This is a genomic window from Stenotrophomonas sp. PAMC25021 (assembly GCF_004795795.1).
Classification (GTDB): Bacteria; Pseudomonadota; Gammaproteobacteria; order Xanthomonadales; family Xanthomonadaceae; genus Stenotrophomonas; species Stenotrophomonas muris.
The window spans coordinates 3907216-4022558 of sequence record NZ_CP039255.1 but is presented as its reverse complement, the minus strand read 5'-3'; the positions used below and the strand labels follow the sequence as shown (position 1 = coordinate 4022558).

General features: G+C 67.8%; 98 protein-coding genes and 6 tRNA genes. 57 read left to right on the top strand and 47 right to left on the bottom strand.

What is annotated here, in order from left to right; all coding sequences use genetic code 11:
* Positions 1-166: 166 nt before the first annotated feature.
* Both E5790_RS18610 and E5790_RS18605 read left to right on the top strand, forming a co-directional pair.
* The gene (locus E5790_RS18610; RefSeq protein ID WP_111205559.1) at positions 167-1144 is read left to right on the top strand and encodes a zinc-binding dehydrogenase; all 978 of its coding nucleotides are present in this window, start codon (positions 167-169) and stop codon (positions 1142-1144) included.
* 201 nt (positions 1145-1345) lie between these two features.
* Complete coding sequence (locus tag E5790_RS18605; protein WP_111205560.1) at positions 1346-3973, top strand: TonB-dependent receptor; 2628 nt, start codon at positions 1346-1348, stop codon at positions 3971-3973.
* Between the two features lie 110 nt (positions 3974-4083).
* Here the strand turns inward: E5790_RS18605 and betT are convergent, their stop codons facing one another.
* The 4 genes from betT to E5790_RS18585 all read right to left on the bottom strand — a co-directional run bounded on the left by betT (position 4084) and on the right by E5790_RS18585 (position 7401).
* Positions 4084-6063, bottom strand: a complete 1980-nt coding sequence (gene betT, locus E5790_RS18600) for a choline BCCT transporter BetT (RefSeq protein ID WP_111205561.1) — start codon at positions 6061-6063, stop codon at positions 4084-4086.
* 183 nt (positions 6064-6246) lie between these two features.
* Entirely contained in the window at positions 6247-6627 is a 381-nt protein-coding gene (locus tag E5790_RS18595) for a VOC family protein (protein ID WP_046431075.1), read from the bottom strand.
* 97 nt (positions 6628-6724) lie between these two features.
* The gene (locus E5790_RS18590) at positions 6725-7048 is read right to left on the bottom strand and encodes an SMR family transporter (protein WP_014647443.1); all 324 of its coding nucleotides are present in this window, start codon (positions 7046-7048) and stop codon (positions 6725-6727) included.
* Positions 7048-7401, bottom strand: coding sequence for an SMR family transporter (locus tag E5790_RS18585; RefSeq protein ID WP_010485170.1), 354 nt, complete (start codon positions 7399-7401; stop codon positions 7048-7050). The genes E5790_RS18590 and E5790_RS18585 overlap by 1 nt, the downstream gene beginning before the upstream one ends.
* A 162-nt stretch (positions 7402-7563) precedes the next feature.
* On the opposite strand from E5790_RS18585, the gene E5790_RS18580 reads away from it, so the two are divergent.
* Positions 7564-8415 (top strand): LysR family transcriptional regulator, encoded by an 852-nt coding sequence (locus E5790_RS18580; RefSeq protein WP_069116473.1) that lies wholly within the window; start codon positions 7564-7566, stop codon positions 8413-8415.
* An 87-nt stretch (positions 8416-8502) separates the two neighbouring features.
* Here E5790_RS18580 and E5790_RS18575 read toward each other — a convergent pair whose 3' ends face one another.
* Positions 8503-9423, bottom strand: a complete 921-nt coding sequence (locus tag E5790_RS18575) for a M14 family metallocarboxypeptidase (RefSeq protein ID WP_111205562.1) — start codon at positions 9421-9423, stop codon at positions 8503-8505.
* A gap of 131 nt (positions 9424-9554) precedes the next feature.
* On the opposite strand from E5790_RS18575, the gene E5790_RS18570 reads away from it, so the two are divergent.
* From E5790_RS18570 to E5790_RS18560, 3 genes are all read left to right on the top strand, one after another.
* Positions 9555-11636: a TonB-dependent siderophore receptor gene (locus tag E5790_RS18570; protein WP_111205563.1), complete on the top strand. Its 2082-nt coding sequence runs from the start codon at positions 9555-9557 to the stop codon at positions 11634-11636.
* A 62-nt stretch (positions 11637-11698) separates the two neighbouring features.
* Positions 11699-13471 carry a chloride channel protein gene (locus E5790_RS18565; protein WP_051007166.1) on the top strand — a complete coding sequence of 591 codons (1773 nt, stop codon included), beginning with the start codon at positions 11699-11701 and terminating at the stop codon, positions 13469-13471.
* A gap of 101 nt (positions 13472-13572) precedes the next feature.
* Positions 13573-14289: an MgtC/SapB family protein gene (locus tag E5790_RS18560; RefSeq protein WP_014647448.1), complete on the top strand. Its 717-nt coding sequence runs from the start codon at positions 13573-13575 to the stop codon at positions 14287-14289.
* A gap of 73 nt (positions 14290-14362) precedes the next feature.
* Here the strand turns inward: E5790_RS18560 and E5790_RS18555 are convergent, their stop codons facing one another.
* Positions 14363-14770, bottom strand: coding sequence for a MerR family transcriptional regulator (locus tag E5790_RS18555; RefSeq protein WP_046431094.1), 408 nt, complete (start codon positions 14768-14770; stop codon positions 14363-14365).
* Between the two features lie 63 nt (positions 14771-14833).
* Here E5790_RS18555 and E5790_RS18550 point away from each other — a divergent pair, with 63 nt between their 5' ends.
* Complete coding sequence (locus E5790_RS18550) at positions 14834-15661, top strand: class I SAM-dependent methyltransferase (protein ID WP_032962545.1); 828 nt, start codon at positions 14834-14836, stop codon at positions 15659-15661.
* Between the two features lie 80 nt (positions 15662-15741).
* Here the strand turns inward: E5790_RS18550 and E5790_RS18545 are convergent, their stop codons facing one another.
* The 4 genes from E5790_RS18545 to E5790_RS18530 form a co-directional block, all read right to left on the bottom strand.
* On the bottom strand, positions 15742-16032 hold the full coding sequence (locus E5790_RS18545; protein ID WP_014037513.1) for a hypothetical protein: 291 nt from the start codon (positions 16030-16032) through the stop codon (positions 15742-15744).
* Positions 16033-16153: 121 nt separating this feature from the next.
* Positions 16154-16996, bottom strand: a complete 843-nt coding sequence (locus E5790_RS18540) for an OmpA family protein (RefSeq protein ID WP_111205565.1) — start codon at positions 16994-16996, stop codon at positions 16154-16156.
* A gap of 61 nt (positions 16997-17057) precedes the next feature.
* Positions 17058-22757 carry an ESPR-type extended signal peptide-containing protein gene (locus E5790_RS18535; RefSeq protein WP_111205566.1) on the bottom strand — a complete coding sequence of 1900 codons (5700 nt, stop codon included), beginning with the start codon at positions 22755-22757 and terminating at the stop codon, positions 17058-17060.
* Between the two features lie 235 nt (positions 22758-22992).
* Positions 22993-23973 carry a helix-turn-helix transcriptional regulator gene (locus tag E5790_RS18530; protein WP_032962548.1) on the bottom strand — a complete coding sequence of 327 codons (981 nt, stop codon included), beginning with the start codon at positions 23971-23973 and terminating at the stop codon, positions 22993-22995.
* Positions 23974-24666: 693 nt separating this feature from the next.
* Here E5790_RS18530 and E5790_RS18525 point away from each other — a divergent pair.
* From E5790_RS18525 to E5790_RS18465, 13 genes are all read left to right on the top strand, one after another.
* Entirely contained in the window at positions 24667-24855 is a 189-nt protein-coding gene (locus E5790_RS18525; protein WP_005416979.1) for a Flp family type IVb pilin, read from the top strand.
* Positions 24856-24944: 89 nt separating this feature from the next.
* Entirely contained in the window at positions 24945-25490 is a 546-nt protein-coding gene (locus tag E5790_RS18520) for a prepilin peptidase (protein ID WP_049440890.1), read from the top strand.
* A complete protein-coding gene (locus E5790_RS18515; RefSeq protein WP_032962550.1) occupies positions 25487-25963 on the top strand; it encodes a TadE/TadG family type IV pilus assembly protein in 477 nt (158 codons plus the stop codon). The genes E5790_RS18520 and E5790_RS18515 overlap by 4 nt, the downstream gene beginning before the upstream one ends.
* Positions 25964-25988: 25 nt before the next feature.
* Positions 25989-27023, top strand: a complete 1035-nt coding sequence (cpaB, locus tag E5790_RS18510) for a Flp pilus assembly protein CpaB (protein WP_049440892.1) — start codon at positions 25989-25991, stop codon at positions 27021-27023.
* A gap of 18 nt (positions 27024-27041) precedes the next feature.
* Positions 27042-28400, top strand: coding sequence for a type II and III secretion system protein family protein (locus E5790_RS18505; protein ID WP_049440895.1), 1359 nt, complete (start codon positions 27042-27044; stop codon positions 28398-28400).
* A 27-nt stretch (positions 28401-28427) separates the two neighbouring features.
* A complete protein-coding gene (locus tag E5790_RS18500; RefSeq protein WP_041863560.1) occupies positions 28428-29684 on the top strand; it encodes a fimbrial protein in 1257 nt (418 codons plus the stop codon).
* Complete coding sequence (locus E5790_RS18495) at positions 29669-31018, top strand: CpaF family protein (protein ID WP_014647459.1); 1350 nt, start codon at positions 29669-29671, stop codon at positions 31016-31018. The genes E5790_RS18500 and E5790_RS18495 overlap by 16 nt, the downstream gene beginning before the upstream one ends.
* A gap of 2 nt (positions 31019-31020) precedes the next feature.
* The gene (locus E5790_RS18490; RefSeq protein ID WP_046431116.1) at positions 31021-31977 is read left to right on the top strand and encodes a type II secretion system F family protein; all 957 of its coding nucleotides are present in this window, start codon (positions 31021-31023) and stop codon (positions 31975-31977) included.
* Positions 31978-32005: 28 nt separating this feature from the next.
* Positions 32006-32941 (top strand): type II secretion system F family protein, encoded by a 936-nt coding sequence (locus E5790_RS18485; RefSeq protein ID WP_014647461.1) that lies wholly within the window; start codon positions 32006-32008, stop codon positions 32939-32941.
* The gene (locus E5790_RS18480) at positions 32941-33831 is read left to right on the top strand and encodes a Flp pilus assembly protein TadD (protein WP_111205567.1); all 891 of its coding nucleotides are present in this window, start codon (positions 32941-32943) and stop codon (positions 33829-33831) included. Before E5790_RS18485 ends, E5790_RS18480 begins: the two co-directional genes overlap by 1 nt.
* Positions 33828-34289 (top strand): DUF3613 domain-containing protein, encoded by a 462-nt coding sequence (locus E5790_RS18475; protein ID WP_049440896.1) that lies wholly within the window; start codon positions 33828-33830, stop codon positions 34287-34289. Before E5790_RS18480 ends, E5790_RS18475 begins: the two co-directional genes overlap by 4 nt.
* A gap of 8 nt (positions 34290-34297) precedes the next feature.
* A complete protein-coding gene (locus E5790_RS18470) occupies positions 34298-36448 on the top strand; it encodes a TadG family pilus assembly protein (protein WP_049440899.1) in 2151 nt (716 codons plus the stop codon).
* Positions 36449-36554: 106 nt separating this feature from the next.
* Positions 36555-37265 (top strand): DUF2968 domain-containing protein, encoded by a 711-nt coding sequence (locus E5790_RS18465; RefSeq protein WP_014647465.1) that lies wholly within the window; start codon positions 36555-36557, stop codon positions 37263-37265.
* Between the two features lie 75 nt (positions 37266-37340).
* On the opposite strand, the gene E5790_RS18460 is transcribed toward E5790_RS18465, so the two are convergent.
* Positions 37341-37727: a hypothetical protein gene (locus E5790_RS18460; protein ID WP_014647466.1), complete on the bottom strand. Its 387-nt coding sequence runs from the start codon at positions 37725-37727 to the stop codon at positions 37341-37343.
* A 186-nt stretch (positions 37728-37913) separates the two neighbouring features.
* Here E5790_RS18460 and E5790_RS18455 point away from each other — a divergent pair, with 186 nt between their 5' ends.
* On the top strand, positions 37914-38738 hold the full coding sequence (locus E5790_RS18455; protein WP_014647467.1) for an alpha/beta hydrolase: 825 nt from the start codon (positions 37914-37916) through the stop codon (positions 38736-38738).
* 113 nt (positions 38739-38851) lie between these two features.
* Here E5790_RS18455 and E5790_RS18450 read toward each other — a convergent pair whose 3' ends face one another.
* The 7 genes from E5790_RS18450 to E5790_RS18420 form a co-directional block, all read right to left on the bottom strand.
* Positions 38852-40498 (bottom strand): MFS transporter, encoded by a 1647-nt coding sequence (locus E5790_RS18450; protein WP_049440904.1) that lies wholly within the window; start codon positions 40496-40498, stop codon positions 38852-38854.
* Positions 40492-41775 (bottom strand): alginate export family protein, encoded by a 1284-nt coding sequence (locus E5790_RS18445; RefSeq protein ID WP_111205569.1) that lies wholly within the window; start codon positions 41773-41775, stop codon positions 40492-40494. Before E5790_RS18445 ends, E5790_RS18450 begins: the two co-directional genes overlap by 7 nt.
* Complete coding sequence (locus E5790_RS18440) at positions 41754-43601, bottom strand: amidohydrolase (RefSeq protein WP_181454183.1); 1848 nt, start codon at positions 43599-43601, stop codon at positions 41754-41756. Before E5790_RS18440 ends, E5790_RS18445 begins: the two co-directional genes overlap by 22 nt.
* A gap of 119 nt (positions 43602-43720) precedes the next feature.
* A complete protein-coding gene (locus tag E5790_RS18435; RefSeq protein WP_053495060.1) occupies positions 43721-44158 on the bottom strand; it encodes a DoxX family membrane protein in 438 nt (145 codons plus the stop codon).
* Positions 44159-44160: 2 nt separating this feature from the next.
* Entirely contained in the window at positions 44161-44817 is a 657-nt protein-coding gene (locus E5790_RS18430) for a hydrolase (RefSeq protein WP_014647472.1), read from the bottom strand.
* Positions 44814-45230 (bottom strand): AraC family transcriptional regulator, encoded by a 417-nt coding sequence (locus E5790_RS18425; RefSeq protein ID WP_049407118.1) that lies wholly within the window; start codon positions 45228-45230, stop codon positions 44814-44816. Before E5790_RS18425 ends, E5790_RS18430 begins: the two co-directional genes overlap by 4 nt.
* A gap of 77 nt (positions 45231-45307) precedes the next feature.
* Positions 45308-45640 (bottom strand): hypothetical protein, encoded by a 333-nt coding sequence (locus tag E5790_RS18420; RefSeq protein ID WP_014647474.1) that lies wholly within the window; start codon positions 45638-45640, stop codon positions 45308-45310.
* 96 nt (positions 45641-45736) lie between these two features.
* On the opposite strand from E5790_RS18420, the gene E5790_RS18415 reads away from it, so the two are divergent.
* Together E5790_RS18415 and E5790_RS18410 are read left to right on the top strand one after the other, a co-directional pair.
* The gene (locus E5790_RS18415; RefSeq protein ID WP_049440915.1) at positions 45737-48766 is read left to right on the top strand and encodes a sensor histidine kinase; all 3030 of its coding nucleotides are present in this window, start codon (positions 45737-45739) and stop codon (positions 48764-48766) included.
* Positions 48759-49412 (top strand): response regulator transcription factor, encoded by a 654-nt coding sequence (locus tag E5790_RS18410; RefSeq protein ID WP_014647476.1) that lies wholly within the window; start codon positions 48759-48761, stop codon positions 49410-49412. The genes E5790_RS18415 and E5790_RS18410 overlap by 8 nt, the downstream gene beginning before the upstream one ends.
* Before the next feature lie 410 nt (positions 49413-49822).
* On the opposite strand, the gene E5790_RS18405 is transcribed toward E5790_RS18410, so the two are convergent.
* Entirely contained in the window at positions 49823-51013 is a 1191-nt protein-coding gene (locus tag E5790_RS18405; protein WP_111205571.1) for an MFS transporter, read from the bottom strand.
* A gap of 93 nt (positions 51014-51106) precedes the next feature.
* Here E5790_RS18405 and E5790_RS18400 point away from each other — a divergent pair, with 93 nt between their 5' ends.
* Entirely contained in the window at positions 51107-52036 is a 930-nt protein-coding gene (locus E5790_RS18400; RefSeq protein WP_014647478.1) for a LysR family transcriptional regulator, read from the top strand.
* 93 nt (positions 52037-52129) lie between these two features.
* Here E5790_RS18400 and E5790_RS18395 read toward each other — a convergent pair whose 3' ends face one another.
* Complete coding sequence (locus tag E5790_RS18395) at positions 52130-53587, bottom strand: amidohydrolase family protein (protein WP_111205577.1); 1458 nt, start codon at positions 53585-53587, stop codon at positions 52130-52132.
* A gap of 51 nt (positions 53588-53638) precedes the next feature.
* Positions 53639-54340 carry an ankyrin repeat domain-containing protein gene (locus E5790_RS18390; protein ID WP_049440918.1) on the bottom strand — a complete coding sequence of 234 codons (702 nt, stop codon included), beginning with the start codon at positions 54338-54340 and terminating at the stop codon, positions 53639-53641.
* A 122-nt stretch (positions 54341-54462) separates the two neighbouring features.
* On the opposite strand from E5790_RS18390, the gene E5790_RS18385 reads away from it, so the two are divergent.
* Together E5790_RS18385 and E5790_RS18380 are read left to right on the top strand one after the other, a co-directional pair.
* Positions 54463-55344 carry a LysR substrate-binding domain-containing protein gene (locus E5790_RS18385; RefSeq protein ID WP_046431153.1) on the top strand — a complete coding sequence of 294 codons (882 nt, stop codon included), beginning with the start codon at positions 54463-54465 and terminating at the stop codon, positions 55342-55344.
* Between the two features lie 208 nt (positions 55345-55552).
* On the top strand, positions 55553-55990 hold the full coding sequence (locus tag E5790_RS18380) for a DUF3806 domain-containing protein (protein ID WP_069118246.1): 438 nt from the start codon (positions 55553-55555) through the stop codon (positions 55988-55990).
* A gap of 77 nt (positions 55991-56067) precedes the next feature.
* On the opposite strand, the gene E5790_RS18375 is transcribed toward E5790_RS18380, so the two are convergent.
* A complete protein-coding gene (locus E5790_RS18375) occupies positions 56068-57228 on the bottom strand; it encodes an amidohydrolase family protein (protein ID WP_111205572.1) in 1161 nt (386 codons plus the stop codon).
* 185 nt (positions 57229-57413) lie between these two features.
* On the opposite strand from E5790_RS18375, the gene E5790_RS18370 reads away from it, so the two are divergent.
* The gene (locus tag E5790_RS18370) at positions 57414-58055 is read left to right on the top strand and encodes a hypothetical protein (protein ID WP_049440926.1); all 642 of its coding nucleotides are present in this window, start codon (positions 57414-57416) and stop codon (positions 58053-58055) included.
* Between the two features lie 80 nt (positions 58056-58135).
* On the opposite strand, the gene E5790_RS18365 is transcribed toward E5790_RS18370, so the two are convergent.
* Positions 58136-60862 (bottom strand): TonB-dependent receptor, encoded by a 2727-nt coding sequence (locus tag E5790_RS18365; RefSeq protein ID WP_049440928.1) that lies wholly within the window; start codon positions 60860-60862, stop codon positions 58136-58138.
* A 179-nt stretch (positions 60863-61041) separates the two neighbouring features.
* On the opposite strand from E5790_RS18365, the gene E5790_RS18360 reads away from it, so the two are divergent.
* Positions 61042-61677: a GNAT family protein gene (locus E5790_RS18360; protein WP_014647486.1), complete on the top strand. Its 636-nt coding sequence runs from the start codon at positions 61042-61044 to the stop codon at positions 61675-61677.
* Here the strand turns inward: E5790_RS18360 and E5790_RS18355 are convergent.
* Entirely contained in the window at positions 61674-62453 is a 780-nt protein-coding gene (locus tag E5790_RS18355) for a CDP-diacylglycerol diphosphatase (RefSeq protein WP_049440930.1), read from the bottom strand. The two genes, E5790_RS18360 and E5790_RS18355, sit on opposite strands and share 4 nt — an antisense overlap.
* Before the next feature lie 68 nt (positions 62454-62521).
* Entirely contained in the window at positions 62522-63181 is a 660-nt protein-coding gene (locus tag E5790_RS18350) for a hypothetical protein (RefSeq protein ID WP_049440932.1), read from the bottom strand.
* 169 nt (positions 63182-63350) lie between these two features.
* Between E5790_RS18350 and E5790_RS18345 the strand changes: the two genes are divergently transcribed.
* Positions 63351-63647 (top strand): hypothetical protein, encoded by a 297-nt coding sequence (locus tag E5790_RS18345; protein WP_014037553.1) that lies wholly within the window; start codon positions 63351-63353, stop codon positions 63645-63647.
* A gap of 69 nt (positions 63648-63716) precedes the next feature.
* Here the strand turns inward: E5790_RS18345 and E5790_RS18340 are convergent, their stop codons facing one another.
* From E5790_RS18340 to E5790_RS18310, 7 genes are all read right to left on the bottom strand, one after another.
* Positions 63717-64598 (bottom strand): hypothetical protein, encoded by an 882-nt coding sequence (locus E5790_RS18340; RefSeq protein WP_111205573.1) that lies wholly within the window; start codon positions 64596-64598, stop codon positions 63717-63719.
* 111 nt (positions 64599-64709) lie between these two features.
* On the bottom strand, positions 64710-66410 hold the full coding sequence (gene dld / locus E5790_RS18335) for a D-lactate dehydrogenase (protein WP_111205574.1): 1701 nt from the start codon (positions 66408-66410) through the stop codon (positions 64710-64712).
* The gene (gene lldD / locus E5790_RS18330; RefSeq protein ID WP_049407546.1) at positions 66407-67546 is read right to left on the bottom strand and encodes an FMN-dependent L-lactate dehydrogenase LldD; all 1140 of its coding nucleotides are present in this window, start codon (positions 67544-67546) and stop codon (positions 66407-66409) included. The genes dld and lldD overlap by 4 nt, the downstream gene beginning before the upstream one ends.
* 4 nt (positions 67547-67550) lie before the next feature.
* A complete protein-coding gene (lldR, locus tag E5790_RS18325; protein ID WP_014647493.1) occupies positions 67551-68315 on the bottom strand; it encodes a transcriptional regulator LldR in 765 nt (254 codons plus the stop codon).
* 53 nt (positions 68316-68368) lie between these two features.
* Positions 68369-70027 (bottom strand): L-lactate permease, encoded by a 1659-nt coding sequence (gene lldP / locus E5790_RS18320; RefSeq protein WP_032957705.1) that lies wholly within the window; start codon positions 70025-70027, stop codon positions 68369-68371.
* A gap of 222 nt (positions 70028-70249) precedes the next feature.
* Positions 70250-70702, bottom strand: a complete 453-nt coding sequence (locus E5790_RS18315; RefSeq protein ID WP_014647495.1) for an MgtC/SapB family protein — start codon at positions 70700-70702, stop codon at positions 70250-70252.
* A gap of 129 nt (positions 70703-70831) precedes the next feature.
* Entirely contained in the window at positions 70832-71590 is a 759-nt protein-coding gene (locus tag E5790_RS18310; RefSeq protein WP_111205576.1) for an SDR family NAD(P)-dependent oxidoreductase, read from the bottom strand.
* 394 nt (positions 71591-71984) lie between these two features.
* On the opposite strand from E5790_RS18310, the gene E5790_RS18305 reads away from it, so the two are divergent.
* Positions 71985-72938 (top strand): AraC family transcriptional regulator, encoded by a 954-nt coding sequence (locus tag E5790_RS18305; protein WP_049407541.1) that lies wholly within the window; start codon positions 71985-71987, stop codon positions 72936-72938.
* 741 nt (positions 72939-73679) lie between these two features.
* Here E5790_RS18305 and E5790_RS18300 read toward each other — a convergent pair.
* The 3 genes from E5790_RS18300 to E5790_RS18290 all read right to left on the bottom strand — a co-directional run bounded on the left by E5790_RS18300 (position 73680) and on the right by E5790_RS18290 (position 77551).
* Positions 73680-75590 carry a CocE/NonD family hydrolase gene (locus E5790_RS18300; protein ID WP_014647498.1) on the bottom strand — a complete coding sequence of 637 codons (1911 nt, stop codon included), beginning with the start codon at positions 75588-75590 and terminating at the stop codon, positions 73680-73682.
* 216 nt (positions 75591-75806) lie between these two features.
* Entirely contained in the window at positions 75807-76193 is a 387-nt protein-coding gene (locus E5790_RS18295; RefSeq protein WP_049440941.1) for a DUF4440 domain-containing protein, read from the bottom strand.
* A complete protein-coding gene (locus E5790_RS18290) occupies positions 76193-77551 on the bottom strand; it encodes an MFS transporter (RefSeq protein WP_049440944.1) in 1359 nt (452 codons plus the stop codon). The genes E5790_RS18295 and E5790_RS18290 overlap by 1 nt, the downstream gene beginning before the upstream one ends.
* Positions 77552-77656: 105 nt before the next feature.
* Between E5790_RS18290 and E5790_RS18285 the strand changes: the two genes are divergently transcribed.
* The gene (locus tag E5790_RS18285) at positions 77657-78553 is read left to right on the top strand and encodes a LysR family transcriptional regulator (protein WP_014647501.1); all 897 of its coding nucleotides are present in this window, start codon (positions 77657-77659) and stop codon (positions 78551-78553) included.
* A gap of 98 nt (positions 78554-78651) precedes the next feature.
* Here the strand turns inward: E5790_RS18285 and E5790_RS18280 are convergent, their stop codons facing one another.
* The gene (locus E5790_RS18280; protein WP_111205929.1) at positions 78652-81447 is read right to left on the bottom strand and encodes a glycoside hydrolase family 3 C-terminal domain-containing protein; all 2796 of its coding nucleotides are present in this window, start codon (positions 81445-81447) and stop codon (positions 78652-78654) included.
* 337 nt (positions 81448-81784) lie between these two features.
* Between E5790_RS18280 and E5790_RS18275 the strand changes: the two genes are divergently transcribed.
* Positions 81785-82219 (top strand): glyoxalase/bleomycin resistance/dioxygenase family protein, encoded by a 435-nt coding sequence (locus tag E5790_RS18275; RefSeq protein ID WP_014647503.1) that lies wholly within the window; start codon positions 81785-81787, stop codon positions 82217-82219.
* Positions 82220-82402: 183 nt separating this feature from the next.
* Positions 82403-83107, top strand: coding sequence for an AraC family transcriptional regulator (locus tag E5790_RS18270; RefSeq protein ID WP_111205928.1), 705 nt, complete (start codon positions 82403-82405; stop codon positions 83105-83107).
* A 9-nt stretch (positions 83108-83116) separates the two neighbouring features.
* Here E5790_RS18270 and E5790_RS18265 read toward each other — a convergent pair whose 3' ends face one another.
* On the bottom strand, positions 83117-84007 hold the full coding sequence (locus E5790_RS18265; protein ID WP_032960191.1) for a sterol desaturase family protein: 891 nt from the start codon (positions 84005-84007) through the stop codon (positions 83117-83119).
* 132 nt (positions 84008-84139) lie between these two features.
* On the opposite strand from E5790_RS18265, the gene E5790_RS18260 reads away from it, so the two are divergent.
* The 7 genes from E5790_RS18260 (at position 84140) to E5790_RS18230 (ending at position 92834) form a co-directional block, all read left to right on the top strand.
* Entirely contained in the window at positions 84140-85090 is a 951-nt protein-coding gene (locus E5790_RS18260; RefSeq protein ID WP_014647506.1) for a LysR family transcriptional regulator, read from the top strand.
* 92 nt (positions 85091-85182) lie between these two features.
* The gene (locus tag E5790_RS18255; RefSeq protein WP_014647507.1) at positions 85183-85833 is read left to right on the top strand and encodes a DsbA family protein; all 651 of its coding nucleotides are present in this window, start codon (positions 85183-85185) and stop codon (positions 85831-85833) included.
* A gap of 35 nt (positions 85834-85868) precedes the next feature.
* Positions 85869-86876, top strand: coding sequence for a cyclase family protein (locus tag E5790_RS18250; RefSeq protein WP_049418880.1), 1008 nt, complete (start codon positions 85869-85871; stop codon positions 86874-86876).
* A gap of 219 nt (positions 86877-87095) precedes the next feature.
* Entirely contained in the window at positions 87096-87710 is a 615-nt protein-coding gene (imuA, locus tag E5790_RS18245; protein ID WP_111205927.1) for a translesion DNA synthesis-associated protein ImuA, read from the top strand.
* Positions 87711-87719: 9 nt separating this feature from the next.
* Entirely contained in the window at positions 87720-89129 is a 1410-nt protein-coding gene (locus E5790_RS18240) for a DNA polymerase Y family protein (RefSeq protein ID WP_046431214.1), read from the top strand.
* Positions 89130-89135: 6 nt separating this feature from the next.
* Positions 89136-92246, top strand: coding sequence for an error-prone DNA polymerase (locus E5790_RS18235; RefSeq protein WP_032957267.1), 3111 nt, complete (start codon positions 89136-89138; stop codon positions 92244-92246).
* An 81-nt stretch (positions 92247-92327) separates the two neighbouring features.
* Positions 92328-92834, top strand: a complete 507-nt coding sequence (locus tag E5790_RS18230) for a hypothetical protein (RefSeq protein WP_111205926.1) — start codon at positions 92328-92330, stop codon at positions 92832-92834.
* A gap of 102 nt (positions 92835-92936) precedes the next feature.
* Here the strand turns inward: E5790_RS18230 and ptsJ are convergent, their stop codons facing one another.
* Complete coding sequence (gene ptsJ, locus E5790_RS18225; protein WP_046431219.1) at positions 92937-94223, bottom strand: transcriptional regulator PtsJ; 1287 nt, start codon at positions 94221-94223, stop codon at positions 92937-92939.
* A 76-nt stretch (positions 94224-94299) separates the two neighbouring features.
* Between ptsJ and E5790_RS18220 the strand changes: the two genes are divergently transcribed.
* From E5790_RS18220 to E5790_RS18180, 9 genes are all read left to right on the top strand, one after another.
* Entirely contained in the window at positions 94300-95073 is a 774-nt protein-coding gene (locus E5790_RS18220; RefSeq protein ID WP_041863572.1) for a YggS family pyridoxal phosphate-dependent enzyme, read from the top strand.
* Positions 95070-95771, top strand: coding sequence for a glutamine amidotransferase (locus E5790_RS18215; protein WP_111205925.1), 702 nt, complete (start codon positions 95070-95072; stop codon positions 95769-95771). Before E5790_RS18220 ends, E5790_RS18215 begins: the two co-directional genes overlap by 4 nt.
* Positions 95768-95992 carry a hypothetical protein gene (locus E5790_RS18210; protein ID WP_014647516.1) on the top strand — a complete coding sequence of 75 codons (225 nt, stop codon included), beginning with the start codon at positions 95768-95770 and terminating at the stop codon, positions 95990-95992. Before E5790_RS18215 ends, E5790_RS18210 begins: the two co-directional genes overlap by 4 nt.
* Positions 95993-96091: 99 nt before the next feature.
* Positions 96092-96598: a hypothetical protein gene (locus E5790_RS18205; protein ID WP_014647517.1), complete on the top strand. Its 507-nt coding sequence runs from the start codon at positions 96092-96094 to the stop codon at positions 96596-96598.
* A gap of 123 nt (positions 96599-96721) precedes the next feature.
* The gene (locus E5790_RS18200) at positions 96722-97231 is read left to right on the top strand and encodes an RNA polymerase sigma factor (RefSeq protein WP_046431229.1); all 510 of its coding nucleotides are present in this window, start codon (positions 96722-96724) and stop codon (positions 97229-97231) included.
* Positions 97228-98154, top strand: coding sequence for a FecR domain-containing protein (locus E5790_RS18195; RefSeq protein WP_049440959.1), 927 nt, complete (start codon positions 97228-97230; stop codon positions 98152-98154). The genes E5790_RS18200 and E5790_RS18195 overlap by 4 nt, the downstream gene beginning before the upstream one ends.
* A 64-nt stretch (positions 98155-98218) precedes the next feature.
* Complete coding sequence (locus tag E5790_RS18190; RefSeq protein WP_046431233.1) at positions 98219-100690, top strand: TonB-dependent receptor; 2472 nt, start codon at positions 98219-98221, stop codon at positions 100688-100690.
* Positions 100677-101477 (top strand): ChaN family lipoprotein, encoded by an 801-nt coding sequence (locus tag E5790_RS18185; RefSeq protein ID WP_014647521.1) that lies wholly within the window; start codon positions 100677-100679, stop codon positions 101475-101477. The genes E5790_RS18190 and E5790_RS18185 overlap by 14 nt, the downstream gene beginning before the upstream one ends.
* Positions 101470-102183 carry an energy transducer TonB gene (locus E5790_RS18180; protein ID WP_014647522.1) on the top strand — a complete coding sequence of 238 codons (714 nt, stop codon included), beginning with the start codon at positions 101470-101472 and terminating at the stop codon, positions 102181-102183. Before E5790_RS18185 ends, E5790_RS18180 begins: the two co-directional genes overlap by 8 nt.
* Here E5790_RS18180 and E5790_RS18175 read toward each other — a convergent pair.
* From E5790_RS18175 to E5790_RS18140, 8 genes are all read right to left on the bottom strand, one after another.
* A complete protein-coding gene (locus E5790_RS18175; RefSeq protein ID WP_075075601.1) occupies positions 102180-102614 on the bottom strand; it encodes a Rid family hydrolase in 435 nt (144 codons plus the stop codon). The two genes, E5790_RS18180 and E5790_RS18175, sit on opposite strands and share 4 nt — an antisense overlap.
* A 185-nt stretch (positions 102615-102799) precedes the next feature.
* On the bottom strand, positions 102800-103702 hold the full coding sequence (locus tag E5790_RS18170; protein WP_111205924.1) for a cation diffusion facilitator family transporter: 903 nt from the start codon (positions 103700-103702) through the stop codon (positions 102800-102802).
* 28 nt (positions 103703-103730) lie between these two features.
* Positions 103731-106019 carry an Orn/Lys/Arg decarboxylase N-terminal domain-containing protein gene (locus tag E5790_RS18165; protein ID WP_049440967.1) on the bottom strand — a complete coding sequence of 763 codons (2289 nt, stop codon included), beginning with the start codon at positions 106017-106019 and terminating at the stop codon, positions 103731-103733.
* 20 nt (positions 106020-106039) lie between these two features.
* Positions 106040-107392, bottom strand: coding sequence for an arginine/agmatine antiporter (adiC, locus tag E5790_RS18160; protein ID WP_021204506.1), 1353 nt, complete (start codon positions 107390-107392; stop codon positions 106040-106042).
* 76 nt (positions 107393-107468) lie between these two features.
* Positions 107469-108902 (bottom strand): DcaP family trimeric outer membrane transporter, encoded by a 1434-nt coding sequence (locus E5790_RS18155; RefSeq protein ID WP_049440969.1) that lies wholly within the window; start codon positions 108900-108902, stop codon positions 107469-107471.
* A gap of 525 nt (positions 108903-109427) precedes the next feature.
* The gene (gene dsbG, locus E5790_RS18150) at positions 109428-110270 is read right to left on the bottom strand and encodes a thiol:disulfide interchange protein DsbG (protein ID WP_111205923.1); all 843 of its coding nucleotides are present in this window, start codon (positions 110268-110270) and stop codon (positions 109428-109430) included.
* 30 nt (positions 110271-110300) lie between these two features.
* Positions 110301-111104 carry a redoxin family protein gene (locus tag E5790_RS18145; protein WP_049440971.1) on the bottom strand — a complete coding sequence of 268 codons (804 nt, stop codon included), beginning with the start codon at positions 111102-111104 and terminating at the stop codon, positions 110301-110303.
* 81 nt (positions 111105-111185) lie between these two features.
* On the bottom strand, positions 111186-112253 hold the full coding sequence (locus E5790_RS18140) for a helix-turn-helix domain-containing protein (RefSeq protein ID WP_032957296.1): 1068 nt from the start codon (positions 112251-112253) through the stop codon (positions 111186-111188).
* Between the two features lie 186 nt (positions 112254-112439).
* On the opposite strand from E5790_RS18140, the gene E5790_RS18135 reads away from it, so the two are divergent.
* The 7 genes from E5790_RS18135 to E5790_RS18105 all read left to right on the top strand — a co-directional run bounded on the left by E5790_RS18135 (position 112440) and on the right by E5790_RS18105 (position 113751).
* Entirely contained in the window at positions 112440-112838 is a 399-nt protein-coding gene (locus tag E5790_RS18135; RefSeq protein WP_032957298.1) for a heavy metal-responsive transcriptional regulator, read from the top strand.
* A gap of 78 nt (positions 112839-112916) precedes the next feature.
* Positions 112917-112992, top strand: a tRNA-Ala gene (locus E5790_RS18130).
* Between the two features lie 54 nt (positions 112993-113046).
* A tRNA-Glu gene (locus E5790_RS18125) sits at positions 113047-113122 on the top strand.
* Positions 113123-113306: 184 nt separating this feature from the next.
* Positions 113307-113382 (top strand) — tRNA-Ala (locus E5790_RS18120).
* Between the two features lie 49 nt (positions 113383-113431).
* Positions 113432-113507 (top strand) — tRNA-Glu (locus E5790_RS18115).
* A gap of 45 nt (positions 113508-113552) precedes the next feature.
* Positions 113553-113628: transfer RNA gene (locus E5790_RS18110), tRNA-Ala, on the top strand.
* 47 nt (positions 113629-113675) lie between these two features.
* Positions 113676-113751: transfer RNA gene (locus tag E5790_RS18105), tRNA-Glu, on the top strand.
* A 101-nt stretch (positions 113752-113852) separates the two neighbouring features.
* Here E5790_RS18105 and E5790_RS18100 read toward each other — a convergent pair.
* Positions 113853-114269: a GNAT family N-acetyltransferase gene (locus E5790_RS18100; RefSeq protein ID WP_014647532.1), complete on the bottom strand. Its 417-nt coding sequence runs from the start codon at positions 114267-114269 to the stop codon at positions 113853-113855.
* Between the two features lie 76 nt (positions 114270-114345).
* On the opposite strand from E5790_RS18100, the gene E5790_RS18095 reads away from it, so the two are divergent.
* Positions 114346-115302 carry an SOS response-associated peptidase family protein gene (locus tag E5790_RS18095; RefSeq protein WP_049404942.1) on the top strand — a complete coding sequence of 319 codons (957 nt, stop codon included), beginning with the start codon at positions 114346-114348 and terminating at the stop codon, positions 115300-115302.
* Positions 115303-115343 lie beyond the last annotated feature (41 nt).

Genomic DNA, 115343 nt, shown 5'->3' with positions numbered 1-115343 from the left:
CGACCACAACATAGTGGGGATAATCGGAACCGTCAACACAAGATGCGGCAATCACGACATGCCGCGACGATCAGTCGCAGGATGCCGTGTTGCACCTGCGGCGCCTTGTCGACAGCGCCTGCGTCCCCAGTTCGGTACAACATCAACTTTCCGCGGAACACCGCCCATGCGCGCTGCCCAGTACCCTTCCTTCGGCAACCCGGCCGACGTCCTCGCCATTGCCGACGCCACCCTCCCCGAGCCCGGCCCCGGCGAGGTGCGCATCCGCACCGTGCTGGCCTCGATCCACAATCACGACCTGCTGACCGTGCGCGGCCTCTACGGCTACAAGCCGACACTGCCGGCGATCGGTGGCAGTGAAGCATTGGGCGTGGTCGATGCACTCGGCGAAGGCGTCGACGGCCTGCAGATCGGCCAGCGGGTGGCCGCCGCCTCGGTGCATGGCACCTGGGCCGAAGCGTTCATTGCACCGGCACGCATGGTGATTCCGATGCCCGAGGCGATCCCCGACGAAATGGCCGCGCAGCTGATCGCCATGCCGCTGAGCGCGCTGATGCTGCTGGAATTCCTGCACGTCGAAGCAGGCCAGTGGATCGTTCAGAACACCGCCAACGGCGCGGTGGGCAAGTCGCTGGCGATGCTGGCGCGGGCGCGTGGCGTGCATGTGGCCAACCTGGTGCGCAATGCCGATGCGGTCGCGCAGTTGCAGGCGCTGGGCATCGATCATGTGTTCGACACCTCGGTGGAGGGTTGGAAGGATCGCGTGCGTGAAGCGACCGGCGAAGCACAGGCCGCGGCCGCGGTGGATTCCATCGGCGGCGACGCCAGCGGTGACCTGGTCGACCTGCTTGGCCACCACGGCACCCTGGTGTCGTTCGGGGTGATGAGCGGCGAGCCGATGCGCATTCCCGCCGGTGGCCTGATCTACAAGGAGGCCACGGTGAAGGGCTTCTGGGGCAGCAAAGTCAGCCAGGCGATGGCGGTGGAGGACAAGCGCCGGCTGGTCGGCGAGCTGCTGAAGCGTGCGGCCGGCGGCGAACTGACCCTGCCGGTGGAGAAGATCTTCGCGCTGGACGACATCGCCCAGGCGGCGAAGGCGGGCGCCGGTTCTGGCCGCAATGGCAAGGTGCTGCTGCGGCCTTGAGGGTAGGACAACCGGGGTCAGATCCCTTTCCGCTGGAAAGGGATCTGACCCCCAGGAGGAGTGCGGACCAACGGTCCGCACCCACCGAGTCGGTTCGTTAAGAACCTGTGATGCATAAATGAATGCGCTTTCGTCATTGGAAGGCGTACTTGCCTGCATGCGGTACTGACGGCTCCTCCCCCGTTCGGCGTTGTCGCTTCCATGTGCCGCACCACCCTGAACCTGCTTGCCGGCGCGATCGCGCTGGGCCTCACCGCCGGCGCTGCCGGCGCCGCTGAAACCGCCGATGCCGGCAAGGACAGCACCACCCTGGGCACCGTGCTGGTGACCGGCTCCAACATCAAGCGCAGCGACACCGCCGGGCCGAACCCGGTGCAGATCGTCAGCCGCGAACAGATCGAGCAGACCGGTCGCTCCACCCTCACCGACGTGCTGCGCAACCTGTCGGCCAATGCCGGCAACAGTTTCGACGAGCAGTACACCGGCAGCTTCGCCGCCGGTTCTGCATCGATCGGCCTGCGCGGCCTGTCGCCGAAGAACACGCTGGTGCTGGTCAACGGCTATCGCGTGTCCAACTTCGGCTTCGCGCTCAACACGCAGGACACCTTCGTCGACCTAAACGCGCTGCCGATCAGCGCGGTGGAACGCATCGAAGTGCTGAAGGACGGTGCCTCGGCGGTGTACGGCTCCGATGCCATCGCCGGCGTCATCAACATCATCCTGCGAAAGAACTTCCAGGGCGTGGAAGTCGGCGGCGGCTTCGGTACCGCCACCCAGGGCGGCCTGGACGAACGCAAGGCCAACCTGCTGGCCGGCTTCGGTGACCTCGAACAGCAGGGCTGGAACGTGCTGTTCGGGCTGGACCTGCTCAAGCGCGATCGGCTCGATGCAGACCAGCGCGCCTTTACCCGCAGCGGCGATTTCCGCGACAGGCCCGGCGGCCGCCTGGCCGGCTGGTCCACTGCCGGTGGCAACTGGCTGTCCAACCCGCGCGCGCCGCAACCGTTCGCCAGTTGCCCCGAGGGCAGCCAGCTGCGCCCCTACAGCGATTTCGGCAGCACCCTGCCCGGCCAGGCCTGCGCCTTCAACGCGCAGCCGTTCAAGACCCTGCAGCCCGGCGCCGAGCGCCTGCAGGCGTCGTTGAGCGCGACCTACCGCTTCAACGACAGCGTCGAAGCCTTCGCCGATGTGCTGTACAGCCACAACAAGGCCGACCAGATCTTCAGCGCGCCGCTCACCGTGGGCCCTGGCCTGCGTGCCTACAACCCGGCCACCGGCACGCTTATCGACGTGCCGGCGGTGCTGCCGGTGGGCCACCCGAACAACCCGGGCAGCACGCCGCTGCCGTTCGAGTACACCTTCTTCGACCTCGGCCCGCGCCTGAAGGACAACACCCAGGTGTTCTACCGTGCCCTGGCCGGCGTGCGTGGCAGTGGCGAGCGCTGGGACTGGGAAGCGGCGGCGCTGACCTCGCAGAGCGCGCAGCGCGAGTACGTCGACAATTTCGTCAACCGCTACGCGTTCGAACAGATCCTGCGCGATGGCAGCTACAACTTCCTTAATCCGTCCAGCACGCCGGGCGCGTTGGATGCACTGCGCCTGCAGACCAAGCGGCCAGGCTGGTACAAGCTGCACGCGTTGAACGTCAAGGCCTCGACCTCGCTGTGGGACCTCCCGGCCGGTGCGGTCGGCTTCGCCTGGGGTGCCGAGTTCCGCAAGGAGTCACTGGATGCGCGCACCAGTGCACAGGTGCTGTCGGGCACCGAACTGCGCCCGGCCATCAACGTGGTCAACGGCGAGCGCCAGGTCAGCGCCGCCTACGCCGAATTGAGCGTGCCGCTGCACCGCACGCTTGAGCTGCAGGTGGCTGGTCGCGGCGACCACTACGATGATTCCGGCAAGGCGTTCTCGCCGAAGCTGGCGCTGCGCTGGCAGCCGTTGGACAGCCTGCTGCTGCGCGGTTCGTTCTCGCGCGGCTTCCGCGCCCCCTCGCTGCCGGAAATCGCGCCAGGCCAGACCGTCAGCTACGGCTCGGTGATCGATCCGCTGGATCCGCTGCAGCCCGGTGGCAGCCGTGGCGTGACCAACATCCGCACCGGCAACCCGGACCTGAAGGCCGAACGCTCGCGCAACTTCAACGTGGGCGCGGTGTGGTCGCCGGATGGCGATACCAGCATCGGCCTGGACTGGTACCGCATCGAGCAGGACAACCTGGTCAAGCCGGACAGCGCGCAGTTCATCGTCGACAACCCGACGCTGTTCCCCGGCCGTGTACAGCGTGATGCGCAGGGGCGCATCCAGTTCATCACCAACCAGTACGCCAACCAGGGCGAACTGACCACCTCCGGGCTGGACCTGGACGCCAACCACACCTTCCGCACCGAGGGCTGGGGCACCTTCACCGTGGCCGGCAGCTGGACCCACCTGCTGAGCTTCAAGCAACCGCTGGTAGCCGGTCAGGCGCCGTATGAGGGGGCTGGCAACAATCGCCACGGCGCGTTGCCGCGTACGCGCGGCACCACCTCGCTGAACTGGGCGGTGGGCGACTGGAGCAGCACGCTGAGCCTGCAGTACGTGAGCGGCTACGACCAGCGCGTGGCGACGGCCACCAGCAATCCGGGCCTGCGCGACCGCGTCAAGCCGTATCACCAGCTGGACCTGTACGTGGCGTACGAAGGCATTCCCAACACCACGCTGTCGCTGTCGGTGCTGAACCTGACCGACAAGGACCCGCCGTTCGACCCGGCCGGCGGCTCCAACGGCTTCGACATCAGCCAGTACAACCTGCGCGGGCAGTTCGTTTCGCTGGGCGCGCGCTACCGGTTCTGATGCGCCACCTGTAGAGCCGAGCCCGTGCTCGGCTGCTCTTCGGCAACAGGAAGCCGAGCATGGGCTCGGCTCTGCAGGGGTGTGCGGACCAACGGTCCGCACCCACCGCATCACCGGCTCAGGTGCAGGAACTGCAGGTGCCGTTCGTACTGGCTGATGATGTCGTTGATGATCTGCTTGCGGCTGTAGCCGACCAGGTCGTAGTCCTGGCTGCCTTCGAACAGATGCACTTCCGCGCGGTAGTAGCGCTGGTTGCGCAGCTGCTGCGCGGCGAACGACGGGGTCAGGTAGCCACTCAGGATCACCCGGTACAGGAAATCCTGCTGCTCGCCATGGTTCACCGTCAGCTCCATGTCGCCGGCCTCGAAGCGCGTGGCCACGTCCCAGCCCTGCCCGCGCAGCTGTTCGGCCACCGCTTCCATCGCCGGCTTCACCGTGTCATCCATGAAGCGGTAGACCTGGTCGCGCACCGGGAAGTGCATGGCCTGGCTCAGGCGCTGGCGCCAGCCCTGATGGTGGCGATCGTCACCGATCAGCGGCGAGGGCCGGTACTGCAGCGCGCGCTTGCGGTGCGATTCGTCACTGAAGGCGCGGGTCAGGCCCCACATCATCAGCAGCAGCACCGCCGAGAACGGCAGCGAGGCCAATACCACCGCCGATTTCAGTGCATCGATGCTGCCGGCCAGCAGCAGCCCGGCGGTCAGCACCGCGATCACCGTGCCCCAGAACACGCGCAGCCAGCGCGGACCATCATCCTCCGGCGCGCCGCCGTGCGAGGACAGCGTGGACAACACCACCGCCCCCGAATCAGCCGACGTCACGAAGAAGATGAAGCTGACCAGCACGGTCACCGCGATCACCGTGCGGCTCCACGGGTAGCCATCCAACAGTGCATACAGCACGGTCGGTGGGTCATCCACCGCCAGCTGCGCCAGCTGCTGCTGGCCGTGGTGCAGCACCTGGTCCAGCGCGCTGTTGCCGAAGATCGACAGCCAGGCCAGGGTGAAGCCCAGCGGGATCAGCAGCACGCCGAACACGAATTCGCGGATGGTGCGGCCACGCGAGATGCGCGCGATGAACAGGCCGACGAACGGCGCCCAGCCGATCCACCAGGCCCAGTAGAACACCGTCCAACCGCCCAGCCATTCCGGCCGGCCGCCATAGGCGTACACATCGAAACTCTTGCCGACCACGCTGCCCAGGTAGTCGCCCAGGTTCTGCATCAGCGTACTCAGCAGGTACTGGGTGGGGCCGGCGCACAGCATGAACAGCACCAGCGCGATCGCCAGCAGCATGTTGATGTTGGCCATCCAGCGCACGCCCTTCTCCACGCCTGAAACCGCGACGGCCACCGCCGCGCCCATCATGCTGACCACCAGGATGATCTGCACCAGGTTGGAGTGCGGGATGTTGAACAGGTGCGACAGGCCCGCGTTGAGGTGCAGCACGCCGAAGCCCATGTCGGCGCCGATGCCGAATACGGTGGCGACAATGCCCAGCGCGTCCACGGTGTAGCCGATCGGCCCGTTGATGCGCTTGCCGATCAGCGGATACAGCGCCGAGCGCAGCGCCAGCGGCAGGTTGTGGCGATAGGCGAAGTAGGCCATCGCCATCGCTGCGAGTGCGAACACGCCCCAGCCATGCAGGCCCCAGTGCAGGAAGAGCAGCTGCATGGCCTGGCGCGCCCCGGCCTCGCCCGCCGCCGGTTCGCCCTGCGGCGGCTGCAGGTAGTGGGTCAGCGGTTCGGAGACGCAGAAGAAGAACAGGGTGATGCTGATGCCGGCGGCGAACAGCATGCCGGCCCAGGAAAGATAGCTGAACTCCGGCTCATCATGGTCGGCGCCGAGCTTGATGCCACCATACTTGGACAGCGCCACACCGACCACGAACACCAGGTACAGGGTCATCGCCAGCAGGTAGTACCAGCCGACATTGAGTGCGGCCCAGTCCTGCGCCTTGACCAGCAGGCGGCCCGCACCGAGCGGAAACAGGCTGACGAACAGCGCGAACACCACGACAACGATCGCCGCAAAGGCGAACACAGGCCGAAGGGTGCGCACCGGGGATTGTTGCGGCTCCAGTACATCCATGGGGCGGCGTTCTCCGGTAGATCAAAGGGTTAGCCGACCGATTCTGGCTGAACCGCAGTGGACAGAGCATGAAGTTGCGGCCTGTGGTCACAGGCCCGGCCCACCATTCCGTGTTATCACGCGCGCGCCGGAGCGCAACCTTGCCCGCGCGGGCCGCGGCGCGGCCACGCGCATCCTGTCCGATCACGACATTACATGCACCGCACACAGCTTGTTGCCATCCGGGTCACGCAGATAGGCCAGAAACACCTGCCGACCGGACATGTTGCGGACGCCGGGCGGATCTTCGATTGCGGTACCACCGTGAGCCACGCCAGCTTCCTGCCAGGCACGCACGGCCTCTGCACTGCCCAGACTGAAACCGATGGTGCCGCCGTTGGCATGGCACGCTGGCTGCCCATCGATCGGCGCGGTCACGCCGAACATCCGCCCATCCTTGAAGTACAGCAGCCGACCCTTTTCGTCGAACACACCCGGACGTGCCCCCATCGCGGCGAACAGGGCATCGTAGAAGCGATGCGCGACGTCCATGTCGTTCGTTCCAACGGTGATGTGGCTGAACATGCGGGCACTCCTTGTGGAAAGCCGCAGTGTCGGCGAGCGCGGGCGACTTCGCAAATCGCCCGCACCGGTGCCGCCACGCCCGCGAAAAGACCCGTTGCTACTTGGCGGTGCTGAGCAGCAGCACCGCCGCAGTGACCAGACCGATGCCGATCCAACCGATCGGACGCAGGCGGTTGCCGAACAACAGGCGTCCGCAGGTGGCGGTTCCGATCACGCCGATCGCACCCCACATCGCATAGGCGGTGGCCAGGTCCATGTAACGCACCGCCTGGCCCAGCAGGGCGAAGGCGATCCAGACCATGACGATCGCAGCGACACCCCAGCGCCAGCGGCGGAAGCCTTCCGACTTGGCCACCATCATGTTCGCGGCGACATCGATCAGCGCCGAACAGATCACGAAAAACAGAGCCAGGGTATTCATCAGTGTGCCTCCCCGAGGGTGACGCAGACGATGCCCACCACCGCCAGCACCAGGCCGGCCAGCTGCTGCAGTGACAGGCTCTCGCCGAACACGGTGAGGCCGACCACGGTCAGCAGGGTCAGGCCCAGGCCTTCCCACACCGCGTAGGCCACGCCCACCGCGATGCGACGCACCGACTGCGCCAGGAAGAAGTAGGACAGCGCCAGCGCACCGGCCATGATCAGATAACCGGTCCAGCCGCCATCGCGGGCGGCGTGGGCCATGAACGAGGTGCCGACCACTTCGGCGACGATCGCCACGGTCAGGCAGGCCCAGGCGACCAGCGCGCCACGGGCGGGAACAGTACGGGACATGTGAAACTCCTTGCAGGACGGGGACCGCGCCGCCTCATCAATGGATCCACGCCGCGCGTGGAGGGTCCGGAACGCCCCTCGCAGACAGGGGCGACGGGGGTTAGTATCATCGTCTTTTACGGTGGTATCAAAATGGATTCCATCGACAGGAGCGATGGATCAATGCCCTATTCCCCTGAATCCCTACAGGCCTTCGTGGAAGCCGCCGCGCTGGGCTCGTTCTCGGCCGCGGCACGGCGGCTGGGCAAGACCCAGTCGACGGTCAGCACCGCCATTGCCCACCTGGAAGCCGACCTCGGCGTGAGCCTGTTCGACCGCAGCGGGCGCTACCCGCGGCTGACCGAGGCCGGGCGCCAGGTGCTGGGCCACGCACAGGAAATCCTGGCCGCCGATGCGCGCCTGCAGCAGTTGAGCGTGCGCCTGTCCGCGCCGGTCGAGCCGCGCCTGACCGTGGTGTTTTCCGATGTCTACCAGCTGGATCCGGAGCAGCGGATCCTGCAGCGCTTCGCCGAAGCGTTCCCGGAGATCGAGCTGGAGTGGCTGGATGCCGAAGGCGAGGACGTGCTGGAGCTGGTCGGCAGTGGTCGCGCCGGGCTGGGCCTGCTGCCCAGGCAGGAGCGTTATCCCGATGGGCTGGTGGCGCGGCCGCTGGCGCACCACAGCGAACTGTCGGTGTACGTGGCGCGCGGACACCCGCTGGCCAGCGCCGGGCGTCGCGCCGCCGCACAACTGGCACGGCATCGGCAGGTGCGCCTGAGCGCGGAAGTCGATCAGACCCGCTTGGTCACCGGCCTCGCGTGGACCGCCACCGATTACCTGATGGTGATGGAGATGGCCGAGGACGGCATCGGCTGGGCCGAACTGCCGCGGGCGCTGGTGCAGCGCTATGACCGTGGGCGGCTGGTGGAACTGGTGCTGCCGGGCTGGCCGCGGCGCATCCACAGCGACCTGCTGTGGCGACGCGACACGCCGCCAGGCCCAGCCGCACTGTGGTGGGCCGACGCGTTGGGGTGAAAAAGGGGACGGAGGGGATTAAGTCGTTTGTGCCCCGGCGGTACTGGGGCACAAACGACTTAATCCCCTCCGTCCCCTTTTTATCTGTCAGCGATGGGCGAGCGCGTAATCCAGTGCCGCGCACACCGCTGCCACCTGTGCGTCGTTGCACTGCTGCGGGGTGGCCCGCGGGCTGTCCGGGTAGACCTCGGTGGTGGTGGTGTACTTCGCGTCGGTAATGCCGGCGCACAGGCCCAGCTTCACCAGCGGATACTCGATCACGCCGTGGGCGATCACCGGCGAACCGATGATCTCGCCTTTGTCGTCGGCGGGGGCGATATGGGTGACCTTCTCCACGGCGGCAATGACCGCCTGCTGGAACGCCGGCTGCGGGGCCTCGCTGTCATCCACCAGGTAGAAGCCATCCGGAATCAGGCCCGGCTCGAACGGCTTGCCGTCACGCGCGGCCAGCGCCGGGCGGAACTCGCTTTCATCACTGTCGGTGGTCTCGTGCAGATCGATGTGCAGCACGAACTGGCCCTTGATCGGTGCAACCAGCTCGATCAGCGCGGTCGACTCGCGGGCCGGGCCATCGGCGCGGAAGTTGCGGTTCGGGTCGATCGCATCGAAGTTCCAGCGGTTGATGCGCTCGAAGCCCCACGGATTCACGCACGGCGCCACCAGCAGGTTGGCCTTGCCGGCATAGTCGGCGGCGTGCTTCTCGAGGAACTCCAGCGCGCCCATCACGCCACTGGTCTCATAGCCGTGCACGCCACCGGTAACCAGCGCGGCGGGCAGCGCCGGGTTCCAGTCGCGGCTGCGCAGGGCGAACAACGTATAGGTCTCGCCAGCGTAGTCGAGCTGGCCATAGGCCACCTTGTCGAAACGCGAGGCAAGCGCTTCGATGCGCGGCAGCACCTCCTGGTCATAGCGACGCAGGCGCTGCTGGCGGCCACGCCACAGCTCCCGTTCCGCCGCTCCCCACGGCTGGCCAGGGGTTCCGACGGGGTAGAAGGCGGCTTGGGACATGGCGGATCTCGGCGAGTCAGGAAGCAATCGCCCACTCTACCACCGGGGCAACGGCATGAACCCGACGCGCATTCCATTGGCGAATGGAATCAGCAATAATTCTCATTTACGACCTTCCACAGCCTGCACCGATGCCCATCCACGCCCTGCAACCGGCCCGCCTGCCCCTGGCCGCCGCCCTCACCCTGTGCCTGCTTCCGGCCGCCAGCGTCTTCGCCCAGGACGGCGCTACCACGCTCGACAGCATCCAGGTCTCTGGCAGCTGGCTGGGTACCGGCCTGCATGACAGCGTGAAGCGCTTCGCCGGCGCGCGCACGGTGGTCGACCGCCAGCGCATCGAGGCCAGCGGCGCGGCCAGCATCGGCGATGCCATGCGCCGCATCCCCGGCGTGCAGGTCACCGACAACTCCGGTACGGCCGGCAGCTCGGTCTCGCTGAACATCGGCGTGCGCGGCCTGACCGGGCGCTACTCGCCACGCTCGACCGTACTGCTGGACGGCGTGCCGCTGGCGGTAGCGCCGTATGGCCAGCCGCAGCTGTCGTTCGCACCGACCAGCCTGTCCAACATCGAATCGATCGACGTGGTGCGCGGCGGCGGCGCGGTGCGCTACGGCCCGCAGAACGTGGGCGGCATCATCAACTTCAGCACCCGCGCCATTCCCACCGAGGCAGGCCTGCACGGCGAAGCGGGCGTGCGCTACACCGCCTACGACCATGGCGGCGGTGACAGCACCCAGTACAACGCCTTCCTCGGCGGTACCGGCGACAACGGCCTGGGCGCGGCCCTGCTGTACTCCGGCCAGGACGGGCGTGGCTGGCGCCAGGGCAGCGATGACCGCTTCAACGACCTGGCGCTGAAGTTCGCCTATGCCATCGACGCGCAGCAGGAACTGCGTGCCAAGCTGTCGTACTACGATGTGCGCTCGCTGACCCCGGGCGGCCTGACCCGCGCGCAATACGAGGCCGACCCGTTCCAGAACACCCGCTCCACCGATTTCTGGAAGGGCCACCGCACCGGCATCGACCTGGGCTACACCAACACGCTGTCGGCCAACAGCGAGTTCGAGGTGCTGGCCTATTACAACGAAAGCAGCCGCGCCAGCTCGCTGATCAACACGGCCAATACCCAGTTGACCGTGCAGCCGCGCGATTACCGCGTGCTTGGCATCGAGCCGCGCTACACCCAGCGCCTGCACTGGGGCGCCAGCGTGCACGACATCACCGCCGGCTACCGCTTCCTGCGCGAGCGCGGCAACGACCGCAGCTACACCGTCAGCCGCCGCACCGGCGTGGCCAGTGCCACCACCCGTTTCGACAACGCGACCGATGCCCATGCGTTCTACATCGACGACCGCATCGCGATCGGCCAGTGGCGGATCACCCCGGGCGTGCGCATGGAATGGATCGACATGGACCGCCGCCAGGCCGGTGGCACGGCGACCTTCAGCAGCCGCAACGACAAGGCCCTGCCCTCGCTCAACATCGCCTACCTGCTGACGCCGCGGCTGACTGTGTTCGGCAACTACACCACCTCGTTCGGGCCGGTGCAGAACATCCAGCTCAATTCCCAGACGGCCAGCAACCCGCTGAACCCGGAAATCGCCAAGACCACCGAACTGGGCGCGCGCTGGCAGGACGGCGCACTGCGCGCGGAAGTGACCGTGTTCAAGATGCGCTTCGACAACCAGATCCTGCAGGTGCCGGGGATCACCCCGCCGACCTTCCAGAACATCGGTGCCACCGACCACAAGGGCGTGGAGAGCGCGCTGGAGTACCACTTCGCCGAGGACAGTGCGCTGGCCGGGCTGGAGCTGTACGCCAACTACACCTGGACCCAGGCGATCCAGCAGTCCGGTGACAACCGCGGCCTGGACGTGCCCTTCTACTCGCGCGACACCGACAGCGTCGGCGCCCGCTACGCACTGGCCGGCTGGACCTTCAATGTCTCCAGCACCCACCAGAGCGGCCAGTTCTCCGATGCCGCCAACACCTGGGAAGAAACCGCTGACGCGCGCGTGGGCCGCGTGCCGGGCGTGCGCCTGTGGAACGCGCAGGTGGCCTGGCAGGTGCCGGGGCTGGACGACAGCGAGATCGCGCTGGGCGTGAACAACCTGACCGACAAGCGCTGGTACACCCGCAACGTCGATGGCAACGCCGGCCGCATGGTGGCTGCGCCACGCACCTTCTACGTGCAGGGCCGCTACCGCTTCTGACGCGGTAACCGCCCGATGCAGTGACGGCGGCGACCACGGTGGCGGCGTATCATGCCGCCACCATGTCACTGCCTGTTTCGCCATCGCGCCTGCATCTGGCCTTCCAGGGCCTGCGCCTGCGCCTGCGCGGCAGCGACCTGTGGTTCATCGCGCTTGCCCTGCTGGTCGGCCTGATCGCCGGCTACCTGACCCTGCTGCAGTCCGGCATCGCACGCTGGCTGCAGGGCACCCTGTACGGGCTCGACGACGGCATGCGCCTGAGCTCCCTGCCCGCGCTGACCTGGACCGCACTGCTGGTGCTGCCGCTGGGTGGCCTGCTGGTCGGCCTGGTCAGCCTGGCCGCGACCCGGCTCAAGCGGCCCCTGCTCGATGCGGTCGAAGCCAATGCCCTGCATGGCGGGCGCATGTCGATGCGCGACAACCTCATCGTGCTGACCCAGACCCTGCTGTCCAATGGCTGCGGCGCCTCGGTCGGGCTGGAGGCTTCGTATACGCAGATGGGAGCGGGCAGCGGCTCGCAGCTGGGCAGGGTGATGCGCCTGCGCCGCAACGACGTGCGCATCCTGGTCGGCGCCGGTGCCGCCGGTGCCATCGCGGCCGCCTTCGGGGCGCCACTGGCCGGTGCGTTCTACGCCTTCGAGATCGTCATCGGCGCCTACACCCCGGCCGCACTGGCGCCAGTGGCGGTGGCCGCGCTGGCAGGTGCATTCGTGGCCGACCAGGCCGGCATCGAGCCCTACCTGCTGCCGGCTGCCTCGACGATTGATGTCCGCGCCGCCGACTACGCCATTTACGGCCTGCTTGGCTGCTGCTGCGCGATGGTCGGCATCGCGGTGATGCGGCTGATCGCCTCGATCGAAGGCACGGTCAAGCGCAGCCCGCTGCCTGCCTGGGGTCGGCCGGTGGTGGGCGGCCTGCTGCTGATTCCGCTGGCCCTGGCCAGCCCGCAGGTGCTGTCGTCCGGCCATGGCGCGCTGCACCTGGACCTGACCACGCACCTGCCGCTGATCTGGATCGGCGGCCTGCTGACCCTGAAGTGCCTGGCCTCGGGCATCTCGCTCGGGTTTGGTTTCCGCGGCGGCCTGTTCTTCGCCTCGTTGTTCATGGGCACCCTGGTCGGCGCCCTGTTCGCCGGCCTGCTGGCGATGGCCACTGGTGTGCCGGTGATCGATGCCACGTCCGCCGCGCTGGCTGGCATGGCAGCGTTGGCCGCCGCCGTGGTCGGCGCACCGATGACCATGGCCATGCTGGTGCTGGAAGGCACCCACGACTTCCTGCTGACCAGCGTGGTGATGAGTGCGGTGCTGGTCTCCAGCACGCTGGTACGGCAGTGGTTCGGTTATTCGTTCTCGACCTGGCGCATGCACCTGCGCGGCGAGACCATCAAGAGCGCACGCGACGTGGGCTGGGTGCAGAACCTCAACGCCGGCCGGCTGATGCGCAAGGGCGTGGCTACCGCGCCGGCCGATCTCGATGCCGCCACGTTCCGCCAGCGCTTCCCGCTGGGTTCGGGCAGCCGGGTGATCCTGATCGACAGCGAAGGCCATTACGCAGGCATCGTGCAGATTCCGCGCGTCTACGGCGACGGCGTGAAGCCGGAGACCATGATCGGCGAGCTGGCCGAGAACCGGGACGTGTCACTGTCACCGGCCGCGGACGTGGTCAGCGTGATGCAGCGCTTCGACCAGACCCAGGCCGATGAACTGGCCGTGGTCGGCGCCGACGGCCAGGTCCTGGGCGTGGTCTCTGAAGCCTTCGTCCGCAAGCGCTACGCCGAGGAACTGGACAAGCGCCAGCGCGAACTGATGGGCGAGCGCGTCGACGACACGGACTGACCCCGCAAAAAGGGGACGGAGGGGATTAAGTCGTTTCTGACGCTTTCGAAATCCGCGCATGGCGTGGATCTACTGTCACCTCGACCGGGTAGACTCCGGCCATGCGCTTCATTGAGACCTTCCAGGCCGGTCCCTTCGCCGACACCGTGGTCAGCCTGCTGGCCGCCTTCGTGCTGGGCACGCTGATCGGCGCCGAGCGCCAGTACCGGCAACGCACCGCCGGCCTGCGCACCAACGTGCTGGTGGCAGTGGGCGCCGCCGCCTTCGTCGACCTGGGCATGCGCATCGCCGGCAGCGCCGAGGCGGTACGGGTGATCTCCTACGTGGTCTCCGGTGTCGGCTTCCTCGGCGCCGGCGTGATCATGAAGGAAGGCATGAACGTGCGCGGCCTGAACACCGCCGCCACCCTGTGGTGCTCGGCGGCGGTCGGCAGCTGCACCGGCGCGGACATGCTGGCCGAGGGCGTGCTGCTGACCGTGCTGATCATCGCCGGCAACACGCTGCTGCGGCCGCTGGTGAATGCGATCAACCGCATCCCGATCAACGAGGCGGCGACCGAAGCCACCTACGAAGTGCGCCTGAGCGTGGATGCCGAAGCCGTACCGCGGGTGCGCGAGCGACTGGTCGATGCGCTGGAGGCCGCGCAGTATCCGGTGGGCGATGTGCAGGTGGTCGAGCATGCCGACGCGCCTACCGACGTGATCGCGGTGCTGGTCAGTACTGCGGTCAGTGCCGACGAGCTGGATCTGGTGCTGGCACGGATGGAGCACGTGCCGGGGGTGCTGCATGCCACGTGGGAAGTCAGCACCCGCGACTGATTCATCCACGCAGGGCGTGGATCTGCCGAGGTCGTGCTGCAGTGGATTCACGCCATGCGTGGATACGCTTCTCTCACCCACCCGCCATGCGCTGCTGTGCCCGCAGCAGCTTCCGGAACGAGCCGCACTTCCGGGCATCCTCTGCCTGCGGGCAGGCCGCCGCACGTTGCAGGTGCCGGCGTACCCGTTGCAGCTGGATGATCTGCCGCTGCAGCACATCAGCCTGCGCCAGCAGGGCCTCACGATCCAGCGTAAGGCATCCGCGCTGCGGCGGCAGCGATGCGCCGATCTGCTGCAGCGACAGCCCGGCCGCCTGGCCCAGGCCGACCAGTGCCAGCCGCTCCAGCACCTGCTCGTCGTACTGCCGGCGCAGGCCGCGACGGCCCACTGCCTGCAGCAGCCCAAGCTGTTCGTAGTAACGCAGGGTCGAGGCCGGCACGCCACTGCGCTTGACCACTTCGCCGATATCCAGTTCACGCACGGGCTTGACCTCAAGTGACCTTCAAGCGCCAACCTATGGGCGACTTCCCTGCAAGGCAAGACCATGACCCGTACACCCCCCGTTGATCAGAGCGCCCTGTGGAACGGTCCTGGCGGCCAGGTCTGGGTTGCGCAGCAGGCCATTCTCGATGGCCTGTTCCAGCCCATGGCCGACCTGCTGGTGGCCGAACTTCCGGAGACCGTCACGCAACTGCTGGATGTAGGCTGCGGTACCGGTGCCAGCCTGCTGGCATCAGCCGCCGCACGCCCGGCGACACACAGCACCGGCCTGGACATCTCCGCGCCGATGCTGGCGCTGGCCCGCCAGCGCGCCGAGGCTGCGGGACTGGACGCGGACTTCATCGTGGCAGACGCGCAGCGCCATCCTCTGCCGTCCGCGCACTTCGACTGGATCCAGTCGCGGCTGGGCGTGATGTTCTTCGAGGACAGCCAGGCCGCGTTCGCCAACCTGCATCGTGCCGCGACACCCGGCGCTGGGCTGCGCTTCATCGCTTGGCGCAGTGCCGACGAGAATCCATTCATGACCACGGCCGAGCGCGCCATCGGCGATGCACTGGATCTGCCGCCCCGGGTACCCGGCGCGCCGGGACAGTTCGCCTTTGCCGACGGCGGGCAGGTACAGCGGCTTGTGCGGGCCGCCGGTTGGAAGGATGTGGAGGTGGTTGCGGTAGACCTGCCCTGCTCGATCGCCCGCGAAGACCTGCCCACCTATGTCGGCCAGCTGGGCCCGTTGGGGCTGGCCCTGCGCTCAATGCCGGAAGCCCGTGCCGCCGTGCTTCGCCACCAGGCGCTGGCTGCATTCGCGCCGTTCATCGAAGGCGACCGCGTACGCGTGGATGCCGCCTGCTGGCTGGTCCGCGCCCGCGCGTAGGAAAAGGGGACGGAGGGGATTAAGTCGTTCTTGCCCCGCGTGTGCAGGAAACGACTTAATCCCCTCCGTCCCCTTTTTCTTTACAGCGCCTCGCCGGCGTCGGCCAGGCGCGATTCGATCAAGGCGTACCACTGCTGCAGCACGTCGATCAGCATGTCCAGCTCGGCGTCGGTGCGCTGTGCGCGGCCGCTGCGCAGGCAGGCCTGTGCTTCCTGCAGCTGGGCCAGGAACCCTGCCACGGTATCGGCCTGCAGGATCAGGCCGGGCAGGCGCCGGCCCGGGATGCGCACCACGGCATGGTTGCCGAGCTGGCCGTACACGCTGAGCGTAGCTTCCGTCTTCATGGAGAGTGGCAGGAATTGGGCATTCATCGCGTGCACCGTTTGAAGACCTGAGCCGCAGGCAGGTGTGGACGACGGGGGAGACGTTGCCACGCCTGCCGGCGGTCAGGGGGGACTCGGGATGCCGGGGCACCGCCCCGGCGCAGGAGGGTCAACGTGGCTGTGCCATCCCGGCGATCTGCACGCGCCGGTTCGGCGCCAGGCAGGCAATCAGCTCGCGCCGGTTGCGCTGCCCGCACTGCACGATCGGCTCAGCCGCGCCGCGTCCTTCGGCGCTGATGCTGGCCGCAGGCACGCCGCCCTGCACCAGCGCGCTGCGCACGGCCTCGGCGCGGCGCTGCGACAGCGACTGGTTGTAGCTGGCGCTGCCGATACGGTCGGTATAGCCGGTCACCCTGATCGACTGCACCTGTGCGGCTTCGCGTACCTGCGCCAGGATGCCCTGCACCGCCTGCTGCCCTTCCGCGCTCAGCACCGCGCTGTCGAAGCCGAACAACGCGTCGGCCGACAGCCGCAGCGGCTGTTCCGGCAGCGGTGCCGGTGCCGGTGCCGGCGGGACCGGTGGCCGCGGCGGCTCCAGCACGGCCGCGCACGATTCCGGCTTCCAGTAACCCGCCTGGGCAATGCCCTTGCTGTCAAAGCGGACCTGGAACTGGCAGGTGAAATACTCCGCACCTTGCGCGGTGCGGAAGTTGAACAGGTAGTTCCACTCGCGCACGCCCCACATGCCTTCATTGAAATGCGGCGTGCCCAGCAGCGTGTACAACTGCCGCTTGCTCATGCCCGGCGCGAAGCGGCGCAGGTCGGCGACGTCCGGATAGATGCCTTCCTTCAACGAGGCCCTGGAGGCCTCCGGGAACTGCACGGCGGTGGCTTCGACGGGACCGTCGGTGGCCGGCGCATGGCTGCGGCAGGCGGCCAGCAGGCCCATCCCCAGGATCAGGCCCAGCGTAGCGGCATGTTGGCCGGCGCGGGCGATGCGATGCTGTTTCATGTCATTCCCCCTGTAGACGTTTCCGCGATGCCGGGCCGCGGGTGCGGCCCGGCGGCGGGGATCACCACTGGATGCCGGCACCGACGGCCACGCCGGCCTCGCCACGGCTGTTGGTCGAACCGCTGAACTTGTAGATCCAGCGCCCGCCTTCGGAGACACCGGAGATGCCCAGCGCCACGCCCGATTCGCCGTTGTAGCTGCCAGCCGCGATCGAGGCCATGCTGCGGCCCGCCTCGCTGGGCTGCGGCAGCGCTGCGGTGGCCATCGCCGAGGCGATACCGGCCGAAGCACGGTTGTCGGTCTTGCGCAGGTCGCGCTCGAAGCCACCCATGCGCTCGTCGGTGTAGGCCTTGGACCAGTCCAGGGTCTGCGCCATGCCCGACTTCAGCTGATCCACGTTGACCGCGTCGGTACCGGCGGTGCCAGCGGCAACGTTGCGCACCGTGGTCGGGCCGCTGCTGGTGCTGCCCAGGGTGACGCTGTTGTAGTTGGTCGCACCGTTCACCGTGGTGTCGTAGCGGATGGTGCCCTGCTGCGAGGCCTGCAGCTGGCGCACGTTGACCGCGTCGGTGGCCTGCGAGCCGTCGGCCACGTTGACCACCTGGCGTTCGGCGCCGCTGGCACCCACCGAGACCGTGTTGCCCCGGTTCGCCACCGAACCTGCACCCAATGCCACCGAGTTGTCGGCCTGCGCCTGTGAACCATTGCCGAGCGCGGTCGAGTTGGCACCGGCGGCAGTGGAGCCTGCACCACCGGCGGCGGAGTTGGCGCCGCTGGCGGACGGATCGGCCAGGTTGTTGGTGTTGTTGGCGCGGAAGCTGCCCGCCACGTTGGTGATGTTCTGGATCTTCTGGTCGGTGTACTTCTTCGACTCGTCGATGGCGTAATTCACGCCGTTCTTCAGCTGGCCGACATTGGTTGCGTCGTAGGTGTCCGAGCCGTCGGCAACGTGGGTGATCTTGCGCTCGCTGCCGCTGCTGCCGACCGAGACCTCACCGGCCGAGTTGCTGGCACCGGTCTGGCCGTAGGCGCCGGTATAGCCGCTCTGTGCGCCAACGCTGGCCACCGAACCGGCACCCAGCGCCACGCTGTTGCCGGCACTGCTGCTGGCACCGTTGCCGACCGCCACGCTGTTGGCACCGGCTGCACTGGCCTGCGGGCCGACCGCCACCGCTTCCGCACCGGCCGCGGTGGCTGCGGCCGCCGTCGAGTTCACCGCCAGGTAGGCACTGCCACCGCCACCGTTGGTGATGCGCTGGTTGAGGACCTTCAGCGAGCCATCGACGGCAGTGAAAGCGGCGGTGACGTTGTTGTAATCGCCGCTGGTGAAGGTGCCATCGGTGGCGATGCTGGAAATGCTGAACGTCGGCGCGGTCCACGCGTTGGTGGTGCCGTTGTAGGCAGTGGTGCCGCCGAAGTAGTTGGCGATGGTGCTGTGGGTGCTGAACAGCTGGTCGCCGGTGATGGCGTCGCTGCTGCCGGCCAGGATGCTGCCGGCGGCGACGTTGGTGATCTTCACCGCACCGGTACCGGTGCCCGTCAGCGTCACGCTGTTGAGCACGTTGCCACTGCCGTCGACATCGTATTTCACGGCCAGCTTGTCGATCTCGCCGGTCTGGTCGGCAACGTTGGCCAGCGAGTTGCTGACCGCATCGAAGGCGGTGCCGACGTCGTTGTAGCTGCCCTTGGTCACGGTGCCGTTGGCGGCGACGTTGTTGATCGAGTACGTCGGTGCGGTCAGCACGCCGCTGGCGCTGACCGCAGCACCACCGCCGAGGTGGGTGGCCACAGCCTGGTTGGCGGCGAACAGCTGGGCCCCGTTGATGGCCTCGCTGCTGGTGGCGCTGACCTGGCCCGGGCCGAGATTGCGCAGCGTGGTGGCGGTGCCGGCCTGGCCCAGCGTGGCGCTGGCATAGTTGACGCTGCCATCGGCGTTGAGGTCATAGCGCAGTGCCCCCTGCTCCGAGGCCTGCAGCTGTCCCACGTTGACCGCATCGGTGGCCGCGGTACCGGCCGCCACGTTGATGACCTGACGCTCTGCGCCAGCGGCACCGATGGAAACCGTGTTGGCACGATCGGCAAGGCTTCCCGCACCCACTGCGATGCTGTTGGCTGCCGTCGCCCGCGCATTGGTGCCGACCGCGATCGAATCGGCGCCGCTGGCCACGGCCTCGGTACCGGTCGAGTTCACCCGCAGGTACTTGGTACCGCCGTTGCGGATATCGGTGATCTGCGTGTTGAGGTTGACCAGCGAACCATCCACCGCCGCGAAGGCATCGGTGGCGTTGGTGTACAGGCCCTGGGCGATGGCGCCGGTGGTGGAGATCGTGCTGATCTCGAACAGCGGTGCGGTGAAGATGCCGCTGGCCGGGTCAAAGGCTGCACGACCACCGAAGAAGCTGGCGATCGCGCTGTTCGTTGCCGCCAGCTGGCCACCGTTGACGGCCTCGAGGCTGCCCGCGGTGACCGCACCGGCGGCGAGATTGCCGATGGTGGTGGTGCCGGTGCCTGCGCCGAGGGTGACCCGTCGATAGTTCGGATTGCCGCCGGCGTCCAGATCGTAGGTCACCGCAGCATCCGCCACGCCGTTGATCAGGCTGATCGCGCCCTTCAACTGCGCCACGTTGACCGCGTCGGTGTTGCCGCTGCCCGCAGCCACGTTGGTGATCTGGCGCTCGCCCCCACCGGCGGTGCCCACCGATACTTCACCGGCCGAGACCTGCGGCGCCGTGAGGCCGTAGGCACTGTAGCTGGCCTGCGCGCCACGCAGTGCGGCCGAGCGGTAGCCCAGCGCGACCGAGTTGGCCTGGTTGGAGGTGGACTCGGCACCCAGCAGGGTCTGCCCGTTGGCGGTGCCGACGGCACTGTCGCCGACGATCACCGAATGGCCCATGCGCGCGGCATAGTCGGCCGTCGGCACGCCGGTCGGGTTGCTGGGATCGTTCACGCCATCACCGGGGAAGGCGACATTGGCATCGACCTTCGGCAGTTCATGGCGTGCGTTGGCGCCGATCACCACTTCCTTCGAGCCGTTGGCGAAGGCGCCATCGCCCATCAGCACCTGGTAGTCCTGCGCGGCGTTGACGGCCCAGCAGGAGATGTCGGCCAGCGCGATGTCCAGGCACTTGGCCGCCCAGGCCGGGGAATCCTTCGGCAGCAGCAGGCCCAGCAGGCCACCCGGATTGCCGTTGTTGATGTTGTAGATGTAGCTGTCGGAAGTGACGCCACCGATCAGGGTCAGGTGCGAGCTGCCGCCCGTGGCCGCGCCGCCCAGACCGTTGAGCGTGCTGCCGACCGGCGACAGGTTCACCACCGGCAGGCCCAGCACATTGACCGTCGAATAGGTCTGCATCACGTTGGCATTGCTGAGCTTGAGATTGCCATTGCTCAGGTAGCCATTGCCGCCGAACAGGCTGGTGGTGGTCGGCCCGATCAGCTGGCCGACATTGCCGACCAGGCCACCGGTGCCGATGATCAGGCCGGCATTCGGGTCGGCCGGCGCCGGTGCCTTCGGGCTGGTCGGCGGGATCGCCGACGGCTGGGTCAGGCCGAGACTGCCCAGCGTGCCTCCCACCAGGCCACCCACGGCGCTGCCCAGGTTGCCGACAGTGCCATTGAGATTGCCGTTGAGCAGGTTGCCCACCGCGCTGCCGACGTTGCCCAGCGTGCTTCCCAGCACACCGCCCAGGCCTGTGCCGGGGCTACCGGTGGTGCCGTTGAGAATGCCGCCCACTGCACCACCGACCGTGCCGACGGTATTGCTAAGCGTGCCGCCCACCGCGCTGCCAACCTGGCCGACGGTGCCGTTCAGAGCGCCACCCACCGCACTGCCGACGGTACCGACAGTACCGTTCAATGCGCCACCGACTGCGCCCACCGTGTTGTTGAGCGTGCCGCCCACTGCACCGCCGACCTGGCCGACAGTGCCGTTCAGTGCGCCACCCACCGCACTGCCGACGGTACCGACAGTGCCGTTCAGAGCGCCACCGACTGCGCCTACCGTGTTGTTGAGCGTGCCGCCCACTGCACCGCCGACCGTACCGACAGTCCCGTTCAGAGCGCCACCCACGGCGCCGCCGACCTGGCCAACGGTGCCGTTCAGAGCTCCGCCCACCGCACCGCCGACGGTACCGACGGTGCCGTTCAGTGCACCGCCGACTGCGCCGCCAACTGTGCCGACCGTGCCGTTCAGAGCACCGCCAACTGCACCACCGACTGCGCCGACCGTGTTGTTGAGCGTACCGCCCACTGCGCTGCCGACCTGGCCAACGGTGCCGTTCAGAGCTCCGCCCACAGCACCACCGACCGCACCGACCGTGTTGTTGAGCGCGCCGCTCACGGCGCCGCCAACTGTGCCTGCCGTGCCGTTCAGTGCACCGCCAACTGCACCACCGACCACGCCGACTGTGTTGTTGAGCGTGCCGCCCACTGCACCGCCGACCGCGCCGACTGTGCCGTTGAGTGCACCGCCCACTGCGCCACCGACTGTTCCGACAGTACCGTTCAGAGCGCCGCCCACTGCGCCACCGACCGTGCCTACCGTGCCGTTCAGTGCACCGCCAACCGCACCACCGACTGCGCCTACCGCGTTGTTGAGCGTGCCACCCACTGCACCGCCGACCGCGCCGACTGTGCCGTTGAGTGCACCGCCCACTGCGCCACCGACTGTTCCGACAGTACCGTTCAGAGCGCCGCCCACTGCGCCGCCAACCGTGCCAACGGTGCCGTTCAGCGCACCACCCACCGTGCTACCGACCGCACCCGCGGCACCGTGAAGCGTCCCGCCGACAGCATCCACTGCTCCGCCCACCAGACCGCCGACGCCCAGCGCGCTGTGCTGCGCGGCTACGGTTGCCTGCCCGGCCAGCTTCAGGTTGCGATCGGCGACTACTTCCTGGCCGTCCGGCGCCTGCACGCGCACCTTGCCCGCGGCGCCGGCATCGAACGCGGCACTGATGGCGCGATCATGCGTGTCACCCGGCAGTTCCTCCTTGGCCGGCGGCGTGACCGCCGCCGTCGCCCGGGCCTGGCCCTGCCCCTCGATGTGATGGCCAGCCACCGCCAGATGCGCGTCGGTGTCGCCGTCGACAGAGGCCTTCAGGGACGAACCGCTGAGGCCCGCTGCCGCCTGGGCACCCGAATCGATCGAAGCGACCTGATGGCCAGCGATGCCGACCTTGGCCCTGGCGCGCGCATCGGCAGCCACGCCCAGCGGCGCCTGCGCGCCCGGCGCAACGTGCGCTGCCAGCGATGCATCCACCTGTGCCGCCTTGATCGCAGTGTTGCCCAGGCCGACAGTGGCGCGTACATCGGCCGCCAGCGCCGGCACGGCCACCTGCTTCGGCGTGGTGTTCGCTGCCAGCTTCACCTGCACGGCGGCCGGCAATACGTCACGCACCACCGGCAGCGATGTGGTGTTCAACTGCAGGCCCAGGCGAGCGTCCGGACTGATCGCGGGGCTGCTCTGCGCCTGTCGCGCGGCGGCAGCCAAGGCCACTTCCGCATCGACCTTGACCGGCATCGGCTGCGCATACTTCGCCGCAAGCGCTTGCAGGTCGCGCAGCGACTGATTGGTTTCCGATGCCCCTGCGTGGCCGCTGGCCAGCGCGCACAGCAGTGCCAGGGCCAGCGCGGTGGGCATCAGCAGGAAGGCGCGCGGATCGCGTGCGGCGCCGCCGCCGCTGTCGCCGGTGGCCAGTTCCGAGGCCACAACCAGAGCATTGAGCTGGCGGTTCCATACACGCCGGTAGATGCGGTTCATGAGCATTTCCCCCGTAGGCGAACAACTGGAATGTCAGTGGACTTGCCGTTAGGCAGGTGACTGACATTTCAGCGGTTGCAACGGTGGCGGCGCACTTCAATCCGGCACGGCAATCGCGCATTCCGGCAAATCCACGGCCGGAATCGGCAGCCGTTTATGCAGAAGCGGCAACATGATCGGCAAGCGGATGTGCAATTCCGGCACGAATGCCGCGAAAACCCTTGCGGGGCTTGGCTCAGGCCGGCTGGCCGATCTGCGCGGGCGCGCGCATCAGGGTATCGCGCGGCAGTTCGCCGAATACCTTGCGGTAATTGTCGGCGAAGCGCGAAAGATCCCACAGGCCGCAGCTGAGGGCGATGGCTTTCACCGAGCGACGGCTGGAATCGGCCATCGACAGGCTGCGGCAGGCCGCGCACAGGCGCAGCATGGAGAGATACCGGTTGGGCGAGGTTCCAAACAGGTCCTCGAACGCATAACGCAGGCCGCGCTCGCTGACCCCAGCCGCATCGCAGATTTCATTCATGTAGATATTGCGGCGCAGGTTGAGCCGCATGAAGTTCTCTGCCCGCTGTGCGATCAGATAATGCGTACGCCGTGCACGGCTGCAACCCGGGCGATCCGCCGCACCGGCACCCAGAAGGGCCTGCACATGCTCGTGCAGCAGGGTTTCAGTTTCTTCCGGCTGCAGGCCTGCACCCTGCCCCAGCTGCAGGTGCAGCTGCTGGTAGTGGCGTGCCAACGGCGTGCCTTCGCTGGCCAGATTGAACAGTGACAGTGCCTGGCCAGCGGGAGGCGTGCTGCGCAGGCTCAGTTCGGTCAGCTTGCGCTGCACCCGTGCCACCGGCAGCAGCATCAGGGTCATGTGCGTGCCTGGGCTCAGGGTGAACTCACTGATGCCTTCCGGCATGATCGTCAACGCCATCCCCGGCGTGAGCGGTACGCCATGGCACCAGCTCAGCGTCTCATCGGTGGCGTGCAGGTACCCGAGCATCGCCCAGTCCGGCGGCAGCATGAAACGGCCGCGGCAGTGGAAACCGCAGCTGATGCTGCAGAACAGGGCTTCCTCGTGCACGCGCGAAGCGAATGCCGCACGTGGCCCATTGCCATCGAGCAGCAGCAGTTCGACATCACAGACACGAAGCACGCCGCTCAGCGTGGCCAGGTCTATCGACCGCAGGCCGCTGTCGCCGCTGTCTCCTACCCCACCATCGACCATGACAGTGTTGTCCCCCGTTGATCCGCCATGCGATGCGGCCCCCACTGCCTGACAGGGCGCGCAGCGATCCAGAAACCACTTCCGTTGTCGTGCAGGCCGCATCGGCTCCGATGCGGCCAACCATGGAAATGCAACAGCTTGAATGCGAGTATGCCCGATAATCGGCGAAGGTAAACCCGCGGGCTGCAATGAAGAAAAAAGATACACAGATGAAGAAAATGTCGGCGCCATTGGCACGGTCTTCGCATGCGCCGGAAAATGGAAATCACATAATCTGCACGACCATGAATCGTTTTGCCTTCGAACGGATTCTCGTCACAGAAACGGCCTGAAATTTTCAGCATCGCGGGGTTTCTGCCGAATTTGCATATAGGTTCCTGTTGCAGCCAACTTCCATTCAGGCAAAGTCGATAGCACGGTGATCCGGCCAACTGATCCGGCCGCACCCAGGGGGACAGCATGACCACGCACGCATCATTGGATGCCTCGACCACCGGCCCCGGGCCGAGCGGTCGCGACCGTGCGGCTGGCGGCCTGCCTGGAGACGATCACCCTGCTTGAGCACAGCGGGCCCATCCCGCCGTGCCTCCTCCGCCAGGACGCGCGGAGGCCCACGGACGATCCCGGCGGAGCCGGGCCACCGCCCAACGCAGGTGTACTGCATCCGCAGACAGGTAGAGGGAGACATTGGTCATGAACGCATCGATCCGCAAATTCCTGAAGGAAGAAGACGGTGTCACCGCGCTCGAGTACGGGCTGCTGGCTGCCGTCATCGCTGGTGTCCTGATCGCGGTCGGCAACGACCAGATCAAGGGGTTCTTCGAAACGCTGTTCAAGAACCTCTCCGCACTGGCCACCAAGGCGTCGGGCTCGACGACCTGAGCGGCGACCGCGCGCGGCCGGCAGAGCCGCGACGGTGGGGCGCATGGAACCAGGCGAAGACCGTCCAGTGACGGACGACGGAGTGTGCGATGACACTGCTGGGATTGTTGGCCATCGGCGTATGCCTGCGGATCGCGATCAGTGATCTGTATGCCCGTCGGGTGCCCAACGCCTGGCTGATCGCCGCTTGCGTGATCGCCACCGTGGTGATCGTCTTCGGCCAGTTCAGTGCGCCGCGCCAGCCGTGGCTGCCCCACGTTGCCGGCGCGGCGCTCGGCCTGTTGGCGCTGCTGCCGTTCTATGCCCTGCGCTGGATGGGCGCCGGCGACGTGAAGTTCTTTGCCGTGCTGGGGCTGATGCTGGGCTGGCAGGCGCTGCTGCCGGTCTGGCTGGTCGCCAGCCTCGCCGCCGGGTTGCACGCCGTGCTGGTGCTGGCGGGCCGGCGCCTGGGCGTGTTGCTGCCCGGGCACCTGCAGATGCAGGTGAATCGCACCAGCACGCAATGGCACGCGCATCCGGCCCTGCGCGACATGCAGGCCGCACGCCAGGGACGACGTGGCATTCCCTATGCCGCCTACCTCGCACTCGCCGCCATCGGCTGGGTGCTGGCAAGCATCAACGGAGGTGCACCATGAACATCCGCAGCCCGCGCCGGCAACGCGGCGTCGCCAGCATCGAGTTCGCCCTGATGCTGATGCTCGGCCTGTTGCCGCTGCTGCTGTTCACCTTCTCCGGGGTGATGATCATGGCAGCGCAGCAGACCCTGGCCACCGCCTCGGCCGAAGGTGCGCGCGCCTCGCTGCGCTACGGCACGGCCGGCGAACGGCGCACCGCCGCCTGCGTCGCCGCACGCACCTCGATGCAATGGCTGCTGCAGTTCTCCAAGCAGAACGTGGACTGCAGCGCGGGGGGCAGCAATGCCATCGTGGTGTCCGCGCAGGCGCCCTGCGCCGGCCTGGCCACGGCCCAGTGCATGACCGTGACAGTCAGCTACGACTACGCCAGCCATCCCTTCCTGCCCGGCACCGCCACGCTCTACAAGTGGGTGATGCAGGCTCCCATCCGCAGCGTCGCGGTCGCCCAGCTCGATCTCGGCAGCGGCAACTGATGACCGGTATTTTGGAGACGGTTCCATGCTCAAGTTGACCCGCATCGCTGCCGTCGCCCTGATCGGCCTGGCCGTGCTGCTGGCGCTGATCGCCTTCATGATCGGGCGCAAACCGGCCGCACCGGTCACGGCCGCGCCGATCGCGCACAACGAAGTGCAGGCCATCACGGTGGTGGAAGCCGTGGCGCGCCTGCCCGCGGGCGAGCCGATCAGCGCCAACGACCTGCGCCTGGCCCAGCGCACCTCCCCCGTCGCCGGTGCCGCCACCAGCATCGCCGCCGTGGTCGGCAAGGTGCCGGTGCAGGACATCGCCGAAGGCAGCCCGATCAGCAGCAGCGCATTGGCACAGGGCTTCTCGCTGCAGCTGCGGCCGGGCGAGCGCGCACTGGCCGTGCCCGTGGACGAACTGGTTGGTGCCGGCAACCGCATCCTTCCCGGTGACTTCGTCGACGTCTTCCTCAACCTGCGCAATGCCCAGCCCGGCATCAACAGCCCCGCCGAAGCCGCGCAGACGCGCCTGCTGCTGTCGCGCCTGCGCGTGCTGAGCTATGGGCAGCAGGACATCGCGCCGGTCGCCTCGGAAGCCACCTCCAATAGCGAGGCCGACACCCGCAACGACCCGCGCGCGTCCGACATCACCGGCAGTGGCAGCAGCCACAGCAGCAATGAAGCCCCGCAACCCGCGCGCAGCGCGGTGCTGGCGGTACCGGTGGCCGACGCCAATCGACTGCTGCTGGGTGCGCAGCAGGGCAAGCTGTTCCTGGCGCTGCGCAATCCCGCTGATACGGGCCTGCCCGACCTCGCACTGTTCCCTCAGTCGCGCGGCGTGATCGATCCGCTGCGTGGGCTCGACGCAGAGCAGCAGCTGGCACTGCAGCGCCCGGAGAACCATGCCTTCGCCGGTATCGACGGCGACGCGCTGGCCGGCCGCGGCAGTGCCCCGCCACGCAGCAACGCGGATGCACCCGCGCGTGCGCCGGCGCCCCGTCGCAGCGCCCCGCGCGCTTCGGGTATCGAGATCATCCGTGGCGACAGTTCCGCCCCCCGTGGCTCCCTTTGACCTGCATCGAGCGCATCCATGACCGAACGTCGCCGCCGTCCACGCCTTTCTCCCCGCCAGCGGTGGCTGGCCCTGATGCTGGTGCTGCTGGCACCGGCAACGAGCGTGGCCGCCGATGACCTGGTGCTGCAGGCCCGTGAGCAGCGTCCCTGGAACCTGCCGGCCGACCTGGAACGGGTGGCCATTGCCGACCCCGGCGTTGCCGACATCGTGATGCTGCGCGGCCAGCGCCAGGCGCTGCTGGTGGGCAGGATGCCCGGCACCACCACCCTGCTGCTGTGGCACCGCAAGCAGGCCGAGCCGCAACGGGTGACAGTACGGGTGCAGAGCGCCGTACAGGGTGCGGCCAGCACCGGCGGCAACGATCTGGTGTTCACCCAGCAGGACCAGCAGGGCCTTTTGCAGGGAAGCACTGACAGCGTGCTCTCGCACATGCAGGAACAACGCACGGCGGCGATGGCACTGGGCAAGGAAGGTGCGCTTGCCGATACGTCCACCATCAGCAGCGGCGGTGTGGTCCAGGTCGAGGTCAAGGTGGTCGAGTTCAACAAGACCGCGATGAAGCAGATCGGCATCAACTTCCAGAACCGCAACGGCGGCTTCGCCTACGGCTTCGCGCGGCCCGGCACCGGGTTGCCGGGCAACACCGGCCTGCTGCCCGGCATGAAGGAAGGCAACAGCAGCAACGAGGCCGTCTCGCCGATTTCCTCGGCATTCCGCCTTGTTTTCGGCTCGACCAAGGGGCTGTGGAACGCCGATGTCGAACTGCTGCAGGCCAATGGCATGGCCCGCGTACTGGCCGAGCCGACGCTGGTGGCGCTGTCCGGGCAGAGCGCCAGTTTCCTGGCCGGTGGCGAACTGCCGATCCTGGAACCGCAGGGGCTTGGCACCACCACCATCACCTACAAGCCGTTCGGCATCGGCCTGACGGTGACCCCGACCGTGCTGGCAGCGAACCGCATCGCGCTGAAGGTAGCGCCCGAAGCGAGCGACCTGGACTACAGCAATGCCATTGTGCTCAACAACGTGCAGATTCCCTCGATCACCACCCGCCGCGCCGACACCACCGTCGAGCTGGGTGATGGCGAGAGTTTCGTCATCGGGGGCCTGGTCAGCTCCAACATCGTCTCCAACGTCAGCAAGATTCCGCTGCTGGGCGACCTGCCGATCATCGGCTCGTTCTTCCGCAACTTCGATTACAAGCGTCAGGACAAGGAGCTGGTGATCATCGTCACCCCGCGCCTGGTGCAGCCACTGGCGCGCAACACCGAACTGCCGCTGCCCGGCGAGCGCGAAGCCAGGCCGCATCTCCCCGAGTGGGGTTCCTGGTTGCTGGGTCCGGTCAGCCAGGACCCGGTGCCCGGATTCTCGCGCTGACTCCATGATGCCTGCGATACCACGCCCATGCCCTACGCCACCGCCCAGCCGCTGCATCCGCAAGGACCGCCAATGAACCTGGTCCTGTACGGCATCGACCGCGAACTGCTGCCCCGGCTGGCCGCCAAGCTGCCGCCGAGCACCGCCCTGCATTGGCAGGACAGCAACGCCCCCACCTCCGCCCAGGACCTGCAACGCGGCCCGCAGAGCCTGGTGCTGCTCGACTTCCGGCCCGAGCATGCGGCCGCCTCGAGCGTGCTGGCGCAGCAGCTGCAGCAGACCCAACCGGACCTGCCGCTGGTGGCCGTGGGCGCCACCAGCGCCGGCCAGGTCGAAGGCGTGGTGATCGCGCTGCGCGCCGGCCTGCGCGATGTACTGGACCTGGACAGTGACGACGCAGGCATCGAGGCGGCCTTGCGGCGCGCCCTGTCTCCGCGCCCGGCAGCGGTTGCCCAGCACGCACACAAGGCACGCCTGATCGTGCTGCTGGGTGTGCGCGCCGGCGTCGGCACCAGCACCCTGGCCGCACATCTTTCGGTGCTGGCGCAGCAGACGCGCGCCCTGGCCCAGGGCGAAGCCGTGCAGCAGGACGGCCTGCTGATGGAGCTGGCGCAGCCCTCCGGCGACCTCGCGCTGTACCTCAATCTCGACAGCCGCTTCCACTACGAAGACGCGCTGCGCAATGCCAGCCGCATCGATGCCACCCTCGCCCGCACGGCCATGGCGCGCCATGACTCCGGGCTGGTGCTGCTGGATCGTGCCAGTGGCAGCGATGCCGTTCCGCCCTCGGATCCTGGCGCGCTGCTGCAGCGCCTGCGCGGCGTGTTCGCCAGCGTGCTGTGCGATGCCGGCGGCTGCCCGTTGCGGCAGCTTCCGCCCCTGTTGCTGGACCAGGCCGACGAGATCTGGCTGGTCACCGATGCCTCGATCGCCACGCTGGTTTCTCTGGACCAGGCCCTGAAGCACCTGGCGGGCCAGCGTGAGCGCGAGAAGCGCCTGCAACTGGTGATCAACCGCCACGATGACAGCAGCGGCATGAGCCCGGAACAGATCGCACGCCGCTTCGAAGTACCGCTGCTGGCGACGCTGCCCGAACGACCGCGCGTGCGCCTGGCCGCCAGCCAGGGACACCTGCTGCTGCAGGATGCCCCGCGCGACCCCTATCTGCGTGCCCTCGCCCCGCTCGTGTCGCGCCTGGATCCGGCCGCCTGCCCGGTCCAGCCGCATGGCCTGCGGGAAAGACTCTCCCTTGCCCTGGGTGGATCGCAATGGAAGACAAGGTAACCCCGTTCCCGCATGCCGTTGCCCGCCCGGTACTGCCCGAATCTGCCCCGGGCCACCTGCCGTTCGCGCAGACCGAGCAGTACCAGAAGGTGCTGTCGGCCGCGCATGAGCATCTGCTCAACAGCATCGAGGACGAGCGCATCGACATCGATTCCTGGGCCCCGGACACCATCGCCCGCTGGGTGCAGGTGCAGACCGTGGGCTTCATCCAGGAATGGCGCATCCCGATCAACGAAGAAGAGATGCAGGTGGTCGCCGAGGGACTGGTCAAGGAGCTGACCGGTTTCGGCCCGCTGGACGACCTGCTCCACGACCCCTCCATCGAAGACATCCTGATCAACGGCTTCAAGGACGTGCACGTTTCGCAGGGCGGACAGCTCAAGCGCGCCACCCAGCGCTTCACCGATGATACCCACCTGCTGCGCATCCTGCGCCGCATCCTCGCCCCGCTCGGCCGCCGGCTGGATGATTCCAATCCGATGGTCGACGCGCGCCTGCCCAACGGTGGCCGCCTCAACGCGATCATCTCGCCGCTGGCGGTGGACGGACCGATGGTGTCCATCCGCAAGTTCCGCAAGGACCCGTTCACCCCCGACGAACTGCTCGCCAAGGGCACCTTCGACGCACCGATGCAGGCACTGCTGAAGGCGATGGTGCTGGGGCGCTGCAACATCCTGGTCTCCGGCGGCACCAGCTCGGGCAAGACCTCGCTGCTCAATGCCCTGGCCAGCTACGTGCCGGCCGATGAGCGCGTCATCACCGTGGAGGACACCGCCGAGCTTTCGCTGAACCATCCGCACGTGGTGCGCCTGGAGAGCCGCATCGGCGGCGCCGAGGGCCAGGGCGCGGTCAGCATCCGCGACCTGGTGCGCAACAGCCTGCGCATGCGCCCGGACCGCATCGTGGTCGGCGAAGTGCGCGGCGCTGAAGTGCTGGAAATGCTGCAGGCGATGAACACCGGCCATGACGGATCGATGGCCACCATCCACGCCAACACGCCGCGCGACTGCCTGTACCGCATCGAGATGCTGGCCGGGTTTGCCGGCTTCCAGGGCAGCGAAGACAGCCTGCGCCGGCAGATCGCCAGCGCCATTGATTTCATCGTGCAGATCTCGCGACTGGGCAGCGGGCGCCGGGTGCTGGTCTCGATCACCGAGATCACCGGGGTCAGCGACAACCTGATCACCACCCAGGAGATGTTCCGCCACGAGGTGCAGATCGATGGCACCGGCCGCGAGACCGACCGCTGGATCGGCCTGGGCTTCCATCCGCATTCGCACAAGCTGGAGCCGTTCCGCCAGCAGCTGCGCGAATCACTCTACGGGGACTTCTGAACATGGGCACCGGCCTGCTGCTGGGCGTGTTGAGCATCATCTCGGTGCTGCTGGCGCTGGCCGTCTGGCTGTGGGGTACCGCCAGCAGCCGTGAACAGCGCCAGGCCTCGCTGCAGCACACCGAGCAGCAGCTGGCACGCGGCAGCACGGCCGGTGCGGTGCCGGCCGGGCCTGCCGTTGCGGCGGCGAACGATTCGGCCCGCCCCGCCAGCAGTGGGAGCCGCGCATTACCCTGGGATGGCGTCCTGCAGCGCGCCGGCCTGCAGCCGGGCTGGAAGCTGCCACTGATGCTGCTGGTACCGGGACTGGTGCTTGCGGTCGTGGCGGCGGTGCGGCTGGGCACGGCCTGGATGTTTCCGCTGACCCTTCTGCTGTACCTGCTGGGCTGCTGGCTGTGGGTGATGCGCCGGATCACGAGACTGCGCGCGCAGCTGCTGCACCAGATGCCGGACTTCCTCGACAACCTGGTCCGCCTCACCGCGCTGGGCAACAGCCTGCAGGCCGCGTTCCAGGTGTCTTCGATGCAGACCAGCGCGCCACTGCGCGGCCTGCTGGACACCACGGTGCGCTATGCGCGCAGCGGCATGGAGCTGGATCGTGCATTGAGCCTGGCCGCACAGCCGTACCGCATGGACGTGCTGAAGGTGCTGGCGGTGGTGATCGGGGTGAGCGTGCGCATCGGCGGGCGCGCCGACCAGATCCTGCAGCGCATGGGTGATTTCATGCGCGACCTGGAGCAGGCCCAGCAGGAGTTGGCCGCCACCACGTCGGAAACCCGCATGTCGGCCTGGGTATTGGGGCTGCTGCCACCGGCCAGTGCGGTGCTGATGGCGATCTCCAGCCCGGCGTTCTTCCAGCCGGTGCTGCATGACCCGCTCGGCCACAGGATCCTGCTGATCGCACTGGGCCTGGAACTGCTCGGGGCGTTGCTGCTGTACCGCCTGGCCAAATCGCTATGACCGCCCGCAGCTACCCGGGAGGTGCCCGATGAGCGCCAGCGCCTGGTTCGCCCTTTCGCTGCTGGTGCTGGCAGCGGGCGTCGCCCTGCTCGGCATTGCCGGCTGGGTGCGCAGCCATCGCGAGCACCGCACCTCGGCCGCGCTGAAGACCGCCCTGCAGCCGCGCGAGGAAGCCCGCGACACCGAGGCCACGCGCCGCGACTCGCTGGGCTGGCTCGAGCGCTTCGGGCGCTCGCTCAGTGGTGGCCGCCTGGAGGCCGCGCTGCTGGCCAACGAGGACAGGCTGCTGCTGGACCTGGCCGGCTGGAACACGCGCCGCGGCACCGCCATCTATCTCGGCCTGCGCCTGTTGCTTGCGCTGCTGGTGCTGGCGCTGGCGCTGGCGTTCAGCAGCGCGCACGGTCTGGCCAGGGTGATGGTGGTGATCGGTGCGCTGGCGGCCGGGCTGCTGCTGCCCAAGTTCGTGCTGTCGTCGTGGGTCAAGCGCCGCCGCCGCGCGGTCGAGAACGAACTGCCCTTGCTGATCGACCTGCTGCGCCTGCTGCAGGGCGTGGGCTTCAGCATGGACCAGAGCCTGCAGACGCTGGGCGACAAGCTGCGCGATGCGTTGCCGGTACTGGGCGGCGAACTGCAGGAAGCCAACGTGGCCTACACCCACGGCCGCACCCGCGCGCAGTCACTGCGGCGCTTGAGCGAGGTCTACGCCGATGACGACCTGGCCAGCCTGATGCAGCTGATCCTGCAGGTGCATGCGCACGGCGGCGCCGTGCAGGAACCGCTGCGCCAGTTCAGCATCCGCCTGCGCGAGCAGCGCCGCAACACGTTGAAGGAAAAGGTCGGCAAGCTCTCGGTGAAGATGACCGTGGTGATGATGCTGACCCTGTTGCCGGCACTGATGCTGGTGCTTGCCGGTCCAGCGCTGGTCGCGCTGGCCACCACCATGTCCAAGATGGGATCGCCCTGATGCCCGCCCTGCGCACCCCCTGCCTGCTGCTTGCCGTCGCCCTCGCCACCCTGGCCAGTGGCTGCGCATCGACCACGCCGAAGTACGTGCGGGCGCCCAGCCTTGCGCCGCCGGAGCCCGATCCGCAGGACAGCCGCAACACCTATCTGGAGCTGATCGAGCGCATGCAGCAGCAGGGCGCCTGGTATGCCTCGCTCGCCCACGTGGAGGCCTTCCGCCAACGCTATGGTGATCGCCCCGCCCTGCGCCTGCTGCAGGCCGACGCCCTGCGCGAGACTGGCCAGAGCGACGCAGCGGTCGCGCTGTATCGCGAGCTGTCCAGCGGGCCGCAGGCCGCCGCGGCCGCCCACGGCCTGGGCCTGATCGCTGCACGCCGCGATGACGACGCCGGCAGCGAACAGGCGCTGGCGCGCGCCACGCAACTGCAGCCCTTGAACACCGACTACCTGGGCGACCTGGGTTATGCGCGGCTGCGCGCCGGCCAGTTCGACCAGGCGCGCGAGCCGCTGGCCAAGGCCCTGGAACTGTCGCCAGGCAACGCCAAGGCCACGGCCAACCTCGCACTGTGGGCGCTCCTGCGCGGCGACCAGGCCACCGCGGAGCGCCTGGCGGCACAGGCCAACCTCAACGACGAAACGCGCCGCAGCATCCAGCAGCAGGCCCAGCAGATCCGCACGCGCCTGCAGCAGCGGCAGGCGGCGGCCGCCGTCAACGCCCCTGCGCCTGCGTCCGCGGCCAGCAGCGAACACGGCGCCCGTGCGTCGGGCAGCACCCGGCTGGCAGCCGAACCACACCGCGAAGCACGTGACGAGCGCGATCCGCAGCGCCTGCCACCGTCGATGCTGGAACGCTTCAGCACCACCGAACACCCGACCGGAAGCACACCATGACTGCGATGCGCCTGACCCGACGCCTGTTGCCCGTGCTGTCCTGCCTGCTTGCTGCCGGTGCCGTGCAGGCCCAGCAACAGCCATTGACCGGACAGATGCTAGGTGGCCCCTTGCCGTCGGCACCGGCCGCAGCACCGATGCAGGCCGAGCCGCTTCCCACCGTGGAGCTGGCCGCACCCGCCGCATCCGCGGCGGTGGCAGCGGTGCCACCGGCACTCCCCGCAACCGACGGTGCCCCGCCGGCAACACCGCGTGCGCGCCTGCAGAGCGGCGAAGCCACCCGCAACCTGTTCCGCCTGCAGGCGTCGGGACAGCAGGCCGGCCAGCGCCTGCCGATCCTGGGTGACCAGGCCACCCTGAGTTATGCGCGTTACCTGAAGAGCTTTGAACACGAGATCCCGGACTTCTTTGAGACCGATGTTGCCCGGTCCAAGGATGCCTCCTCCTCCGGACGCTGAGGTAGGCCATGAAACGCCCACGCCAGTTCAGTTTCGGCCGCGCACGCGGCGGCATGTCGGTCACCATGATGCTGGTCATGCTGGCCTTGCTGGCGATGCTGGGCCTGATCGAGATCGGCTATCTGTTCTGGGCCAAGCGCGATGCGCAGAAGGTTGCCGATCTGGCCGCACTGGCCGGCGCGCAGCGACTGGAGTTGTGCAGCGCGGACAACAGCGACAACAGCGCCGCCCGGCAAAGCGCACTGGCCCAGAACAGGTTCGCAGGCACCTTGCAGGTCCGCTGCGGCAACTGGAGTGCCAGCCGCGGTACCAGCAACCGTTTCGTCACCAGCGTTGATGCCAGCAACCCGCGCAATGCGGTGCAGGTGATCGCCGAGCGCAGCGTGCTGCCCTTCTTCGGCCAGAACACCAGCCTGCCGACCGTCAGCGTGCAGGCGGTCGCCCGCCGCTCGGAGCCCACGGCGGTGTTCGCGGTGGGCTCGCAGCTGCTGCGCACCAATGGCGATTCCGTACTGCTGTCGACCCTGCGCCTGGTCGGCCTGGATGTCAGCAGTGCCACGGTGCTGTCCTATGACGGTCTGGCGCAGGCCAACGTCACCCCATCCGGCCTGCTGAAGGCACTCAACATCCCGGTGAGCGCCAACCTCAGCGTGGCCGATTTCAACCGCCTGCTGTCGGTCAACAAGATCTCGCTGGCGCAACTGGTCGATGCCACCGCCACCGTGGTCGGCCGTGACTCGACGGTGGGCGTGCAGCTGCGCGCCCTGTCCGACCTGGTCGCAACCCAGCTGGACATCAACAAGCTCAACATCGTGCTCGGCAGCCAGGCCGGCGGCGGCGGGCTGTTCGCGGAAGTTGTCTCACCCGACGGCACCGTCGGCAGCGCACTGGAATCGAAGATCAACGTGCTCAACCTGATCAGCACCGCCATCTCCATCGCCAACGATGGCAACGGCGTGACGATCAAGGGGCTGGACCTGCTGGGCATCAACATCCAGGGCGGCGTGGTCGAGCCGCCGTCGATCGCCATCGGCGGCGTCGGCACCCGCGCCTACAATGCGCAGGTGCGGCTGATGGTGGACGTGGACAGCAACAACCTGTTCGCGCTTGGGCCGCTGCTGAACCTGCTCGGCACGCGCCTGCACCTGCCGCTGCACGTCGACGTGGCCAACGGCATGGGTACCCTGACCGGCATCCAGTGCGGCGGCAGTCCCCCCAAGGCCACCATCCAGGTCGATTCATCGGTGCTGCGTGCCTGCGTCGGCAACGTCGACCCCGCACAGCGATTCTCCAAGGCCAATGTCTGCGACGCCACGCTGCAGAACGAACAGCTGTTGAAGCTGCTGGGCCAGCCGCTGATCAACGACAGGATCACCCTGCCCGCCCTCACCGGCTCACAGAACCTGACCCTGGCTGCGGGTGAGGCCGGCTCGACCCGGATCAATCCGCTCGCGATCGGTGACGCAGTGTCGAGCCTGGTCAACGAGCTGCTGCGGGTGCTGTCGGGCATGCTCAGCTCGCCCAAGCAGGGCATGAGTGCCAACGACACGGCCAAGGCGCTGGCCGATCGTTACCTGCAGGCGGCCTTTCCCACTGGCGGACGCTACAACGTCGACCAGGTCATCCCGCTGCTGCGCGATGGCGATCCGGCACGCAACCTCGCCCCGCTGGGCAACTGGACGGTGAAGAATGGCGTCCCCAAGCCCTGCCTGCTGGGCCTGACCACCTGCTGGGAAGACGGTTCGGTGTGGACCGGTTACAGGACGACCGTCACCGGCCAGGGCCTGGGCCTGCTCGATGGCCTGCTCGGCTCGCTGGTCGGCGGCCTGCTGATCAACCGCTGCGACAGCCTGCTCGGCAACCTGATCGACTACAACGGCTGCGTGCGCAACAACCTGGCGTCGTACATCCAGACCGCGCCGGCGGGTTTCCTCGATGGCGCCAGTGGCAGCGGCGTCGCCAACCCGGACGGAAGCGTCAGCTGCAGCGGCCTGCTGTGCACCGTGCTGAAGCCGATCCTGGCCGCACTGCGACCGGTGCTCAACAGTGTCGGCACTCTGCTGACCAACCTGCTGGCCAGCGTGCTGGGCCTGGAACTGGGCCGGACCGACGTCAACGTGCAGTCGATCCAGTGCAGCGCGGCACAGCTGGTCTATTGAAATCGCGCCGTGACCGCCGCCCTTGGCGGCGCCCGCGCCCATGCTAGACTCCCGGCGGGGAACCCACCTTCATCTCAACCCACACTCATCCGTGGATGGTCTAGACATGCGAGAAACTTCAGGGGGCGCGGTCTTCGCCCGGCACGCGCGCAACGCAGCAGTGCTGGCCGTGGCCATGATGCTGGTGGCACCGGCGGCGATGGCCGCGCGTGGCGACCGCGAGGCTGCAGCCGAACCGGCGCGCAGCGCGCCGGTGGTGCGCAATACCGTGGACGAGCTCAAGCAGTTGATGGATTCGCGCCAGCTGACCGAGCTGCGCACCACCTACAACGGCAACTACGGCGCCAGCCTGCTGTTCAACGCCAATACCCTGACCTACTACGTCGCCCTGTTCCAGGAGAAGAACTTCTGGCGGGTGATCAAGACCGATGCGGTGGACAACGCCGAACGTGTCTACCGCACCTTCGCGCAGCAGTCCGAGCAGCTGGCCCAGGTCTACATCGACACCACGCGCCTGGAAGCCGGCAAGCGCTACACCGAGCGCCTGGTGGCCTACAACGAAGAACGCCTGCGCACCTTGCAGCAGGAAATGGAACAGCAGCAGGCACAGTCGGCGCAGGTCAGCGCCGCCCTGCAGCAGGCCCAGCAGCAGGCAGTCAGCCTCAGCACCGATGTGCAGAGCACCAACAGCCAGCTGGACGCCCTGCAGCGCCGCATCCAGATCCTGCAGGCCGAACAGGGCAACCCGGAGTTGAGCCTGCCCAAGCCGGACAGCGTGCCCTCGCCGGCACCGGCCGCCACCAGCGACGGCCGCTGAGAGCTGCACTCACGGCATTGCACACGACGGCGCCCCAGGGCGCCGTTGTTGTTTTCGGCGCTTCAGTGCACCACTTCACTGGCAGGCGTCGTAGACCGCGTCATCCAGCTGCCGGCGCTGCACGAAATCCAACCGCCGACGTTTGAGCAGCGCCTGTCCGCGCTGGCGGCGCACACGCTCGCAGGCCGCCGCATCCGTACTGATCGTGATCAATGCGCCCTGCGCCCGGACGGCACGACGCGGGCGACGCGACGGCTTCGATGGCGTGACTGCGGGAACCACCGCCCCACGGGACAATGACTGCTCCGCCGGGACATCCCAGCGCCACGCCGCCCGGCCCTGGCAGGGTGTCTGCTGGTAGACCGGATGCGGTCCATCCACGCATTTGTAGACATTGGTCTGAGCCGGCGCGGCCATCGGCAACAGCAGGCACAACAGCAGGGACCATCGCGTGGCGGGCATCCGGGCATTCCACAGGCGGGCTGCGGACATCCTCGGCGCGCGACTCGGGTCCCGCCAGAGCGATATGCGTCACATCCTCTGCAATCCAGCACAGCGGTGCAAGTCCGTCGCCGACACCTGCGCTGTACTGCCGAAGGCACCGGCAGCCTGCCGGTGCCTTCCCTCCCTTCCGCCAAGGAACCTGCAATGAGCAACTTCGTCACCGTCGCCGACGGCGCCCGCATCTTCTACAAGGATTGGGGCAACGGCCAGCCGATCGTGTTCGCCCACGGCTGGCCGCTGTCGTCCGATGCCTGGGACCCGCAGATGCTGTTCATGGGCCAGAACGGTTACCGCGTGATCGCCCACGACCGCCGCAGCCACGGCCGTTCCAGCCAGACCTGGGACGGCAACAACATGGACACCTACGCCGACGATCTGGCTGCAGTGATCGAGGCGCTGGACCTGAAGGACGCGATCCTGGTCGGCCATTCCACCGGCGGCGGCGAAGTGGCCCACTACATCGGCCGCCACGGCAGCACGCGCGTGGCCAAGGTGGTGCTGGTCGGCGCCGTGCCGCCGCTGATGCTCAAGACCGCCGGCAACCCGGCCGGCACCCCGCTGGAGGTCTTCGACGGCATCCGCAAGGGCACCGGCGGCGACCGTTCGCAGTTCTTCAAGGACCTGACCACCCCGTTCTTCGGCGCCAACCGCGATGGCAACACGGTCACCCAGGGCATGCGTGATGCGTTCTGGCTGCAGGGCATGCTCGGTGGCGTCAAGGGCCAGTACGACTGCGTGCACGAATTCTCGGAAGTGGATTACACCGAAGACCTGAAGAAGATCGACGTGCCGGCACTGGTCGTGCACGGTGATGACGACCAGATCGTCCCGTTCGATGCCTCGGCCAAGCTCTCCTCGCAGATCATCAAGAATGCCGAACTGAAGGTATACGCCGGTGCCCCGCACGGCCTGACCATCACCCACGCCGAGCAGTTCAACGCCGACCTGTTGGCGTTCGCGCGCAGTTGATGCGCCGCGGCGGCACTGTAACGGTGCCGCCGCCCCTTCGATCGCAAAAAGGGGACGGAGGGGATTAAGTCGTTTGTGCACAAACGACTTAATCCCCTCCGTCCCCTTTTTTTTCAGATGTCGGTGTGGTGATGCGGCACAGCGACAGGCAGCGGGTCATGCCCACCCACGAAGTGGCGCACCACCGGCGCACGCTCACCGCGATGCAATCCGCGCAGCACTTCCTGGATCGCCCTGTCGTCGGCGGTGATGCGTTCGTGCTGGCGCAGGTGCTCCAGCCACGACGGGGTCACGAAATACTCCAGGTGGATGCCTGGACTGGCCACGTCCTCGACCACGCCCCAGACCACGGCGCCATCGCGGCGGCGGATGGTGCCCAGTGTGCGCATCTGCGCCTGGAACGCGGCGCGATCAGCATCGTCAATGCGGTACTCGATGGTCACCAGCACCGGGCCTCGATCATTGGATACCGGTACCGACAGTTCGGGGGCTGGCCAGTGCCCCGCCGGACGTAGGTTCAGGTCTTCGGTGCCGGCGATGCGCACGCGCCACACCAGCAACCCGCCGATGACCGCACCCGCGGCAGCCACCAGCAGGGCCAGCTCCGGCGAGGTGCGCTGAGCCAGTGCGCCCCAGCTCAGGCCGCCGGCGGCCATGCCGGCAGAGAACACCATGATGTACAGCGCCAGCGCACGCGCACGCACCCACGCCGGCACTGCGGTCTGCGCCGCGATCTGCAGCGACGACAGCACGGTGATCCAGGCAAAGCCATTGACCAGCATCACCAGCGGCAGCACGTACCAGCTTCGGGTCAGCGCCAGCCCGACCAGGCTCATGGCCAGCGACAGGGTCGCCAGCAGCACCAGCAGGTCGCGATCCAGCTGCGCGCGCAGCTTCGGCAGCAGCAGCGCACCCCCCACCGCACCGATGCCGATGCAGCCGAGCAGCATGCCGTACTGGCCCGCCCCGCCCTGCATCTGCCCACGCACCACCACCGGCAGCAACGCATTCATCGCTGCGGCGAAGAAGAAGAAGCCGACCGACTTGATCAGCACCGCCTGCAACCGCCCGGCGCGGCTGGCATAGCGCAGGCCCGCTTTCAGGCCCGCACCGAAGCCTTCCGGCGGCAGGCTGGACTGCTTCGGGTCGCGCTTCCAGCCCCACACCACGAACAGCATCGCGGCGAAGGTGATGGCGTTGAAGCCGAAGGCCCAGACCGCACCGAGCTGGGCGACGATCACGCCGCCGATGGCCGGGCCGATCGAGCGCGCGATGTTGATGCCGATCGAGTTCAGCGCCACCGCCGAGGCCAGCATCGGCTGTGGCACCAGTTCGGACACGATAGCGGCCTGCGCCGGCATCGCCATCGCCGCACCGCAGCCCATGCAGAAGGTCAGCAGCACCAGCAGCTGCGGGGTCAGCATGTCCATCGCGGTCAGCGCCGCCATCACGGCGGCGACCAGCAGCATCCAGCCCTGGGTGGCCAGCAGGTACCTGCGGCGATCAACGATGTCGGCCAGGGTTCCGGCGGCCAGTGCCAGCAGCACGATCGGCACGGTGGTGGCCGACTGCACCAGGGCCACCATCAACGGCGAGCCGGTACGTTCGGCCATCACCCAGGCGGCGGCCACGTCGTTGACCCAGGTGCCGATGTTGCTGGCCAGGATCGCCAGCCAGATCGAGCGGAACATCTGGATCTTCAGTGGGGACCAGGCGCCTGCGGCCTGTGCGGGGGGTTGCGACGCGGTTGCGTTCACCATTGCCATGCTCCAACGATCGAGGCGAACAGCGTGTCCCGGCCGCCGGCCTGCTTCAGTGCAGGCCCGGCATCGACCCAGGCCAGCTGCAGCTGCCATTGCCAGTGTTCGCTGGCCTGCCAGCGGGTTTCGGATTTGTACTGCGTGCCGATGCGGCGCGCGCCGCCGGCGCTGCCCGGCAACGCCACCAGCGGTGCCGGCGTGGTGTAGACCGCATCGGCGCGACGATGCTTCCAGGCCATCTGTACGCCCAGTTCCGTGGTCAGCGCGTCGTGCAGGCGCAGTGTCAGGGTCGGCTGGACGTCCATCAGGTTGGCCGGGGCCAGCAGGCTGGCCTCGCTGAAATAGGCCGACTTCGGGAACAAGGCATTGAAGGTGCCCAGGCGGCCGTCGTGCAGATTGCCATCGCCACTGGCGATGTCGGCCTTCAGCCCCAGACGCGGCTGCAGCGGCAGGTCCGTCCAGCGCCACCCCGTATCGGTGGCCAGCGTCCAGGCGTGGATAGCGAGCGTGCCGGCGGTCGTTCGCAGTTCACCGCCCTGCGCCACCAGCTCGCTGTTCCAGTCCAGTGCACCAGCCTGGCCGAACCAGCGCGCGCCCAGGGTCTGCCGACGTTCGGTGCCGCTGCCGGCGGCAAAGCGCGCGCCGTCGCGACGGTAGTCCAGCAGGTACAGATCCCACTGTCCCGCGCCCCGCCCGCGTGCCGTGGTGGCATAGGCACCCCACAGGTGGGCGCCGTGTTCGCCGCGATCATCGAGGGCACCCGGTCGGTTCTCCAGCGGACGCAGCGCCATCAGTTCAAGCGTGCCGGATCTACCCTTCCAACCCACGCGCGCACCGTCGAACGCCAGGCGGATGTTCGGCCCATCGCGCACCGACAACAGCCGCGAGCTGCCATAGCCGGCTTCCTGCCGGCCGAGTTGCAGATGGAAGCCACCGCGCTGCCAGCGCCAGTACGCCTGCTGCACGTCCAGCGCGCTGCGGTCGGTGCGGCCGGGTCCACCTGCCTTGCCATTCTCGGCATGCACGCCCAGCTGCACCCGTGCCTGCCAGTTGTCCTCGACATACGTGGCCGACGCCAGTGCACGCAGCAGACCGTAGCCGTCTTCACTGCCGCCGATACCGAATCGGGCCGGGTCGTAGTACATGCCCCTGAAGCGCAGCGAGGCGTCCCACTGCAGTTGCCCGGTGCCCATGTCGGTGCGGCGGCCGGTGTCACAGGCCAGCGCCATCCACGGCATGGCCAGCAGCGCCAGGCTCAGAACGCGAAGCACGAGCATCCCATCGCACCCCAGAAGGCGCTCAGGTCGTCGGTGGGCGCCGCGTGCTGCGCGGCATGGCCGTGAGCACCATGCGTACTACAGGCCACGCCGTGATGATGGCGATGCGCGGCGGCCAATCCGGTGGCGGCACCGCCAACGTGGTAGCCACCGAAGCGGTTGACCGGCGACCAGTCCGGCATCGCCGGCGGCAGCTGCGGCGCCAGGCCGGCGTAATCGCCGTCGGCGTGCACGATGCGGCCGCCGACCACGGTCAGCAGGCTGGTGATGTCGGCGATCTGCGCGTCATCAACGCGGAAGAAGTCGGCCGAGAGCAGGATGAAGTCGGCCAGCTGGCCCACCTTCAGCGTGCCCTTCACCGCTTCGTCGCCGGAGAACCAGGCGCTGCCCTGGGTCCACAGGCGCAGCGCCTGTTCGCGCTCGAGCAGGTTCTCATCGCCATACAGGGCCAGCCCGCCCACGGTGCGCCCGGTCACCAGCCAGGACAACGCCACCCACGGGTTGTAGCTGGCCACGCGGGTGGCATCGGTACCGGCACCGACCGGCACGCCTTCGGCCAGCATGCGCTTGACCGGCGGCGTGTGCCGCGCCGCCTGCACGCCGTAGCGCTCGACGAAGGCTTCGCCCTGGTAAGCCATGCGGTGCTGCACGGCGATGCCGCCGCCCAGCGCGCGGATGCGTTCGATGTTGCGCGGGGTGATGGTCTCGGCGTGGTCGATGAACCAGTGCAGGCCATCGAACGGCACCTCGCGGTTGACCTGTTCGTACACATCGAGGATGCGGGTGATGCTCTCGTCATAGGTGGCGTGGATGCGGAACGGCCAACGCTTCTCGACCAGCAGTTTCACCACATCGTGCAGTTCCGGTTCCAGCTCAGGCGGCAGTTCCGGGCGCGGCTCGTTGAACAGCTCGAAGTCGGCCGCGGAGAACACCAGCATTTCGCCAGCGCCGTTGTGGCGCAGCAGGTCATCGCCCTGGCGCGGCTGCAGTATCTCGCTCCAGCCGCGGAAGTCGTCCACTTCCTTGCCCTTGTTCTGGGTGAACAGGTTGTAGGCGATGCGCACCGTCAGCTGGTCATCGCGATGCAGCTGCTCGATGACCTGGTAGTCCTCGGGGTAGTTCTGGAAACCACCGCCAGCGTCGATCACCGAGGTGATGCCGAGCCGGTTCAGTTCACGCATGAAGTGGCGCGTCGAGTTGGCCTGGTATTCGATCGGCAGGCGTGGCCCCTTGGCCAGCGTCGCATACAGGATCAGCGCGTTGGGCTTGGCCAGCAGCAGCCCGGTCGGGTTGCCCAGCGAGTCACGCACGATCTGCCCGCCCGGTGGATCCGGCGTGTCCTTGCTGTAGCCGCAGGCGCGCAGCGCGGCGCGGTTGAGCAGCGCGCGGTCATACAGGTGCAGCAGGAACACCGGCGTATCCGGCGCAATGTCGTTGAGCTCCTGCAGCGTCGGCAGGCGCTTCTCGTTGAACTGTGCGGCAGTGAAGCCACCGACCACGCGCACCCACTGCGGTGCCGGGGTGCGGTCGACCTGGGCCTTCAACATGTCCAGCGCGTCGCCCAGCGAGCGCAAACCGTCCCAGCGCAGCTCCAGGTTGTAGTTCAGGCCACCGCGGATCAGATGGGTATGGCTGTCGTTTAGGCCGGGCAGCAGGCGCCGGCCCTGCGCGTCGATCAGGGTCGCTTCATTGCCCCAGCCGCGCATGATCTCCTCATCGCTGCCGACAGCGACGATGCGGCCCTCCTGCACGGCCAATGCCTGCGCGTGCGGCTGCTGCGGGTCGAGTGTGGTGATGCGGGCATTGCGGATGACCAGCGTGCTCATGCGACGCTCCTTGGAAGTGGAATCGAGTGCGGCAGCGGCGCGACCGGCCAGGCCGAGCGCAACCGCGGCACCGCTGGCCAGCACCACGTTGCGGCGGCCGTGGTCGAGGGGATCGTGACTCATGCGAAAGCTCCCGGAAGTCGTGGACCGTCCAGCGCCCAGGCCCCCGGCCCGGCCAGGGCGATGGCCAGCAGCACCGTGGCCCACATCAGCGGGTACTCACTGCCGCCGCGCATCCAGAACCAGCCCCTGGGCAAGGCCAACAGGACGGTGAAGCCGATGAAGGCAGCGGCGGCAAGCGCGGCGATGCGGGTCTGCCAGCCCAGCAGCACGGCCAGCCCGGACAGCACCTGCAGCAGGGACAACAGCAGCGGCAACGGCGCCACTGCCGGCAGCCCGAAACCGCGCAGCTCGGTGGCGAAGCCGGCCAGCCCCGGTCCGCCGAACCAGCCAAACAGCTTGCCCAGCGCGTGCGGCAGCAGGAAGCCGCCTGCCGCCACCCGCAGCATCAGCAGGGCCAGGTCGAGGCCGTGGCCGTGGCCGTGGCCGGCCAGCATGCTCAGTGCCCGCCTTCCTGCGCGCCGAACATGCGCTTGGCGTACTGGATGCCGATGCCATAGCCGCCGGCGTGGTCGCGGGCGATGCCGGTGGTCAGGTCGTAGGTTTCACCGCGTGCCCAGTCACGCTGCAGTTCAAGCAGGTACTGCACGCTGGTCATCGGCACCGCGCCGGCCTGCACCATGCGGGTGATCGCACGCTCGTGCGCTTCTTCGCTGACATCGCCACAGGCGTCGGTGATCACGTGGACCTCGAAGCCCTGCGCCAGCGCCGACAGCGCCGGACCCACGATGCAGACACTGGTCCACAGGCCGGCAAGAACCAGCCGGCGCTTGCCGATGCGGTTGATCTCATCGATTACCGGCTGGTCTTCCCAGGTATTCATCGAAGTGCGGTCGAACACCGGCTGGCCCGGGAAGATCTGCGGCAGTTCCGGGAACATCGGGCCGGAGAATGACGTCTCGGCCACCGTGGTCAACACGACCGGCACGTTGAACCCCTTGGCCCCCTTGCTGATCAGCGACACGTTGTTGCGCAGCGCGGAGATGTCGATCGTGTGGGTAGCAAATGCCATCTGCGACTGGAAGTCGATCAGCACCAGGGCATGGTCGGTGGGCGACAGCAGGGCCGGGGCGGGCGTGGCGGTGGCAAGGCTCATGGGTGGACTCCGTGGGAAACGTGATCAGGGGGAAGCAGCAGGGCCGCATCGCCGGCCCGATACTGGCCGGGGCTGCAGCCGGTCTCGGCGCGGAAGCTGCGGACGAAATGGCTCTGGTCGAAGAAGCCCAGCTGCTGGGCCAGGCACGCCATCGGCAGCTGCGCGCTGGGCAGCAGTTGGCAGGCACGCTGGATGCGGCGGCGGCGCACGTAGCGCAGCGGGCTGGCACCGGTGCCGCTACGGAACAGGCGCACCAGGTGGAAGCGGCTGACACAGGCAGCCTGCGCCAGCTCTGTCACCCGCAGCGGCTGCGACAGGTGCTCATCGACATAGCGCAGGGCGCGCTGCAGTGCGGCGGCCTGCTGCGGGGCAAGCGGGGTGGCGGACGGATCGGACGGACTGACGGTGGCCATGCGGGGCGCCGCGAGGGGGTGGCCCATGGTGCGTGGCCGGCGCACGATGCCCTACCCCCGTCGGTCGAGGCCGGCACCTACCCGAATGGGGGAGGCCGGCGGCCGAGCAGGCGGCGCCCGAACAAGCGCGCATCCACCGAGTAGGCGCCCGGCCCCAGCATCAGCAGCGCCGGTGGCAACGCCACCAGCGGCCACGGCGCCTGCTGCGCGAACATGGTCGCGGCTGCCATCAGGGCCGCCAGCGGCGTCAACACGCCCAGCACGAGCATGGCCGCCGCCAGCCCGCACAGCACCGCCCCCCAACCAGCATGCGTGCCAGGCGCGCACAGCGCGGCGGCCAGGCACAGCCGCAGCCACAGCAGGCCGACGCCCGGACCGCGATCAGGAAACATCACGAACAGGCGCTGCATGGCCGGGCTCCAGGGGACATGCCGGCGTGATAGCCGACCACGGCGGCCACTGCCTACCCCGTTCGGGTCACCCCGGACTGCCCCGCACCTGCCAGAATGCGCGCCATGCGTGGCCGCCCCTTCCCGTTGCAACGTCACCTGCGGACGCTGCTGACCTGCCTGCTGCTGTTGACCGCCCTGCCCGCCCTTGCCGTGCAGCGCCCGCCGGTGAGCGGCGGGTTGCCCGATTACGAGCACACGGCCTGGCGCGTCGGCCAGGGCGCCCCCGGTGACATCTGGGACATCACCCAGGACCGCGATGGCCTGTTGTGGCTGGCCACCGGCTCAGGGCTGTACCGCTTCGACGGTCGTCGCTTTGAACGCCAGGCCGCTCCCGCGGGCAGCCATTTCCCGTCCACCAACATGGTCACCCTTGCGCGGGGCCGCGACGATGCACTGTGGATCGGCTACTTCCAGGCCGGCATCAGCCAGTTTGCGCGCGGCCAGCTGCACAACTACGGCCGCGACCAGGGCGTGCCGGTGGGTGTGGTGCCACACTTCAGCCAGGACCGTGACGGCCGGCTGTGGGCCGCGATCAATGGTGGACTACGCCAGTTCACTGGCCAACGCTGGCAGCCGCTGCCCGCTGGCATGGGGGTGCCGGAACATCGCGTGCAATGGCTGCTGCACGACAGCCGCGGCACCTTCTGGGTACTGGCCGACCTGAAGATCTGGGTGCGCGCGGCCGGCCAGGCGGCCTTCAAGGACACCGGCATCGCCGTTTCGCAGATGGCGACGCTGGCCGAAAGTCCGCAGGGGGAAGTGTGGCTGGCCGACCGCGTGCGCGGTACGTCGCCGCTGGCCAACGCACGAGGCCTGCTGCCGGACAGCGAGCGCGAGGCACGGCGGTTGCCGGAGCTGGTGGCGGCGCGCCTGCAGTTCACTGCCGATGGCGCGCTGTGGGCAACGATGAGCCCGCATGGCGGTGTCGCCCGGGTCACCTTCGATGGCGACCGCGCCATACGCATGGAGCGCTTCGATTCGCCGCACGGGCTGACCGCCACCTCGGCCGTGCCGATCATCGTTGATCGCGAAGGCAATCTCTGGGTCGGCACCAATCTCGGCCTCAACCGCTTCCGCGCGCGCAGCGTGCACACGCTGGCGGTTGGTCCCAGTGATCCCTACCGCTCGCTGGTGCGGGCCAGCGATGGCCATGTGTATGGCTATGGCGAAGACCTCAAGCCCTACGACCTCGAGCGCACCCTGCTCGATGGCAGCGCCACGCAGCTGCAGGCCGCCGCGCGCCAGGCAGCTGCCCCGATCTGGCAGTTCGACTGGGTCAACCTTGCGCGCACCGTGGCCGGCCGCACCACGCGGATTCCGCTGCCTGCGCCGTTCACCGGGCAACCACTGCATGCCCTGCTGTTCCCCGACGACGAACAGGCCTGGGTCTGCACCGGCGAACGGGGGGTGCTGCACTACCAGCAGGGCCAGTGGCAACGCGAACGCCGCCTGCCCGAACAGGCCTGCTCGTCACTGGCGCTGGATGCCAACGGCCAGCTGCTGCTCGGCTATGCAGACGGCCGGCTGCGCCGCATGGGGGCGACGCAGATCGAAACCTTCGACGCCAGCCACGGCCTGTCGGTCGGGCCGATCACGGCGGTACTCGATCATCAGGACCTCCTGCTGGTAGCCGGCGAGGCCGGATTGGCCGTGCGCCCGGGCAATGGCCGGTTCGTTCAGGTGAGCACCGACATGGCCGGCGTCATGGAAGGCATCACCGGCATGGTGGCCGATGCGAATGGCTACCTCTGGCTCAATGGCAGTCGTGGCCTGGTCCGGCTCGGGAGCGATCAGCTGCGGCGCGCACTGCGCAGCCGGCAGCCGGTGACGCCCCGCCTGTTCGATGCGGTGGATGGCATGCCGGGCATCGCCCTGCAGAGCGGACCGATCTCCACCACCGCGCTGGCCAGCGATGGCCTGTTGTGGCTGGCCACCAACCAGGGCCTGGCCTGGCTGGACACCACCCGCTCGCACGTCAACACCATGGCGCCCAGCGTGCACATCGGCGACGTGCTGTATGGCAGTGAACACCAGCCACTGCGCGACGGCCTGCGCCTTCCGGCCGGCACCAGCCAATTGCAGATCGATTACGTGGCGCTGTCGTTGGCGCGCCCGGAGCGCAACCGCTACCGCTATCGCCTGTCCGGGGTCGACGACGGCTGGCAGGATGCCGGCAGCAGCACGCGCGCGTATTACACCAACCTCGCACCGGGCAATTACCGGTTCGAGGTGGAAGCCGCCAACGAAGACGGCATCTGGAGCACTGCACCCGCCAGCCGCACCTTCCGCATCGCCCCTACCTTCATGCAGACCCTGTGGTTCAAGCTGCTGTGCGCCGCCGCGGTGCTTGCGCTGCTGGTCCTGGCGGTGCGCATCCGCAGCGGGCAGCTGGCTGCACTGTTCCGTGCGCGCCTGCAGGAACGCCATGGCGAACGCGAACGCATTGCCCGCGACCTGCACGACACGCTGCTGCAGGGCAGCCAGGGCCTGATCCTGCGGCTGCACGCGATCAGCCAGTCGCCGCAGACCCCGGACAGGGTGCGCGGCCAGCTGGAATCGGCGATGCAGCTGGCCGAACGCAACCTGGCCGAGGGCCGGGAGCGGGTCAACGCACTGCGCGACGGTCCTTTCGCGGGCCGCGACCTCGCTTCGGCGCTGGCCGATGTTCACGCCGAATACGCCGGGCACGGCACCAATCCGCTGCGCCTGACTGTGGAAGGCGCAACACCACCGCTGCAGGCCGATGCCGCCGAGGAGGTGTTCCTGATCGGCCGCGAGGCCATCCGCAATGCACTGCGCCACGCCAATGCCAGCGCCATCGAGGTAGAGCTGTCCTACGGCGCGCGGTGCTTCCTGCTGCACGTGCGCGACGATGGCGTCGGCATCGCCGACGAAAATGCCGGGCATGGCCATTGGGGCCTGCAGGGCATGCGTGAGCGCGCGCAGCGCCTCGGCGCGGAGCTGCGGCTGTGGACCCGCCCCGGGCTGGGCACTGAAGTCGCGCTGGCGGTTCCCGCCCGTCGCCTGTATCACCGCCGCCCATCGCGTTGGCGCTGGCCCTGGAGTAGAAGCCACCATGACTGAGTCCCCTGCCCCGATCGGCGTGCTGGTGGTCGACGACCACCCGCTGCTGCGTGACGGCCTGGCCGCGCTGTTGGGCGCCCATTCCGACCTGCGCCTGCTCGGCGAGGCCGCCGATGGCGAGGAAGCCATCGAGCGCTATCAGCAGCTGCAGCCGGACGTGGTGCTGATGGACCTGCAGATGCCACGCCTGGATGGTGTGGAAGCCATCGTGCGGATCCGCGCGATGGACCCGCGTGCGCGCATCATCGTGCTGACCACCTATCGCGGTGACGTGCGTGCGGTACGGGCGCTGCAGGCCGGCGCCAGTGCGTACCTGTTGAAGGACATGCTGCGCCACGAGCTGGTCGATACGATCCGCATGGTCGCTGGCGGCCGGCGCGCACCGATACCACCGGCAGTCGCTGCGAGCATTGCCGCACATGTGGTGGAGGACCGGTTGTCGCCGCGCGAGACCGAGGTGCTGCGGCATGTGGCCGGTGGCCTGTCGAACAAGCGCATCGGCGAGCGCATGCAGATTTCCGAGCAGACGGTGAAGGCGCACATGAAGAGCCTGATGGACAAGCTCGGGGTGGGTGATCGCACGCACGCGGTGACCCAGGCGCTGCGGCGCGGCATCATCAGCCTGGACGACAGCGGTCACGATTAGGGGGTTGTTCGGCAGGGCTTGCAGCCCTGCACCCGCTACGCGCTGGAGCAACAGCAACAGCAACAGCATGGATTCCGTGGGATGGCGGGGCGGTGTCGGACTGCGGGGACCTGCAAGCTTGGCAGCCGCATCCATGCGGCTGACACCCCGCACTCCGACACCGCCCCACCTCTGACGGATTCCGATGGCGTTTGGTAGGTGTCGACCTTGGTCGACACTTCTGTCAGATATCGAAATCAATCAGGGGTCAGATCCGTTTTCCTTCGGAAAACGGATCTGACCCCAAGAGCCGTTCCAACAGACCGCAGGAACCTGTCGAAGGCTACTGAAAATCCGCTGTTTGCGCTGTTGCCGGCCAGCGGCCGGCACTACCGCAGGTGCAGGGCTGCAAGCCCTGCCGAACACCACCCCTACTTCAAACGCAGCAGCAGACTGCCGCCCGCGCACATCACCGCCAGCCAGGCCACGCCGTGCCACCCCCACTGCGCCAGCGCCAGGCTGCCCAGCGCACCGCCAGCGGCCATGCCGATGAACATGCCGGTGAACAGCAGCGCGTTGAGCCGGCTGCGTGCCGGCGGCACCAGGCCATAGACCAGCGTCTGGTGCGCCACCAGCGCCGACTGGAAACCGAAGTCGAACAGCAGCGCACTCACCACCAGCAGCGGCAGCAGCGCGGCGGCCGGCAGCCAGGCTTCGGCCAGCAGCAGGCCGAAGCCCAGCAGCGCCACCGCGATCGCCAACCGCGCCACGGCATGGCAACCCAGGCGATCAGCAAAACGTCCTGCGAACGGTGCGGCCAGCGCACCGGCCGCACCCGCAATACCGAACGCACCCGCCGCCGCACTGCCCAGGCCCAGGCGGGCATGCAGCATCAGCGCCAACGTCGACCAGAATGCGCTGAAGCCGACCGCCAGCAACGACTGGCTCGCCACCGCGCGGCGCAGCTGCGGCTGCTCGCGCCACAACTCCAGCAACGAGCCCAGCAACGCCGGATAGCGCAGCGTGCTGGTCGGTGCGAAACGCGGCAGCGCACGCGCCATCACTGCGCCCATCGCCGCCACCGATACCGCGGCCAGCACGAACTGCGTGCGCCAACCCCATGCCTCGGCCACCACGCCACTGACCACGCGCGACAGCAGGATGCCGAGCAGCAGGCCGGTCATTACCCGGCCGACGATCTGGCCGCGCTGTGCATCCGGCGCCAGCACCGCAGCGGCCGGCACGATGTCCTGCGCCAGCGTGGCCATCAACCCGACCAGCAGGCTGGCCATCAGCAGGCCCGGCAGGTGCCCGGCCATCGCTGCGGCGCCCAGTGCCAACGCCAGCAGCGCGGACTTCAACAGGATCAGGTGGCGGCGGTCGAAGCGGTCGCCCAACGGTGCCAGCAGCAGGATGCCCAGCGCGTAGCCGAGCTGGGTCAGGGTCGGCACCAGCCCGGCGGCGCGCTCACCTGCGCCAAGGTCCTGCGCGATCAGGCCCAGCATCGGCTGGCTGTAGTACAGCGAGGCGACCGAAAAGCCGGCGCCGGCCGCCATCGCCAGCACCAGCGGGGTGGAAGGCGCGTTCGCGGGTGCGACGACGGACAGCGAAGGGGTAGACATGGGGGAGTCCGGTGGAGGAAGTGGGCGTATCCTGCCCGTATTCGCCATGCGTCTGTAGTAGGCTCCTGCACATATACTTCATACGTGACACGCATGAATGACCTCGCCACCGGCGCCGATCGCCTGGATCTGCTGCGCACCTTCCTGCGCATCGTCGATGCCGGCAGCCTGTCTGCCGCCGCCGTGCAGCTGGGCACCACCCAGCCGACGGTCAGCCGGCGCCTTCAGGCACTGGAGCGGCAGCTCGGCCTGCGCCTGCTGCAGCGCTCCACCCATGGCCTGCAGCTGACCGAAGATGGCCTGCGCTGCCAGCGCCATGCGCAACGCGTGGTCGACGAATGGGAGTCGCTGCAGGCCGAACTGCACGGCGAACCGGAAACGCTGCGCGGACGCCTGCGGGTGATGGTGCCGCATGCCTTCGGCCAGGCGCAGCTGCTGCCGACCATGCTCGCGTTCCTCGCCCAGCACCCACAGCTGAGCCTGGAGTGGATCCTGGAAGATCGCCGCCCGGATTTCATCGCCGAAGGCATCGACTGCGCGGTGCGGGTGGGACCGGTCGACGAACCGCGCATGGTCGCACTGCCGCTCGCCGAAGTGCCGCGCATCGTCGTGGCAGCGCCCTCGCTGGTGCAGGCCACCGCGATCAGCACACCAGAACAGGCGCAGGCACTGCCGTGGATTTCACTGGTCACCTACTACCGCGAACGCCTGCTGCTGCATGACGCGCAGGGGCGTGCGCATACCCTTTCGATCAGCCCGCGCCTGCTCAGCGACAACCTGTTCGTGGTGCAACAGGCCGCATGTGCTGGGCTGGGTGCAGCGGTGGTCTCGGCCTGGCTGGTGGCCGGAGACCTCGCACAAGGGCGGCTGGTGCAGCTGCTGCCGGACTGGCAGGCGCCGGCGCTGCCGGTACACGTGGTATTTCCCGCCGCGCGCCAGCAGCCGCCACGGCTGCGCGCCTTCATCGATGCGATGAAGGCCGCACTGCCGCAGCTGCACGGAATGCGGCCGGCACCGCGTTAGGTCACTGGCCGCATCATCCACGCATGGCGTGGATTCCGTCCAACCCCATAGGGTCGGATCCCTTCCCACCGGGAAGGGCTCTGACCCTGTCGATCACTGCGTCTTCGCCGCCTCGGCATTCCACGCCGCCACCTTGGCCTTGGTATCAGCCAACATCTTGTCCAGCGCGGCGCGGTCATACACGTTGCCACGCAGGATCACGCTGTCGATCTTTTCGGTGGCGGCAATGTCCTGCAGCGGGTTGGCGGTCAGCAGCACCAGATCGGCGGCCTTGCCTTGAGCAACACCCCCGTAACGATTCATCTGGCCGAACCAGGCCGGGCCGGAACGGGTCGCCGCCGACAGCGCCTGCGGCGCGCTCAAGCCTTCCTTCACGAACAGCTGCAGCTCCTGGTGCAGGGCGATGCCCGGGAAGTTGAACGAGTTGAGGAAGCCCGCATCGGTGCCGGCGATGATCGTCACGCCGGCTTCCTGCAGCATCGGCAGCACGGCGGCCACCTGGTGGTACTGCGCATGGCGCGCTTCGATCTGCGCTGGCGTTGCCTTGGCGGCACGTTCAACGCGCCACTGGTAGGTCGCGCGCAGGCCCGGGCCGATGTAAGCCAGGTACGGATCGTTCGCGTGGTCATCCTGGTCAAGGAAATCGAGGATGCGGCCACCGTTGAGGGTCGGGGTCACGAACACGCCGCGCCTGGCGAAATCGCGGTAGGCACGCATCGCCGTATCGCGGTCGAAGCTGGCGTCGAGGCGGCGGTTGGCTTCGGCGCGGTCGATGCGGCCGGCACCGAAGTCGCCGGCAATCTGCGCCTCGTCCTTGCTCCCGGCCTTGAATGCGTAGTCCAGATGCTCGATCGAGGCCAGCCCGGCATCGACCGCCTGCTCCACGGTCAGCGCCATCGGGATGTGCCCCGACGCCTTGAATCCGGCATTGCGCGCGGCACTGGCCGAGTACAGGAACAGTTCCGGCTTCAGCGTGCTGTCGGTGATCTTCACGAAATCGACCTTGTCGTGCTGCAGGCGGGTGATCGCCTTGTCGACGTCGGCCTTGCTGCCCACTTCGATCGTGCCCTTCCAGACCGGCTTGAGGCCTTCGATCTTCGCGCCCGAGCTGAGCAGCCGCGGACCGAACAGCGTGCCCTTGGCAATTTCCCCGCGCCACTGCAGCACCTGCTCGGGAAGGTCGCCGGAACAGTCACGCACCGTGGTGATGCCGTGCGCGATGTACAACGGCAGCAGTGCCTTGTTCTCTTCGATCAGCGCCGGGCCACCACCAAAGTGCACGTGCATGTCCCACAGGCCCGGGATCAGGTACTTGCCCTTGGCATCGATCTGGCGGGCCGCACTCCATTGGCTGCGCAGCTGCGCGTCCGGGCCGACGGCGACGATGTCCTCGCCACGGATCACCACGCTCTGCCCGGCCCGGGTACTGGCGTGCTCGACATCGACCACGGTGGCATTGCGGATCAGCAGGTCGGCGCGCTCGCCGGCAGACGCCGACAGCGGTGCCACCGCAAGGAGGATGGCAAGGGACAACGGACGGGAACGGAACATGGACAGCATCCTGATGGGCACGCCCAGCGTGCGGGTGGACGGGGTTTGCATTCAGCGCACCGCGCCGTGCTGGCGCAGCAGGGTCTCAATTCCGGTATAGCCGCGCTGGCGCGCATGCGCCAGCGGCGTCACGCCGTCGCCGTCGGCCAGCTCCGGGTCGGCACCGGCCTCCAGCAGCAACTGCACGATCTGCAGGTGGCGCGCACCGCCATCGCCGAGCAGGATCGCTTCCAGCAGCGCGGTCCAGTTCAGGCGGTTGACATGATCGACCGCCACACCGGCACGCAGCAGCGTGCGCACGGTGGCGACATGGCCGCGCTCGGCGGCCGGAATCAGTGCGGTGCCGCCGTAGCGATTGGTACTGCGCAGATCGGCGCCATGCGCCAGCGTCATCGCCAGGATCTCATCCAGGCCGCGCGCGCCGGCATACAGGTAGGCGCTGTCCTGCAACACATCCTTGGCATTGACGTCGGCACCGGCTTCGATCAGCTCGCGCGCGGCATCCACGTTGTTGCCCTGCGTGGCCAGCAGCAACGCCGTGCGACCCTGGCCATCGCGCGCCTCCAGCGTGGCGCCATCCTCTATCGCCTGCCGCACCGCATCGGCGTCGCCGCGGCTGGCGGCATCCCGCAGGCGCGCGTCTGCGTCGGCCCGGGACGTGGCGGTGCAGGCGGGGGTGACCATGGCCAGCAGGCACAACAGCAGCACGCGCGTGAACGGCGCAGGCCAGCCAGCGGAATGATGGACGCGCATGACAGTGTCTCCTCATGTCCGTCGCCACGGAACGCCGTGCGACGGTAGCAACAGCCGGGCATTGCCGGCCCCTGCCCTGCATGGTAGAAGTCGGCCTGGGTATCCAGAAGTGAAATGTTCAAATGCAAGACAGTGCCAAATCGAATAGAACCCTGTTCGAACTGGACCTGCTGCGGGCGCTGGTGATGGTGGCCGACTGCGGCAGCTTCACCACGGCCGCCACCCGCCTGCATTCGACCCAGTCCACGGTCAGCCAGAAGGTGCGCCGCCTGGAAGAGCTGGCGGGGCATCGCCTGCTCGAGCGCGGCCACCGCGACGTGCATCCCACCGACGCCGGCCACACCCTGCTCGGCTATGCGCGGCGCATGCTCGACCTGAACGAGGAAATGGCGCAGGCGCTGGCCGGCGCCACCGTGGAAACCGCGGTGCGCATCGGTGTCCCCGAGGACTTCGTCAACGCGCAGACCACACGCATGCTGGCCGCTTTCAGCCGCCGTCACCCGCAGGTGAAGCTGGAAATCAGCAGCGGCCTCAGCCGCGACCTGGCGCACGGCTTCGACCACGGTGAACTGGATCTTGTGCTGGTCAAGCAGCGGCGCAACAGCCGTCAGGCGGTGCACTGCCGCCGCGAGCCGATGCACTGGATCGACAGCCTGCGCAGCAGCTGCCTGCAGCAGGACCCGCTGCCGCTGGTCACCTTCCCGCCGCGCGGGCTGTACCGCGACGAGATGATCCACGCCGTGGAAGCGCTGGGCCTGCGCTGGCGCATCGCCTTCACCAGCTCGTCGCTGAGTGGCATCCAGGGCGCCGTGGCCGATGGCATCGGCATCAGCCTGCTGCCCCGCCGCGCGGTCGCCCGCGATCATCGCATCATCGATGGTGAGCGCGACCTGCCGGTGATCGACAACTACGAAATCGGCCTGCTGCATCGTGCGGACGCCGACGATGCGGTGCGCGCGCTGGCCAGCGAGCTGTGGCGGCAGGTGCAGCGCGAACCGGATTGACCACTGCAACTGCGGTAGCGTGGGCCGCTGGCCGGCAGCCGCGACGGCAACATCGTCCCGCGTGGGGTCAGATCCGTTTTCCGAAACGGATCTGACCCCGAAGCGAAATCCGCGCATTGACCATCGAAAGCTGATCACGCCTGTCGCGCGGAAGTCACGGCTCTGCCGCTAGAGTGCCTCCTGTTTCCGTGCTCCACGGCATCGTGTCATGTCCGACGAAATCCCCGCCCGCTTCGACCCCCTGCCCGCCGCCCTGCAGACGCACCTGCAGCACCAGCGCTCGCTGATCGCCGCGCGCGTCGCCGCCGGCTTCCCGACGCTGCCGGTGCAATGGCCGCTGGCGGCCAGCACGCTGCAGCGCGTGATCGATGCCGAGCTGATCGAGCCTGACGACTGCGATGGCTGGGAAGCGCTGGGCGTGGCGTTCGGTGACACCCTGGCCCAGCGCGTGCCGGGGCTGGCCTGGATGCAGGTCACCGACGCCTGGGGCATCGATGCAGTGCTGCGTTATGCCGACAGCAGCCTGCAGATCGGCGCCAGCACACTGCTGCTCAAGCGCGTCGAACAGGGCGAAGTCATCGACATCGCCCACCTGCTTGCGTGGCTGGAAGCGTTCGTCGCTACCCGCGCCGACGATTACGCCTGACGACACATCGAGATGGATCCATGCCATCCGTGGATGAATGAGACCACGCGATGGCTCCCTCCACGCACGGCGTGGATCTACAACCAGCGGCCGTCAACCACCACCCGGCGCTCCACCGGCACCCCGGCCACGGCCGCCGGGCCATGGTCCGCACGCACGGCCACGAACGTCGCCGGCCGGCCTTCGGCGATGCCGTGCTGCGGCAGCCCGATCACCTGCGCGCCATGGGTGGTGACCATGTCCAGCGCCAGCATCAGGTCGCCATCGGTGTAGAAGCCCGAGCGGTAGCCCAGCAGCATCGCGCGCTGCAGCAGGTCGCCGTTGCCGTACGGCCACCAGCAGTCGCGGATGTTGTCATTGCCGGCGAACACGCGCACGCCGGCGTCGTGCAATGCACGCAGCGGCGGGAACGGATGGTCGCCCGGCGCGTTGCTCATGATCGCAACGTCCGCCGTGGCCAGTGCTTCACCCACCTGCAGCGCGCGCGCCAGCGGCACGTCGCCCAGCGAGTAGGCATGGCTGACCGCAACGCGTCCCTGCAGGCCGGCGGCACGGGTGCGTGCGGCGATGCGCAGCAGCTGGGCCAGTCCGGTTTCGCCGGGCTCATGCAGGTGGATGTCCAGCTGCACGCCATAGCGCTCGGCCAGGCCGAACAGCAGGGCCAGCTGGCCTTCGGCATCGCCGTCGAGCGTGGTCGGATCTATGCCGCCCAGCACCTCCACCCCTGCGGCAAGGGCCTGCTCCAGTACGGCGGCGGTGCCGGGACAGGACATCACCCCGGCCTGCGGGAACGCCACCAGCTGGATCCGCATGATGTCGGCGCAGCGCAGCGCGGCCTCGCGCACTGCTTCGAGATGACGCAGGCCGGTGCTGCCGTCGACATCGACGTGACAGCGCATCGCCACCGTGCCGAAGCGGCTGCACTGGCGGATCAAGGCCTCGGCACGGTCCACCATTGGCGCCGCGCCCGCCACCGCGGCCTTCTCCACCGCCAGCCGCTCACGCAGGCTGTTCACCGGCTGATGCGGGTGCCAGCGGTCGCCGACAAAACTCTTGTCCAGATGGATGTGGCCGTCGACCAGCCCGGGCAGGACTGCGAAGCCCTGCAGGTCGACGCATTCCGCTCCGTCGGCCGGCGAGGCCTCGCCATTGAGGCCACTGATGCGGCCGCCACGGATGTGGAAATGCAGTGGCGCGCCGTAGCGGTCTACACCGCCATGGACGAACTGAAGCGTCATCGGAAACTCCCGGAAAGCCAAGTCATGGCGCCATCCTGAGCGCTGGCACTGCCATCGGCCAAACGAAATATCTGGATGCCATACATTCATCAGAACGATGAATGCCGCCGCGACGGCGGCTCGCAGCCACGCCGTGCACACGCCTGAACGGGTACCATAGGCGCCTGTTTCCGCTGTGATGCCGCATGGGCCCGTCCGACCGCCACGATCGTCTCCGCCGCTGGCAGGCCGCGTCCCTGCTGGCTGCTGCCCCGATGGCCAGCCTGTCCGCCACTGATGCGGCCGCCACCGCGCCGCTGCAGGCGCCGCCTGGCCAACAGCGCATCGCCCCGGCTGCGCTGGTCGAGCGGCTGCACCAGCGTGTGCTTTCCGGGCAGAGCGCCACCGCCACCCTGGAACACTGGTGCGCCGAACACGGCCTGGCCGAACAGGCGCGGGTGCGCGCGGTGCGTGTACACGGCCAGGACAAGACAGCACCGGCCGACGTGCTGCAGGCACTGGGTGCGAAACCCGGCACCGCCCTTCGCTACCGCCGTGTGCAGCTGGTCTGTGGCAGCCGCGTACTCTCCGAGGCCGACAACTGGTACCTGCCGGACCACCTCAGCCCGGCCATGAACCAGGTGCTGGACAGCACCGACGAACCCTTTGGCCGCGTGGTTGGCCCGCTCGGCTTCCAGCGCCAGACACTGGCTGACCAGACCTTCTGGCCACCGCGTGGCGAAGGCGACCGCAGCGTGATCCTGGAAGTGCGCGCCCTGCTGCGCGATCGCCAGCAGCAGCCCTTCAGCTACGTCATCGAGTCGTACCTGCAGCAGGCACTGCCCTAGGCCACCGGCGCCCGCCATCACAGCGGACATCGACACAGCAGAAGGCCTGGCATTGCCGGGCCTTCTGTTTGCCAGCCGGATCAGCGGAACCGGTAGTCCAGCTGCAGCCAGTACTGGCGGCCATACGGGTCGTAGTTGCCAACTGGATAGAACGGCCAGCCGCCACCGTTCCTGTCCGCCGGCGGGCGGCTGTCACGCAGGTTGTTGACGATCACGCCCACCGACAGGTTCTCGCCGAACTGGCGGAACACGCTGGCGTTGTAGGTCATGTACGGCGCGATGCGGCCACTGCCATCGGTCTTCGGCAGTGAACCGAAACGGTTGCCGTACAGCGTGGTGGTCCAGTCACCCTGGTTCCAGGTGATGCTGCCATTGGCCTTGCTGCGCCACTGGTAGTCATCCAGCGAATTGCGGATGTCACGCTCCGGATCATCGGAGAACTGCCGGTACTTGTGCTCCAGCACCACGGTATAGGCCAGGCGCGTAGTGAAGCGGCCATAGCGGCCGGCATCGAAACGCCAGTTACCCTTCAGGTCCAGGCCACGCACCGATTCGGAGGCCGCGTTGATCGGATTGATCAGCACGCGGGTCACCTGGTCCGGCTGCACGGTTGCAGTGGACGGGTTGCGGATCACCCGCGACAGCGCGTCCTGGCACAGCGGTGAACCGATATCACGCGCTTCGCCACCCAGCGTGCGGCCCAGGCGGCAATCGGCTTCGTCGCGCAGGATGCGGCTGGTATCGAGGCTGGTGACCTCGTTGTCGATGCGGATATCGTAGTAGTCGGCACTGAAATCCAGGCCGGACAGCGGCGACCAGACCACGCCGAAACCATAGGATTTCGCGGTTTCCGGCTGCAGCTGCGCGTTGGCGCGGTTGCTGTAGTCGATCGACAGGCCGTTGTAGTCGCAGTTGTCGTACGACTGGCCTGCGGTGCGGCAGCGCCAGTAGTCGGTCATGCCCGGGTTGTAGCCGCGGGTCTCGGTCGCGAACACGTAGTTCATGTCCGGCGCACGGAAGCTGGTCGCAGCAGAGCCGCGGATCAACAGGCTCTCGATCGGGCGGAACTCGACGCCGAAGCTCCAGGTCGCCTTGCCGATGTGCTCGCCACCGGCGCGATACTGGTCATAGCGACCGGCCAGCGTCGTGGTCAGCGATTTCAGCAACGGCAACTGCAGCTCCACGCCGGCCGCATAGCGGTCACGATCACCGCCGGCACCGATACCGGCGCTGGTGTTCCAGAACTCGCCCGTGCCCAGTCGCGGGTCCGGGCGGTTGCGGTAGCCCTGGCTGCCGGCCTCGACCACCGCCGCCAATGCAGCGTCGCCACCGGGCAGCGCGAACAAACGGCCGTTGACGCTGGCGCTGAAGGTCTGCAGCCACGCCGCATTGCGGCTTTCCTGGTAGCCGGACAGGCCCTCGTATTCGCCCGGGGTCAATGGTTTGAACAGGCGTGCCGGGTCGGGCGCATAGACCTCAACGCCATTGCGTACGCCCAGCTTCGGACCGAGCAGGTATTCGTTGATGCCGGCCAGCAGCACCGGTCGGCGGGTACGGTTCTCGTAACGCGAGCGGCTGTAGACCGCTTCGTAATCCCAACCGCTGTCGCCGATCTGGCCACGTGCGCCGACATTGAACGACCACGAGTTTTCCAGGAAGCGGTTGGCATTGCGCGGCAGGCCGCCGATTTCCTCCGGCGCGAAGCGGCGGTACCAGCTTTCCAGGTTGCCGGTGGTCTGGTTGTAGAAGTAGTTGCGGGCCGAGGTCCAGGTCGGTGCACGCGTGTTGTTGTAGATCCGCGCGCTGCCCACGGCGACATCGGCGAACAGGTCGGTGGTCTCGTTGACGTGGAAGGTCAGCAGACCGTAGCCGTTGAGATTGCGCTTCTGGGTCTGTACGGTCCAGTAGCTGGCGGCGGCCTCGTTGCTGCCGCAGTACCAGCCCTGGCGCGGGTTGTTGGCACGGAACACGCTGCCGCCATAGATGTCCGACGCGGCGTCGCAGCCGTTGACGCCCGGATCGATGTTGCGGCCGGTGGCAGCATTGCGCCGATAGGCGATCGCGGTCGCCTGCGGCGCCTTGCCGGCCGGGTCATCGTCCAGCGAATCCATGAAGTCGCGCTGGCGCGCGTGGATCGCCTTGCGCACGTCGAACTCGAAACCGAACAGGCCGTCCCAGCGCTCGCCGGAACTGCCGCCCACCACCTGCACGCGCTGGTTGTCACCGCCGCCCTGCTGGGTGCCGCCGGCGCGCACGTTCACGTCCACGCCTTCAAAGCGGTCCTTGAGGATGATGTTGACCACACCGGCAATGGCGTCGGAGCCGTACACCGCCGACGCACCGGCAGCCAGCACTTCGATGCGTTCGATCAGGGCGCTGGGAATGTTGGCCAGGTTGACAACGTTCACCGAGCCTTCGTAGGCCAGCGGGTAGTCGGCCTGGCGACGGCCGTTGACCAGCACCAGCGTGCGGTTCGGACCCAGCCCGCGCAGATTGATGGTGTTGGCGGCCGGCGTGAACGTATTGCCGAAATCCTCGCCCTGCACGTTGCCGGTGTTCTCGGTCAGCGCGCTGAGGGCGTCGAAGGCATTGCGGTAGCCCTGTGCGTCGATCTGCTCGCGGCTGATCACCGTCACCGGCGAGGGTCCCTCGACACTGGCACGTGGAATGCGCGAGCCGGTGACCTTCACTTCCTGCAATGTGGTGGGCGCGCTTTCCTGCGCGAAGGCCGGCAGCGAGGCCAGCATCAGGGACGACAGCGCGAGCACCAGCGGACGCGGGCGCATCGCCTTGTGGGAGGCGGACATGGGCTTCCTGGGGGAGTGGGCGGGTGGTACGGGAGCCGCAGCCGGTACGACACATAACGATCCCGTAACGAAAGTGTCCTGAATGGGTGGTTTCAACGGAAATGACCAGCCCTGATGGGCTTATGCCTGAACCGAATCAGACGCGTTTACGGCACCACCCCACTTTTGCAATGAATTGCATGGCCTGGCGCGTCGGTGATGCGCATCGTGCCGGGATGACCAACAGCGCCCCTTCCACCCACTTCGCTCCACTACGACCCGTCCTGCGCCGCCACTTGCTCCACCTCCAGGCCACGCCCATCACCCTGCGTTCGTTCCAGCGCACCGACCTGCCACGCTGGCGTGCCTTCGACGACCGTCGCCAGCGCGGCCAACGGCCGTCCTACGGCATTGATGAAGAGGCGCGGTTCCTCGCCAGCGTCTATCGTTCACGCCTGCAGGAAGACAACGACCTGCTGGTGCTGGGTGTGTTCGACGACGTGCAGGGCGTACTGCACGACCAGCTGCATATCCGCCTGCAGTCGCTGCACTCGCGCTGCGCCGAGCTGCAATCGCTGCAGCACCGGCACCCCCATCCGCAGGCGGCACTGCGGGCACTGTGCCCGTTCCTGTTCGACGATGTCGGCCTGCACCGCCTCTTCGTGCTGCTGCCGCCAGGCTGCACCAGCCCGTTTGCCCAGGCGCTGCAGGCCCATGGGTTCATCCGCGAAGGGATCCTGCGCGACTACCATCTGGACGCGCAGGGATGGCATGACCGTCAGCTGCTGGCGCTGACCGCGTCGGCCTGGCGCAGCTGCCAGCAGCCGATCGGCTAGCGCACCCGCTCCAGTGCCGCACCGGCACCGGTCAAGACCCTGCAGGCATGGTCCTGTAGTTCCTCGCCGCTGGCATCGTTGCCGCTGGCGGCATCCACGCGGGTAGCCAGCAGGATGAAGCCGGGGCCGCCCTGCACCTCGCCGCGCCCGGCCACCACCAGGCTCCACTGGCCCACATCGCCCACGCCGCTCAGGCCATAGGCCAGCAGATTGAGCGGATTGGCGGTCAGTTCTGCACCGGGCAGCAGATAGGCCTGGTACTGATGCCCGCGCAGCGGCACCGGAAACGGTGACCAGCGCGGACCGAGCGCACCGGCATGTGCATCCAGTGCCTGCAGCACATCCGCGCGCAGGCAGTCGACATGGATATGCAGCTGGTGCTGCGAGCGACCGTGCGGCGAATTCAGTGCCAGGCTGGCCACGCTGCGCGGCAGCGGCCGGCCCAGGGCCTGTTCGGTATGCCCGCGCGCCTGCCAGGCGGCCGCAAAATAGTTGGGCACCCCACGCTGGTACAGGCCGTGGCTCTCGATGCCACTGACCTTGTCCAGCGGCATCAGCAGGAACTGGTAGTCACCGTGCGCATCCTTGACCAGCACGTCGCGGCGGTCCGCCGCCGTCTCCACCCGCAGGCAACTGCCACGCGGTCCTTCCACCGCCTTGCAGTCACGCTCGATCAAGCGCCACAGCGCATCGGAATGGGCCGGCGGTGGAGGTGGCGCGCTGGCGCAGGCGGACAACAGCAGCAGGGACGACAGCAGCAAAGGGCGCAGGGACACGGCAGCAACTCACGGAACAGGCACGGCAGACGGCGCCGCGCTGCATTCTAGCCAGTGCAGTGCTGCAGTCAGTAGGTGCCGAACGGCACTTCAACCACGAACGGGGCCTCGCCGTCGCCGCCCTGCAGGGTGTAGCGGTCCAGCGCGCCATCGTCATCGGCGTGCGGCTGGCGCTGGAAATGCAGGGAATAACGGTTGTCGCCCAGCAGGACGGCACTGCCATCGTCCTCCAGCGCGGCGCCCTCGGGGATCAGCAGCCCGCCCAGGTCGCTGTAGGCCCCGGGCACATCGGCGAAGCCGTAGTCTGCCAGTTCGTCCACCCGCTGCATCGCGTAGACATGCGGCAGATAAGGACGCGCCGGGCTGCGGCCATTGCTCAGGTCGGTCACCCAGGCCTGCGGCAGGTGGTACTGCTCGCGCAGCGCGGCCACGCCCAGCGACGGGCCGGCCACCTGCAGGCAACACACCGCCCGCTTGCCTTCACGGTCGAGGATGGCGAAACGGTCGCCGCGGGTCGCGGCCTGCGGCAGCATGGCGAAGGCCAGATTGCGCTGGGCCGGCGCGTAGCCGGCCTCGGTCTGAAGGTTGCGCCACGCGCCGAACACCGGCGTTTCCGCGGCTGCGGCCGGCACTGGCTCGGCGGCAGTGGCGGCGCACGCCACGGCCAGCACCGATACTGCAAGTACCGTCATCGCCCTGCGCTTGTCGCGGAAACTGTCTGCCGTCATACCGAATCCAGCACCTGCACCGGAATGGCCCGGCCTGCCCGCTGGCGCGATGCCAGTCATCCCTCCCACTATGCAGTGGCTACGCCGTGCCGGCAATGACCGGGGCGCTGACGCCTTTCGCGCGCCGGGTGCTATCGTTCCGCCCATCTTCCCTGCGCAGGAGCGCTGCATGTCCGCCTTCCGTCTGTCCCTGTTGCTACCCGCGTCGGCCCTGCTGCTGTCGGCCTGCGTCAGCACCCCCGGTCCGCAGGTCAAGGGTACCGGCCACTGCGACGCCAGCCAGCTGGGCTGGGCAATCGGCCAGCCCGCCAATGAACCCAACATCCGCCGCCTGTCCAGCGAAAGCGGTGCCGGCCTGGTCAACCCGATCGGCCCCAACACCATCACCACCAAGGACATCCGCCACGACCGCCTGCGTGTGTACGTGGACAAGGACAACATCATCACCGCCACCCGCTGCGAGTAGGCGCTGTAGAGCCGAGCCCATGCCCGGCTGCGCTTCCGTGACAGCCGAGCGCAGGCTCGGCTCTACAGCTCAGGGCTCGGTATACCCCGCGCAGTCCGGCAGCGCCTGGTCGGGGTGGAACACCCCATCACTGAAGCGGAACAACCGCGTGTAGCTGCACGCCGGGTCCTGCTCGGTGCGCAGGTCCTTCTTCAACGGCCCCTTGGCCAGCGAATCCTCGAAGCGTGAGACACCGGCCGGGAACCGCGTCGCCACCGTCTGGTAGCGCAGCACCGGCATGCCCCCGGCGGCGGTATCCAGCGCCAGCCTTGCCGAGAACCCGTACTCGTCGTGGCAGGCGCCTGCGCGCTGCTTCATGTCCTGCTCGCTGAAACAGGCGCGGATCATCGCGTTGCCCAGCCATGGCAGGGTCAGCACGTCGTCGTCCACCTGGATGTCATCCTGCAGGTGACGCACGCGCGCCAGCTGCAGCGTGGACGCGTCGGCACCACCGCCTGAGTACATCGTGCTGAATTTGACGATACCGCCCACCAGCCCGTTCTGGCGGGCGCGCTGCCGCGGGTCGCTCACTGCCTCATCGCTGCCAACGCCAGGCGCAAGCCGCACGATCCACGGCCACAGCGAAAGCTCGCTTTCCTGCGGCACGTCGATGCTGACGTGGTAGACGTGCGGCTCGCTTTCGCCGGCCTCCCGTTCAGAGACTTCCAGCGTCGTCGGCCGATCGCCGTCCTCGGCCACCGGCTGCACACGCACGCACCAGGCACGATCGAGGGTGCAGTACTGCATGCGTGCTTCGCCCTGCCCTCCCTGTTCCAGCACCTGCCCCAGCGGCTCCATCACGTTGCCGGCGGCGTCGCGCTGCTGCGGCAGGATCGCGGACTGCGCCAGCACCAGCAGCGGTGTTGCCAGCAATGCAGCGCACAGGGTCGCGCGGGCAACGATGGTGGGCATGGGCGGCTCCTGCGTACGGGATTCCGATGGTAACTGCTGTCCGGGTGGGGCTGAGCCATGCTCGACGGCTGTCTGTCGGGAAGAGCAGCCGAGCATGGGCTCGGCTCTACATCATCCGCAGTCGCAGCCACCCCACCCTTTTTCCTTCGAGGTCTGGCCGATGCCCGGATTGAACGTATTGCTCGGGTCCAGCTGCCGATAGAACCCGGCCAGGGCCGGCTTGGCCGGGTACAGGTGGCCGACATTGTGCTCGGCCGGATACTCGGCGCCGCGCTGGTCCAGCAGCGCCCACATCGCGTGCTCGATCGCCATCGGGTCTTCGCCCTTGCGTGCGATGTAGTCCTGGTGGAACACATGGCACAGGAAGTGCCCGTAATACAGCTTGTGCAGCAGGCGGCCATCGATATCGGCCGGCAACTGCTCGAACCAGTCGGCATCATCGCGGCGCAGGGCGATGTCCAGCGCCACGATATCCTGCACCTGGTCCCGATGCACTTCGCGGTAGCGCACCGCCGCGCCGGCCACCGCGAAGCGATGCAGGAACGCCTTGCGCCCCTCATCGGCCGTGCAGTGGAAGTAACCACCCTCATGATCGGCGAAGAAGCCGCGCAGCCAGGCCTCGGTTGCCGCCGCGTCCTGTGCGGAGACCTTCAGCAACAGGTGATGCTCGTAGCGCTGGCGGAATTCACCCATGCGCCGGGGCAGGTGCGAGGGCAGCAGGCCGGTCAGCACCTGCATCACCCGGTCGGTCACCCCGCGCAGGCCCAGCCGCTCGAACCATCCATCGACCCGGCTCTTCAATGCGAACGCGGCGGGCACACGGGAAGTGCCGAGGCGGTCGATCAACAGGAAGCTGTCCTTGCCGTAGCGCTCGCCGATGTCATAGGCATCGCGGTGGATGTACTCGCCGGCAATCGGCGGGCGCTCGAAGCCGGTCAGCAGCTGGCGCCGGATCGCAGTGAGGCTGTCGGTGCGGTTGCTGCCGATGTAGAAGACCTCGGCGGGCTCCTTTTCGAAGGTATCCAGGCGCACCGCGAACACCGCCAGCTTGCCGGCCGAACCGGCCGCTTCGAAGTGGCGGCTGGGGTCGGCGTTGAAGCGTGCCGGCGTATCGGCATCGACCCGGCGCACTTCCTCGGCGTAGCGTGGATCAGACGCGGCGCGGCCATCGCCGTCACCCACGTCGTCAGCGGCATAGTCACCGGCCTGCAGGCGCTGCAGGATCTGCTCGGGCGTATCACCCAGCGCGATGCCGAGGTGGTTGACCAGCTGCAACTGGCCCTGCGCATCGACCTGCGCATACAGCGCCAGCTCGGTATAGGCCGGGCCACGGCGCACCAGCGCGCCGCCGGAGTTGTTGCAGATGCCGCCCAGCACCGAGGCGCCGATGCAGGAGGAGCCGATCACCGAATGCGGTTCGCGGCCCAGCGGTGCCAGGGTCTGCTCCAGGCGGTCGAGCGTGGCGCCGGGCAGGCACAGCACCTGGCGGCCCTCGTTCAACAGCTGGATGCCGGTCAGGCGCAGCGTGCTGACCAGCACGATCGGGCGCCCATAGTCGTCCCCATCCGGGGTCGAGCCACCGGTCAGGCCGGTATTGGCCGCCTGCAGGATGATCGCCGCTCCGCCCTGCACCGCTGCCTGCAGCACATACCACAGTTCCAGCAAGGTACCTGGGCGCACCACCGCCAGCACCGGGCCATCGCCGAAGCGGTAGCCACGGCGGAAACGGCGCGTGGCCTTGTCACCGGTCAATACATGGCGGCCGCCAACCGCGTCGCGCAACTGCGCCAGCACGGCATCATGGCCACTCATGGCAGGTTGACCAGCGAATCGCGCCCGATGTCGGCAATACGGTGCGCGCCGGTCAGTGTCATCGCCACGCGCATCTCCTTGGCGATCAGGTCCAGCAGGTTGGCCACGCCGGCCTCGCCCTGCGCGGCCAGCGCATAGACGAAGGCGCGCCCCAGCAGCACGGTATCGGCCCCCAGCGCCAGCATGCGCACCACGTCCAGGCCGGTACGGATGCCCGAATCGGCCAGGATCTTCAGGTCGCCCTGCACCGCATCGGCGATGGCCGGCAATGCACGTGCGGTAGACAGCACGCCATCCAGCTGGCGACCACCGTGGTTGGAGACCACGATGCCATCGGCACCGAACCTGACCGCATCGCGCGCATCATCCGGGTCGAGGATGCCCTTGATCACCATCGGGCCCTTCCAGAACTCGCGGATCCACTCCAGGTCCTTCCACGAAATGGACGGATCGAAGTTGCTGCCCAGCCAGCCGATGTAATCCTCCAGCCCGGTCGGGTTGCCGCGGTAGGTGGAGATGTTGCCCAGGTCATGCGGACGGCCGAACAGGCCGACGTCCCACGCCCAGTGCGGATGGGTGACGGCCTGGCCGATGCGGCGCAGCGAGGCATTCGGGCCGCTCATGCCGGAGTGTGCATCACGGTAGCGCGCGCCCGGCACCGGCATGTCCACGGTGAACACCAGCGTGGTCACGCCGGCGGCCTGTGCCCGCTCCAGCGCATTGCGCATGAAGCCACGGTCGCGCAGCACGTACAGCTGGAACCACATCGGCCGCTGGATGGCCGGTGCCACTTCCTCGATCGGGCACACCGATACGGTGGACAGGGTGAACGGGATGCCCCGGCTGTCGGCCGCGCGCGCCGCCTGCACTTCACCGCGGCGGGCATACATGCCGGTCAGGCCGACCGGCGCCAGCGCCACCGGCATTGCCAGCGTTTCGCCGAACAGCTCGGTTTCCAGGCTCAGATCGGACATGTTGCGCAGGATGCGCTGGCGCAGCGCGATGTCGGACAGGTCGGAAACGTTGCGCTTCAGCGTGTGCTCGGCATACGCGCCGCCATCGATGTAGTGGAACAGGAACGGCGGCAGCCGGCGTTGCGCTGCGGCACGGTAATCGGTGGAGGCGGAGATGATCATGGGGTCAACCGTGTGGGGAAGGCAGGCGCGAGGCCCGCGCACGCCGGGCTTCGTTGTCATCGAGCGTGCGCAGCGTGGTGTGCACGAACTCGAGGTGGGCATGCGCGGCGGCGCGCGCGCGTTCGGGGTCGCCGGCCAGCACCGCATCCATCATTTCGCGGTGCTGGTCGGACAGGGGCGAGAAGGTCCTCGCCGAGGTGTAGAGCTTCTCGCGGCTCTGCGAGATGTTGGTCTGCAGCAGTTCGAACAGGCCGCGCATCACCTGCAGCAGCACCAGGTTGTGGGAGGCCTCGGCGATGGACAGGTGGAAGGCCGCGTCAGCCTCTGCTTCACCGGTGGGGTCGTCCTTGCCGTGCGCGTCCATCATGGTCTGGAAGGCCTGCGCGATGCGCGTACGGTCCTCATCGGTGGCTCGCAGCGCCGCATGCCAGGCAGTGGCACCTTCCAGCGCGTGGCGGATCTCCAGCACGTCAAAACGGTATTCCGGGTCGCCCTGGAACAGCGGCAGGTACGGCGCCAGCGGTTCATCCAGCGCCTGCCGCGCGCGCGCCGCCGGTTCGGCCACGTAGGTGCCGCCACCGATGCGTGCGGTCAGCAGGCCCTGGCTGGCCAGCTGCGCGATGGCCTCGCGCAGCGCGGTGCGCGAGACCCCCAGCTGCACCGCCAGGGTGCGCTCAGCGGGCAACCGGTCGCCCGGCCGCAGCCGCTGTTCCTGCACCAGGCCGCGCAGCTGCGCGGCCACCCTGTCCGAAATACGTTGCGTGCTCATGGCGCCATTGTGGCCCGAAGCGCACAGCGGGTGGTCGGCCAGCCATGCATGGCTCAGGGAATCATCCAGGTCAGCCAGTAGGCCTGGGCCAGGGTGATCAGGCCGACCATCGTGGTGAAAATCAGGCTGTGCTTGACGGTGAAGCGGAACAGGTCCGACTCCTTGCCGGCCAGGCCGACCGCCGCGCAGGCAATGGCAATCGACTGCGGCGAGATCATCTTGCCGGTAACGCCACCGGTGGTGTTGGCCGCCACCAGCAGCACGTCGGATACGCCGATCTGCTGCGCGGTGGTGGCCTGCAGCGCCGAGAACAGCGCATTGGACGAGGTATCCGAACCGGTCAGGAACACGCCCAGCCAGCCCAGGAACGGCGAGAAGAACGGGAACGCATCGCCGGTGTGCGCCAATGCCAGCGCCAGTGTTGCCGACAGGCCCGAGTAGTTGGCGATGAAGGCGAAGGCGAGCACCATGCCGATCGAGTAGATCGGCATGCGCAGCTCACGCACGGTTTCGCCGAAGGTCTGCAGCGCCGAGCGGGCCGGCATGCGCAGTGCGATGATCGCGATCACCGCCGCAAGGATGATCGCGGTGCCGGTGGCCGAGAACCAGTCGAATTTGTAGATCGCCTCATAGCTGAGCGGCGCGTCGACGATCGGCGGCATCTTCTGCACCCTCTGGTCCAGGCCCGGCACCGGGAGCTTGAGCACCCAGCCTTCCAACGGGCCGCCTGCCGCGAACAGCGACTTGAACGGCTTGATGCTCCACAGCGTGACCATCGCGGTGAGGATCAGGAACGGCGACCACGCCTTGGCGATCTGGCCGACGCTGTAGCGTGGTGCCTCCAGTGCCTGCGCGGCCGCCTCGGCGCTGGTTTCGGTATCGAAGCGGAAGATCCGTGCCGGCTTCCAGCGGCGCAGGAACAGGGTCAGGCACACCAGCGACGCCAGCGAGGCGGTGATGTCCGGCAGCTCGGGGCCGATGAAGTTCGAGGTGAGGTACTGCGCGATGGCGAACGAGCCACCGGCCACCAGCACCGCCGGCCAGGTTTCCCTGATGCCACGCCAGCCATCCATGATGGCCATGATCCAGAACAGCACGATCACAGTCAGGAACGGCAGCTGGCGGCCGGCCATCTGGCCGATCTCGAATGCATCCAGGCCGGTGACCTGCCCGGCCACGATGATCGGAATGCCCATCGCACCGAACGCCACCGGCGCAGTGTTGACGATCAGGCACAGGCCGGCGGCATACAGCGGCTTGAAGCCCAGCCCGACCAGCAGCGCCGCCGTGATCGCCACCGGCGCACCGAAGCCGGCCGCGCCTTCCAGGAAGGCACCAAATGCGAAACCAACCATCAGCATCTGCAGGCGCTGGTCTTCGGTCACCGACAGGATCGAGGCGCGGATGATGTCGAACTGACCGGTCTTGACCGAGACCTTGTAGAGGAACACCGCGCCGATGATGATCCAGGCGATCGGCCACAGGCCGTAGACGAAGCCGAAACCGGCCGCGCCCAGCGCCTGGCTCAACGGCATGCGGTAGAACAACAGGGCCACGCCAAGCGCGATGGCCACGGTGATCGTGCCGGCCAGCCAGCCCTTCATGCGCAGCACCGCAAGGGCAACGAAGAAGAACGCGATCGGCAGCAGCGCGATCAGGCTGGACAACCACAGGTTGCCGGCGGGGTCGTACAGGTGTTGCCAGGGCTGCATGAAGGCTCTCGACTGGGGCGGGATGTGCTCCACCGCAGGCGGTGGGTCGCCGTGGCTGTCGATTATTGGTCGTACCAATAATGATTTCGATCAGACCACTTGCAGCGGATTTAACCGCCGCTCCGACGAAGTTCCTATTAGACCATAGGGCTAGACTTCATATTGGTCCGACCATACGGCTCTCATGGTAGTGGCGGCCGCTGGCCGGCAACTAGCCCTTCCCTACGGAATCCTTTTCTCCAACCGCCGCATCACCGCCAGCACCAGCACGCACAGCACGCTCACCCCGATGGCGATCACGTACTTGCTGATCCCCACCGCAATCCCGATGGCCGCTGCCATGATCAGCGAGCTGGCCGTGGTCAGGCCGCTGACCTGGTCCTCGCGTGACCCACGCAGGATGGTGCCAGCGGCAACGAAGCCGACACAGGCCACCACCGCTTCGATCAGGCGCACCGGATCGACCTGCAGCAGGTCGCGGTAGCGCTCCTGCTGGAAATGCTCGGCCACCGAGTCGCCGAGGCCGACGATCAGCGCAGCGGCCCCCGCGATCAGCATGTGCGTACGCAGGCCAGCGGCGTGCTTGCCCATCTCGCGCTCGACGCCGAGCACGCCGCCGAACAGCATCGCTGCGGCAACGCGCAGCAGGATCGAGACATCCTGGGTGAGTTCCATGGTCAAGCTCCGGGGTTTTCCCGGAGCGTCGCGTGGCCCCCGTGGCACAGAGGTGAAGGCCACGCCACAGTCCGTTCACCCGGTAGCGCCGGGCGACACCCGGCGGCACCGCACCCTGCGTTCAACGCATCACTGCGCCAGGTAGCCACCATCGATGGCGTAGTACGCGCCGGTCGCAAACGAGGCGTCGTCGCTGGCCAACCAGGCCACCAATGCCGCCACTTCCTCGGCCGTGCCCAGCCGCTTCAGCGCGTGCCGTCCTTCCAGCGTGGCGCGCACCTTCGGGTCCATCTTCTCCAGCAGCGGTGTGCTGATGAAACCCGGACCCACCGCGTTGACACGGATGCCGTCGGCCGCATGTTCCCACGCGGCGGTCTGGGTCAGCCCGACCACGCCGTGCTTGGCCGCCGCATAAGCGGTGGAACCGGCATAGCCCACCTGGCCCAGGATCGAGGCCATGTTGATGATGCTGCCGCCGGTTCCAGCGGCCCGCATTGCCTGGATCTGCGCCCGCTGGCACAGGAACACACTGGTGAGGTTGACGTCGATGACCCGCTGCCAGCCCTCGATCGGATAGTCGCCGCTGCTGGCCGCCGGCCCGCCGATACCGGCGTTGTTGACCGCCACATGCAGGCCGTCAAGTTCCTTGACCGTGCGCTGCACCGCCGCCTCCACCGCTGCATCGTCGGTGACGTCCAGCGCGATGCCGATGGCCTGTGCGCCGGTGCTGCGCAACCGCGCCACGGTGGCATCCACCGCATCCTGCTTGAGGTCCCAGACCGAAATACGGGCACCGGATGCGGCCAGCGTCTGTGCCACGGCCAGGCCGATGCCCGACACGCCGCCGGTCACGATCGCGGTCTTGCCGGTCAGCTGGTAATCAATCATCTGCATTCTCCATCGGTGGGGGTAGCGATGCGGCGCGCGGCCGCCAATCCATCACCCTACGCCGGCCGCTGTGACGAGCAGACCAACAGCCTGTCCGCGGATGATCGTTCCAGCAATGAAACCTCAACCGAAGTTCATGTAGGGAATCAAGTACGGATATAGCGGCAAAACGCTGGCGTATGTCCGGCACCCCGTTCAACTTGGCCGTAATGACCAATCGGTTTGACCGTATTCAAATCCCCTGCGAATGATTCGCAGCGACAATGGGAAACGTTTCCAGTTTCTTCGACACATTTTTTCCAACCTGGCGTTTTCCGGCCTTCCAGGCTGCCCGCTACGCGGGGCAGCACATGGGCCATGGTGCCAGCGCCTCCCCTCCTGTACGTGCCGAGCGATGTCCCGATACTTCACCTTTGCCGATTACCGCCGCTTCGGCCAACGCCACGGCTTCGATTACCGCGCTGATCCGGAACACCTGCGCGACGACCAGTGGGCCGGCCGCGGCGAAGTCAACGAACAGTTCATGCGCGGTGGCATGAGCCTGATCGCCTCCGACGTGCATAACCGGTTCCCCTATGTGGCGACCGCGCAACAGCGGCCCGGGCTCGCCATCCGCGTGATGCTGCAGGGTCAGGTCGACGTGCGTATCCCGCGACGCGGAAGTTTCACCCTGCGTGCCGGCACCGCGATGACCGCCCACCATCGCGACCAGATCGAGATGACCGGCGCGCACCCCGGCGAAACGCGCCTGCGCGGGGTCAGCGTGATCGTGCCGGGTGGCATCGACGCGGATGTTTTCCAGATGCCACAGCTGGAAAAAGCGCTTGGCACGCACCTGGAATGCCGCCACTGGGCCATTCCCCACGCCATGCTGCCGGTGCTGGGCCAGTTGTTCGACAGCCCGTGGCAGGACGGCATCGACGCGCTGTGGCGCGAAGGCGTGGCATTGCAGCTGCTGGCCCTCGGCCTGCAGGCCGAGGATCTGCAGACCGACCCGGTGCGCACGCTGCGTGCCGGCCAGCGCGAGCGCCTGGAACGGGTACGCAGTTACCTGCATGACGACCCCAGCCATGCACACAGCCTGGTCGAGCTGGCCCGGCTGGCCTGCATGAGCCCGAGCTCATTGCGCCGCCATTTTGCCCAGCAGTATGGAAGTTCGGTGTTCGACTACCTGCATGAACAGCGCATGCGCCATGCCGAACAGGGCCTGCGCGAAAACGGATGGACGGTTGAGCAGGCCGCCGCCGCCAGCGGCTACCGCCACCCCAGCAACTTCGCCGCCGCGTTCCGCAAGCGCTTCGGTCTGGTCCCCAGCCGCTGGCGTACGGGCCCCTCGAAGGTGGGGTGAGGATCCCCGCTCCGGTAGGTGTCGACCTTGGTCGACACGCTCCTGCACCGTCGCCGATGCCGGCCAGCGGCCGGCACTACCAAAGCCGCCTGATTCGACATGCCATGGCTCAGCCCCGGTAGGTGTCGACCTTGGTCCACACGCTCCTGCATCGTCGCGGTAGCCGGCCAGCGGCCGGCACTACCAAAGCCGCCTGATTCGACATGCCATGACTCAGCCCCGGTAGGTGTCGACCTTGGTCCACACGCTCCTGCACCGTCGCGGATGCCGCCCAGCGGCCGGCACTACCAAAGCCGCCTGATTCGACATGTCATGGCCAGCCCCGGTAGGTGTCGACCTTGGTCCACACGCTCCTGCATCGTCGCGGTAGCCGGCCAGCGGCCGGCACTACCAAAGCCGCCTGATTCGACATGCCATGACTCAGCCCCGGTAGGTGTCGACCTTGGTCGACATGCTCTCGCGCCGTCGTGGATGCCGGCCAGCGGCCGGCACTACCCAAGCCGCCTGATTCGACATGCCATGGCTCAGCCCCGGTAGGTGTCGACCTTGGTCGACACGCTCTCGCGCCGTCGTGGATGCCGGCCAGCGGCCGGCACTACCAAAGCCGCCCGATTCGACATGTCATGACTCAGCCCCGGTAGGTGTCGACCTTGGTCGACACGCTCTCGCGCCGTCGCGGATGCCGGCCAGCGGCCGGCACTACCGCCGCCGGGCATCGCGCACCCGGCGTACTCATCAACCTCAATACACCGGCAGATCGATGTAACTGGCCTGCGCTGCGCTGTGCCAGACCCGCTGCGTGGCCTTCTGGTAATCGCCCGGCTTGGCCAGGTAGATGTTCGGCACGTAGGTCTGCGGATTGCGGTCATACAGGGGGAACAGGCTGGACTGCACCTGCACCATCACCCGATGGCCCTTCTGGAAGGTGTGGTTGGCGTTGGGCAGGTCGAAGCGGTACGGCAGCACCTGGTTGGCGGCCAGCGGCTTCGGATCGCTGAAGCTTTCGCGGTAACGGCCACGGAAGATCGCCAGCGACACCGGCAGCTCGTAGCCACCCATCTCCGGCGTCGACGCTTCCTGGTCCGGATACACGTCGATCAGCTTCACCACCCAGTCGCTGTCGGTGCCACTGGTCGAAGCCTGCAGGTGCACCACCGGCGCGCCGCCAATGCGCAGCGGCGCGGTCAGCGGTTCGGTGATGAAGGTCAGCACGTCCGGGCGGCCATCAACGAATCGCTGGTCCTTGACCAGCCAGGTGGTCCACATGTCGCGGTCGCCGAAGCGGACCGGGCGCGGCACGAACGGTACCGGCTTGGCCGGGTCGGACACGTATTCCTCGAAGTCCCCCTCGCCCGCCGCCGGTGCCTGGAACGCCAGCTTGCCGCCGGCGCGCAGGTACAGCGGCTTGCTGCTGGCGGCACAGCCCTTGTCGCAGCTGCGCGGCCAACCCTTCAGGCGGTCCCAGTGGTTTTCGCCGGTGTTGTAGATCAGCACCGGCGGCGTATCGGCCGTCGGCGCGCCATCCACCAGGTACTGGTCGAAGAACGGCTTGAGCACATCGCGACGGAACTGTAGCGCGGTATCGCCATCGAACTTCAGCGCACCCAGCTCGCTGCCGCCGTAGTTCACCTGGCTGTGCCGCCACGGGCCCATCACCAGATAGTTGCGGTTGTTGCCGCTGTCGCGCCCTTCCATCGCCTGGTAGGCGTGGTTGGCACCCCACATGTCTTCCTGGTCCCACAGGCCCTGCAGCCACATGGTCGGCACCTTCAACGGTGTCTTGGCCATCACCGCGTCCAGCGCCTGGCCCTGCCAGAAACCATCATAGGCCGGGTGCTCGACCAGCTTCTTCCACCAGGTCAGCTGGTCCACGCCGGTGAAACGCGCGTAGTCACCGGCCGAACCGAGGCGCAGGAAGGTGCTGTAGTCGTCATAGCCGAGGCTGGGCAGCGGCGTGCCCTTGCCGCGCTTCTCGGTCTGCATTGCGAAATAGTTGAAGTTGACCTGGCGGAACGCACCGTAGTTGAGCCAGTCGTCACCCATCCAGCCATCGACCATCGGGCTCTGCGGCGCGGCCACCTTCAGTGCCGGGTGCGGGTCGGTCAGCGCCATCACCACGGTGAAACCCTCGTACGACGAGCCGAGCATGCCGACCTTGCCGTTACTCTCCGGCACGTTCTTCACCAGCCAGTCGATGGTGTCCCAGGCGTCGGTGGAGTGATCCACCCTGGTGTTGTTCAACGGCCCGCGCAGCGGCCGGGTCATCACGTAATCGCCTTCGGAGCCGTACTTGCCACGGATGTCCTGGAACACGCGGATGTAGCCGCCGTCGACGAACACCTCGTCGCCCTGTGGCAGCAGGTCGCGCATGCGCGGCGAGTCACTGCGGTTGGCACGGCCAGCAGCGTCGTAGGGGGTGCGGGTCAGCAGGATCGGGGCATTGCGGGCACCCTTGGGCACCACGATCACCGTATACAGCTTGGTGCCATCACGCATCGGCACCATCACCACGCGCTTGTCGTAGTCACGACCGACATCGGGGGCAACGAAGGGCTTGCCGCTGATGTCCGGGGTCATCGGCGGGGTATCGGCGGCCAGCACGGCGCTGGACAGGCAAAGGGCAATGGCTACAGCGACGGCACGCACACGCATGGACAACCCCTCCCGGCAGGAAAGCTCCAAGCCTACTCCTGCCCCGAGCCATGAAGTGTGTGCGGGCTTTGCATTCTGCGGTGGATGCAGGCAGGACTGATGGCACATGTGCGGCCAATGTGGGAGCAGTGCGTCCTGTAGAGCCGAGCCCACGCTCGGCTCAGACCGCCGCGACCTACCCGAAGAGCAGCCGAGCGTAGGCTCGGCTCTACAACATCAGGCCACCACCACCTCATGCAGTGCCAGCCAGCGCCAGCGACCCTCTTCCTGCCGCAGCACCGCCAGTGACTCCCGCCATGCAGGCGTGCCGCCATCGAGCGAATGCCCTTCGCGATAGCGCAGCACCGCCAGCGGTGAAGGCGCTTCCACCGCGTGCACGGCGTCGATGGAAATCCGCAGCCCGGGGCGCGCGCCGTGACCGCCCGCGAACAACGCCTGCACGGCTTGCCGATCCAATCGGCGACCCGCGATGCCGACCATGCTGAAGTCCGCGCTGAAGTGCGCCATCAGATCCTCCAGCGCATCGGCGCCGACATCGGCACGGAACCAGGCCTGCAGCTTGTCGTGCAGGTGGTGGATTTCATGTTCTGCGGTGGTATCCATCAGATGTTCTCCGGTTGCGAAAGGGTGAGCAACTGCGGCCGGCGCAGCAGCGCCATCGGCAGCAGGGTCAGTACCGCGGCCAGACCCAGCGCCATGCCGGTGGCGTGGGCCGGCAGCCATTGCATGGCCAATGCCAGCAGCAGCGCGATGGCCGCGGTGCCCAGGCAGAAGCTGAGCTGGCGGTTGAGGTTCCAGAGTGCGCTGGCATCGCCCAATGCTTCGCCCTCGACCCCATGGAAGGCCAGCGTCTGCGCGGTGCTGCTGCACAGGCTGCCGCCGGCGCCCATCAGCGCGAACAGCAGCCCGGCCAACGCGAAGGCCGGCTGCGGCAGCAGCGCCATCAACAGCAGGCCGCTGGCCTGCAGGAGCATGCCCGTACGCAGTACCGTGGCCGGGCCGAAGCGCGCCAGCAGGCGCTTGCTGGCCGTGATCGCAATGGCCGAGGCCAGCGCCCAGGGCAGCATCAACGCGCCGATGCGTGCCGCGCTGTAACCGGCCTGGTGCAGCTGCAGGGTACTGACCAGCTGGCTGCCGATGAACACACCGGGCACTGCCAGATAGACCAGCATCGCCAGGCGCAGGCCCCGATGGGACAGCAGCGACCAGCGCAGCAGGGGCTGCGCCTGCTGCCGTGCATGCCGCAGGTGGACCGCCGCCAACAGCATTGCGATCAACAGCAGTACGGCACCGGCGGCCCGATGGCCGGGTTCACCCAGCCAGGTCAGCGCCAGCAGCAGCGCGCCCAGCGCCAGCATCGCGGTGGACAGCGCATAGGCCTGCAGGCGCGGCGCACTGCGCGCGCCATCGGCCGGCATCCAGGCCAGCACCAGGCCGATCGCCACCACCGCCAACGGCAGGCTGGCCCAGAGCACGCCGCGCCAGGACAACCACTGCACCAGCAACCCGCCCAGCGCCGGCGCCAGTGCGGGCACCAGCAGCGCCACCAGCAGGATGCGGCGGGTCAGCGCGCCACGCTGGTCCGGCGTGCACTGTCGGTACGCTGCCGCCTGTGCCACCGGAATCAGCAGGCCACCGGCCAGCCCCTGCAGCAGGCGCCAGCCCAGCAGCCAGCCGATACCCGGTGCGGCGCCGGCCAGCACAGCGGCAACCGCGAACAACAGCAACGCCACCAGCAGCAGGCGACGCTCACCACAGCGCGCGGCCAACCAGGGCGCCAGCGGAATCACCACGCTCAGGCCCAGCATGTAGGCGGTGCCCACCCAGGCCAGGGTACCGACATCAGCGTGCAGTTCCGCTGCCAGTGCCGGATAGGCCACCGTGGCGATGAACATGTTGACCAGATCCAGGGCGAACACCAGCAGGAAGATCGCCTCATGGCGCAGGCGGGGGGACGGCATCGGCGGCGCTCCAGCAAGGAAGCGTCCAGCATGCCGTCCGGGCTTTGTTGGAAAAACACGACAACACCTGCAACACTGTCAAATCTGTTTTGACAATGAATCGCCATGGTCAGCCTCGATCGCTTCGATATCTTCCGTGCCGTGGTCGAGGCCGGCAGCCTGACCGCAGCGGCCGATCGGCTCGGCCTGAGCCGTGCGGTGGTCAGCTTCAACCTGAAGCGGCTGGAGCAGGAGCTGGGCGTGACCCTGCTGCTGCGCAGTACCCGCCACCTGGCCCTGACCGACGCTGGCGAACAGTTCCTGCAGCACTGCGTACAGGCGCTGGATGCCGCGCAGGCGGCAATCGATGCCGCGCGGCGCGACCAGCACCAGCTGCAGGGTGTGCTGCGCCTGACCACCACCCCGGAGTACGCGCAGCTTCGCCTGATTCCCGCACTGGAAGCCTTCCGTGCGCGGCATCCGGCCCTGCAGCTGCATCTGTCCACGTCTCCCGCGCCGGCAGACCTGATTCCCGAGCGCTTCGACCTGGCGATCCGTCTCGGCCGTCTGCCCGATTCGGGCCTGCATGCCAGTGAACTGGAACGGCACCCGCTGTGCGCGGTGGCGGCTCCGTCCCTGCTGGCACGCCTGCCCTCTGCCGATGCGGCCAACGACCCCGTGCAACTGGGCACCCTGCCCCGCCTGGGTTACCCGCGCCTGGCCGACGTGCCGGTGGTCGCGCCCGACGGCAGCGACGCCTTGTTTGCCACCAACCCGGGCAATGCAGTGGTGCGCGTGGATGGCGCCAGCAGCCTGCGCGCCTTCGCCGTGGCCGGCGCCGGGGTCACCGTGCTGCCACGCTGGCTGATCGAGGACGACCTGGCCCAGGACCGCCTGCGCCCGGTGCTGCGCCAGCACCGCTTCCCGCAGCAGAGCGTGTACGCGGTCTACCCGCACAGCACGCAGCCCTCGCCGAAGGTGCGGCAGCTGATCGATTTCCTGCGCGGGTGGTTCGCCATATGAAAAGGGGACGGAGGGGATTAAGTCGTTTATGCATAAACGACTTAATCCCCTCCGTCCCCTTTTTCAGGCACGGCCCTTGCGGGCCGTGCCTTCAAGCCTCAGCGCAGCACCTGCTCCACCAGCTGCACGTCCACCGTCTGCAGCGGTTCGGCGGCGTTGCGCGACAGCTGCACCTGGTAGGTGCCGCCATCGATCTTCCACTGGCGCGCCTGTGCATCGTAGTGGGCCAGCGTCTTCGGCTCGGCTTCGATGCGGATGCGGCGCTGTTCGCCCGGCTGCAGGGTCACCTTGTCATAGCCGATCAGGCGGATCGGCGTGGTGCTGCCGGCCGGCAGCTTCAGGTACAGCTGGGCCACGTCGGCACCGGCGCGCTTGCCGGTGTTGCGGATGTCGACGCTGGCGACCAGGCGCGAACCTTCCACGCTCACCTTCAGGTTGTCATAGGCGAACGAGGTGTAGGACAGGCCATGGCCAAAGGCGAAGGTCGGGGTCAGGCCCTTGGCCGCCATCCACTTGTAGCCGACGTTGGCGCCTTCGATATCGAAATCGAACACATCACCGAACGGCTTGGCCGGCTTGAAGCCGAGGCCGTCGATGTGCGGGCGCGGCAGCTGCGATTCGTCCGTCACCCAGGTCACCGGCAGGCGGCCGGACGGATTGACCTGGCCGGTCAGCAGTGCGGCAATGCCTTCGCCACCGCGGATGCCCGGGTACCAGGCCTGCAGCATCGCCGGCACCTGCGCCAGCCACGGTGTGCGCACCGGGCCGTTGGTTTCCAGCACCAGCACGGTCTTCGGGTTGGCCTTGGCCACTGCCGAGATCAGGGCATCCTGGTTGTCCGGCAGCTGCATGTCCGGCAGGTCCACCGATTCGGCAGCCCACTGCGTGGCAAACACGATGGCCACATCCGCCTGCGCGGCCGCCTTGGCCGCAGCAGCGGCGTTGGTGCCATCCACATACGTGATAGTCGCGTCCGGGCGCGCCGCACGCAGCGATTCCAGCGGCGAGGACGGATGGAAGATCACCGGGCCCGGCCAGGTGGTCGGCATCACGCCGGGCACCGCGTTGGTGCCCTTGGCGGTCACGCCCACCATCGATGAACCACCGCCACCGATCACGCCCTTGTCGGCATGGCCGCCGATGATGACGATGCGCTTCACGCTGTCGGCCAGCGGCAACAGGTTGCCCTCATTGCGCAGCAGCACGCTGCCCTCCTCCACCGTGCGCTGGGCAACGGCGAAGCCGGCCTCGGCATCCACCTTCTGGTGCTGCGGCGGGTTGTCGAAGTTGCCATGCAGGAACATCGTGCGCAGGATGCGCGCCACCATGTCGTTCAGGCGCGCCTGCGGCACCACGCCGCCATGCACGGCCAGGCGCAGCGGTTCATCGAAGAACACCGCCGCGTCGAACACCTCACCGGCCGACTGCTGGTCCAGGCCGGCCAGCGCAGCCTTCGAGCCACTGTGCACGCCACCCCAGTCGGACATCACGAAACCGGGGAACTTCCATTCCTGCTTCAGCACCTGGTTCATCAGGTAGCCGTTCTCGCAGCCGTAGGTGCCGTTGATCTTGTTGTACGAGCACATCGCCACGCCCGGGCGACCGGCATCCAGCGCGATCTCGAAGGCCAACAGGTCCGACTCGTGCATGGCCTGTTCGCCGATGCGCACGTCGTGGAAGTTGCGACGGGTCTCCATGTCGTTCAGCGCGAAGTGCTTCATCGAGGAGATCACGTGCTGGCTCTGCACGCCCTGGATCAGCGCGCCAACCATCGAGCCGGCCAGCAGCGGGTCTTCGCCGGCGTACTCGAAGTTGCGGCCGTTGCGCGGGTCACGCTGCAGGTTGACGCTGCCCGACAGCAGGATATTGAAGCGCTGCTGCCACGCCTCGCGGCCCATCGTGGCGCCACCGGCGAAGGCAACTTCGCGGTTCCAGCTCGATGCGGTGGACGGGCCCGATGGCATCGCCGTGGCGAAGTCGCCCGGGCGGATGCCCCCCGGATTGGTCACGCCGACACCGGCGTCGGCCGACTGCTGCGACGGGATGCCCAGCCGCGGTACGCCCGGCACGAAGCCGGCCGAACCGACCGCACCTTCCGGCAGCGGGCCGCCGTCCTTGCCCAGCCCGAAGTAGCTGTGCAGCATCTGGAACTTCTCATCCTCGGTCATCGCCTTCAGCAGCAGCGCAGCGCGCGCATCGGCGTTGAGCGTGGTGTCCATCCACGGCGTGTCGCCGTGCTTGTCGGCGGCATAGGCCAGGGTCAGCAGGGTGGCACGCAGCGTGCTGCCTTCCACCTTGAACGGCGCGCTGCTGGCGGCCTGGAAGCCGTCGCTGAAATAGCTGGCATCGGCTTCCAGCGCCACACGCGCCGGATCGAAGCCTGCGGCCTTGGCCGATTCACCGGCCACCGCGCCGAGCAGCACCGCCGGTGCACCCAGCCGCGAACGGGTGACCAGCGCCGGCAGCTGCGCCGCACCTGCACCGGCATCGGTATAGACCGCCACAGTGTGGCGGCCGTCGTCCAGGCGCAGGTAGTTCAGGCCCGGCTGGTCGGGGCCGGATTCAGCGGCGATCGGCAGCCGGGTCAGAACAGCCTGGCCGCGCTGGGTCTGGCCATCGTCCTTGCCGGCGGCAATGAAGCGGTACTCGTAGCCCAGGCCATCGGCCAGCACCTGCAGCGGATCGACCTGGCCGATGCCGCGCTGCACCTGGCGCACGCTCACCGCGTCCACCTTCAGGCTCTTCAGTTGCGCGGCCAGCGCCGGCATCGCCTCGGCGTGGGGCGCCTGTTCCAGGGTCAGCACAGTGAACGCGGTCGGGTCGGCCCAGGCCGGAGCGGCCAGTGCGGCAGACAGGGCCAGAGACAGTGCAAGCGGTTTTGTAAACGTTTTCATCGGCAGGCGTAATTCCGTTGCCAAGGCAATCGGTCCAGGGAAAGTGCCGCCGAAGGGTGCAGCGTTCATGCCGCGCAGGGGTTGCCAGGCAACGCCCCGCAGGCCGATGGACGGGCCGGTCTGCGCGCGGGACCCTCCTCCCGGCGTGACAACCTGCCTGCCCGGGCCGCGCAGGGCGACCCAATCCTGTGAAGATTGTGCGAGGGCGTTCACACCTGTCAACAGGACCTAAGTCACAGGGGCAACCCGGCCAATGGCTATCAGGCCATCACTGGCGGTCATCAGCGCGCCGCGCGAGGCTGCTGATAATGGAGATCCCTGGCCACGAATCGAGCCCATGACCGTACATCGCGACTTCGATCATCTCTGGCGCGACCGCTGTGACACCTCCAGCCAGCGCGCACCGCGCGTGCTGATCCGGGTGTTCGTGGCCCCGGGCGAGCTGGAGCGCAGCGTGGCGTTCTACGAGCAGTTGCAGGGCGTGGTAGCCGATGCGGGGTTCCCGTTCCCGGAAGCCGGGCTGCGCCTGGCGATGGTCGGCGCCTTCCTGCTGATCGAAGGCAGCCAGGCGGCACTGGCACCGTTCACCTCGACCACGGGGACACTGCTGGTCGATGACGTTCGGCCCTATCACGACAAACTGGTCGCCGCCGGCGCCGAGATCATCTTCCCGCTGCAGGTAGTCCCGACCGGGGCGGCGTTCAATGCGGTGCATCCCGATGGCACCGTGGTTGAATACGTGCATCACCGGCCGGATCCGCACGGGCGCTGAGGGGGCGCACGGCCGGGCGGCGCCCGGCACCCGCGGTAGTGCCGGCCGCTGGCCGGCAACCTCAGAAGCAACAGCCGAAGCAAAAGCGGGCTTCCTGTGGGTTGGCGGGGGTGGGGGCCGGTTGCGGGGACGCCGTGAATCCGTCTGTCGAAATAATCGATTTCGATTGAGATTCATCCACGCATGGCGTGGATCTACAATCCCTCAATGTCCTCCCCCGCCCTGCCCTGGAATGGCACGTTGCTGCTGGATGCTCACGTGGCCGTGCTGCAGGGTCATGCCGGTGACAGCGCCGCGCACGCGCACTACGCCCATCAACTGCTGCTCAGCGACGGCGCAGCCTGGAAGGTCGAGGTCGATGGCGTGCAGCAGCAAGGCCAGCGGCTGTGGCTGCCGTCATTCCAGCCGCACGCGATCCTGTTAGCGCCAGAAGCAGGCTGCACGGTGTTCCTTGAGCCGACGCATGCCAATCCCGCACAGATCCAGCAATACCTGCACGCACTGCCGGGCAACGCGCTGGAACTGCACGGCTGGCTGCCACGGCTGAGCCGCCCGCAACCGCTGGACCGCCGCGTGCAGGCGGCATTGGCCCGTATCGCCCAGCACCTGCCCGGCCCGGTGCCGGCCGCCGATATCGCCGGGGCGGCGCACCTGTCGACCAGCCAGCTGCACCGGCGTTTCCAGTCCGAGCTGGCAGTGACCCTGCGCGGCTGGGTGCTGTGGCAGCGGCTGCGCCGCGCACTCATGCATCATCTGCGCGGGCACACCCTGACCGACAGTGCGCATGCCGCTGGATTCGCCGATCTGGCCCATCTGTCGCGCAGCCTGCGCCGCATGTTCGGTATCGGTGCCGCGCAGCTGCAGGGCCTGCAGCTTCACGCGGCCTGACACGGCCCATCATCCGCGCCTGCGCAGACCTTCCGGCAGCTCCGGCACCTCGCCATGCGGCAGTTCGCGGAACGGCGCCAGCAGCTGTCCCGGATAATCGCGCGGATAGTCCGGTTGGCTGCCGATGCCGAGGTCGCGCTGCTGCAGCCGATAGCCCGGCGCATCGAAGGCGGTCCCCAGCAGGTGATCCCAGACGGTCAGGAACAGGCCGAAGTTGACGTCGCCAGCGGTGCCGTAACGCATGTGGTGGAAGCGGTGCAGCGGCGCCCACGCCATCACCCGGCCCAGCAGGCCCGGGCGCATGTCCACGTTGGAGTGCTGCAGCAGCAGCTGGATGGCAATGGCGAAGGCCAGCACCGCAGCCACCGGCATCGGCAGGCCCAACAGCAGCAGCGGCAGTACGCCGCCCACTGCTTCGGCCGCCTGGTGCAGCGGATGCTTCATCAAGCCGTTGAAGCCGTACATGCGGGTGACGCTGTGATGCACCGCGTGCAACCGCCACAGCCAGCCGATGCGATGGCTGGCGTAGTGCACCAGGGTAATGCCAAGGTCGGCGCAGACGATGGCCAGCAGTACCTGCAGAACGAACGGCCACTGCAGCGGCCACAGCTGCCACGGAAGGAGCGCTGCCAGCAGCGGCACCGCAGCGATCGACAGCAGGTTCAGGCTTTCGTTGACCAGTGCATGCAGGGTGTCACGCAGACTGTCGCCGTGGTCGTGGTTGAACGCGGGGTCATACGGCCAGGCACGTTCGGCAGCGAACGAAACCGCGATGGCGACCGCCAGCAAGGCCAGCAGCCATAGCGGATCGCCATGGAGGTGGCCGACCCAGACGACGGCGGCGGCAACGAAACCGAGCAGGAACAGCGGGGCATACAGGCGGAGGATCCAGTGTTTCATGGGCAACCCGGAACGTGAGGGGCCTGCATGCTGGCGCGGCACGACGGTTGCGGGCTTGAACAAACGGCGCAACCCGCCCCGCCTCGGTGGATATCCCCCCTTTGGCCGACACCGCGTTTCCCCCACCCACGGATGGCGTGGATCTACAATGGCGCCCTCATCGCGCCCGGTACCGGCATGGATTCCTTCAACCTGATGCGCGCCTTCCGCCGCATCGTCGAACGCGGCGGGCTGGCCCGCGCTGCCGAAGACCTGGGCATGTCGCCGGCCGGGCTGAGCAAGCAGTTGCGCGCGCTGGAAACGCACCTGGGCGTGGTGCTGCTGCAGCGGACCACGCGGCGCATGAGCCTGACCGAGACCGGCCACGCCTATTACCGCGAATGCTGCCGCCTGCTCGACGAATTGGACGCATTGGAACGTGGCATCGCCGAACAGCGTGGCGAGGTGGCCGGGCGCCTGCGTGTCAATGCACCGCAGTCGTTCGCACTGAGCACGCTGTCGCCGCTGCTGCCACGCTTCCTGCAACAGCATCCACAGCTGTCGCTGGACCTGGTGATGGAAGATCGCCTGCTCGATGCGGTCGGTGAGGGTTTCGATGTGTCGTTGCGGCTGCGTGCCGAGCTGGACGACTCGCGACTGGTGGCGCGCCGGCTTGCCTCGCTGCAACAGGTGCTGTGCGCTGCCCCGTCCTACCTGCGGCAGCGTCCAGCACCGCAGTCGGTGGACGATCTGCAGGTGCACAGTGTGCTGGCCTACAGCCTGTCCGACTCCCCCGGCAGCTGGCCGCTGCTCGGCCCGGATGGGCAGGTGACCATCACCCTGCCGGCACGCGTCACCGTCAACAACAGCCTGCTGCTGCGCGACCTGCTGGTGGCCGGCATGGGCATCGGCGCCCTGCCCTCGTTCCTGGCGGCACCAGCGCTGGCCCGTGGCGAACTCCAACAGGTGCTGCCCGACCACCGCTATCCGCCACGCTTCGTGCATGCGGTCTATCCCACGTCGCGCCACCTGCAACCCAAGGTGCGTGCCTTCATCGATTTCCTGCACGCCGAGCTGCCCCGCTGCGCCGGCCTGGATTCGTAACCGCCAGCGAAAACTGAGCTGCCCACGGCGCGCTGTTTCGGCCCCGCCGCGCTGCCTAATCTGCCGCCTCCCCTCTCACCGATGGCAGGCAGATGTCTCCCGTTCCTTCCCCCGCCACCGCCGCGCCGGTGGTCGACTTCTTCCACGACGTGGTCTGCGGCTGGTGCTTCGTGCTGGCCCCGCGCCTGCAGCAGGTCTCGGCCGAACTCGGCATCCAGGTGCGCCATCGCAGCTTCGTGCTGCAGGACTCGCGCGCGCAGATGGTCGAGGTGTTCGGCTCGATGGAGCGCGCCAAGGCGATCATCCTGCGCCACTGGACCGACTGCGCCGCGCATGAAGACAGCGCGCGCATCGATATCGAAGGCATGCGCGCACAGGACTTCGAATATCCCTCCGGCTGGCTCGGCGCACTGGCCTGCCAGGCCGCAGGGTTGATCGGCGGCAATGATGCCCATGGCGCAATGTTCGACGCGGTGCAATGGGCGCACCTGCACCAGCACCGCAACATCGGCGACGCCGAAGTGCTGCTGGATATCGCCGAATCACTGGGCCATCCCCGTGGTGCCTTCGCTGACCACATGCGCAGCGACGCAGTGCGCCAGCGCGTGCAGGCCGATCGTGCCGACGCCGCTGCCCTCGGCATCCGCTCCATTCCCACCGTGATCGGCGGCAACGGCCTGCGCCTGCAGACCCTGCCGCTGCCGCAACTGCGCCAGGCCCTGGCGCCCCTGGTCGCGGCCTGAGCCGCACCCTCCCCACCCTGCAAGGAGATTCCCCCATGACCCCACGTATCCTGGCCAGCGCGCTGGCCCTGCTACTGGCCGGCACCGCGGCGTCCACCACCGTGTCCGCGCACGAACGCGTTCCCTCCGGCCAGCAGGTCGGCACCAGCCCCTGGGGGCCGAAGGACGAGATCGGCCGGCTCAACCTGATCACCGAAGCCTCGCGTGCGGCGATCCTGTCGCGGGTCAGCGGCGGCAAGGCCTATGACCTGGCCACCGACTACTACGTCGGCATGCCCAGCTGGCAGGACGCCGGCGACCCGCACTACCAGTTCTGGATGACCCACACCCCGCGCGGCACGGTGATGGATGATCCGATGGGCGTGGGCGAGAGCATGAACCTCACCCGCAGCTACACCGGCACCGCGTTCTCGATGTACAGCCACACCGGCACCCACATCGATGCGCTGAACCACTTCGGCATCCACGGAAAGATCTGGAACGGCTTCGAGGCCGACAAGCATCTCGGCGATCGTGGCTGGAATGTCACCGGCATCGAGAAATTCCCGCCGCTGATCGCGCGTGGCGTACTGATCGACGTGGCCGCCGCCAAGGGCGTGGACATGCTGCCGGACAGCTACCGCGTCACCCGCCAGGACCTGAAGGATGCGCTGGCACGCCAGCGGGTGAAGCTGCAGCAGGGCGATGTGGTGCTGATCCGTACCGGCCGCATGCGCCTGTTCGAACAGCCCAAGGCCTACATGGCCAACCCGCCGGGCATGGGCCTGGACGCGGCGCGCTTCCTGGTTGAGGACAGCGGCGCGATGATCGTCGGCGCCGACAACCTGAGCTTCGAGACCTTCCCCTCGGAGGTGGCCGACGACTACGTGCCGCTGCACACCTACCTGCTGGCCCAGCAGGGCGCGCCGATCATCGAACTGGTGGCGCTGGATGAACTGGCCCGCGACAAGGTCTACGAGTTCGCCTTCATTGGCGGCCCGCTGAAGATCCGCGGCGGCGATGCCGCGCCGCTGCGCCCGGTCGCGCTGCCGGTCCGCCCGTAACCGGGCCCTGTGGGTGCCGACCTGGCTCGGCACTCCTTTTCCACTTCAGCAACCTGAAACCCGGCCCGCTAATTTCATTAGTAATTCTACTCACAAGGCGAGTAGCATGTCTGGTCTCAGCCCCTGATACCAGCCCGCCGATACTCGCTCCATGCCTGTCGTTTCCGCCCGTTCCTGCCGCTTCCAGCCCGCCCGGCGCCTCCCTTGGAGGACCGGCTGATGGGCGCCGTCGTCGCCCTCGACCGGCTGCTGGACGGCCGCCAGTTGTGGCGCGGCCCGGCCCGCCAGGGGCCGGCCAGCGACCACCTGGCCAGCGGCCACCCGGTGCTGGACGCACGCCTGCCCGGCGGCGGCTGGCCGGCCAGCGGGCTGTGCGAGGTGCTGCACGCGGCGCCGGGCGTTGGCGAACTGGCACTGGTCTGGCCGGCGCTGGCCAGGCTGAGCCAGCGCGACCGCCCGATCGTGCTGGTCGCCCCACCCTATCGCCCGCATGCCCCGGCCTGGGCCGCGGCCGGGCTGGATCTGGCCCAGCTGCAGATCATCCACGCTGCGCCGAAGCAGGCGCTGTGGGCGGCCGAACAATGCCTGCGCTCTGCCGCCTGCGCGGCGGTGCTGTGCTGGCCGCACCAGGCCGACGATCGCGCCCTGCGCCGGCTGCAGGTCGCCGCCGACAGCGGCCAGTGCCTGGGCTTCGTGTTCCGCGAGGCGCAGGCAGCGCGCAACCCCTCCCCGGCCAGCCTGCGCCTGCAGCTCGACCACGGCCAGGTAAGGGTGCTGAAGTGCCGTGGCGGCCTGCCACCCGCGCAGCCGTTGCCACTGGCCATCACCCACTGAGGCCGCGCCATGCACTGGGCCTGCCTGTTGTTGCCGCAGCTGGCGCTGGACAGCGTGCTGCGCCTGCAGCCGGACCCCCAGCGGCCACTGGTGCTGCTGCAGGGCCCAGCGCAGCGCCGCGTGCTGCGTGCGGTCAGCCCGGCCGCGCGCGCAGCAGGGCTGCGCCCGGGCATGCTGCTGTCGGCTGCGCAGGTGCTGGTGCAGGACATGCACCTGCACGACTACGACCCTGACGCGGAACAGCACACCCGGCAGCTGCTGGCCAGCTGGGCCTACGCCTACAGCTCGCAGGTCAGCCTCGATTTCCCGCATGCACTGGTGCTGGAAATCGGCGCCAGCCGTGCCCTGTTCGGTGACTGGCTGACGATCGAAAAGCGCCTGCGCAACGAACTGCATGAACTCGGTTTCCGCCACCGCCTGGTGGCCGCCCCCACGGCACATGCCGCGCGCGTGCTGGCCAACGTCCACGACGGCCTCGGCATCGATGCGCAGCAGCTGCCAGCGGCACTGGCGCAGCTACCCTTGCCGCGCTGCGGCCTGCCCAGCGACGCGGTGACCGTGCTCGGCCGTTCCGGCCTGCGCACGCTGGGTGCGGTGCTCGAGCTGCCGCGTGACAGCCTGGCCCGGCGCTTCGCACCGGAGGTACTGCAGCAGCTGGATGCACTGCGCGGCCTGCCCACCGCGCCGCTGCGCTACTACCAGCCACCGGACCGTTTCGATGCGCGCATCGAATTCGAATACGAGATCGAATCCAGCCAGGCCCTGCTGTTCCCGCTGCGCCGCCTGCTGCTGGACCTGGCCGCCTTCCTGTGTTCGCGCGATGGCGGCGTGCAGCGCTTCGACCTGCATTTCGAGCACGACCTGCTGCCGGCCAGCGTGCTGACCATCGGCCTGCTGGCCCCCGAACGCGATCCTGCGCTGCTGTTCGAGATCGCACGCAACCGCATGGAAGCGTTCGCCCTGCCGGCCGGCAGCCGCGCACTGCGCCTGCAGGCCGAGCAGCTGCCACCGTTCGTGCCCGCCGCGCGCGACCTGTTCGATACCCGGCCGGCGCAGGCGATGCCCTGGAACCAGCTGCGCGAGCGCCTGCGTGCGCGGCTGGGTGATGACGCCGTGCAGCCGCTGGCGGTGCAGGCCGACCATCGCCCCGAACGCGCCAGTGGCACCCAGCCACCGGCCAAGCCCCCGTCGTACTGGCCACTGCGCCCCGGCTGGTTGCTGGACACCCCACAACCGTTGCGTGACCCGCGCCTGCGCATCGTCGCCGGGCCGGAGCGGATCGAATCGGGCTGGTGGGACCAGGCCGACGCACGCCGCGACTACTACGTGGTGGAAACCGCACACGGCCAGCGCGGCTGGGCCTTCCGTGAGCGCAACGATCCGCATGCGCCGTGGATGCTGCACGGCTGGTTCGGCTGAGCCGCCATGCACAGCGAACTGCCCGGCTACGCCGAACTGCACTGCCTGTCGGCCTTCAGTTTCCAGCGCGGTGCTTCGATCGCCGAAGAACTGTTCGCGCGCGCCGCTGGCCAGGGTTACCGGGCACTGGCGATCACCGACGAATGCTCGCTGGCCGGCATCGTGCGCGCCTGGCAGGCGGCGAAGGCGCATGGCGTGGCGCTGATCGTCGGCGCCGAATTCCAGGTCGAGGACGGGCCGAAGCTGGCCCTGCTGTGCACCGACCAGGCCGCCTATGCCGGGCTCTGCCAGTTGATCACCACCTGCCGGCGGCGCGCAGCCAAGGGCGAGTACCGCTGCCTGCGCGAGGATCTGCTCGGCCTGCCCGACGGCCTGCTGTGCCTGTGGCTGGACCGGCAACCGGCCGCCACCGACCTGGAACTGCTGCGCGCCGGCTTCAATGATCGGCTGTGGTTGGCGGTGGAGCTGCACCACGAACACGACGACGCACGCCGCCTGCAGCAGCTGCAGGCCTTCGGCCAACGCCACCGCCTGCCGCTGGTCGCCAGTGGCGACGTGCACATGCACGTGCGCCGCCGCCGCGCCCTGCAGGACACCCTGACCGCGATCCGCCACCGCTGCAGCGTGGCCGAGGCTGGCTGGCGCCTGTTCCCCAACGGCGAGCGCCATCTGCGTCCGCGCACCGCGCTGGCCCAACTGTATCCGCCCGAATTGCTGGCCGAGACCCTGCGCATCGCCGAGCGATGCCACTTCACCCTGGAACAGCTGCAGTACACCTACCCACGCGAGCTGGTGCCCGAGGGGCATGACCCGGACAGCTGGCTGCGCGTGCTGGTCGAGCGTGGCATTCCCTGGCGCTGGAAAGGCGGCATCGAACCGAAACAACGCGAGCAGATCGAACACGAACTGGCGTTGATCAAGCAGAAGAACTACGCCTCGTACTTCCTCACCGTGCAGGACATCGTGCGCTTCGCGCGCAGCCAGGACATCCTCTGCCAGGGCCGCGGCTCGGCGGCCAACTCCGCGGTGTGCTTCGTGCTGGGCGTGACCGAGATCGACCCGGCACGCAGCAACCTGCTGTTCGAGCGCTTCATCTCCGCCGAGCGCGACGAGCCACCGGATATCGACATCGATTTCGAGCACGAGCGCCGCGAGGAAGTGCTGCAGTACGTGTTCAAGCGCTATGGCCGCGAGCGCGCCGCACTGACCGCGGTGGCAATCAGCTACCGTGGCCGCAGCGCGATCCGCGACGTGGCGCGTGCACTTGGCCTGCCGATGGACCAGGTCAACGAACTGGGCGCGGCGATGGACCACTGGGGCGGCAACATCCCATTGCCGGAAACCCTGCGCGAGCGCGGTTTCGATCCGGACACGCCCTTGATGCGGCGCCTGCTGGCGCTGACCGCCGAGCTGATCGACTTCCCGCGCCACCTGTCGCAGCACCCCGGCGGTTTCGTGATTTCCGAACATCCCCTGTCGACCCTGGTGCCGGTGGAAAACGCGGCGATGGCCGACCGCACCGTCATCCAATGGGACAAGGACGATCTGGATGCCACCGGCCTGATGAAGGTCGACTGCCTGGCGCTGGGCATGCTTACCGCCATCCGCAAGTGCCTGGCCATGCTGAAACAGCATGGCCTGCATGAAGGACGCATGGATGCGATCCCGCCCAAGGATGCAAAGACCTTCGACATGATCTGCGCCGCCGACACCATCGGCGTGTTCCAGATCGAATCGCGCGCACAGATGGCGATGCTGCCGCGCATGCAGCCACGCACGTTCTATGACCTGGTGATCGAGGTGGCAATCGTGCGCCCTGGCCCGATCCAGGGCGACATGGTGCACCCCTATCTGGAGCGGCGCCGGATCCTGCGCGAACAGGGACCGGACGCGTTGAACGACCCGGACAACCCGCTCTACCCACCGCAGCTGGAACGCGTGTTCGCACGCACGCTGGGCGTGCCATTGTTCCAGGAACAGGTGATGCAGCTGGCGGTCGAAGCAGCCGGTTACACGCCTGGCCAGGCCGATGCCCTGCGCCGTTCGATGGCGGCCTGGAAACGCCGTGGCGGCTTGGAACCGCATCGTGAAAAACTGCTGGCAGGCATGTTGAAAAACGGCTTCAGCCGCGAATACGGTGAGCACCTGTTCGAGCAGATCAAGGGGTTCGGTGATTACGGTTTCCCGGAAAGCCACGCCGCCAGCTTCGCCCTGCTGACCTATAACAGCTGCTGGCTGAAATGCCACCATCCGGCCGCGTTCACCGCCAGCCTGATCAACAGCCAGCCGCTGGGTTTCTACAGCCCCGACCAGCTGCTGCAGGACGCGCGCCGGCATGGCATCCGCGTGCTTCCCGTGGACGTGCGCCACAGCGACTGGGACTGCACGCTGGATTTCAGCAGGGGCGCGGCCGCGATCCGGCTCGGCCTGCGCCTGGTCGACGGCTGCAATGAAGCGGCTGTACAGGCCATCATGCGCGAACGTGCACGGCGCCCGTTCGACGATGTGGGCGACCTGTGCCAGCGCACCGCCCTGGATCGCCGCCAGCAGGGCCTGCTGGCCGATGCCGGTGCGCTGCGCGGGCTCAGCGGCCATCGCCATCGTGCACGCTGGGATATCTCCGGCGTGGAGAACCGGCTGCCGCTGTTCGACCAGGCCCGCGCCACCGCTGAAGCACGCGTGCCGCTGCCCCTGCCCAGCGCCTGGGAGGACATGCAGGCCGATTACCGCAGCATCGGCACCACCCTCGGCCGCCACCCGATCTCGTTCCTGCGCACGCAGCTGCGCAGCCGCGGCTGCCTGGATGCCGCGCAGCTTGCGGGCCACGGCCATGGCCGTCGCGTGCGCATCGCCGGCCTGGTCCGCATGCGCCAGCGCCCGCAGACCGCCAGTGGCGTTACCTTCCTCACCCTTGAAGACGAGACCGGCATGGTCAATGCCGTGGTCTGGCGGCACCTGGCCGATCGCCAGCACCGGGTCCTGGTCGATACCCGGCTGATGCAGATCGACGGCCGCCTGGAACGCGTCGATGGCGTGCAGCATGTCATCGTGCAGCGCATGCACTGCCTGGATGAACTGTTGCAGGGGTTGCGCAGCCACAGCCGCGATTTCCATTGACGATACACAGCGTCACACAATGAACTGGCCATCGGTCGCCCGCATCCGCTATCGTCGCTGCATCCAAGGAAGGACGACACGATGCCGCGCGCACTGCTGCTGACCACGCTGGTGGTCTCCACACTCGCCCTGCTGGTTTCCGGCTGGACCGCCTGGAGCCTGCATCGCAGCCAATCGCCACAGCGCATCATCGAAGCGCGCGGGCTGATCATCCACGATGGCACGGGCCAACCCCGGGTGATCCTAGGCGCGCCGGTGCCCGCCCCCCTCAGCCGGGGCCGTATCCAGGGGCCGCGCGCTACCGCCCTGTCCGGCCTGATCCTGCTCGGCCCGGATGGCTCCGAACGCGGGGGCTATGGCACCAGCGATCGCGGCGGTGAAGCCGTGCTGACCCTGGACGATGCCAATGGCACCACGGAAGTGTTCAAGGTGGTGGCCAACCCGGACCGTGGTGCCAGCCTGATGGTCAAGCACCAGAACAACACCGGCGCCATGCTCACCTCATGGCAGGGCAAGCCGGAACTGATGTTCGTCGATGACAGCGGCCAGTCCCACTACGTGCGCCCGGGCGCCAACGCCGCGCCCTGATCTGCTTCTGTAGCGTCGAGCCATGCTCGACTGCTTCTACCAACAGCAGCCGAGTATGGCTCGGCTCTACAAAGGCGAAGCAACGTCGAGCATCGCTCGACGCTACAGACCGCACACCGCCGCCAGGTCGTCAGCCAGCGGCCGCAGTTGCGCCGCGCCCAGCGCCGCGCAGGTGATGCGCAGGCCATGTGCCGGCGCCGCCACCGCGAACACCTCGCCAGCGCGCACATGCCATCCGCGCGCGGCCAGCGCCAGCACCTGCGGATGGCTGTCGCCCGGCAACGGCAGCCACAGGTTCAATCCCTCCATCGGCAGCGGCGTCGGCACGCCACGCGCGCGCAGCAGTTCCTGCAGCGACTGCAGGCGCTGCTGGTAACGCTCGCCTGCCGAGGCGATCTTCGCCCGCTGCGTTGACGACGCCAGCACCGAGGTTGCCGCGTCCTGCAGCAGGTGACTGACCCAGCCGATACCGGATGCCAATCGCAGCCGCAACCGCATCGCGGTTTCTTCATCGCAGGCCAGCCAGGCCAGCCGCAGGTCGGGGCCGAGCGGTTTGGACAACGAACGCAGCAGCGCCCAGCGCCGCCCATCCAGCGGCAGTACCGAGTGATAGGCCTGCTGCGAGAGCAGCGCATAGTGATCGTCGATCAGCACTGCTACCTGCGGGTACGCCGCCAACAACTGCCGCAACGCCCGCGCCCGCTTCGCATCCAGGCTGGCCCCGGTCGGATTGTGCGCCCGGGGGGTGAGCAGCACCGCACGTGCACCAGCCTCCAGCGCCTGCCGCAGCGATTCGACCTGCATGCCCTGGGCATCCACCGCCACCGGCAACGGCGCATGACCCGACGCATTGAGCACATTGAGGCTGCCGAGGAAGCATGGATCCTCCACCGCGATGCGATCACCCGGCAGCAGCCACGCCGCCAGCAGGCGCTCGATGCCATCGACGGCGCCATGGGTCAGCTCCAGCGCATATCCCTCGGGGCAATCCGCATCCAGCGAGGCGCGTGCCAGCGCCTGCAACCTCGTGTCGACCGTACCCACGCCATACAGCCGCGGCGCCGCCGGGGTCAGGCGCAGGTTCGGCAGCAGGCGCGGATCCGGGTTGCCACCGGCCAGGTCCTGCAGCGCCAGCCCCGGGGTGCTGCCCTCGCGCGCCAGCGGCGGCGGCAGGCCACGCACCACCGTGCCGCGGCGGCCCGCCGTGCTGGCCAGTCCCGCCGCATCCAGGCGCTTGTAGGCAGCAGCCACGGTGTTGCGGTTCACGCCCAGCTGCTCGGCCAGTTCACGCACCGGCGGCAGCACGCTACCGGCCGGCAGGCGGCCCTTGCCGATGCCGTCGCGGATGCTGTCGAAGATCGACTCGGCGCTGTGCCCGGTGATTTTCATTTTGTCCTATGCCAAAATATCTCTTGTCCTGTGCCAGTGTATCCCACCCTGGCCACCCTGCATTGGAGGTGCCCGCATGCCCCTTGCCGCTGCCGACTGGCCCGTCGCCCAGTCCGTTGAACAGATCGCCGCCAACCTGGTCACGGTGCGCCAACGCATCGCCGATGCCTGCGCCCGCGTCGGCCGTGACCCGGCCAGCGTGCGCCTGCTGCCGGTCAGCAAGACCGTCGATGACGCCCGCATCCGCATGGCGGTGGCCGCCGGTTGCCGCGAGCTGGGCGAGAACAAGGTGCAGGAGGCGCAACGCAAGGCCGAGACGATGGCCGATCTTGGCGTGCACTGGTCGGTGATCGGGCATCTGCAGACCAACAAGGCGCGCTACGTGGCGCGCTTCGCCAGCGAGTTCCAGGCGCTGGACAGCCTGCGCGTGGCCGAAGCACTGCAGCAGCGCCTGCAGCTGGAAGACCGCACGCTGGATGTGTTCGTGCAGGTCAACACCTCCGCCGAACCCAGCAAGTACGGCTTGGAACCCGCTGCCGTCGAGGCCTTTGTGCAGCAGCTTCCAGCGTTCGATCGCCTGCGCGTGCGCGGCCTGATGACGCTGGCCATCTTCACCCCGGAGGTCGAGCGCGTGCGTGCCTGCTTCGTGCGCCTGCGCGAACTGCGCGACCAGCTGCAGCGCACTGCACCTCCCGTCATCGACCTTTCGCAGTTGTCGATGGGCATGTCCGGAGACTTCGAAGTGGCGATCGAGGAAGGTGCCACCGTGGTCCGCGTCGGGCAGGCCATCTTCGGCGCACGCGCCACCCCGGACAGTTTCTACTGGCCCAGCAATGGAGCCTCCGCATGAAGCACGCGGTCGTCCTGCAACACGTCGCCTTTGAAGACCTCGGCACCCTGCAGCCACTGCTGTCGGCACAGGGCTGGCAGCTGCAGGTGCTGCAGGCCGGTGTCGACACCCTCGATCCGGCCGAAACCGCCGACCTGCTGGTCGTGCTGGGCGGCCCGGTCAGCGTCAACGATGTTGATCGCTATCCCTTCCTCAACGACAGCATCGCGTTGTTGCAACGTCGGCTGCAGCAGCAACGGCCCACGCTGGGCATCTGCCTCGGCGCGCAGCTGATGGCGCGCGCACTCGGTGCCGACGTCGCCGCCAGTGGCGGCAAGGAGATCGGCTTTGCGCCGCTGCTGCTGACTGATGAAGGCCAGCGTTCTCCGCTGCAGTCCCTGCAGGGCATTCCGGTACTGCATTGGCATGGCGAGGCGTTCGAACTCCCGGCCGGTGCACGTCGCCTGGCCAGCACGCCGGCCTGCCGCCACCAGGCCTTCGCCATGGGCAGCCATGCGTTGGCCCTGCAATGCCACCCGGAACTGGATGCCCGCCAGTTCGAACGCTGGCTGATCGGCCACACCCTGGAGCTGGCGCAGGCCGGCATCGATCCGAACGATCTTCGCGCCCAGGCACGCCGTTACGGTGCACCGCTGGCGGCGGCGGCCACCGCGATGTTCGACCATTGGCTGCAGGAGCTGCCGGAGACACCGCAATGAACTACCGATTGCAGATCCACCGCGATGGCGCCCACTGGGGCCACTTCGACTGCAGCGGCCCCGATGCCATGCAACGCATGGACACCATCGCCGCGCAGCTGCCTGCCGAACAGGGCTTCCAGCTGAAACGGCAGAAAGGTGTCGGCGAAGAGCGCATCCTGTCCAGCAATGCCGACGGCCTGCGCGTACTGGCTTCGCAGATCCAGTACCGCGACATCTGACGATCGTCACGGTAGTGCCGGCCGCTGGCCGGCACCCGAATCTGGCCGGCCAGCGGCCGGCACTACCACGGCTGTTCGCCCGCGTGCGAAGCTTCACGCATGCTGACCCTGCAACGCGGCAGCCACCACGGGCTGCTGGTCGCCCCGCGCTGGCCCTCCACCCGTATCCAACTGGAAGAAGAGGTACTGCAACGCCTGCTCGATGCGCAGGCAATGCTGCCTGCCGGGCTGCGACTGCTGCTCACGCGCGGCTTCGAACCCAGCCACAGCCGGCTCGGCAGCTTCCGTCGTGGCGTGCGTTGGCTCGGTATCGCGTTGTTCCGGGCCTGCTATCCGCAACGCCATGATGAGGTCGATGCCATCTTCGGCGCCAACGGCCACGACATCGATGGCCGTCATATCGATGTCTCGCTGGTACTGCACGGCAAGCGGCTACGGCTGCTGCCCGTGGGCGTATTCACCCCGCCACGCTGGCAGGATCGTCGCGTCGCCCGCCATGCCGAAGCGGTCGCGCGGGTGAAGCGCAGCCTGCAGCGCTGCGGCTTCAAGCTGCATCACAACCCCACCGAAGCCCTGCAGATCCACTGCGATTATCGCCCGCGCTGATCTCCCGTCCCGGGCAGGCGTGTCACGCCCATCGATAGATGCAAATGATTCTCTTTTGCTGTAAGGTGCAGCCGCTGCCCTTGCCGCCGCGGGCTGTTCCCTTTCCCAGTTGTCGCCCGCCCCGTGTCCACGCCTGTCGAACCGACGGATGTCGCGCAGCTGTGCGCGGCCCATTACCGGCCGCTGCACGCCCATGTCCGCCGTAAACTCCCGCAACGCAGCGACGCCGATGACGTCGTCCAGGAAACCTGGCTGCGTGTCCTCAAGGTCGCCGCCAGCGGCCTGCTGAGCAACGGCCGCGCCTACCTGTACCGCGTCGCCCACAATCTGATCGCCGATCACTACCGGCAACGCCAGCGCCGTCGTGAGGAAGCGCTGGATGATGCCCAACTGCACGCCCTCGCCGATCCTGCGCCGCTGCCGGAGCAGCACCTGCTGGACGCCGAACAGCTGCGCCATCTCGACGCGATCATCGCCGCGCTGCCACCGCGCTCGCGCCAGGTATTCCTGCTGGCCCGGGTGGAGCAGATGGCACTGGCCGAGATCGGCCGCCGGCTCGGCATCAGCCGGCAGACCGCGCACGGCCATCTGCTGCGTGCGCTGGTGGCGCTGCAGCAGGTACCCGGCGCATGAGCCCGGAGGCGATCGCGCGCGAGGCCGCACGTTGGTGGCTGGACGGCCACGACGGCGGTCGCGACGAGCGTGCCTTCAACCAGTGGTACTACGCCGATTGCCGCCACGCCGCGCAGTACCAGCACCTGCAGGCGCTCTGGCAGGCCGGTGATGCCACGCCCAGCCTGCAGCGGCATCAGCGCAAGCGGCAGCGCCGGCACCTGCGCGACGCCAGCACTGCCGTGCTGCTGCTTTGCGCCTTGGGCCTGTATACCCGCCAGGCCGCACCACCGGCCGCGCAGGTGATGCGCACGGCGACAGGCGAGATCCGTGAAGAAGTACTGCCGGATGGCTCGCACGTGCTGCTGTCACCCGGAAGCGAAGTCCATGTCCGCATCGATGCACAGCGCCGCCAGCTGCAGCTGCAGCACGGCCAAGCCTGGTTCAAGGTAGCCGCCGATGCGCAGCATCCGTTCCAGGTGCATACGACGCACGGCATGGTCACCGCGCTCGGCACGGCCTTCGACCTTGCCGTGCAGGACAACGACAGCGTGGTCACCGTCACCGAGCATCGCGTCCGTGTGGACAGCGGCACCCGCAGTGAGCAGGCCATCGAAGGGCAGCAGCTGCGCTTCGATGGACAGGCACCGATCATCGGCCTGGCCGCCAGCCACAGTGCCCTGGCCTGGCGCGAGCGTCGCCTGCATTGGGTCTCCACGCCCTTGGCCGAGGTCACCCAGGGCCTGGATCGCTGGCATGGCGGCCACACCTGGATCATCGGCGCACACCTGCGCCAGCAGCCGGTCACCCTGCTCGGCAGTGCAGACGGTGCGGCGCGCAGCCGCGACCAGCTGGCCACGCAGCTGCATGTACGCGTGCTGCGCCTGGGCGCGGGCGTGCAGGTGTGGCTGCCGCCACGCAGGGAACATCGCGATGCACCCTGACATCGGCCCTGCCACTGCGTCTACCCAGGATGACGACGCGCTGCGTCAGCCCCTGGAGCTCCCGATGCTGTTTCACCGTCCCCTTGTCCTCGCCCTGTCACTGGCCTGCGCCGGTCCGCTTCCGTTGTTACCTGCCAGCGCACACGCGCAGGCCGCCTCCCGTCACTTCGATCTTCCTGCGCAACCGCTGGCCAGCGCGCTGGATGCCTACAGCCGGCTGACCGGTGTCGATCTGGTGATCGGCGCGGCATTGCCAGGCGGCCAGACGGCGCCGGCACTACGCGGACGGTTCGACGACGCGCAGGCCCTGTCGCGCCTGCTGGCCGGTAGCGGCCTGCGCCCCCGTTTCATCGACGCGCGCCGCGCCACCCTGGAACCGGCGCCGGCCGCCCCCTCAGATGGCAGCCGTCGAACCGGCCCGCTGCGCGTACAGGGCGATATCGCACACGGCCATTCCCCCGGTGCAGGCGCCAGCCAGTATGTCCCGGCGGCCCGCGATGGCTTTGCGCCCGCCGTCGGCAGCGAGCGCGTGGCGATGGCCGAACGCCAGGACGGCAACAGCCTGCTGCGTTCGATGCCCGGCACCCACAGTTTCCACTCGCGCAGCCAGCCCGGCCTGCAGGTCAACATCCGCGGCATGACCGGCGCCGGGCGGGTCAACACCATGATAGATGGTGTCACCCAGACCTTCCGCAACAACGCGGGCCATGGCTCCGGCGGTCCGTTCGCCTACGTCGACCCTTTCCTGCTGGCCGGTGTGGACGTGCAACGCGGTGCGGTCGCCGGTGGTGATGGTGCCGGCACGCTGGCCGGCAGTGCCAATTTCCGCACGCTGGACATCGACGACCTGCTCGGCGAAGGCCGTGACTGGGGCCTGCGTGCGGGCTATCGCCATGGCAGCAACGGCTATGGCAGCGGCCGCACCTTCGCCGGCGCATGGCGCCACAGCGAGGACGGCGGTGACCGCCAGTTCGGCCTGCTGGCCGCTGCCAGCAGCAGTCGCAGCGGCGAGTACGCCACGGCACGCGGGCAGAAGAACAATGCCGACCCCGGCAGCCAGCAGCCCAGCAGCTGGCTGTTGAAAGCACGCCTGCAGCCCAGTGACCAGCATCGGCTGGACCTGAGCCACATGCGCTACGAAAACGACTTCTACCACAACTACCCGTGGCAGATTTCCGCACGCAACCAGCGCGCCAGCTACCACTACACGCCCTACACGCCGTGGATCGACCTGCGCGCGACCTTCGCCGGCAACAAGACCCGGCTGTTCTATCCACCCGTGGAGGATTCCAGCTACATCGGCCGCCGCACCCACAGCAGCCTGAGCAGCTGGACGCTCGACAACACCAGCCGCTTCGATATCGGTGCACTGCAGGCACGCTGGAACACCGGCATCAAGCACCAGTCGGACGTCTACGTGGCCGACACCCCCATCCTGCGCGGCGCCAACCCCCAGGGCCGCAGCCAGCTGGACGGCGTGTTCAGCACGCTGGAACTGCAGTACGACATCTACGCGCTGACTGCAGGCCTGCGCCAGGATCGCTATGGCATCCGCGGCCACGTCCCGGTGTGCTCGGATGTGCCTGGCCAGTGCGCCGAGATCAACGGCGGCGGCATCGACGTGCGCCGTACCCAGCGCGCACTCAGCCCCAGCCTGGCGGTATCGTGGCAGGCCACCGACTGGCTGCAACTGTTCGCCGAAGCCTCGCGTACTTCCCGCCCGCCGCGGGTGCAGGAGATGTTCTTCGAGAAGATCCCGCTGGAAGGCATGAGCGATGCCGACGGCGTGGGTGCCAACCCGTTCCTGCGCCGTGAGCGCTCGCGCAACCTGCAGTTCGGCGCCAACCTCAGCGCCTCCTCGCTGCTGACCGACGGTGACCTGGCGCAGCTGCGCGTCACCCGCTTCGACAACCGCATCCGCGACTACATCAAGCCGCAGTACCTGCTGATCGTGCACCCGCCGGAGGTGGGGCCTTTCGTGGTACCGATCGACAGCGATCAGCAGCTCACTGCCTGGACCGATGCCCTGGACGTGGACGACTTCAGCACCACCACGCGCTGGATGAACCACCCCGGCGTGGTGCGCATGCGCGGTATCGAGCTGGAAGCGCACTACGCCAGCGCGCACTACCACGCCACGCTGAGCTGGACCCGCTCGCGCACCAGTGCGCCTGCCATCGAATTCGTCAACCTGGAAGACATCACCGCCCTGCCCGACCGCTTCTGGACGTTGGATGTCGGCGGCCGCTGGTGGCAGCAGCGCGTGCAGGCCGGCCTGCGCGCCGAATACTCCGGGCCCACCGAAGAAGGCTACGACTTCTTCCAGACCCGCAGGACCGGCGGTACCGGTGTACTGCTCGACTTCTACGCCAGCTTCAAGCCCCAGCCCAACACCACGCTGTGGCTGAACATCGAAAACCTGCAGAACAAGGCCTATGACAACAATGCCTCGATCGACAGCATCTTCAGCCCGATCCTGGACCGCGGCAACGGCCGTGGCCGCACCGTCTCGATGGGCGTCAATGTGGCGTTCTAGCCGTCGCTGGCTGCCGCTGTGCCTGCTCGCACTGGCCGCAATCGCCAGCGCGCAGCCTATGCCCGGCACGGTGATCGACCTGGCCAGCGGGCAGCGCCTGGACGAAGCCGCGTTCGTGAAGCGTGCAGCGAACGCCCCGCGGCTGCTGCTGGGCGAACGCCACGACCTGGCCGGTGACCACGCCGCCCAGCGCTGGCTGCTGCACGCGCTGCAACGGCAGCGTCCACAAGGCGCGCTGGTGATGGAGATGATCGCCAGTGAACGCCAACCGCGCCTGCAGCGGGTGCAGCGCTGGCTGGCCAAGGGCAACCATGCCGATGGTGCGCGCCTGCAGGCGCTGCTGGGCTGGGATACGCGCTGGCCGTGGGCCACCTATGGCGGGCTGGTACAGGACGCCACCGCCGCCGGCATCCCCCTGTTCGGCGGCAACCTGTCGCGTGCCGAGGTCAATGCGTTGCTTGCCTCCAACACGTCGGTGCGGTTTCCGATGCCCACCGCCCGGCAACGCCTGTCGGCCGTGGTGCTGGCCCAGCACGCAGACGCCGCACCGATGCTGGAAGGGATGCTGGCCGTGCAACAGGCCCGCGACACCCGCATGGCACAGGCACTGACCGCAGCCCCTGCACCCGCGCTGCTGGTGGCCGGCCGCTGGCATGTACTGCGCGGCACCGGCGTGCCGGGCTACCTGCCACCGGAGGTACCGGCACTGGTGATCGCGCTTGCGTCACCCGACGAAGGCGTCGATGCGGCCGATGCCGATCTGCTGTGGGTGCCGGGCGATGAGTGAACGCGGCCAACACTGGCAGGCGATTGCCATCAGCATCGGCCTGCACCTGTTGCCCTTGCTGCTGTTGGTGCACTGGATGGCCGCGCCACCGTTGCTGCCGCCGCCTGAGCAGGATGTGCGCATCAGCCTGCGCCTGCTGGCACCGGCTACGCCTCCCCAGCCGGTCGAAGAGCGCCAGGCCGACACCCCCAGCCAGGCGCAGCAGGCGCGCGCGTCGCAACCGGCGAAGTCGCCCCCTCCGCCAAAGCCCACCGCCGCGCGCGAGGGCGAGGTGGCCGCCAGCGAGCTCGGTGGCCCTGGCCGGCAAGCCCTGCCGGTCGCCCCGCCTGCGGCCGTGACCGATGCAAGTCCCGCACCGGCATCGATCACGGCCGCGCCGCCCGCTCCCGACGCACCACCGGCGGACTTCCAGGCCGGCGCCGCCAGCGACCAGTGGGAAGCCCGCCTGATGGCGCGGCTGGAGCGTTATCGCTACTACCCCGCCGCCGCGCGCTCGCGCCGTCAGCAGGGGACGGCCTGGGTCAGGGCCAGCATCGATCGCGAGGGACGCCTGCAGGCCCTGCGGCTGGAGCAGTCCAGCGGCCAACCGATGCTCGACGACGCCGCACTGCAGACGTTCCGCCGCGCGCAGCCGCTGCCGCCCATTCCCATGGAAATGAAGGCACCGCAGGAACTGGTGGTGCCGGTGGAGTACTACCTGCGCTAGGCGGCGTAGGCCTCCGCCTCGATCTCGAACAGCATGCCGTCCAGCGCCAGCCGTGGCACAGGAATCAGGGTGCAGGTCGGCGCTGCGCCGTTCGGCCAACGCCGCCGTACCTGCCGGGCGATGATGCCCAGCCGGTCCTCGTCGTGGTCGACCACCAGGATGCGCAACCGCGCGACATCGGCCAGGCTGGCCTGCGCCGAACGCAATGCGATCTGCAGGTTGTCCAGTGCCTGCTCGACCTGTTCCCCGAAGCCGGGGGAGAGATGACCATCGGCATCCTCACCGCCCTGCCCGGCGATATGGATCACCCGCGCCGGCAACCGCACCACGGCCACGTGTGAGTACCCATTGGCGGCAGGGTCGTAGAGGCCGGGAGGATTGAACAGCTCCAGCAGGCCGTGACTGAGGTCCGGGGTGGTCAACAGGTTCATGCCGCATGCCTCGTGGGGGATGCGAGGCAGTCTGCGACCTCAACCAGAGTTGAGGTCAAACCGAGCCGCTGCAACAGTCCGGTCCGCCATGCGCAACGATCGTGCCCACGTGTAGAGCCGAGCCCACGCTCGGCTGCTCAGCGCGAATGGCAGCCGAGCATGGGCTCGGCTCTACCGTTCACGGCTCACGTCCACGCCGGGTCTGCGGTGAAATCGATGGTCAGCCAGAACGTGCTGCCCCGAGCATCCAGCCGCACCGCGATCTCGTCACGCATCGCATCGACCTCACCCACCGAGCCCAAGGGCGTCGCCGGATCGGCCAATACGTGGATCTCGATGAAGCGCATCCGCCCCATCTTCGCCACATGGCTGGTGAAACCGGCATAGCCACGCTCGGCCACGAACGCGTGCATCACTTGCTGCACGCGCCGGTCCAGATCATCCGGCGCCACCTGCAGCACTTCGCGCATGGCCTTCCACGCGCTGCGCGCCGGCACCGGCAGCATCGCCAGGCTGATCAATGCCAGCACGATCGAATCCAGGTACGGCACCCAATGGTGCCACTCACCACCGTGCAGGACCAGCGCCAACACGAAGGCCAGCACCACTGCCAGGCTCATCAACCCGCCCAGCAGCCAGCCACGCACATCCAGCCATAACAGCGCCGAGCGCAGATGCCGCGCCCGCTGCGCGACGAACGCCGCCATCGCCAGGTTGCTGGCACTCAGCAGTGCCGCCCACCACAGCGCGGGCCCGAATTTCACTTCGTGCCCGCCCGTGGTCAGGCCGATCACCGCGTTGGCCAGCGCATACACGCAGGCCAGCGACAGGATCACACCACCCAGCGCTTCGACCATCGGCTCCAGGTGCCAGTAGCCGTACTGGAAGCGCGGGCTTTGTTCCCGCGCCACCAGCCGCAGCACCGACAACGACACCAGGGTCAGGGCGACGTCGACCAGGCTGTACACGCCGTCGAACAGGATGGCCTGCGATCCCACCAGCAGGCCACCGCCGAAGCCGACCGCGCTCACCGCAAGGGTGACCCCGATCGAGAACGTCAGGATGCGTTGCTCGCGCGCGGTATCCATCGTTCGCCGATGAGCCGACCGTTACGGGTCAGGCCTTCAGCACCTCCACCTTGTACGAGACCGCATCACCCTCCTGCTCGATGATGAGCCCGTGCACGTCCGATTCGAAGCCCGGGAAACGGGCGTTCTGCTCGCGGGCGATGCGCAGCGACTGGATGATCGGCTCGTCGCTGTCGCCGAAGCGCTCGCCCGGCATGATGGTCGGGATGCCCGGCGGGTACGGCACCAGCATGGTCGCCGCGATGCGGCCACTGATCTGCTCGATGTCGACCCGCTCGATCTCGCCCTTGACCAGGTGGTTGTAGGCATCGGCCGGGGTCATCACCGGCGTCGGCAGGTCCACGTACATCTCGCGCATCACCTTGGCCACGGCAAATTCCTGGTTGAACGCATGCAGCGCGTCGCACAGGTCACGCAGGCCCCAGCCGGCGTAGGCATTCGGATAATCGGCGGCCAGCGTCGGCAGTGCCTGGCTCAGCGGCGCATTGCGGTCGTACAGTTCCTTGAACGCCATCAGCTCGGTGACCAGGGTGCTCCACTTGCCCTTGGTGATGCCCATCGAGAACAGGAACAGCACCGAGTACAGGTTGGTCTTTTCCACGGTGATGCCGCGGCCCCACAGGAACTTGCTCAGCACCGCCGCCGGGATGCCCAGCCTGCCCATGCTGCCGTCCATTGCCAGGCCCGGGGTCAGCAGGGTCACCTTGATCGGATCGATCAACACATAGTCGTCAACCAGGTTCTCGAAGCCGTGCCAGTGCGCGTCCGGCCGCAGGTACCACTCCTCGCGCTTGGCCACCAGCGGTGCCGGCGTATCGCCCTTGTCCAGGCTGCGCTCGACCTGGGTTGGCTGCCACACGCTGAACCACCAGTCGTCGCGACCGAGATCATCGCGGACGTGCAGCATCGCGCGGCGGAAGGCAATTGCCTCGTCATGCATTTCCTGCACCAGCGAGCGCCCGGCATCGCCTTCCATCATCTTCGAGGCCACGTCACAGGCGGCAATCACCCCGTAGTGCGGGCTGGTCGAGGTGTGCATCATGAACGACTCATTGAAGCGCTCGGCATCAAGGTTGCGTTGCGCCGAGTTGCGGACGTGGATCATCGACGCCTGCGAGAACGCCGCCAGCAGCTTGTGGGTGGAATGCGTGGTGAAAATGATCGCATCCTGCTCACGCGGCTTGCCCTTGGCCATGCCGTAGTGGTTCTCGTAGAACGGATGGAACGCGGCGTAGGCGTACCACGCTTCGTCGAAGTGCAGGAAATCGACCGCGCTGCCGATCTCGTCGGCGATCTTCTCGGCGTTGTAGCACAGGCCGTCATAGGTCGAGTTGGTGACCACCGCGATGCGCGGCTTGGAACCGGCCTTGTACGCCTGGCTGGCCAGCGGGTTGGCCGCGATGCGCTGCTGCAGCGACTCCGGCGTGAACTGGTCCAGGCTGATCGGCCCGATGATCCCGTGCGCATTGCGGCTGGGCGTGAAGTACACCGGCACCGCACCCGTCATGATCAGCGCGTGCAGCAGCGACTTGTGGCAGTTGCGGTCAACGAACACCACGTCGCCGCGGGCCACCGTGCCATGCCAGACGATCTTGTTGGCGGTGGAGGTGCCATTGGTGACGAAGAAGGTGTGGTCGGCACCGAAGTTGCGTGCCGCCTCGTTCTCGGCATCCTTGATCGGGCCGGTGTGATCGAGCAGCGAGCCCAGCTCCGGCACCGAGATCGACAGATCGCTGCGCAGGGTGTTCTCGCCATAGAACTGATGGAATGCGCGGCCGACCGGCGACTTGGTGAATGCCACGCCGCCGGCATGGCCCGGCGTATGCCAGGAATAGTTCGACTCGGCCGCATGATGGATCAGCGCCTTGAAGAACGGCGGCAGCAGGTTCTTCATGTAGTCTTCGGCCGCGCGCATCACCTGCCGCGAGATGAAGCTCTTGGTGTCTTCGAACAGGAAGATGAAACCGTGGATGTACTTGAGCAGCTTGCTCGGCACCTTCTCGATGGTGCGGCGCTCGCCGTACAGGAACACCGGCAGATTGGCACGGCGTGCGCTCTGCTCGCGCAGGAAGGCGGTCAGGCGCTGGAACTCGCCATCCACCTCTTCGCTGCCATCGATCGAGATCAGCACCGCCGAGGCCGCCACGTAGGTGCGGGCACCGGCCCGGGCGTCATCCAGGTTCAGCCCGCACAGCACGCGCTGGTCGTTGCTGCGCAGCTCTTCCACCAGCGCACGGATCAGGATGCCACCGATGCGCGGCGACTCGTAGTCGTTGTCGATGACAATGACCGGGTAGTCCAGGGACTTGAAGTACACGTTGATTCTCCTTGTCGAACTCAGGAATGCCGGGCGCCGGCGCTGATCGCCGAGGCCTCGCGGGCGCGCTGCCGCTGCTGGCGGCGCTCCTCGCTGAAGAAGGGATAGAACACGGTGATGAACAGCACGAACAGGAAGGCGTACTGCACGATGGTCCCCGACGAGCCGTAGATCGCCCACAGGCAGTACACGACGGTCAGGCTGGTCAGCGTCCAGAACGCACCGGTGTGGACCAGGGTGTGCGAACGCTCGACCACGAAGTAGCACGCCACGCATGAGTAGATGTAGGGCAGCAGGGTCAGCACCACGGCCGCCGACGTGATCACGTCGAACTGGGCCGACGCGGTTTCCGAGGTGGAGGTCACCAGCACCGCCAGGGTCATCAGCACCGCCACGATCAGCACGCCCTTGACCGGCACGTCGTCCTTGTTGGTCTTGCTGAAGATGCTCGGGAACAGGCCGTCATCCGACGCTGCCTTGGCACTCTGCGCGGTCAGCAGGATCCAGCCGCCCAGCGAGCCGGCGGCACCGATGAAGGCGCACAGGCTGACCAGCGCGCCGCCCCAGCCACCGACCGCCTTGGCCGCCGCCAGCGCGAACGGTGCGTCGGACACCTGCAGTTCCGCGTTCGGCACCATGCCCATGATCACCGATGAACTGGCGATGTAGGCGATGGCAGCCAGGAACACGCCGGCCAGCGTCGCGCGGGCGACGTTCTTCTCCGGATTTTCGACCACACCGGCAGTCACCGATGCAGACTCGACGCCGATGAAGGCCCACAGGGTCAGTGCCGCGGCGCTCGAGATCGCACCGAAGTTCGACTCGCCAGACACGTTGTAGGCGCCCTTGAAGATGTCGGCATCGAAGAAGAACCAGCCGAAAATGGCGATGCCCAGGATCGGCACCAACGCAAAGCTGGTGGTGACCGTCTGCACGCGGCTGACGAAGGCCGGACCGATCACGTTGGCAAAGCTCAGTGCCCACACCAGCACCAGCACCGCGATGCAACGCACCAGCGGCTCGGACAGGATCGGGAAGAAATAGCTGAAATAGCCCACCGCCGCGATCGGAATGGCGACGTTGCCGATCCAGTTGGCGAACCAGTAGATGGTGTTGGTCTGGAAGCCCATGTACGGCCCGAACCAGTCGCGCGCGTAGGCATAGGGACCGCCCGCCTTGGGTGCGAGCTTGCCCAGCTTGGCGAACACGAAGGCCAGCAGCAGCGCACCGGCGGTGGTGATCAGCCAGCCCCAGATCGAGGCGGTACCGATCTTGGCCAGGCTGGACGGCAACAGGAACACGCCTGAGCCCATCATGTTGCCGGCGACGAGGAAGGTGGCTCCGACCACCCCGATTTTCTTTGCTTCTGCCATGACGATCTCCGGTACTGGCATGAGCCCGGCAGCACCGGGCGTGGGGACGGTTACGCTGGCGTACGACCGCTGGCGTCTATTTGATGAAGTTGTATTGCAGGCTGCCCTGCACCCGGACCGTGTCGCCGCGTGCGCCGCCCTGCTGTTCCAGCCGGCCGTACAGCAGCTCCATGCCCATCGTCCAGGACGGCGCCGGGCTCCAGATCAGGTTGAACACGCCGTAGCGGCTCTGCCGGAATGCATCAGCGGCGAGTGCGGCGTTGCGCTCCAGGGTCAGCTGGCCAAAGATCAGGTTGGAGCGCCACAGCGCGGACCAGTAATGGGTGTAGCCGACGAAACCGCCGTGCAGGTCCAACGCGGCGAGGCGGCCGTCGGCGCCGACCACTGCGTCCAGTCCGGAGCCGGTCAGGTCGGCGGTGTAGCGACTGAGGCCGCGCCCGCCGAGTACGCCGAACAGCAGCAGGTCGCGCTCGCCCACTGACGCCGAGCCGCTCAGCTGCAGGCCACCGGCCATGCGCCGGTCGCGCTCGCCATCGCCGTCGTAGGCCAGGCTGCGTGCCACCGCGCCCAGCTGCAGGTGGCCCCAGTCGCGCTCCAGGCGCGCGGTCACGGTCACATCGGGCAGGCGGTTGACTGCCGTGCGAGCATCGCTGGCGCCGGCGAGTTCAGTCTTCGGGTCTTCAGCAGCGACGGTCAGGGTGTTGCCCTTGCCTATCGCAAAACTGTGGTGGATGCCCGCCACCAGCAGGTATCCGGCGCCGCCCGGCCCGGCGAAGTCAAGCGTATCGGGCAGGCTGTCCGGGTCCATGAAGCTGGAATAGCCATAGCCGGCATAGGTGTTGCCAAGCTGCCCATAGGCGTGTCGCAGGCGGAACTCATACCCCTCACTGCTGCCGAAGAAATCGTTCTCCAGGTAGAAACGGAGGTTGCCGTGCGTGGTCGGGCGCCGCGCCTCGAAGCTGAAGCGGGTCTGCTTGGCGTGGATGTTGAAGTTGGAGACATCGCGATGGCTGCCACCCACCGGCATCGACGACGGAATGAACTGATCTTCGTCACCGGCCGCACGCGAATCGGCAATCGCATCGAGCTTGGCGTAGCCGCCGATGCGGATCACCGTATCGGTGCCGGGAATGGCGAAGAAGCCTTTCAGATCGGGGTCGGTCGGACCGGCTGCACTGTCGGGACGCGACGCCGCCGTTGAGGGATCGGCCACCGATTCGCGCTGCGGCAGCACCGGTTGCGCCACGCCCGGCACCTGGGTCGGGTGCAGCATGCTGGCGCTGCCGCCCGCCGTTGCTGCCGGGGTCGGGGCCTGCGCCACGGCGGCAGGCGCTGAGCCCTCGCGCTGCTCAAGCCGATCCAGGCGCTGCTGCATGCCTTCCAATGCCTGGCGCATGGCAGCGATTTCCTGCCGCAACGCCTGCGCATCTTCCTGGCCATGCTGCTGCGCATACGCTGGCGCGATCGCCAGTGCGGTCGAACAGGCCAGACTCAGTACCGCCAAGCGCATTGCATCCTCCCTGGACGAACATTCGCAGCGCGCTGGCCGGATACAGGCGCACAGTGCCCTGGCCTCGCGTCGCCGTTGCTGGAAATGCGGATACTGCGTTGACGACACCGGCCAGCCTGCATCCGGCAGGCAACAGGACGATGACACTGCCCTGCCCGCACCGGTGTCGAGCCCATCAAGGCCGCGCTGCCAGAGAGGTGGCGACCGCAGCGGTCTGGGTAACAATCGGGGAGTGAGAGTGTCGTGAATGGCTGTGCCGACCGCCCTGGTTCAAGGCATGTCTGGCGCGGCATCCATCGCGCGTTGACGCTGTATTCCATGCGTCAACAGGCTAATCCGCCTGTCGTTTTTGACCTTGATTGGAATCAAGGCGCGATGCTTGATGTCAGTCACGATTCAGATGTGACGACGAACAGCTGCTGCGCAGCCCTGCTGCCCTCTCCGCCCGCCGCAGGAGCGCCGAAATGCAACAGGCCCGCATGCTGCCATGCGGGCCTGTCGGTTACATCACGACGTTGGCGGCGATCAGCGCGGACCCAGCACCGTCTGCAGGTCGGCGCCCTGCGGCAGGCCCGCGCGACGCTGCACCTGCCCTTGTGCATCCTGGAACAGGATGCCCGGCGTGCCCTGGAAACCCATCTCGATCATCAGGACCTGATTGGCATCAAGCTTGCCTGCGATCTCGCGACTGATGCTCGGTAGCGCCTTGATGCCGCCACGGTCGAACTGGTGCTCATTCTCCAGCAGCGCCGCGCTCGGATCACGCGCCGCGAGGATGGCGGCGGCCTTGGCCGGGCTGTCCTCGCGGATCACGCCAACCATGATGTGGCGCAACTGCACCTTGCCGGCGTCAACCCACGGACGCGCCGCTTCCCAGAACTTGTGGCAGTACGGGCAGTTGGCATCGCTGAAGGTATAGACCACACGCGGTGCATCGGCCTCGCCGTCACGCACCCAGGCGCTGGCTTCCAGCTTGGTCCACATCTTGGCCGACATCGGTGCAGCGACCAGCTTCTCCACCGCCTCGGCGGCCACATCGTTGCCTTCGGCATCGAACAGGCTGCCCACCAGCACATGCTTGCCGTCGGCGGTCACGTACGCGGCGGCGGGCTGCTGCCCCCCCACCACGCCGGCGAAGCCACGCAGGCCACCCGGTGCATCAAACTCGGCAACGACTTCGAAGCCGTGCTTCTCGATGCCTTTCAGCACTGCGGGACGGTCACCCTTGGCCGCGGTGGCCGGAGCGCCGGCGGCCGGCGCTGCCGCCGTCTTGCCCGGCGGGGTCTGGGCCTGGCTGCAGGCGGCCAATGCCAGCATGACCGGCAGCAACAGCACCGCCGGAGCGATGCGCAGGGAAGTCGACAACATGGGAACTCCGTAATGAGATGCCCGCGCAGGCTACCGCAGCCGGCGCAGTTTGTGTTCAAGACCCGCCGCGGTCAGTTCGCCAAGGTGCAGTTCACGCAGGCGACCTTCGGCGTCGAAGAACAGCGTCGACGGATAGGCCTGCACACCCAGCACGGTTGACGCCGAGGCGGTATCGTCCAGCAGTACATTGCCCAGCCAGAGCTGTTCGGATGCAATGAAACCCTTCACTTCGTCCAGGGTTTCCCCCTGGTTGAGGAACACGAACTGCACGTCGGTGTGGGTCTGCTGTGCGGATGCCAGCACCGGCATCTCGCGCCGGCAGGGCCCACACCAGCTGGCCCAGAGATTCAGCACCAGTGGCTTGCCCCGGAACTGCTGCAGGTCGATCACGCGCCCCTGCAGATCGGCCACCTGCACCGCCGGCAGCGGCATCCGCTGCTCCTGCCAGGCTGACAGCAGGTGGCTGCCCACCACCCACGACACCACGCCCACCAGTGCGCCCGCCAGCACCGGCGCACGCAACGCGCGCCAGAGCCGCAGCCGCCAGGTGCCCCACGCCAGGCCCGCAGCCAGCACGACTGCAAGGTGATACCCACCGTCGGCGATCTGCAGGATGCTCCACGGGGCCTCACGGTAAAGCGCGAAGTTCAAGGCGACGAAGCTGATGCGTCCGCACAGCAGGCCGATCAGCAACATGTCCAGAACCAGGCTGGCCGCGGAAGGCACTGCCATCCCGTCTTTCCGACGCGGCCACAGGCGTGCTACCGCCATGGCCAGCAGCACGCACATCAGGATCAACACCACCGGCATCGGTACCGGTCCCACACTCGACATCAGCCCACCTGCCCCATCATCCGTTACCTGCATGGTCGAAGCGTCGCGCCCAGGTTGCAAGCGCGACGCCTACTGCAGGCATCAGGCCACGCTGCGCGGCATCTGCATGCCGGGCGCCGGTTGCAGCCCGCGCAGGCTGCCTGCCACCGATGACAACAGCGGCCGCTCGCGCCGCTTGTTGTTGACCAGCCGGCGATAGTTGGCCGGCGTCATTCCAACAATGCGCAGGAACAGGCGACGGAATGCGCTCTGGTCGGCATAGCCCACGCCCCAGGCCACTTCATCGATGCCCGCCCCCTGCTGCAACAGCGTCTGCGCCTTGGCGATACGCAACCGCTGGCAATACTCGATCGGGCGCAGGCCGGTGGCCTTCAGGAAGCGCCGCTGCAGGGTGCGCGGCTCCAGCCCGGAAATCTCACAGATCGCACCGAGCGTGGCGCCGCGCGCAGCGGTGGTATGCAGCCAGCGTTGCGCCTTCAGTACATCGCGATCGCCGTGGGCGAAGTTGGCACTGAAACGCTCGAGATCCTGCTGGATCGCCGCCGGAACCGTGATCCCCAGCTGCTGCGCCACGGAACTCGCCACGCCCTGGCCGTGCAGCCGGTACAGCAGGCGCAGGGCGAGGAAGCGCCAGGCCTGGGAACCGGCCACCGTCAGCAGGTCGCCGTCATCGACCAGCGCGCGCTCGCTGGGTACCCAGCTGGCCGACTGCCCCTGCAGGCCCGGATGGCGCCCGAGGTCCGGACCACTGACGGTGCGCCCAGCCAGCAGACCGGCGCGTGCCAGCATGCTGACACCGTCGCTGGCGGCAGCCAGCAGACTGCCACCGTCGTAATGCGCGCGCAGCCAATCCAGCAGCACCTCATCGGCGCGCAGGCAGACGCCCTGGCTGATCTGGCCAGGCACGGCGATCACGGCGGGGATGTCCGCCTCGAGCATCTCCGCGCCGGCAATGCGATGCACGCCGGTCTGGCTGGCCGGCACGATCCAGCGGGTCACCAGGACACGCTTGAACGGACGGCGCTGCTGCTGGGCAAGCCGGTTGGCGACATGTGCCATCTCGGTCAGCACGGAGGCGGCCGACGGGTCGCCTCCCGGGTATTCGACCACCGCGACCTCGACGAATCCTTCGTTCCTGAATCCTTCCACAGACCATCTCCTCGGTTCGTTGCAGGCCGTCCAGCGGCCGGTTCAGGCGCAGGGTAGGAACTGCCACGACGGTGGCGCTATGAAGAAAGTTGCAAAGTGCGCTGAATGCGCCGTCAGCGACGGGACCTTGACCCTGGACCAGACTCAAGGCTTCACAATGAGCGGCAGCATCCGCAGGAATCCGCCATGAACATTGGTCAACTGGCACGCCAGGCCGGCGTGCCGATCGATACGGTGCGCTACTACGAACGCCAGCAGTTGCTGCCCACGGCGGCACGCTCGGCCGGGGGCTACCGCATCTTCGGTGAGCAGGACCTGCGCCGGCTGCGCTTCATCCGCCGCGCCAAGACGCTGGGCTTCAGCCTGGAAGAAATCGCCGAACTGCTGGCGCTCAGTGACCGCCACTCACAGGACATGGGCAGTGTGCGCGACACGGCGCAGGCCCGGCTGCAGGACATTGCACAACGCATGGCCGAACTGCAGCGCATGCACACCGCGCTTTCTCAGCTGGTCGACGCCTGCCCCGGCCACGGCACGCTGGATCAGTGCCCGATCCTGGCGGCGCTGACCGACGACGCGGCATAGCAACGCGCGTGAAGAAAAGTGCAACAAATGCTTGCCAACCCCCGGGGGCAAGGCTATTATTTCGCTCCTCAGCGACGTGGGGCCATAGCTCAGCTGGGAGAGCGCCTGCATGGCATGCAGGAGGTCAGCGGTTCGATCCCGCTTGGCTCCACCAATCTTTCGGCATTAGGCCGTCGAAAGGTCGCTAAAGAACATTGATGAGAATTGCGTCCCCATCGTCTAGAGGCCTAGGACATCACCCTTTCACGGTGGCGACCGGGGTTCGAATCCCCGTGGGGACGCCACTCATCACGAACAACGAGGACCCGGCCGATAACCGGGTCTTTTTTGTTCACCGCCTACCGGCATTCAGGTTGTGGCGTTGCGGTTCCCCTGCCTTCGTGGCGATGGTCGAACCGGAACGAAAAAAGTTCAAAAAAAACTTCCACAAACGTGAACACGCAGGTATGATAGGCGGCTCGGTAACACGGGGCCATAGCTCAGCTGGGAGAGCGCCTGCATGGCATGCAGGAGGTCAGCGGTTCGATCCCGCTTGGCTCCACCACTTTCGACATTAGGCCGTCGAAGGTTCTACAACTTGAAGTTTTTCGTGCGTCCCCATCGTCTAGAGGCCTAGGACATCACCCTTTCACGGTGGCGACCGGGGTTCGAATCCCCGTGGGGACGCCAGTTTCAAAACGGACTCTGCTCCCGGCAGATCATCCGGAGTTTCATGGGGCCATAGCTCAGCTGGGAGAGCGCCTGCATGGCATGCAGGAGGTCAGCGGTTCGATCCCGCTTGGCTCCACCACTTCGACATTAGGCCGTCGAAGGATCTACAACTTGAAGTTTTCGTGCGTCCCCATCGTCTAGAGGCCTAGGACATCACCCTTTCACGGTGGCGACCGGGGTTCGAATCCCCGTGGGGACGCCAATTCTTGAAAACCCCGACTCCGATCGGGGTTTTTCTTTGCCTGTGATTCCTGGGAAGGCCCTATCCACGCATGGTGTGGATGGCTTCACCCCGATTACGGCTCAGAACCGCCGATACATCCCGATCGATGCCGGTGCCGTGGGCGCGAAACCAAACTGTGCGTACAACCGATGCGCCTCGCCATCGGCCAGCAGGCTGACGTACGCCGATGGCGGCAGGTTGGCCTGCATCCAGCCATCCAGGCGCCGCATCACTTCCTTGCCCAGGCCCTGCCCCTGCAACCGCGGCAGCACCGCGATATCACAGACCTGCAGGTGGCAGCCGCCATCGCCGACGATACGGCCCATCGCCACCAGCTCAGTGCCCTGGTAGGCACACACGCCGAACAGCGTATTGGGCAGCGCGCGGGCGGCCGCTTCCCGGGCCTTGGCACTGAGGCCTGCAAGCACGCGCAACCGGCAGTAGTCCTCGACCGTGGGCACGGCTTCGCGGAACTGGCAGGTGATGGAATCAGTCATGCGGCATCTCCAGATGGGTCGGGCTATCCTGCCGCATCCACGTCGCAGCCGCTGCGACCCAGGCCCCCAGAGTCCCATGTGCTATTCCGCCCTGATCCGCGCTGACTACGCCAAGCTGGTACGCGAGTTCGGCGCCATCCTGTCGCTGGAGGAGTTCGCCGAACTGTACGCACACGATCCAGGCAAGAAGCGGCCGAAGACGCCGAAGGCGATGGATGACGGGTTCGCCGGTGCGCGTACCGAACAGGGCCGGGACATCGTGGCGAAGATCCAGCAATGGCATGCGCAGGAGCAGCAGGCGCTGGAGGCTGAACTGGTCCGGCAGCGCGAACGACGCGATATTGCCCATGCCACGCTGGCCACCCGGCCCACGCAGAAAGCGCGCAATGACCTGCGCGTGGCCGGCAACCGCATCGAGCGCGCGCAGGCCCGGCTGGACGACCTGCATCGGGTGCAGCTGCTGCCGCGCGACAACCGCATTTTCCCCGGCACCTACGCACCGGTGATGGTCAGCGAGAACGGCCGGCGCGTGATCAAGCCGATGCGCTACCAGTGCCGGTTGCCGGACAAGCCGGCGCGCAACGACGTGCTGTACCCCGGCACCTACAACGCGCGGCGCGACAGCCTGGAAGGTTACTGGCGGGGTGCGTTCGGACTGCGCCACGGCGTGGTGGTGGTGCAGGCGTTCTACGAGCACGTGCCCCGCCACGCCATCGCCGGCCGCAGCCTCGGTGCCGACGAAAAGGAGCAGGACGTGGTACTCGAATTCCGCCCCGATCCACCCCGCGACCTGCTGCTGGCCTGCCTCTGGGCGGAATGGGAAGGACCGGAAGGCCGCCTGCTTTCGTTTGCCACGATCACCGACACACCGCCCAGCGACGTCGCCGCTGCCGGGCATGACCGCGGCGTGGTACCGATCCGCAGGGAACACCTGGACGCCTGGCTCAACCCCGAACCGGATGATCTGGCGCGCCAGTACCGCATCCTCGATGACCGCGAGGAAATCCGTTACGTGTACGAGGAAGCGGGCTGAGCGCCGGACGCGAATGAAAAACCGCGCGTGGGCAGGGTTCC

Coding starts and splice junctions, on each gene's coding strand:
- E5790_RS18230 (WP_111205926.1), top strand. CDS start 92,328: ATGCCGCGCGCACTGCTGCTGACCACGCTGGTGGTCTCCACACTCGCC.
- E5790_RS18535 (WP_111205566.1), bottom strand. CDS start 22,757: ATGAACCGCATCTACCGGCGTGTATGGAACCGCCAGCTCAATGCTCTG.
- E5790_RS18490 (WP_046431116.1), top strand. CDS start 31,021: ATGGGCACCGGCCTGCTGCTGGGCGTGTTGAGCATCATCTCGGTGCTG.
- E5790_RS18420 (WP_014647474.1), bottom strand. CDS start 45,640: ATGCAGCGCCTGTTCGTGATGTTTCCTGATCGCGGTCCGGGCGTCGGC.
- E5790_RS18415 (WP_049440915.1), top strand. CDS start 45,737: ATGCGCGCCATGCGTGGCCGCCCCTTCCCGTTGCAACGTCACCTGCGG.
- E5790_RS18340 (WP_111205573.1), bottom strand. CDS start 64,598: ATGCCCACCATCGTTGCCCGCGCGACCCTGTGCGCTGCATTGCTGGCA.
- ptsJ (WP_046431219.1), bottom strand. CDS start 94,223: ATGAAAATCACCGGGCACAGCGCCGAGTCGATCTTCGACAGCATCCGC.
- E5790_RS18405 (WP_111205571.1), bottom strand. CDS start 51,013: ATGTCTACCCCTTCGCTGTCCGTCGTCGCACCCGCGAACGCGCCTTCC.
- dsbG (WP_111205923.1), bottom strand. CDS start 110,270: ATGTTGTCGACTTCCCTGCGCATCGCTCCGGCGGTGCTGTTGCTGCCG.
- E5790_RS18530 (WP_032962548.1), bottom strand. CDS start 23,973: ATGGTCGATGGTGGGGTAGGAGACAGCGGCGACAGCGGCCTGCGGTCG.
- lldD (WP_049407546.1), bottom strand. CDS start 67,546: ATGATCATCTCCGCCTCCACCGATTACCGTGCCGCAGCGCAACGCCGG.
- E5790_RS18315 (WP_014647495.1), bottom strand. CDS start 70,702: ATGGAACTCACCCAGGATGTCTCGATCCTGCTGCGCGTTGCCGCAGCG.
- E5790_RS18430 (WP_014647472.1), bottom strand. CDS start 44,817: ATGAGCCTTGCCACCGCCACGCCCGCCCCGGCCCTGCTGTCGCCCACC.
- E5790_RS18565 (WP_051007166.1), top strand. CDS start 11,699: ATGTCACTGCCTGTTTCGCCATCGCGCCTGCATCTGGCCTTCCAGGGC.
- E5790_RS18345 (WP_014037553.1), top strand. CDS start 63,351: ATGTCCGCCTTCCGTCTGTCCCTGTTGCTACCCGCGTCGGCCCTGCTG.
- E5790_RS18250 (WP_049418880.1), top strand. CDS start 85,869: ATGACCCCACGTATCCTGGCCAGCGCGCTGGCCCTGCTACTGGCCGGC.
- lldR (WP_014647493.1), bottom strand. CDS start 68,315: ATGAGCACGCAACGTATTTCGGACAGGGTGGCCGCGCAGCTGCGCGGC.
- E5790_RS18385 (WP_046431153.1), top strand. CDS start 54,463: ATGCAAGACAGTGCCAAATCGAATAGAACCCTGTTCGAACTGGACCTG.
- E5790_RS18145 (WP_049440971.1), bottom strand. CDS start 111,104: ATGTCGAGTGTGGGACCGGTACCGATGCCGGTGGTGTTGATCCTGATG.
- cpaB (WP_049440892.1), top strand. CDS start 25,989: ATGCTCAAGTTGACCCGCATCGCTGCCGTCGCCCTGATCGGCCTGGCC.
- betT (WP_111205561.1), bottom strand. CDS start 6,063: ATGGATGTACTGGAGCCGCAACAATCCCCGGTGCGCACCCTTCGGCCT.
- E5790_RS18400 (WP_014647478.1), top strand. CDS start 51,107: ATGAATGACCTCGCCACCGGCGCCGATCGCCTGGATCTGCTGCGCACC.
- E5790_RS18475 (WP_049440896.1), top strand. CDS start 33,828: ATGACTGCGATGCGCCTGACCCGACGCCTGTTGCCCGTGCTGTCCTGC.
- E5790_RS18380 (WP_069118246.1), top strand. CDS start 55,553: ATGTCCGACGAAATCCCCGCCCGCTTCGACCCCCTGCCCGCCGCCCTG.
- E5790_RS18590 (WP_014647443.1), bottom strand. CDS start 7,048: ATGAATACCCTGGCTCTGTTTTTCGTGATCTGTTCGGCGCTGATCGAT.
- E5790_RS18470 (WP_049440899.1), top strand. CDS start 34,298: ATGAAACGCCCACGCCAGTTCAGTTTCGGCCGCGCACGCGGCGGCATG.
- lldP (WP_032957705.1), bottom strand. CDS start 70,027: ATGCAGCCCTGGCAACACCTGTACGACCCCGCCGGCAACCTGTGGTTG.
- E5790_RS18560 (WP_014647448.1), top strand. CDS start 13,573: ATGCGCTTCATTGAGACCTTCCAGGCCGGTCCCTTCGCCGACACCGTG.
- E5790_RS18550 (WP_032962545.1), top strand. CDS start 14,834: ATGACCCGTACACCCCCCGTTGATCAGAGCGCCCTGTGGAACGGTCCT.
- E5790_RS18095 (WP_049404942.1), top strand. CDS start 114,346: ATGTGCTATTCCGCCCTGATCCGCGCTGACTACGCCAAGCTGGTACGC.
- E5790_RS18540 (WP_111205565.1), bottom strand. CDS start 16,996: ATGAAACAGCATCGCATCGCCCGCGCCGGCCAACATGCCGCTACGCTG.
- E5790_RS18265 (WP_032960191.1), bottom strand. CDS start 84,007: ATGAAACACTGGATCCTCCGCCTGTATGCCCCGCTGTTCCTGCTCGGT.
- E5790_RS18485 (WP_014647461.1), top strand. CDS start 32,006: ATGAGCGCCAGCGCCTGGTTCGCCCTTTCGCTGCTGGTGCTGGCAGCG.
- E5790_RS18395 (WP_111205577.1), bottom strand. CDS start 53,587: ATGTTCCGTTCCCGTCCGTTGTCCCTTGCCATCCTCCTTGCGGTGGCA.
- E5790_RS18290 (WP_049440944.1), bottom strand. CDS start 77,551: ATGCCGTCCCCCCGCCTGCGCCATGAGGCGATCTTCCTGCTGGTGTTC.
- E5790_RS18605 (WP_111205560.1), top strand. CDS start 1,346: ATGTGCCGCACCACCCTGAACCTGCTTGCCGGCGCGATCGCGCTGGGC.
- E5790_RS18180 (WP_014647522.1), top strand. CDS start 101,470: ATGAGTGAACGCGGCCAACACTGGCAGGCGATTGCCATCAGCATCGGC.
- E5790_RS18465 (WP_014647465.1), top strand. CDS start 36,555: ATGCGAGAAACTTCAGGGGGCGCGGTCTTCGCCCGGCACGCGCGCAAC.
- E5790_RS18610 (WP_111205559.1), top strand. CDS start 167: ATGCGCGCTGCCCAGTACCCTTCCTTCGGCAACCCGGCCGACGTCCTC.
- E5790_RS18255 (WP_014647507.1), top strand. CDS start 85,183: ATGTCTCCCGTTCCTTCCCCCGCCACCGCCGCGCCGGTGGTCGACTTC.
- E5790_RS18295 (WP_049440941.1), bottom strand. CDS start 76,193: ATGGATACCACCGCAGAACATGAAATCCACCACCTGCACGACAAGCTG.
- E5790_RS18270 (WP_111205928.1), top strand. CDS start 82,403: ATGGCGTGGATCTACAATCCCTCAATGTCCTCCCCCGCCCTGCCCTGG.
- E5790_RS18170 (WP_111205924.1), bottom strand. CDS start 103,702: ATGGATACCGCGCGCGAGCAACGCATCCTGACGTTCTCGATCGGGGTC.
- E5790_RS18375 (WP_111205572.1), bottom strand. CDS start 57,228: ATGACGCTTCAGTTCGTCCATGGCGGTGTAGACCGCTACGGCGCGCCA.
- dld (WP_111205574.1), bottom strand. CDS start 66,410: ATGAGTGGCCATGATGCCGTGCTGGCGCAGTTGCGCGACGCGGTTGGC.
- E5790_RS18285 (WP_014647501.1), top strand. CDS start 77,657: ATGGTCAGCCTCGATCGCTTCGATATCTTCCGTGCCGTGGTCGAGGCC.
- E5790_RS18500 (WP_041863560.1), top strand. CDS start 28,428: ATGCCCTACGCCACCGCCCAGCCGCTGCATCCGCAAGGACCGCCAATG.
- E5790_RS18185 (WP_014647521.1), top strand. CDS start 100,677: ATGTGGCGTTCTAGCCGTCGCTGGCTGCCGCTGTGCCTGCTCGCACTG.
- E5790_RS18440 (WP_181454183.1), bottom strand. CDS start 43,601: ATGAGCACGCTGGTCATCCGCAATGCCCGCATCACCACACTCGACCCG.
- E5790_RS18575 (WP_111205562.1), bottom strand. CDS start 9,423: ATGTCCCAAGCCGCCTTCTACCCCGTCGGAACCCCTGGCCAGCCGTGG.
- E5790_RS18215 (WP_111205925.1), top strand. CDS start 95,070: ATGAAGCACGCGGTCGTCCTGCAACACGTCGCCTTTGAAGACCTCGGC.
- imuA (WP_111205927.1), top strand. CDS start 87,096: ATGGGCGCCGTCGTCGCCCTCGACCGGCTGCTGGACGGCCGCCAGTTG.
- E5790_RS18220 (WP_041863572.1), top strand. CDS start 94,300: ATGCCCCTTGCCGCTGCCGACTGGCCCGTCGCCCAGTCCGTTGAACAG.
- E5790_RS18370 (WP_049440926.1), top strand. CDS start 57,414: ATGGGCCCGTCCGACCGCCACGATCGTCTCCGCCGCTGGCAGGCCGCG.
- E5790_RS18520 (WP_049440890.1), top strand. CDS start 24,945: ATGACACTGCTGGGATTGTTGGCCATCGGCGTATGCCTGCGGATCGCG.
- E5790_RS18525 (WP_005416979.1), top strand. CDS start 24,667: ATGAACGCATCGATCCGCAAATTCCTGAAGGAAGAAGACGGTGTCACC.
- E5790_RS18100 (WP_014647532.1), bottom strand. CDS start 114,269: ATGACTGATTCCATCACCTGCCAGTTCCGCGAAGCCGTGCCCACGGTC.
- E5790_RS18495 (WP_014647459.1), top strand. CDS start 29,669: ATGGAAGACAAGGTAACCCCGTTCCCGCATGCCGTTGCCCGCCCGGTA.
- E5790_RS18460 (WP_014647466.1), bottom strand. CDS start 37,727: ATGCCCGCCACGCGATGGTCCCTGCTGTTGTGCCTGCTGTTGCCGATG.
- E5790_RS18210 (WP_014647516.1), top strand. CDS start 95,768: ATGAACTACCGATTGCAGATCCACCGCGATGGCGCCCACTGGGGCCAC.
- E5790_RS18505 (WP_049440895.1), top strand. CDS start 27,042: ATGACCGAACGTCGCCGCCGTCCACGCCTTTCTCCCCGCCAGCGGTGG.
- E5790_RS18425 (WP_049407118.1), bottom strand. CDS start 45,230: ATGGCCACCGTCAGTCCGTCCGATCCGTCCGCCACCCCGCTTGCCCCG.
- adiC (WP_021204506.1), bottom strand. CDS start 107,392: ATGGCAGAAGCAAAGAAAATCGGGGTGGTCGGAGCCACCTTCCTCGTC.
- E5790_RS18585 (WP_010485170.1), bottom strand. CDS start 7,401: ATGTCCCGTACTGTTCCCGCCCGTGGCGCGCTGGTCGCCTGGGCCTGC.
- E5790_RS18300 (WP_014647498.1), bottom strand. CDS start 75,590: ATGCGTGTGCGTGCCGTCGCTGTAGCCATTGCCCTTTGCCTGTCCAGC.
- E5790_RS18310 (WP_111205576.1), bottom strand. CDS start 71,590: ATGATTGATTACCAGCTGACCGGCAAGACCGCGATCGTGACCGGCGGC.
- E5790_RS18240 (WP_046431214.1), top strand. CDS start 87,720: ATGCACTGGGCCTGCCTGTTGTTGCCGCAGCTGGCGCTGGACAGCGTG.
- E5790_RS18135 (WP_032957298.1), top strand. CDS start 112,440: ATGAACATTGGTCAACTGGCACGCCAGGCCGGCGTGCCGATCGATACG.
- E5790_RS18515 (WP_032962550.1), top strand. CDS start 25,487: ATGAACATCCGCAGCCCGCGCCGGCAACGCGGCGTCGCCAGCATCGAG.
- E5790_RS18280 (WP_111205929.1), bottom strand. CDS start 81,447: ATGAAAACGTTTACAAAACCGCTTGCACTGTCTCTGGCCCTGTCTGCC.
- E5790_RS18235 (WP_032957267.1), top strand. CDS start 89,136: ATGCACAGCGAACTGCCCGGCTACGCCGAACTGCACTGCCTGTCGGCC.
- E5790_RS18260 (WP_014647506.1), top strand. CDS start 84,140: ATGGCGTGGATCTACAATGGCGCCCTCATCGCGCCCGGTACCGGCATG.
- E5790_RS18155 (WP_049440969.1), bottom strand. CDS start 108,902: ATGCGCTTGGCGGTACTGAGTCTGGCCTGTTCGACCGCACTGGCGATC.
- E5790_RS18435 (WP_053495060.1), bottom strand. CDS start 44,158: ATGCTGGCCGGCCACGGCCACGGCCACGGCCTCGACCTGGCCCTGCTG.
- E5790_RS18410 (WP_014647476.1), top strand. CDS start 48,759: ATGACTGAGTCCCCTGCCCCGATCGGCGTGCTGGTGGTCGACGACCAC.
- E5790_RS18445 (WP_111205569.1), bottom strand. CDS start 41,775: ATGCTCGTGCTTCGCGTTCTGAGCCTGGCGCTGCTGGCCATGCCGTGG.
- E5790_RS18595 (WP_046431075.1), bottom strand. CDS start 6,627: ATGTTCAGCCACATCACCGTTGGAACGAACGACATGGACGTCGCGCAT.
- E5790_RS18580 (WP_069116473.1), top strand. CDS start 7,564: ATGCCCTATTCCCCTGAATCCCTACAGGCCTTCGTGGAAGCCGCCGCG.
- E5790_RS18205 (WP_014647517.1), top strand. CDS start 96,092: ATGCTGACCCTGCAACGCGGCAGCCACCACGGGCTGCTGGTCGCCCCG.
- E5790_RS18570 (WP_111205563.1), top strand. CDS start 9,555: ATGCCCATCCACGCCCTGCAACCGGCCCGCCTGCCCCTGGCCGCCGCC.
- E5790_RS18175 (WP_075075601.1), bottom strand. CDS start 102,614: ATGAACCTGTTGACCACCCCGGACCTCAGTCACGGCCTGCTGGAGCTG.
- E5790_RS18365 (WP_049440928.1), bottom strand. CDS start 60,862: ATGTCCGCCTCCCACAAGGCGATGCGCCCGCGTCCGCTGGTGCTCGCG.
- E5790_RS18350 (WP_049440932.1), bottom strand. CDS start 63,181: ATGACGGCAGACAGTTTCCGCGACAAGCGCAGGGCGATGACGGTACTT.
- E5790_RS18480 (WP_111205567.1), top strand. CDS start 32,941: ATGCCCGCCCTGCGCACCCCCTGCCTGCTGCTTGCCGTCGCCCTCGCC.
- E5790_RS18275 (WP_014647503.1), top strand. CDS start 81,785: ATGACCGTACATCGCGACTTCGATCATCTCTGGCGCGACCGCTGTGAC.
- E5790_RS18360 (WP_014647486.1), top strand. CDS start 61,042: ATGGCCTGGCGCGTCGGTGATGCGCATCGTGCCGGGATGACCAACAGC.
- E5790_RS18195 (WP_049440959.1), top strand. CDS start 97,228: ATGAGCCCGGAGGCGATCGCGCGCGAGGCCGCACGTTGGTGGCTGGAC.
- E5790_RS18455 (WP_014647467.1), top strand. CDS start 37,914: ATGAGCAACTTCGTCACCGTCGCCGACGGCGCCCGCATCTTCTACAAG.
- E5790_RS18545 (WP_014037513.1), bottom strand. CDS start 16,032: ATGAATGCCCAATTCCTGCCACTCTCCATGAAGACGGAAGCTACGCTC.
- E5790_RS18450 (WP_049440904.1), bottom strand. CDS start 40,498: ATGGTGAACGCAACCGCGTCGCAACCCCCCGCACAGGCCGCAGGCGCC.
- E5790_RS18305 (WP_049407541.1), top strand. CDS start 71,985: ATGTCCCGATACTTCACCTTTGCCGATTACCGCCGCTTCGGCCAACGC.
- E5790_RS18190 (WP_046431233.1), top strand. CDS start 98,219: ATGCTGTTTCACCGTCCCCTTGTCCTCGCCCTGTCACTGGCCTGCGCC.
- E5790_RS18390 (WP_049440918.1), bottom strand. CDS start 54,340: ATGCGCGTCCATCATTCCGCTGGCTGGCCTGCGCCGTTCACGCGCGTG.